Source organism: Methylomagnum ishizawai, from assembly GCF_019670005.1.
Lineage (GTDB): Bacteria > Pseudomonadota > Gammaproteobacteria > Methylococcales > Methylococcaceae > Methylomagnum > Methylomagnum ishizawai.
The window spans coordinates 679,991-791,951 of the sequence record NZ_AP019783.1 but is presented as its reverse complement, the minus strand read 5'-3'; the positions used below and the strand labels follow the sequence as shown (position 1 = coordinate 791,951).

The following is a 111,961-nucleotide window of genomic DNA, read 5'->3' as shown; positions in this document are numbered from 1 at the left end:
ACACCTCAGCCTGAAACTGGACGACGCCTGAACCCCCATGCCCTATCTTCCCACCAAGACCCAATTCCTTTGGCTGGCCACCGGCTTCGAGGGTGGCTTGATCGTCCTGGCCTATGGCCTGGGCTGGCTGGCCGCCATCGATCCCCTGTCCGCCTGGAGCCTCGATCCCGGCGGCCTGCTGCTGGGGATGCTGGGCACGCTGCCGCTGTACCTGCTGTTCGCCCTGAGCTACCGCTTCCCCATCGCCGGGATGCGCGAGATCAAGGAATTCCTGGTCGGCAAGCTGGGACCCATACTGTGCCGCTGCCACTGGACCGAACTGCTGTACCTGGGCTTCCTGGCCGGGGTGTCGGAGGAAATCCTGTTCCGGGGCTTCTTGCAACCCTGGTTCGAGCAGGATTGGGGCTGGATCGGCGGCTTGGTGTTCAGCAACATGGTATTCGCCCTGGTGCATTGGGTGACACCGCTATATGGCCTGCTGGCGGGGCTGACCGGGGCCTATCTCGGCTGGACCCTGGATTTCGGCGGTGAACGCAACCTCGCGGTACCGATCCTCATCCACGCCATCTACGATTTCCTGGCCTTCCTGGCCGTGGCCCAGACCTATATCCGCCGCCAGAGCGCCTAGCGCTTTGGCACGACGAGATTTTAGGCTGTAGGGGCATGCGGCCCACGGCCCCATTCCCGCCCCCATAGATAAGCCTGTTTTATGTATCGAATAAAATTTATCGATTTTTCTGATTTGCATGATTCCGCAATACTACCCACCAAGCGCAACAAGTTCCCGGCCAGGCCGGGACACCTCAACCAGGTCGGCGCACCGGTTTCTCTTTACCTCCCCCTTGAGTAGTTGACTCCGCCACCGGGCGGAGTTTTTTTTGCCCATAAAAAAGGCCGACCCCCGGTCGGCCTTGGGCGCGGACGGGTCGGCCTACAACCAGGACACGACCAACAACGCCACCAGATTGACCAACTTCATCAGGGGCGGCAGGGCCGGGCCGACCACGGCCTTGTAGAACCCCTCCGCGTCCACCGGATCGGTCCCCGGTGCCAGGCCGGACTTGGCGCGGGCGCTATTGCCGAGATAGCGTTTGGCGCTTTCCCAGGCCGCGCCGCCGATCAGCACGGCGACCGCCAGGAACAAGCCGGTCACGATCACGCCGACCATCAGCCCGCCCAGCGCCGCCTTGCCCAGGGCCACGCCGACCAGGACCGGCACGGCCAGCGGCAAGGCGGCGGGCACCAGCGCCTCCTGGATATCGCGGCCCGTGCGGCCCGCCGCTTCCATCAGCAAGCCCCCGAACAAATACGGCAACAAGCCGCCGACGAACAAGCCGATGACGACCCGGTAATCCCCGAGGTCGAGCGCCACCGCCCCCCCCGGCCCGCGGGCATAGGCGAAGAACAGCGCCAGGGCCGCCAAGCCCGCCGCGCCCACGCTATAAGCCCGGACCACGGGTCGCGCCGCCGCGCCCACCGCGTCCAGGGTGGCGGTGGCGTCGCGGGCGGTTTTGGGCAACCCGGCCCGCGCGGCCAGCCCGTCCAATCCGCTCCCATAGGCTTCCAGGACCACGAACACCCCGGCCAGGGACACCAAGGCCGTGGCGGCGACGGCGATGCCGTACAAACCCGCCGCTTGGTGGGCACCCCACAGGCAAGCGCAAATCGCCAAGACCGGCCCCGTGGTCGAACGCAAAACCACCGCGAACCCCGCCCCGATCCGGGCGGCGGGACCGATGGCGTCGGCCTCGACAATCCGCCGCACCGGTCCCCGCCCGTTGTCCGCATGGTATTCGGCCAGCACCGCCAGCAAGAGGGCCAACGCCCCGCCCAACACGGCGGCGAAGAACACGCCATGGGCCGAAACCTCCGCGCCGCCACCGGCGAAAGCCGCCAGGGTCGCCGGATAATCCACGGCCAACGCCAAACCCACCGCCAGCAACGTGGTTTGATACAAGGTCTCGACCATCTTGCGGCCCTTGTCCAAGCGGGCGAGCGCGACCGCCGCCAAGGCCGCCGCCAAGCCAACGCCAGCCAGCACCAAGGGATACACCCGGCCCGCCTCCACCGCCAGCAATCCGCCCAGCAGCATGGTGGCGACCAGGGTGGCGATATACGTCTCGAACAAATCCAGAGCCACCGCCGCGCCGTCCCCGGCCCAAGCCTCCAGCCGCGCCGCCAAGGCCACCAGGGAAACCCCGAAGGCCACGCCCACCAGGGGCCGCAATACTTCCTGGGCATCCGCGGCCAGGAGCAGGCTGTAATACCCGGCCAGCCCCAACAACCCCAAACCCAGCGCCAAGCCGCCCAGCGCCGCCCCGCCCCGCAACACCACGGCGAAAGCCGGTCCCACCCCCAAACGGGCGGCTTCGGCGGCGCGGTGCCGGGCCAGGGCCGGAACCTCGGCCCCCATCCAGACCAGCAACCCGGCCAAGGCCACGCCCAGCGCGCAGCCCCAGGCCACGGCCCAGCCCAGCGCCAAGCCGATCAGGACGAACCCGGCCCCGCCGAACTTGGCCAGCCCAGGGTAGCGGGCCTCCCAACGGGAACGAATCGCCCGCCCCGGCCCGGAAGCGGCTTGCCGCAGCAGGTCGTCGCCCTGGGGTTTGGCGCCGATCCAGCGCAGGGCGAGCACGCCGTAGACCACGGCGGCCAACCCCGCCACGAAGGCCAGGGCCATGCCCCAACCCAAGACCCCGCCCGCGCACAAGGCCTCGGCGAGTCCCAACAAAACAAGGGTCTTGGCACGGCGGTCGCCGAGGACCGCCCGCGCCCCCTCGTGCGCATAGGCCATGAGAGATAAGGCCATGATGATCTCCTTAGGATGGAATTCTGGAAGCGGTGCGGGAAATTGGGCGCATGGCCCGGAGGGTGGGCGGGCGCGTCCGCGCCGCCCTGGAAGCCTGGCGGAATCCCATCGGCGATGGACCAGGGTGGCCGGAAAGCGTCCCCAACCAGACCCCAACCCCTTGATTTCCGCCCTTTCGCAAAGCGGCGTACCTTAGAGCAATTGCCATTCCAGCACAAGGCGCGGGGCGCGGGATTGAAGACCGCCGACGCCGCGGATACCCTTATGTCCCAGGCGTTGTTCAAACCTCCACGTGGAGCCTGGGCGCGTGCTTTACAACAATAACCCAAAAGCGAACGGCGACGATGGATAGAAGGAAAAACCCGAGGAAAATGGTGACCCGCCCCCTGGAGGTCCGCGACCTCAACCGCGGCGTGGCGCTGGGCCATCTGGCCGACGTCGGCCTGGACGGCCTGATGCTGCTGTGTCCCGAGGCCGTGCCCGCCAACCGGGTTTATTCCCTGGCCCTGGACCTCCCTGGGGAACTTGAGGGCACCCAGGCCGAATTCGGGGCCGAAAGCCTGTGGGCCGAAACCAGCCTGGAACCGGGCCGGTATTGGGTGGGGTTCCATATCATCGATATTTCCCCCCAAAACCAGGAACGCCTGCGCCAACTGGTCGCCCTGTTTTGAGCTAATCCAACCGGCCCCACACCGCGAGATGGCGGTCGCCCACCGGGCGCGCCGCCAAGCCCGGCAATCCCGCCTCCGCCAACTGCGCCCGGACCTCCTCCACCCGGTAGGCGGCCCGCAGCGAATGCTCGAAATCCCGCCGCAACACCTCCGGCGCGCCCGCCGCGTAGCGCAGGACCAAGGCGTCCACTTCGGCGGGACCGTCCGGCCTCCGCAAATCCATCACCAGCACCGGAGCGCCCGCCCCGCCCCAACGCCGGATCGACGCCCACAACACCCTGGGATCGGCCAGATGATGTAGCAAGGAATTCGACACCACGGCCTCGTAGGCCGCCAAGGGGGGTTCCGCGCCGGGCAGATAGCCTTCGACCAAGCGCACCCGGTCGTCCAAGCCCGCCCGCCGCACCGCCTCGCGCCCGCATTCCAGCATCGCCGCCGCCCCGTCCAGGCCGTCGATCCGGCACAGGGGATAGGCGCGGGCCAGGCGCAGGGTGACATCCGCCGGGCCGCAGCCCAGGTCCAGCACCGTCCCGGCCAGGGTTTCCCCTGGGAAAGCCTCCTGGAACAAGGTGACGAAACGCTGGTGCGGCTCGGAGAAATCGGCCTCGGCGTAGGCGCGGGCCTGGGCCGCGTCGTCCATCAATTCGGGTTCGGGGATACGCTGCATTTTATGGGGTCCATCGGTTCCAATCGGTTAAATCAAGCCATGTTCGGCGAACGAATAGGGGTCGCCCTCGCCCACGATGAAATGGTCCAGCACCCGGATATCGACCAGCGACAAAGCCTGTTTGAGCTTCACCGTGATGAATTTGTCGGCGTCGCTCGGCTCGGCCACACCCGAGGGATGGTTGTGCGCAAAGATCACGGCGGCGGCGTTGAAGGCCAGCGCCTGCTTCACCACCTCGCGGGGATAGACGCCGGCCCCGTCGATGGTGCCCCGGAACAGTTCCTCGAAACCGATGACCCGGTGCTGGTTGTCGAGGAACAAGCAGGCGAACACCTCGTGCGGATAGCCGCGCAACTGCGAGGACAGATAGCGGCGGGTCAGGTCCGGGCTGGTCAGGGCGCTTTCGCGCTTGAGGCTTTCCTTGAGATGCCGCCGCGCCATCTCCAACACCGCCTGCAACTGGGCGTATTTGGCGCTGCCGAGTCCGGGGCTGCGGCTGAAGCTCTCGAAATCGCTTTCCAGCAAGGCCCGCAAGGAACCGAACCGCACCAACAAATCCCGCGCCAGATCGACGGCGGTCTTGCCCTTGACGCCGGTACGCAAGAAAATCGCCAGCAATTCGGCGTCGGAAAGCACGCCCGGCCCGCGCAGCAAGAGCTTTTCGCGGGGCCGTTCGTCGTCGGGCCAATCGGTGATGGGCATGGGGATCTCGCGGATGCCAACAAAACGCGACCAAGGATAGAGAGCCGCCCGCAAAATTGCCATAAGTCCGAGCCATTCCATCCCGTTCCAAGCACAAATCCCATGCATCCCCTAGCCTCACACAAGATACTCCTGGGCATCACCGGCGGCATCGCGGCCTACAAGGCGGCGGAACTGACCCGCCTCCTGACCGGGGCCGGGGCCGAGGTCCAAGTGGCGATGACCCAGGCCGCCACCGGCTTCGTCGCCCCGCTCACCTTCCAGGCGCTGTCGGGCCGGCCCGTCCATCTCGAACTGCTCGATCCCGCCCAGGAAGCGGCCATGGGCCATATCCAGCTGGCACGGTGGGCCGACACGGTCCTGATCGCCCCGGCCAGCGCCGATTTCATCGCCAAGCTCCGGGCCGGGCTGGCCGACGACCTGCTCTCGACCCTGTGCCTCGCCGCCACCGTACCCCTGGCCATCGCCCCGGCCATGAACCGCGCCATGTGGGACCATCCCGCCACCCGCGACAACATCGCCTGCCTGGAACGGCGCGGCGTGCGCGTCCTCGGCCCGGCCAGCGGGGCGCAGGCTTGCGGCGAAACCGGACCGGGACGGATGCTGGAACCCGCCGCGATCCTGGCCGCGCTGGCGGCGTGGCGGGGTGGTGCCGGGCTTTTGGCCGGAACCCGCGTCCTCATCACCGCCGGACCCACGCGGGAACCCATCGACCCGGTGCGCTACATCAGCAACCGCAGCTCCGGCAAGATGGGCTATGCCGTGGCCGCGGCCGCCCTGGCGGAAGGCGCGGAAGTGGCCCTGGTCAGCGGCCCCACGGCGCTGCCGCCGCCCCAGGTCCATGAGTTCGTGGCGGTGGAAAGCGCCGCCGAGATGTACGCGGCGGTGATGGCGCGGGCGGAAAGTTGCGGCATCTATATCGGAACGGCGGCGGTGGCCGATTACACCCCGGTCGCGGCGGCTCCCCAGAAGATCAAGAAAACCCTGGCCGAAACCCAGATCGCCCTGACCCGGACCCCGGACATCCTCGGCACCGTGGCGGGTCTGGCGCGGCGTCCCTTCACGGTGGGCTTCGCCGCCGAAACCCACGACCTGGAAAACTATGCCCGGCAGAAGCTCGCGGGCAAGGCGCTGGATATGGTCGCCGCCAACCAGGTCGGCCAGGGCTTGGGCTTCGATGCCGAGGACAACGCCTTGTTCGTGTGCTGGCCGGGCGGCGACACCCGGCTGCCTTTCGCCCCCAAGCGGCGGCTGGCCGAACAACTGATCCGCCTGATCGCCGAACGCCACCGCGCCGCCGGCTCATAGCTCCCGGCACCACGCCAGATCGACCCGGAACCCACCCTCCGGCCGATTACGGGCGCTGATCGAACCGCCATGCGCCTCGACCGCCCGCCGGGCGATGGCGAGGCCCAGTCCGAAGCCCTCCGGCCCACCGCCATCGGCGTTACGGAAGAACGGCTCGAAAATCGCGGCCAAGCGCTCCTCGGGCACGCCCGGTCCCTGGTCCAACACCGCCAGCCGCACCCGCCGCGCATCGCTGGCCGCGTCGATTTCCAGGGTGACGCGGCCACCGGGCAGGGTGTGCTTGACCGCGTTGCGCACGATGTTCTCGATGGCCCGGTAGATCAATTCGCCATAGCCGCGGACCGGGATTTCGCCCAGTTCGGGACAGACCACGGCCACATCCTTGGCGGCGGCCTCGAAACGGGCATCCTCGACGATGGACTCGACCAACTCACCCAGATCGACCTCCTCCACCCGCGCCCCCGGCATCCCGGCCTCCAGCCGCGACAGGGTCAGCACCTCGCCGACCAGGGCGTCGAGCCGCCCGGCCTCGCGCTCGATGCGGCCCAGGCTGGCCCCGGCCTGGTCCGGCCGCTGCCGGGCCAAGCCCACCGCCGCCTGCAAGCGGGCCAGGGGCGAACGCAACTCATGGGAGACATCGTGCAATAACCGCCGCTGGGCCTGGACCAGATGGCCGATACGCTCGGCCATGTGGTCGAAATGCCGCCCCAGGTCGGCCAGTTCGTCGCGGCGGCGGCCCATGTCCGGCCCGGCGCGGGTTTCCAAACGGCCCTGCGACAGCGCGGCGAAGGCCGAGCGCAAGTGCCGGATCGGCTTGGACAGATACCACGCCAGCCACGCGCTGAACAACAGGCTGGTCAAGGCCCCCGCCACGCCCAGCACCAGCCAGGGCGGTGGCCTGCCATGCCGATACGGCGGGAGCGGCGGCGGTTCGTCGGGGAGCGCTTCGGGCACGGGCATGAACAACAAATAGCGGTGGCCGTCCTGGGCCGGGATTTCCCGGATCTGCCGGGGATAATCCCCGGTCCGCGCCCAGAGCCGGGCTTGTTCCAGCGACTCCGGGGCCAAAGCCCGGCCCAGGAGGTCGCGGCCCCGTTCGTCCACCGCGTAGACCGGCGACCCCCGCCCTTCGCCGGCCTCGGCCAGGAAATCCCGCAACGCCGCAAGCCCGCCCCAGCGCAGCACATCGGCCGCGGCCCCCACCCCCAGGGCGGCATGTCCGCGCACCGACACCCCACCCATGGCCTCGCGCTCGCTGCGATGATGCCAGGACACCAGCGCCCCGACCCCCGCCGCCGCCGTGACCTGGGCCAGCCAGATCGCCAGGAACAGTTTCCAGAACAATTGGCCCATGGCTTCACTCCTTCACGAACAAATAGCCCCGGCCCCGCACCGTCTGGATCCAGGATTCGCCGTCCGGCCTCGCGCCGAGTTTCTGCCGGATGCTGCTCATATGGACATCGATGCTGCGGTCGAAACGGGCCAGGGGCCGGCCCAGGGCGGCTTCGGACAATTCGCCCTTGCCCACCACCTGGCCGGCCTGGCGGGCCAGGATTTCGAGCAGGTTGAATTCGGTGCTGGTCAGGTCCAAGGGGCGGCCCTCCCAGGACACGGTGCGTTTATGCGGATGCAGGACCAGGGGACCGACCGCGAGCGTGGCGTCGGCTTCCGGGGCGCCCTGGGTACGGCGCAGGATGGCGCGGACGCGGGCGGCCAATTCCCTGGGAGTGCAGGGCTTGGGCACGTAGTCGTCGGCCCCGAGTTCCAGCCCGAGGATGCGGTCCAGGTCGTCGCCCTTGGCGGTGAGCATCAAGACCGGCAACCGGCTGTGCAGGCGGATCCGGCCCAGCGCCTCGATGCCGTTCATACCGGGCATCATCACGTCCAGCACCACCAGGGCATAGCGGCCCGACAAGGCCGCCTCCACCCCGCTGGCCCCGTCGTGCAGCGTCGTCACCGCGAAGCCCTCACCCCGCAGGTATTCCGCCAGCATCCCCGCCAGTTCCGCATCATCATCGATCAACAACAAGTTCATGGTTCGTCTTCCCGTGGATGGCCGCTCCGATGATAGCCAAAGCCCATCCGCCCGGAGGTCGCGGACCCTGGGTTTTACATAGTTTTACATTGGGCTTAACCCCCGTTTACGCAGGCTGCGGGAATACTTACCGCCACAGGGGAGGCATACCGCGAACCCCTATCCTCCACGAGGCAATCCCCATGAAGACCCGTCCTATCCTACGCCGCATCCTCCTGTCCGCCTGCCTGCTCGGCCTGCCCTGGGCCGCGTCGGCCAATCCGCCCAACTGCGCGTTCGAGGGCCACGGCGGCAAACCCGGCTTCTCCCCGGACCGGCTGCCTCCGTTCCTGAACGGCATCGCCCTCGACGAGGCCCAGAAAACCAAGATCGCCGAACTGCTCAAGACCCAGGGCGAAGCGCTCCGCGGCAAGGCCGAAACCGGCCACCAAGCCCGTAAGAAGCTGATGGAACTGGCGTTCTCGTCCGACTACAGCGACGACAAGGCCAAGACCCTGGTCGAGGCCGACGCCCCGACCCTGATGGAAGTGGCGGTGGGCCACGCCCGCCTGGACCACGCGATCTTCGAACTGCTGACCCCGGACCAGCGGCGCCAAGCCCAGGAGAACATGACGAATTTCAAGGAGCGCTTTGGCAAACCCTAAGGTCCGGCCCCGGAGTTCCCCATGGAACGTTTGATCCATCTCTGGCTGCTGGTCAACGGCGCTGTGTTCGTAGGGCTACTGATGTGGTCGGTCAAATTGGCCCGGCGTGAGCGCATCCAGCGCCCCTGACCGGACCCCGGACCCGTCGGCGAAACAACCCATCCCAACAATCCCCCCGCAATCCTGGGCGGGTCCGGTCGAACCGGCTCCCGCCCACGCTTCCCGCCGGGTTGTGAAGCCTTCCCCATCCAGATTAAACTCCCCCGCAAAGACCGGGCCTCGGGCCCGGTATGGGCGTGGCCGCGCGATATGGATTCTTTCCGATCCCAGGCCCGGCCCGATCCAGGACAGAAGCAGCCCAAGCTGACAGCCCCCCGAACCATCATGCCCCCGCCCGTTTCCCGCCCCAACGCCAGCCCCGGCCCGGAACCCCCGACCTCCGGCCATCCCAGGCCGGGGGGCCGATCCGCCGGGTTCCGGGCTTGAAACGGACGCCGATTCCCATCCCACCGCCCCCAACCTCCCGCCTTGCCGGCGGGCCGGGGCGGCGCATCCCTCGACACATAGGCCCTTTATGCGAAGAATGATCGAAGCGCGCATCGTCAACGACTTGCTGGGCGATAGCGTCCCGCTGCCCACCTACGCCACGGATGGATCAGCCGCCATCGACCTCCGCGCCTGCATCGCCGAACCCGTGACCCTCGCGCCGGGTGGCCGGTGTTTGATCGGCAGCGGGCTGGCGCTCAATATGATGGACCCCGGCCTGGTCGCCATCGTGGCCTCGCGTTCGGGGCTATCCTTGAAGCACGGCGTCCGCGTCGCCCAAGGCATCGGCGTGATCGACGCCGACTACCATGGCGAGATCGGCGTGATCCTGGCCAACGATGGCGGCGAACCCTATACCGTGCGACCGGGCGAGCGCATCGCCCAACTGATGTTCCAACCCGTGGTACAGGTCGAACTGGGCTTCGTCGCCGCCTTCTCGACCACCACCGGGCGGGGCGCGGGCGGCTTCGGCCATACCGGCCAGTCGTAGACACCGCCGCCCCGGCCCCGAACCGCCGTGGATGCCGCCCGCTTCCAGACCCGTGCCGCTTTGAGGAGACCCGATGAGACCCTGCGCAGCGCCCCCGCCCACACCCGCCCAGGCCGGACCGGACGGTGTCCGATGAAACCCAAGTTCAAATTCACCTTCAAGCCCAAGCGCGATTCCGAAAGCGGGCCCCGCCTCGACCTCGCCCGGCTCTTCGCGGGACTCGGCGGTTTGTCCTTGCTCGGACTTGTGGGCAGCGCTTGGGGACTCTACACGCTCGCCATCCAGGGACAGGAAACGGCCAGCGTACAAGGCTCGCGCCAGGTCGCCGAAACCGCCGCCGCCCATCTCTCCCACGTCCTGGCCCTGAGCGGCGGCGTCCTGGAGCAGCAGGCCCAGGACCCCGATTACGCCCGCATCCTCGGCGGCGGGGAGCCCGACCGCATCCACGGCGCGGAAGAGCGGCTGACCCGCGCCCTGCCCGAAGCCCTGCTGGTGCGGCTGTTGCCCGACGGCCTCGACACGCCGGACGAGCAGCGCGCCCCCCACATGGGCTATGCCGATTTGGACATGGTGCGGCAGGCGGCTTCCAAACCGATGCCGCCCACCCTGCACGCCGCCAACACGCCGGACGCCCATATCGCCCTGGCCAAGCCCCTGGCCGGAGGCAACGGGGTGGTCCTCGCCAGCCTCGCGCCCAAGCTCGCCACCGCCGCCCTGCCCAAGCTGGACCGGGGCGGCCTGGAACTCAAGCAGCAAAACCTCAGCCTCGCCTTCCAGGGCGAAACGGCGCTCAAGTCCACGCCGCCGGACGGCACGGTGCCGGTGCCCGGCACGCCCTGGACCCTCTCCTATTGGGGAGCGCATGCCGATGGGACGGAACTGCCTTGGTTCCTGGGCTACGCCGGGTTGGCGGCCTTGCTCGTCGTGGCCGGGGTTTATCTCGCCCAGCGCTGGGCCATCGCCGCCCTGCGCCACGACCAGGACAATATCGTCCTGATGGTGCGTGACACCCTCTCCGGCAAGGGGCCACGGCGCTACCCGCTCCGGCTCAAGGATACGCTGCGGCTGGCGTTGCAACTGGAGCAATTGAAAGGGCCGCCGCCCGTGCCCCAAGCCCCGTCCGAATCCGGCCTCCCGGCACCGCTGCCGACCCCTCCCGCCGACGTTCCGTTCAATCCTTTCGCTATCGCGCTGGGAGAACCCGAGATCACCGAATTGCCCGCGGTCGAAGTCCCCGCCGCCGCCGCCACGCCCACAGCGCCTGCCATCAGCCTCGACCCCGCCCTGTTCCGCACCTACGACATCCTGGGCACGGCGGGCGCGAACCTCAGCGCCGAGACGGTGCAACTGCTGGGCCGGGCCATCGGCAGCGAAATCCGCGAGCGCGGCGAATACACGGTGGTCATGGGCCGCGATGGCCGCGCCTCCAGCCTGGAACTGGCCCAGGCATTGGGCCGGGGCTTGACCGCCAGCGGTTGCTCGGTAATCGACGTGGGGCGGGTGCCGACCCCGGCCTTGTATTTCGCCCTGCACGCGCTGGGGCTGGAATCGGGCGTCATGCTCACCGGCGGCGACGCGCCGTCCGACCAGAACGGCCTGAAGCTGCTCATCGGCGGCGAGCGCCCGGACCGCGACGGCCTCTTGAAGCTCAAGGAACGCGTCGAACACAATCAACTCGCCAGCGGCACCGGGATGTTGGAGGCGCAGAACATCCTGCAAGACTACGTCGAGAGCATCGTCCACGACACCCAGTTGGGCCGCGAGATGAAGGTCGTGATCGATTGCGGCAACGGCGTCACCGGTTTCTTCGCCTCCGATTTGTTCCAGGAAATCGGCTGCCAGGTGTTGCCGCTCTACACCGAGGTCGATGGCACCTTCCCCAACCATTTCCCCGACCCCAGCCAAGCCGGCAACCTCGCCACCTTGATCCGCGCCGTGCGCCAGGAACGGGCCGACCTGGGGCTGGCCTTCGACAGCGACGGCGACCGGCTGGGCGTGGTGGATTCCTCCGGCAAGATCATCTGGCCGGACCAGCAGATGATGCTGTTCGCCGCCGACGTGCTGTCGCGCCAACCGGGTTCGGACATCGTGTTCGACGCGCAATGCACCCGCCACCTCGCCAGCCACATCGTCCGCAACGGCGGACGGCCCTTGATGTGGAAGGTCGGCGCGGTGCCGCTCCACAACAAGCTCAAGGAGACCGGGGCGCTGCTGGCCGGGGATTTGGCCGGGCATTTCTTCTTCAAGGAACGCTGGTCCGGCTTCGAGGACGGACTGTACGCCGCCGCCCGTTTGCTCGAAATCCTGTCCGGCGACCCGCGCCCCACCGCCCAGGTGTTCGCGGAACTGCCGGAGAGCGTCAAGCTCCCGGAACTGCGCATCAACATGTCCCACGCGGATAAACCCCGGTTCCTCGAAAAAGTCCGCGCCCAGGCCGAATTCACCGATGCGCGGATCACGGATATCGACGGGCTGCGGGTCGATTTCGCCGATGGCTGGGGCTTGGTGCGCGACGATCCCGACAGCCCGACCCTGGCGCTGCGCTTCGAGGCCGACAACCCCGACACCCTCCTGCGCATCCAGGGCGAATTCAAAACCCTGCTGCAAAAGGTCAAACCCAAGCTTTCCTTCCCCCTATCGCTCTCGGAGAGGCCCGACCCCTGATGAAACTGCAATCCGCCCTGGAAACCACGTCCGCTTCCCAAATCGCCCATGTCCTGATCGAGGCGCTGCCCTATATCAAGCGCTTCAAGGGCAAGACCCTGGTGGTGAAATACGGCGGCAACGCCATGACCGACGAGCGCCTGAAGCAGAGCTTCGCCCGCGACATCGTGCTGCTCAAGCTGGTGGGCATCAACCCGGTGGTGGTGCATGGCGGCGGGCCGCAGATCGGGAACCTATTGCAGCGGTTGGGCAAGACCAGCGAATTCGTGCAGGGGATGCGGGTGACCGACGCCGAGACCATGGACGTGGTGGAGATGGTGCTGGGCGGTTTGGTCAACAAGGAGATCGTCAACCTCATCAACCAGCACGGGGGCCGGGCGGTGGGCCTGACCGGCAAGGACGGCGATTTGGTGCGGGCGGAAAAGATCGCCCTGACCCAGCTCGCGCCGGGGGCGGACGAACCCGAACTCATCGACATGGGCCATGTGGGCCGGGTCAAGAGCATCGACCCCAGCATCGTCGATACCCTGGTGCGGGGCGATTTCATCCCGGTGATCGCGCCCATCGGGGTGGGCGACGATGGTTTCTCCTACAACATCAACGCCGACCTGGTGGCGGGCAAGATGGCCGAGGTGTTGAAGGCCGAGAAACTGATGCTGCTGACCAACACGGCGGGCATCCTGGACAAGCAAGGCGGCTTGCTGACCGGGCTGTCGCTGGCGGAGGTGGAGGATTTGATCGCCGACGGCACCATCAGCGGCGGGATGATCCCCAAGGTGCGCTGCGCCACCGACGCGCTGAACGGCGGGGTGGCCAGCGCCCACATCATCGATGGCCGGGTCGACCATGCCGTGCTGCTGGAACTGCTGACCGACCGGGGGATCGGCACCTTGCTGCTGCGGCGCTAGCGGCAAGCCCCCGGCCTGGCGGGTTCAACGGGGCACGGACGCGGAACCGCCGCCCGCCAGCCCCGCCTCGATATACGGCTTGAAACCCAGCCGGACCTCCCGCACCCCGGCCCCGGCGCACAGCGCCTCCCCCACCGAGGAAGGCCGGCAACGCACATCGAGGAACAGGATATCCTCGGTCCTGCCGGCGATACGGGTGACGGTCAGGCCGAATTGGTCGTCGTTCGCGGGCGGGGCGGTTTGCAGGATGCGCTCGGTCTCCAGCGAAAGCGCGTCCACCCCGCCGGACTTCAACACATATTGCTTGGCGAGACTCCAGGCCCGGTTGCACACCGGCCCGATGGCGCAAGGGATGGCGCTGATCACGATCTCCTGGTTGTCCTGTTTGGAGCCACCGCCGAAATCGAACAACCCCGCCCCGAGCGCCTCGGTGGAAGTGTTCTTCTGCTGGGCGGCGATGGCGCGGTAGCGGGCGATGTCCTTGGCAAAGCGCTCGGTGATCTCGCGCTTGTCGGCTTCGAGGCGGCGGATGCGTTCGCCGAACTCGGCCAGTTGGCGGCGGGTGGCGGCGATGTTGTCGCGCAGGGCCTGGGGCACGGGCTGCCCTTGCCGCTCCAGGTCGGCGGCGCGTTGCTCGTGGCCGCGGAGCAGATCTTGCTGGCGTTGGCGGTTGGCCTCGTTGATCTTGACCAGGCCGTCGAGGGTATCGAGCTTGCCCTGCAAGGCCCGGTACATTTCCTGTTCGCTGCGGTAGGTCCTGAGCAAGGACAGGTCGCGGTCGCGCTGCTCGGCCAGGATTTTATCCTGCTGGGTCCGCAACTGCCGGAGCTGCTGCTCGCGGCGCAATTGCTCCGGGGTCTTGGCGGCCTCGACCACCCCCACCTCGCGGCCCTGAGCGTCGAGCTTGGTGCGGCGCTGCTTGATCTCCTCGGGCGGCACCTGATCGGAATAGTGGACATCGCCCTGTTCGTCCACCCAGCGGTAGGTCGGGGTAGACGGGGTAGGCTTGCTGCCGGGCGGCGCGCCCATCCCGGCCATGGGCACCGCCCAGGCCAGCCATAAGACCCAGGCCCAATGGCGAGAACGGCTCATAACGAACCGAATTCGGCGCGGTAACGGCGTATGGCTTCCAGTTCGACCGCCTGCCCGGCCTGGGCCAGATAATCCACGATATCGCCCAGCCCAACGATGGCGTGGACCGGGATGCCATATTGCCCGACAACCTCCTGTACCGCCGACAGTTCGCCCCGGCCCTTCTCCTGGCGGTCCAGCGAGATCAGGACGCCGGAAGGCGTGGCCCCGGCGGCGCGGATGATATCCACCGATTCCCGCACCGACGTCCCCGCCGTGATCACATCGTCCAGGATCAACACCGAACCCCGCAACGGCGCGCCGACCAAGGCGCCGCCCTCGCCATGGTCCTTGGCTTCCTTGCGGTTGAAGGCGAAGGGGACTTCCGTGCCGGTGGCTTCAGCCAAGGCGATGGCGGTGGCGCAGGCCAAGGGAATGCCCTTATAAGCCGGACCGTACAGCACATCGGCCTGGATGCCCCGGTCCAGCAGGGTTTCGGCGTAGAACCGGCCCAGCCGGGCCAGCCGCGCCCCGCTGTCGAACAGGCCGGTATTGAAGAAATAGGGGCTGCGCCGCCCCGACTTGAGGGTGAAATCGCCGAAGCGCAACACCCCGCATTGGATCGCGTATTGGATGAATGCTTCCTGGTATGCCTGCATGAGAACCTCTGGAATCAAACTCGCCCCCGGATCGCCGTCCGCTTGTCCCTGGGCCACTAGATATCCTTGGATTATATCGCCACCGCCAACGGAAAAACGCCGCCGACCCCGCAGCCGGGGGCGGCCCCCCACGGTTCAAGGCACGGCGACATGGCGCAGCAACTCCCCGATCAAACGGTCGGCGGTGACGCCCTCCGCCTCGGCCTCGTAGGCCAGGATCAGGCGGTGGCGCAACACATCGGGTGCGATGCCTTGGATATCCTCGGGCGTCACGAAATCCCGGCCATCGAGCCAAGCGCGGGCGCGGGCGCACCGATCCAGGGCGATGGTGGCGCGGGGGCTGGCCCCGTATTGGAGCCAACGGGCGAAATCCGCGCCATAAACGCCGGGTTCGCGGGTCGCGAGGACCAATTGCAGCAGATAGTGTTCCAAGGACTCCGCCATATAGACCTCGAGGACTTCCTCGCGGGCCTGGAACAACACCGCCTGGCCGACCGGCTCGAACGCAGGGGACCGGGCCGCGCCGGTGCCGGTGCGCTTGGCCTCGCCGCGCACCAGTTTGAGGATTTCGCGCTCGTGCTGGGCTTCCGGGTAGCCGATGCGGACGTAGAGCATGAAGCGGTCGAGCTGGGCCTCGGGCAAAGGATAGGTGCCTTCCTGCTCGATGGGGTTCTGGGTCGCCATCACCAGGAACAATTCCGGGAGTTTATACGTCACCCGGCCCACGGTGATCTGGCGTTCGGCCATGGCCTCCAGCAGGGCCGATTGCACCTTGGCGGGCGAACGGTTGATCTCGTCGGCCAGCACCAGGTTGTGGAACAGCGGTCCCTGCTGGAAATGGAAGCTGCCGTCCTGGGGCCGGTAGATTTCGGTGCCGGTGAGGTCGGCGGGCAATAAATCGGGCGTGAACTGCACCCGGTGGAAATCGCCCTCGATACCCCGGCTCAACACATTGATGGCGCGGGTCTTGGCCAGCCCCGGCGCGCCCTCGACCAGGATATGGCCATCGGCCAGGAGGGCGGTCAGCATCCGCTCGATCAGCCGGTCCTGGCCGACGACCTGGGTGGCGACGAATTGGCGTAGGCGCTGTAAAGCTTGCTGGGCGGGGGTCGGGGCGGGAAAGGCGGGGTCGTTTCCTATGCTCATGCTGGATCAGGGGTTGGGGAACGGATGGGGCGGAATTATATGCCGAATCGGGGTTATGCTTATGCTTCTCCCCCGCACGATCCAGATCGCCCCATGAACGCTCACCGCCCGCCCCGGCCCGGCCAGACCCCGGTCCGCCTCGCCATCGTCCTGCTCCTGACCGGGATGCTCGCCTGTTCCACCTACCACCAGAAGATTCCGCCCGTGCCCCTGCCGGGCTTCAGCCCCAACAGCGTCGAGGTCGAGGGCGCCCAGATGGCGGCGCGGGCCTATCCCGAACCCAAGGAGGCGGAACAGGCGTTCGGCTTCGATATCCGGGGCGCGGGGCTGCTGCCGGTGCGGCTGGTGATCGACAACCGGGGCCGCGATGTCATCAAGGTCAATCCGCAACAAACCTTCCTCATCGACCGGCAGGGCATGGCCTGGCCTTTGCTCACCGCCGAGCAGGCGCAGGGCCGGGTGGTGGCGGCGGTGGGCACGGGGGAAACCTTGAAGGGCGGGGCGATCTCGGCCCTGTGGGGCGGGGCCACGGCGGCGCTCAGCGGCTTCGCCATCGGCTTGATCCTACAGAACGGCTACGGGCCGATGCTCAACACCACCGGGGTGGGCGTGGGCGCGGGAGCATTCCTGGGCGGCGGCGATGGCCAAGCCCTGCAAAACCGCATCCGCCAGGACTTGAACGGCAAATCCCTGCGCAACCAACGCCTGCAACCGGGGGAACTGGCCCAGGGCTATTTGTTCTTCCCCGGCCAGGACGAAGCCCGCAGCGCGAACCTCCTGCGTCTGGGCCTGGAAATGGACGGCTACCCCTATGTGGTGAACCTGTCCCTGGCCCCGCCCCCCGCACCGGCCAAAGCCAAATAGGGTACGCGCCGCGTCACCCCCTGGCGATGGCGCGATGGCCGATATCCTTGCGGTAATAGACCCCGTCCCAATGGATGCCGTCCAAGCCCTCGTAAGCCTTGCGCTGGGCCTCCGCCACCGTGCCGCCCAGGGCGCACACGCATAGCACCCGCCCGCCCGCCGTCACCACCTGCCCATTCTGCAACCGGGTACCGGCGTGGAACACCTTGGTCTCGGTCCCGCCCGCCGGTGGCAAACCTTGGATGACCTCGCCCTTGGCATAATCGCCGGGATAACCGTCCGCCGCCAACACCACGCCCAAGGCCGGGCGCGGGTCCCAGACGCATTCGACCTTGTCCAAACACCCGTCCAAGGCCGCGAGGCACAGGCTGGGCAAATCGCTCTTGAGGCGCAGCATGATGGGCTGGGTTTCGGGGTCGCCGAAGCGGCAGTTGAATTCCAGCACCTTGGGCGAGCCGTCCGGGCCGATCATCAACCCGGCGTAGAGGAAGCCGGTGTAGGGCACGCCATCGGTGGCCATGCCGAGCAAGGTCGGCATGATCACCTCGTCCATCACCCGGCGGTGGATGTCCGGCGTCACCACCGGCGCGGGCGAATACGCCCCCATGCCGCCGGTATTGGGACCGAGATCGCCGTCGTCGCGGGCCTTGTGGTCCTGGGACGAGGCCATCGGCAGGGCGTGGATGCCATCGGCGATCACGATGAAGCTGGCCTCCTCGCCTTGCAGGAATTCCTCGATCACCACCCGCCGCCCCGCCGCGCCGAAGGCGTCGCCCGCCAGCATATCGCGCACCGCCGCCCCGGCCTCGGCCTCGGTCTGGGCCACGACCACGCCCTTGCCCGCCGCGAGGCCGTCGGCCTTGACCACGATGGGCGCGCCCTGCTGGCGGATATAGGCCAGGGCCGGTTCGACCTCGGTGAAGGTGGCGTAGGCGGCGGTGGGAATCCGGTGGCGGGCCAGGAAATCCTTGCAGAAAGCCTTGGAGCCTTCGAGTTGGGCGGCGGCGCGGGTCGGGCCGAAGCATTTGAGCCCTTGGGCCTGGAACGCATCGACGATGCCCAACACCAAGGGCACTTCCGGCCCGACGATGGCGAGGTCGATGCCCTTGGCCTTGGCGAAGTTCAACAACCCCTGGATATCGTCGGCGGCCAGGGCAACGTTTTCCAGGCCGGGTTCCAACGCCGTGCCCGCGTTGCCGGGGGCGACATAGACTTTTTCGGCCCGTGGGGAGGCGGCGGCTTTCCAGGCTAGGGCGTGTTCGCGGCCACCGCCGCCGACGATGAGGATTTTCATGGGGTTACTCGAAGGAAGGGTCATGGGTTGAAGGGCGTAGCCCGGATGGAACACGGCGGAATCCGGGGGCGGGTGAGCCTACGCCCCCGGATTCCATTCCGTCGTACCGGCATCTACGGGATTAGATCAAGGCGCTCCCGGCCTCGCGGTCCACCAACCAAGCCGCACCTTCGGCCTTGATCCTCGCGGCGGGCAGGGACGCCGCCGTCGGGGCTGGGTCGGCGAACACCGTCCGCAAGGTCTCGGCCTTGTCCGCGCCCGTGACCAGGAACAGGATGCGCCGGGCTTGGTTGATGGCGTCCAGGGTCAGGGTCAGGCGGGTGGGCGGCGGCTTCGGGGAACCGTGGACGGCGGCGACACTGCCGGGATAATCCGGGAAGCCCGGAAACAGCGAGGCCGTATGCCCGTCCGGCCCCATCCCGAGCAGGATCAGGTCGAACTTGGGCAAAGGGGAGGCGAAGAATGCCGCCAGGGTCGCCGCGTGTTCGGCGGCGGCTTGCTCGGGCGCGAGGCCCACGGTGGGCATGGGGAAGATGTTTTCCGGCGGCAGCGGGACGTGATCGAACAGGGTTTCCCGCGCCAGCAGCATCGTGCTATCGGGATCGTCATGCGGCACGAAACGCTCGTCCGCGAAAAACATATACACCTTCGACCAGTCCACGGCGTAGCGATAGGGCGGCTGGGCCAGGAGCCGGTACAAGCGCTTGGGCGTGCTGCCGCCGGACAAGGCCACGGCGCAACGGCCATGGTCGGCGATGGACTGCTGGGCGGCGTCCAGGAACCTGACGGCGGCTTCCCGCGCCAGATCGTCGGCACCGCCCGCGATGAACAATTCACGTTCCGACATCAGCGCAACCTCTTGTAATGTGCCAGCAGCCCGGTGGTGGAGCTATCGTGGACGATGGACTCTTGTTCCCCGGCCAGTTCGGCCAGGATGGTCTTGGCCAGTTGCTTGCCCAGTTCCACGCCCATCTGGTCGAAGGAATTGATGTTCCAAATCGCCCCCTGCACGAAAATCTTGTGTTCGTACAAGGCGATCAGGGAGCCCAGGGTTTCCGGCGTCAGTTTCTTGTACAGGAAGGAATTGGAAGGCCGGTTGCCGGTGAAGGTCTTGGCGGCGGCCAACTCCTCCAAGCGCTCGCCGGTCACGCCCTCGGCCATCAGCTCGGCCTTGGCCTCCTCGTAGGTCTTGCCGCGCATCAGGGCTTCCGGCTGGGCCAGGAAATTGGAAATCAGGATTTCATGGTGCCGCCCCAGGCCGTGGTGGCTTTTCGCCGCCGCCAGGAAATCGCAGGGGATCAATTCGCTGCCCTGGTGCATGAGCTGATAGAAGGCGTGCTGGCCGTTGGTGCCGGGCTGGCCGAAGATGATGGGCCCGGTGGTGTAATCCACCCGCCGGCCTTCGAGGTCCACGGTCTTGCCATTGCTCTCCATATCGCCCTGTTGCAGATAACTGGGCAGGAATTCCAAGTGCTGGTCGTAGGGCAGGATGGCGTAGGAATCGGTGTTGAAAAAGTTGTCGTACCAAATCCCGATCAAGCCCATCAGCACCGGGATATTGCGCTCGAACGGCTCGTTGCGGAAATGTTCGTCCACCCGGAACGCCCCGGTCAGCATGGCCTCGAACCGGGTCATCCCCACCGCCAGCGCGATGGACAAACCCACCGCCGACCACAGCGAATAGCGCCCGCCCACCCAATCCCAGAACTCGAACATGTTCTTGGTGTCGATGCCGAATTCGGCGACCTTCTCGGCGTTGGTGGAAATGGCGATGAAATGCCGGGCCACGGCGGCGGGGTCCTTGACGTGGTTCAGCAGCCATTCCCGCGCCGACTGGGCATTGGTCATGGTCTCCTGGGTGGTGAAGGTCTTGGAGACGATGGAAAACAAGGTGGCCTCGGGGTCCAGCCCTTGCAGCACCTGCATCAGGTCGGCCTCGTCCACATTCGATACGAAATGGACCCGGAGGGCGGGCGTGGTATAGGGCGTCAGCGCCTGCACCACCATGCGGGGGCCGAGATCGGAACCGCCGATGCCGATATTGACCACATCGGTCATGGGCTTGCCGGTGCAGCCGCGCCATTGGCAGGAACGCACCTGTTCCACGAAGGCCCGCATCTTGGCCAGCACCCGGTTGACCTCGGGCATCACGTCCTCGCCGTCGAGCAGGATGGGCCGGTTGGCGCGGTTGCGCAGGGCCACATGCAACACGGCGCGGCTCTCGGTGACATTGATCCTATCGCCGCGGAACATGGCGGCGATCTTGTCGGCCAGCTGGGTTTGGCGGGCGAGGTCGAGCAGCAATCCCAGGGTTTCCCCGGTAATGCGGTTTTTGGAGTAATCGAACAGGAAATCGCCGAAACACAGGGAGAATTTCTCGAAACGCTGGGGGTCCTGGGCGAACAAGTCGCGCATATGGACATCGGCGATGTCCCGCTGGTGCTGGACAAGCGCCTGCCAAGCAGGGAGTTGGTTGGGTCGAGTCATCGGTGTGGTGTCCCGCGGGTGGTTTTTCAGGGATGCTACTACAGGGCGCTTGGGGAATAAACCGGGGGCAAAACGGAATAAGGCCGGGGGAAAACGGGGCGGGCACAAAAAAGGGGCCGTCGCGGCCCCTTTGCGGTCGTGGCGTGGCGGGGACTCAGCCGACGCCTTTCTCGTTGAGGTAGGGGCCGTAGTGCTTGTCGTGGTTGGGGATGTGGCTGTAGAGCCAATCCTTGACGAAGACGCAGGTATCGCCGGTGATGTCGAGTTCGCCGGCGTGGAATTTCTTCTGTACGTCGAGGCAGGTGTTGACCAACTCGGCGTGGAGCTTCTTATGGGCCTCGGTGCCTGGATAGCCGTGGGCGTCGAACAGGTCTTCCTCGGTCTTGAAATGGCCGGCCACGTAGGCGATCAACCCGTCCAACTGCTTGCCGATGGCGGCGCGGTCGCCGCTGCCCACGGTGTCGTTGAGGGTGTTGACCATATCGAAGATCACTTTGTGTTCTTCGTCGGCGGCGGTGATGTTGGTGCCGAAAGCTTCCGCGGTCCAGTTCAAAAGTGCCATGGGGTTTCCTCCTTAAAGCAGTTGCCGAGTGGGTCTTTTTGTTGACGGTTTGTCGCCCGGTGAGGGCCGGGGAACTCTATACCGGGAGCGGCGGGGGGCGTTTGAGGAAAATCAAGGTTTTGGGGGATTGGTTTGGGAGGCTGGACACGGGGCAATCATGCCGCCGTGGAGATGATGGGCGACGAGGGCTTGGGCGAAGAGGAAGTTAATCCGGCCATATCCTGAGTGATTCACCATGGGACGACGATGTCCCTCGACCGGGGAAGACCCGCCCGGCACCGGCTGAGGGTCGATGGGCCTGTCCTCCATACCGCCGACGCTCACGGCCCCGTCGGCTCTTGCGCGGGATCGCCAGCGAAAACCCAATATAGCCACTCCAGCCGACCCATCAATACCCCAGAAAAACCCTATTACAGCGGTTCCAGTCCAAGCAAATCACAGGGTCGAGCGCAAATCATCGTTTTCTGATTGAAATTTTTGCGATCCGGTTTGTTTCTTAACTCGCCGACATAGAAACCGCCGTGCGACTCATCAACACCCCCCACCCAGCTTAACAATAAACCGACCCAACCAAGATGTACCATTAATCGCGGCATTCCCAACCACAAAAAACCCACCAAAATGCTTTGTTGAAAACACCGCCCTCTTAGTGTATTAAATATCGCGGTCGCCGGTATTAAACTTAAACCCACCGCAAGACAGGAATGGAAATCATGGTTCTTGAACCAAGGCCAGCCAGACCATCCAAAGCGCTTGCAGCGAGCTTCGCTCTGGCAGTCCGGGTTCATACTAATCGGCCTCTGCCGTCATAATTAACTCATGGATGAGGATAATGACATGATCACGAAATATATCCACAAAATATCCCTCCAAGCTTTGGCGATGTACGCCTCCGCCTTGGCATTCACCCTTCCCACGCACGCGGCCACCAACACCCCCTTGGACTGCAAAGGGGTTATTGCCGTGAAAGGCGGCTATAAGCTCACCCACGATACCACCTGCACGGTCGTACTGAACGAGAACAATAAATTCCTCGACCTTAACGGATTCAAGCTCACGACAGCAAGGCTGAGTCCACAAGGCAATGGTGTCACCATACGCAACGGAAACCTTGTGATGGACCAAGCGTGGTGGATAGGCGACGCGGGGCGTCTGATCAACCTCCATATCTCTACCCACTCCACGAGTCCCGGTTTCTTCATCGAAACCGCTTCCAACTTCACCGTGGACAAATGCAACTTCACCAATATTCCTGGAGTGGCCCTGAGCTTCTATTTCGGGTACGGCGGGATGGTGCGGAATTCATCGTTCACTGGTAATGCAAAGGGCATCAGTATCCAAAGGAACTGGTCAACGGACAATCCGACCTTGGGCGTGAACATCTATAACAATAGATTTATAAGCAATACCACCGGAATCAACCTCTGGAATGAAAACTTTGGCGGGGTCAACGGCAACAAAATCACTTCCAACCAATTCCTGAATAACGGATCGGGAATCTGGATGGAGGCAAGGCCGGGGATGGGAGCGCAATTCCCCGGAATGCAGGGTAACCAATTCGTGAACAACCAGTTCCTCCACAATAGCCATGTGGGGATATATATCAAAACCGCCTGTTGGCAATCCTCGCCCACGGACTGTGGCGGCAAGGATACCCTGGTGGCCGGGAATTACTTCATCCACAACGGCTACACGGTTTCGGCGGACTTCCCCGATATCGATGACGGCATGAAAGCCCTGGGGAGGTGGATGGAGAACGGCGATAGCTCTCCATCCGCCCTCGTCGGTGTGAAGGTCTCCAACAACAGGGCCAGCCTGAACGCCGATCTTGGCTTGGACGTGGACGGGGTCACGGACGGCGGCAGCAATAAAGCCAACCTCAACCGAGACCCCACGCAATGCCTAGGCGTGTATTGCGCTTCCACATTAGGCGCGACCACCCGTCGCAGCGAGAAAGACCGGAACGAAACCGTGATACCGCTTGGTATACCCCAACTCAGGCACACACCTCGCTGACCCCATGAGCGGCGAATAGGCTGACCACACCGGTCTTTCCCGGATCGCTCCACCGTACCAACCCGTGGTACGGATGGAGTCCCGCCCCTCGCGACTTTCCACGCCCCCGCTTCCGCTCGGGAACCACCCGCCTCGGTTATAATCCCGCCCTTCCCAGCCGCACCGAGACTTCCCCCATGAGCAGCAGCGAATCAAAACCCTGGGCCGGCCGCTTCACCCAAGCCACCGACGCCTTCGTCGAAGCCTTCACCGCCTCGGTCGGCTTCGACCAACGCCTCGCCCGGCACGATATCCAAGGGTCCATCGCCCACGCCACCATGCTGGCCCGCATCGGCGTGCTGTCGCAGAAAGACCTCAACACCATCGTCGAAGGCTTGGAAACCATCCTGGCCGAGATCGAACGCGGCGATTTCTTCTGGTCGGTGGAACTGGAAGACGTGCATATGAACATCGAAGCCCGCCTCACCGACCGCATCGGCGAGGCCGGCAAGAAACTGCACACCGGGCGTTCCCGCAACGACCAGGTGGCCACCGACATCCGCCTCTACCTGCGCGACGAAATCGATGGGCTGTGCCAACAGCTCGCGACCCTGCGCGCCGCCTTGATCGATCTGGCCGAACGCGAAGCCGACACCATCCTGCCCGGCTTCACCCATCTGCAAGTGGCCCAGCCGGTCAGCTTCGGCCACCATATGCTGGCCTGGTACGAGATGCTGGCCCGCGACCAGGACCGTTTGCGCGATTGCCGCAAGCGCCTCAACGTCATGCCGCTGGGCGCGGCGGCCCTGGCCGGCACCACCTTTCCGCTGGACCGCCATTACACGGCGGAACTCTTGGGCTTCGACCGCCCGGCGGCCAATTCCCTGGATGCCGTGAGCGATCGGGATTTCGCCATCGAATTCGCCGCCTGCGCCAGCCTGGTGATGATGCATTTGTCGCGGTTCTCGGAGGAATTGATCCTGTGGACCTCGGCCCAATTCGCCTTCGTCGATCTGCCGGACGCCTTCTGCACCGGCTCCTCGATCATGCCGCAGAAGAAAAACCCGGACGTGCCGGAACTGGTGCGCGGCAAAGCGGGCCGGGTGTTCGGCCATCTGGTCGGCCTCCTCACCCTGATGAAAAGCCAGCCCCTGGCCTACAACAAGGACAACCAGGAGGACAAGGAACCGCTGTTCGACACCCTCGACACCCTGAAAGCCTGCCTCCGCGCCTACACCGACATGGTGCCGCACCTCGTGCCCAACCGCGAAGCCATGCGCTTGGCGGCGCTCAAGGGCTACGCCACCGCCACCGACCTGGCGGATTATCTGGTCCGCAAGGGCATCCCCTTCCGCGACGCCCACGAAGTGGTGGGCAAGGCGGTGCGCCTGGGCATCGATAGCGGGCGCGATCTTTCACAATTGGCGCTGGACGAATTGAAAGCGCTGTCGCCCCGGATCGAGGCCGATGTGTTCGGCATCCTGACCCTGGAAGGGTCGCTCCAGGCCCGCGACCATTTCGGCGGCACCGCCCCGAACCAAGTGCGGCAGGCCGTGGCCCGCGCCCGCGCCCAACTCGCCGAGGAAACCCAGCCGTGAGCACCGAGGAGCGCGTCACCACCCTCGTCGATCTGATGCGCCACGGCGAACCCGTGGGCGGCAGCCGCTACCGGGGCCAGATCGACGATCCGCTCAGCGACACCGGCTGGCGGCAGATGCGGGCGGCGGTGGGGCAGCACGCGCCTTGGGACGCCATCGTCAGTTCACCCTTGCGGCGGTGTTTGGATTTCGCGGAGGATTTGGCCGAACGGCTCAAGCTGCCGCTGGAAACCGACGACCGGCTGATGGAAATCGGCTTCGGCGTCTGGCAGGGCAAGACCCACGAGGAAGTGACCCAATTCGATCCGGGGCTGCAACAGCGCTTCTACCGCGATCCCATGAGCCACCGTCCGGAAGGCGCGGAAGGCTTGGGCGATTTCCGGGCGCGGGTGGTGGCGGCCTGGAACGACATCCTCAACCGCCATGCGGGCCGGCATGTGTTGATCGTCTGCCATGCCGGGGTGATCCGCATGGTGCTGGCCCAGACCCTCGAAATCCCCCTGTCCAACCTGTTCCGCATCAAGGTCGGCAGCGCCGCGATCACCCGCATCGAATGCGCCGAGCAGGGCGAGGAATTCCTGGGGCAATTGGTGTTCCACGGCGGCGCGTTGTAGTTTCCACGCGCCCAAACCTTCAGAACTTGCCATAGCCACCGTCCGGCCCACACGCCCGGCAACACGCCTTTCCGGGCCACATCCCACCCGTCATCGCCTCCCGATGTAAAATAACGGCCCCGAGCCTTCCGCTCCCACTCCCAACCCTTCCAACCCCATCCATGGCGCTCTCCCCGCATCGCGAGGCGCAAGCCTCGACCGGCGCTGGCTTGTCCTTCGCCGCCCGGCATTGGTTTTCCATCCTGGCTTTTTTGATTGGTGCCTGGGCCGTGTTCGGCCACTTGGGCGATTTCCCCTTGCTCGCGCCCGACGAAGGCCGTAACGCCGAGGTCGCCCGCGAAATGAAGGAAGCCGGGGCTTGGCTGGTCCCGACCTACAACGGGGCCACCTATCTCGACAAACCGGCGTTCTTCTTCAGGGCCGTGGCGATTGCGCTGGACCTGTTCGGCGAATCCGAATTCACGGCGCGGCTGCCTTCGGCGCTGTTCGGTTTCGGGCTGTTGGCGGCGTTGTTCGCGTTCTGCCGCAGGGTCTACGACGAGCGCACCGCCGCGCTGGCCTTGCTGGTGGTGGCGGCGACACCGCTGTATATCGCCTTCTCGCGCATCGTCATCTTCGATATGACCTTGGCCTTTTTCGTCTGCACCTCGATCTTCGCGGCCTATCTGGCGGAGGAACACGCGGGCAAAACCCGGAACCGCTGGTATTTGCTGGCGGCGTTCCTGGGCGGGGTCGCCACCTTGGTGAAGGGTCCGGTGGGTTTCATCATCCCCTTGTTGGTGATGCTGGTGTTCCATGGTAGCCTGCGCCGCTTCGATGCCATGAAGCGCCTATTCAGGCCGGTGCATTTCCTGGTGTTTTTCGCGGTGGTGTTACCGTGGTTCGTGGGCTTGTCGCTGGCCTGCCCGGATTTCCCCTATTACGGCATCATGCGGGAATCCATCGCCCGCTTCACCACGCCGGTGTTCCGCCGGACCCAGCCGTTCTATTACTACGGGCTGATCATCGCGAGCTGTTGTTTTGCCTGGAGCCTGTTGTTGCCGGAATCCATCGCCGCCGCTTGGCGCAAACGGGCCGCGTTGTCCCGGCCCGACCGGCTGTTCATCGTCTGGGCGTTGGTGGTGGTGGTGTTTTTCTCGCTGTCGAAATCGAAGCTGCCGGGCTACATCCTGACCGGCGTGGTGGCTTTGGGCGTGGTGGCGGCGCGGGTGTTCGCCGCCGCCATCCTGGACCGGGCGGGCGTTGCCGCCGCCGTCGTGCGCCGGGCCAGCCTCGCCTTGCTGGGGGTCATGCTGCCCGCCGCCGTGGCGATGGCGGTCATCGCGGCGCGGCCCGAACTGCTGGAACAACGCCTGAAGTTCCCGCATGAAATCTTCGCGCTGTTCATTCCGCTGATGCCGACGGCGGCGTTCTCGCTGGGCGCGACGGCCTTGCTCGCAGGCGTGGCCTATGTCCGCCGCGATGCGCGTTGGGGCATGGCCGCCGCGTTGGCCTTGCCGCTGTTGATCCTGACCGTCAATTTCGAGGTCTTGCCGCGCTATGCCGATACCCGCTCTTCCCGTGCCCTGGCCGCACGCCTGCCCAAGCTGCCGGACAACACCGAATACGCCTGCATCGGCTGTTTCCCCCCAGGACTGCCGTTCTATCTCAAGCGGCTGGTCACGCTCATCAGCGCGGATGGCCGGGAATTGACCAGCAATTACGTGCTGTTCTCGCTGGCTTCCGGCAAGCCCTGGCCGGAGCATGTCGTCGCAACTGCGCGGATGGACGCTTGGCTACAAAGCCGGAATCATCCGGTCTACCTCATCGCCAAATATGAAAAGCGCCCCGCGCTCGAAGCCGTCGCCGCCGCCCGCGGCGTTCCTGTCACCGATATCGGCGCGGGCCATTGGGCCGCGCTCCTGCCTGCCCAACAATAAGCTATGTGTGGAATTTGCGGTATCGCCGTCCTGGGGACGGCACAACACGGTATGAATTTCGGCCCCGTCGCGGCCATGGTCGCCCGCTTGGCCCATCGCGGCCCGGACGGCGAATGGACCACCGGCGACGGCTCCGCCCATTTCGGCATGGCCCGCTTGGCGATCCGGGGTTTGGACAGCGGCGTGCAACCCATCGTCGAGCCGGACAGCGGCGTGATGGTGGTGTGCAATGGCGAGATCGACAACCACCAGGAACTCCGCGCCTTCCTCGAAGAACGCGGCCACAGGATCGAGCAGGATACCGACGTGGCGGTATTGCCGGGCTTGTATCTGGAACTGGGGGAAGCTTTCGTCGAACGGCTGGCCGGTGCCTACGCCTTGGCGGTCTGGGACCCCCGCGAGCGCAAAATCCTGTTGGCGCGGGACCGTTCCGGGGAAAGGCCGCTGTTTTTCCGCCATGAACAAGGCGTGGTGCGTTTCGCCTCGCAAATCGCGGCGCTGACCGCAAGCGTGCCGGACAATTTGGAATGGGATGGCGCGGCCTTGCGGCGTTATCTGCAACTCGGGCATTTCCCGGCCCCGGATAGCCCTTACATCGGCATCCACAAGGTCGGCCCCGCCGAAACCATTGTCATCGACGCCACCGGACTCCGCCGCGAACGCTATTGGCGCTGGCCCCGCGCTGTGCCGATGCAAACCGATACCTCGCTGGACGCCTTCGACGCCGTGTTCCGCGCCGCCGTGTTCCGGCAAACCGAAGTCGATGTGCCGTTCGGGCTGTTCCTGAGCGGCGGGGTGGATTCCTCGCTCATCAGCGCGGTGGCGAAAAGCCTCAGGCCCGACAAGCCGCTGACGGCCTATGGCCTCCGGTTCAGCGAAGATTCCTACGACGAAGGCCAATTCGCCGAGCAAGTCGCCCGGCAACTGGGTATCGAATACGTGCCGGTCTGGGTGAAACCGGAAGACGTGCCGGGCCTCCTGGCCGAATTGATCGGGGCGGCGGGCGAACCTTTGGCCGATCCGGCCTGGGTCCCGACCGCCCTGTTATCGCGGCGGGCGGCGCGGGATATTCGGATTTCGCTGTCGGGCGAAGGCGCGGACGAGTTGTTCGCGGGCTATCCGACCTATTTCGGGGCCGGGATCGCCGAGGGGTATAGCCGCCTGCCCGGCGGACTGCGGCGCGTGATCCGCCAAGCCGTGGACCGCTGGCCACCGAGCGACAAGAAAGTCACCCTGTCCTTCCTGCTCAAGCGCTTCGTGCAGGGCGACGAACTGGACGGGCTGGCGCGGCATGTGTTGTGGACTTCCAGCGTGCCGCCCGCGCTGCTAAAGCGGCTGGGCCTCGAACCGGAACCCTGGGCCTGGGCCGCGCCCACCGGGGAAAACACCTTGCTCGACCGACTCCAGCATTACGACCTGGAACGCCCGCTAGCCGAAGGCTTGTTGACCAAGGCCGACCGGGCCAGCATGTTGTCGGCGCTGGAACTGCGCGCCCCGTTCCTCGACCCCGAGGTGATGGATTTCGCTGCCGCGCTGCCGCCCAAGGAGCGCGTCAAGGGCATCGAGACCAAGGTGTTCCTCAAGCGCTATGCCGAGCGCTACCTGCCCAAGGACATCGTCTACCGCAAGAAACGCGGCCTGTCGGTGCCCATCGGCGCTTGGCTGCGCGGCCCCTTGCGGGAATGGGCGGAAACCACCCTGGCCCATCCCGGTTTCGAGCGGCTGGGTGTGGATACGCGGGCCTTGCGGGCGGTGTTCGACGAACACCAGCGGCGGGCGGCGGACCATGCGCGGGCGCTGTGGGCTTTGCTGGTGTTGGGGGAATGGTTGGCCTGGGCGGAGCGGCGGGGGGATTAGCGGGCGGCGCCGGGATCGGCCCCGCAAGCCGGATCGCGCCGCAGGGAAACCTTCCCGTCCGCTTGCATGGCCGCGTGGCGCGGCGGCACCGGGCGGAGCGGTTCGAGCAGCATCGGCTTGGAATCCGCGCCCTCCGGCAAAACAAAATACACGGGCACCTTCACCTTGAATCCATGGGGAAACGCCCGCCCACACACCGGCTTGAACCGCCAGCCTTTGGCCCAATCGCGCACGGCGGCATCGAACACACCGGGCGGGACCGATTCGACCAGGGTGGTCGCCGCCACCCCGCCATCCTCCGCCACGGCGATTTCGGCCATGACATGGCCCTCGACGCCTTCCTGCGCGGCCTCGGCGGGATAGGCGAGGGGTTCGCGCTCCAAGACGAATTCAGGGGTATGGTCCGGTTCCGCCGCCCCTATCGTGGGCAAAACCATCAGTGCGATGACAATCAACCGACATACGCCTAGGAAAAGGGCTTGTTCCATAGTTTTTCTCGGAGCCATCAGCGCGATTAGCGCAGCGTAATCGCATGGATCAATACCTCCGATTACGCCGCGCCAATCGGAGCCACGCGGACTATAATCCCCGGCTTTCCCGCACTCAAGCCACGCCCCCATGCCCGAACACATCCTCTTCCTCACCGGCAAACTGGCGGAACCGCAACTCCGCCGCGTCCTGGAGGAGATGAACCCCGAGTTCGGCTACACCGTCCACCAACTTGGGCTGACCGTCGCCGCCCTGATGACCGCCGATATGATCCGGCGGCGGCTCAAGGACACGTTCGGCGCGACCCGCATCCTGGTGCCGGGGCGCTGCCGGGGCGACATCAAAGCCTTGTCCCAGGACTTGGGCCTGCCGGTCGAGCGCGGCCCGGACGAATTGCACGACCTGCCGGAATTCTTCGGCAAGGGCAAGCAGAAGCCCGATATCAGCCGTTACGACCTGCTGATCTTCGCCGAGATCGTCGAAGCCCCGCAGTTGGACATCGACGGCATCCTGCGGCGGGCGCGGGATTATCGCAAGGACGGGGCCGATGTGATCGACCTGGGTTGCCTCCCGGCCACGCCGTTCCCGCACATGGAAGCCGCGGTGCGGGCGCTCAAGGCCGAGGGTTTCCGGGTCAGCGTCGATTCGCTGGACAACGACGATTTGGTGAAAGGTGGACAAGCCGGGGCGGATTTCCTGTTGAGCCTCACCGAGGAGTCGCTGTGGGTCGCCGACGCGGTGGCCTCGACCCCGATCCTGATTCCGGCCCGGCATGGCGATCTGGATTCGCTGGACCGCGCCATCGCCGCTTTGAGCGCCAAGGGCCGGGCCTTCATCGTCGATCCCATCCTCGACCCGATCCATTTCGGCTTCACCGACTCGATCCTGCGCTACCACGAAACCCGCCGCCGCCACCCGGAAGTGGAAATCATGATGGGCGTCGGCAACCTGACCGAACTCACCCACGCCGATACCGCCGGGATCAACGCCACGCTATTAGGGATATGCTCGGAACTCGGCATCCGCCATATCCTGGCGACGCAAGTTAGCAAACACGCCCGCAAGGCGGTACGGGAGGCCGATCTGGCCCGGCGGGTGATGTTCGCCGCCCGCGCAGCCAACCGCCTGCCCAAGCATATCGACGATGGCCTGATGGCCCTGCACGAACGCGCCCCGTTCCCCCTCGACCGGGCGGAAATCGAGGCGCTGTACCGGCAGGTGAAAGACCCGAGCTACCGCGTTTTCATCAGCCCGGAAGGCTTGCATATCTTCAACCGCGACGGTTTCCACAGCGCCGAAAATCCGTTCGACCTCTATCCCAAGCTGGGCGTGGAACAGGACGGCGGCCATGCCTTCTATCTGGGCGTGGAATTGGCGCGGGCCGAAATCGCCCGGCAATTGGGGAAGCGCTATGCCCAGGACGAGCCGTTGCGCTGGGGTTGCCAAGTCGATGGGCCGGAACAACAGACGGTCGATCCCCATGCCTATAAGCCCGCCGGGACCACATTGAGGAAACCCGATGAAAGCTGATGTTCCATCGAACGCCCATAATCCCGGAACAACCCTGCCGGAAAATATGCGGATCGCTTATCGGATCGCCTTGCTATGCGGTGGGATTCCGTTGCTCATTGGCTGCGCGATCTTCTCGCTATGGTTGGCAACGAATTGGAATGGGCTGATATTCGCCGGTGTCCTCATGATTTGCGGCGGATGGACACTGTTCTTGGAAGGTCTCATCGTCTTGGGTTGGTTCTACCGGGTCGGCTCGCGCTTGCCGAACTACCCGCGCCGACGCCTTCGATTATCGACGCTAGGCGCAACAACCTTGCTACTCTCCAATTTTCCCGCAGCCTGGGCCATCTTCACCGCAGCCACGACCATCATCGAACACCATCGCCACGACTGACACTGAATGATCCGCGAAACCCTCATCACCAGCCTTTCACCGGAAGGTGTCGCCCATATCGCGCCCATGGGCGTGCATGTGCTGGACGACGGCACCCTCGTCATCCTGCCGTTCCGGCCCTCGACCACGCTAGCCAACCTCAGCGCCAGCCGCCACGCGGTCGTGAACTACTGCGACGATGTGCGGATATTCGCGGGCTGTTTGACCGGGCGGCGCGATTGGCCCTTGCTGGCGGCGGAACGGGTGCCGGGCCAACGCTTGGCCTCGGCCCTGGCCCATGCCGAACTGGAATTGATCGAGATGGCAGACGACCCGACCCGGCCCCGGCTGCGTTACCGCGTGGTCCACGAGGCCAACCATGCGCCGTTCCGGGGCTTCAACCGCGCCCAATACGCCGTGCTGGAAACGGCCATCCTGGTCAGCCGCCTGCACATGCTGCCGTGGCGCAAGATCGAGGCCGAATTGGCCTATCTCCGCATCGGCCTGGACAAAACCGCCGGTCCCCATGAACTCGAAGCCTGGGGCTGGCTGATGGAGAAAATCGAGGCGTTCCAGCGCGAATCTCCGGCGCAAGGAGAATCCGCATGACCGGGATGCTCGCCAGCGTCGCCAGCTTAGACGAAGCCCGCCTCATCGCCAGCTTGGGCGTCGATATCATCGACCTGAAACAACCGGCGGCGGGCGCTTTGGGCGCGTTGCCGGTGGTGGACGTGGCGCGGATCGTGGCGGCACTGGGCCATAACCACACACTCAGCGCCACCGTCGGCGATTTGCCCATGGCGGCGGACAGCGTGGTTCCGGCGGTCGTGGCCATGGCGGTGACCGGGGTCGATTACGTCAAGATCGGCTTTTTCCCCGGCGGCGATTGGGCCGGGGTGATCGGGGCTTTGCGGCCCCACACAGCGGCGGGCGGGCGCTTGGTGGCGGTGCTGTTCGGCGATTGCGGCCCGGAACTGGCTTGGGTGGCGCGTCTGGCGGCGGCGGGTTTCGCCGGGGCCATGCTGGACACGGCGGACAAAAGCCGGGGTTCGCTAAGGACGGTGTGCGAACCCGGTTTCCTGCGCGGCTTCGTGGCGGAGACGCGGCGGCATGGGCTTTTGTGCGGCTTGGCGGGTTCGTTGCGGGCGGCGGATATTGCGCCTTTGCTGGCTTTGCAGCCAGATTATCTGGGCTTCCGCGGTGCCCTGTGCGGCGGCAACCGGGTCGGGGCAATCGACCTGGAAGCCACCCGGCTCATCATCGACCAAGTACACACCCCATGAACCGCGCCCAACTCAAAGTCTTCGCTGTTTTCAGCGTCTTCTTTTTCATCGGCTTCGGGCCAATCTCGCCGGGTTGCTTGATCGGCCTGTATTCGGTCGTCGCCCGGCCCCGCTGGCTGTTAGCCCTGGTCCGCGATATCTACACCCGCGACGGCCAGCGCCCCACCCCGCTACCGCCGGTCCAACCCCATGAGGCGACGCCCACCCGCAAGCGCTGTTTCCTGGGAATTTTCGGCCTGTTCCTGCTCGACATCGCCCCGGTGCCGGTGACGCCCTGCGTGGTTTTTTTCCTCTTGCTGACGCGGCCCGCGTGGTTCTACCGGAGGGTGGAGGCGATCTACGCCGACCGGGCCGCTTGAGCCGTGCCGCGTTACCCGTCGATTGGCCTTGCTATACTGGCTTTCCCCTAGCAAACCTCGACCACCCGCCATGTTCTATCCACTCATCCGCCCCGCCCTGTTCCGCCTGCAACCGGAAACCGCCCATCACCTTACCCTGGCCGGACTCCAAGCCCTGACCCGCCTGGGCCGGTTCAACCCGCTGGCGCATTCCCCGGCGTCCAAGCCGCGCAGCGTGATGGGCCTCGAATTCCCCAATCCCGTGGGACTCGCCGCCGGACTCGACAAGAACGGCGACTGCCTGGAGGGTTTGGGTGCCCTGGGCTTCGGCTTCCTGGAAATCGGCACGGTCACGCCGCGCCCCCAACCGGGCAACCTGCCGCCCCGGTTGTTCCGCCTGCCGGAAGCCGAGGCCCTCATCAACCGCATGGGTTTCAATAACAAAGGCGTGGATTATCTGGTGGAGCGGGTTAAGCAAACCCGTTATTCCGGTATCGTCGGCATCAACATCGGCAAGAACCGGGATACCGCCGTCGAGAACGCGCTGGAGGATTATCTGGCCTGCCTGCGCAAGGTCTATTCCGTGGCGGCCTATGTCACGGTGAATATTTCCTCGCCCAACACGCCGGGGCTCCGCAGCCTGCAAACCGGCGAAAACCTCGACCATTTGCTGGCCGGGCTGGCCGCCGAGCGCGAAGTCCTGGCCCAACAGCATCAGAAGCGCGTGCCCCTCGCGGTGAAGATCGCCCCGGACCTGGAACCCGCGGATATCGAAGCCATCGCCGCCGCCCTGCTCCACCACGGCATCGACGCGGTGATCGCCACCAATACCACGGCTTCCCGCGCCGGCGTGGAAGGACTGCCCCACGCGGCGGAAACCGGTGGTCTCAGCGGCAAACCGGTGTTCGAGCGTTCCACCGCGGTGGTGCGCCAGCTCGCCGCCGTCTTGGATGGCAAGTTGCCCATCATCGCCTGTGGCGGCATCGCCAGCGCCGACGACGCCCGCCAGAAACTCGATGCCGGGGCCAGCCTGGTCCAAATCTACACCGGGTTGATCTATCGCGGCCCCGGCCTCGTATCCGCCATCGTGCGCGGGCTTTGACCACACGCCCGCCCGCCGCCGCGGGGTCCCGATGGAACCAAATGGAATCCGGGCCATCGGGACCGGGCCGGGCGTTCCACCCCGGCCCGCTGCCCCAACTAATACGGGTTAGGAAATCGTGACTACACTTCTCGACAATTAAAGCGGAACTCCCTGGGTCGCTTGGCTTCGCCGCCGGTGGATTCCGCCCACCCCCTCCCCAGCGCCGCGGAGCAACCCCCCATGTTCAAACTCATCACAGAAAGCCTCAGCCTCGCCCGCCAGATGTATCTGAACACGGCGATAGGCATCGTCGGCATCGTCGCCATGGCGATGGTGGATGTCTACCACCCCAACGACGACGGCACCAATAGCTCGATCATCATCGGTATCGCGGTGGCCACTTCCCTGCTGATGCTGTCGCTCGCCACCTTCCTGGGCAATTCCGCCAACCGCCGGGCCGAGACCCTGGTGAACGGTCTCAACGCCATCGCCGAGGGCGATTTCACCCACCGCATCCGCCTCTCGGGCCAGGACGAATTCGCCTGGATGGCCGACCGCGGCAACACCGTCTCCAAAAACCTCGCCAAGACTATCCGCGATATCCTCGACGGGGCCGGACAGCTTTCCCAAGCGGCGGAACACCTGTCGAACATCACCACGCAAAGCCGCCAGCGGGTGTTCAACCAGAACATGCAGACCGAGCAAGTGGCCTCGGCCATGACCGAAATGTCCACCACCGTGCATCAGGTGGCGCAGAACGCCTCCCGCGCCGCCGAAGCCGCCCAGGACGCCGACCAACAGGCCAAGAGCGGCATGTCGGTGGTGAAATCCACCATCCAGAGCATCGATTCCCTGGCCTCGGAAGTGGGCCGCACCTCTGAAGCCATCAACAAGCTGAAGGAGGACAGCGTCAGCATCGGCGCGGTGCTGGACGTAATCCGGGGCATCGCCGAGCAAACCAACCTGCTGGCGCTCAACGCCGCCATCGAAGCCGCCAGGGCCGGTGAACAAGGCCGGGGTTTCGCGGTGGTGGCCGACGAGGTGCGTACCCTCGCCAGCCGCACCCAGCAATCCACCCAGGAAATCCAGGGCATGATCGAGCGCCTGCAAACCGGGGCCAACCAAGCCGTGGCGGCCATGGCCCAGGGCAAGACCGCCGCCATGAACAGCGTGGACCAGGCGGTGAACGCGGGCCGCTCGCTGGAAACCATCAACCGCTACATCGACACCATCAAGGACATGAACACCCAGATCGCGGCGGCGGCGGAAGAACAAAGCGTGACCGCCGAGGAAATCAACCGCAACGTGGTCAATATCAGCGGCATTTCCCGCGACACCGCCGACGGGGCCGAGCAGACCGCCAACGCCAGCGGGCAACTGGCACGGCTGGCCTCGCAGTTGCAGGACCAAGTGGGCCGCTTCCGCATCGGCCCGGCGCGATAACCCCGGCGCGTCCGGGGAGGCACGGCCTTATAATGGCCCGCCCTGCCACCCCGGACGCCCGCCATGACCGAACTCACCCATTTCAATGCCCAAGGCGCCGCCCATATGGTGGACGTGGGCGACAAACCCAGCACCCAGCGCAGCGCCGTGGCCGAGGGCTATATCGAGATGCGCCCGGAAACCCTGGCCCTGATCCTGTCCGGCAGCCATAAAAAAGGCGATGTGCTGGGCATCGCCCGCATCGCCGGCATCATGGCGAGCAAGAAGACCGCCGACCTGATCCCGCTCTGCCATCCCATCGCCCTCACCCACGCCAGCCTGGACCTCGAACCCCAGCCGGAACACCAGCGCGTGCGCTGTGTCGCCACCGTGAAAACGGCGGGCCAGACCGGCGTGGAAATGGAAGCCCTGACCGCCGTACAGGTGGCGCTGTTGACGATCTACGACATGTGCAAGGCGGTGGACCGGGGCATGACAATGCAGGCCATCCGGCTGCTGGAAAAGGCGGGCGGGAAATCGGGGGAATGGCGGCGGGAGGAATGACCGCGGTGGGCATGGGTACATGCCCACCCTACGGCTGAGCGTAAACCCAAACCGAAAACGCCCTAACGGCGGGCCAAGGGATTCGGGGTCGGCTCCCCGATCTTGACCAAGGTGTTGCTGTCGCGGTGGTGGAAAGGCTCGGCCCGGCCCCGGATGAGCAGCACGGTATCCTCGTCGTAAGACCACGTACCGTCGTCGTGGACATCCACCTTGATGCGGAATTCGGCGGTCTTGAACCCATGGTTCAGGAACGGCGTCCCCAGGATGCCATAGGCTTCCGCCCCCTCGGTCGCGACCAGCTCGAAGCTTTTGGCGTCAGCCCCGGCCCGACCCACCGCCAGCGCGACCAAGCCGCGGGGAATGGTCAAGGTCTGGATCAGCGTGCCGGTGGCGGGTTCCCACAGCCAATAACCGACCTGGTCGTGATAGGTCTTCACCTGCCCCGGCTTGACGATATGGGTGTGGTAGCGCAGGCCGTACAGCAACTGCGGGCCGTTGGTCTGCGGATCGATGGGTTGAAGCTCCATGCGCTCGACGAACGCCTGTTGCTTGCCGCCTTCCGGTTTGGGCCGGATATCGATCCCGTCCGCGCCCTGCCAGATGCCCGCCAACGCGGCCAGCGGGCCGAGATTGCCCAGGGTGTCGACATCGATGTCGGAAGGTTCGGTGTAGATGTCTTCGGGGAAATCGGCCATGGGTATCCTCGTGCGATGGTGGTGGCGGGTGGCCCGATGATAGGAAAATCCGTCCAGCCTGGAACCGATCCGGCGGTTATCAATCCGCCCGTTCCAGCGTCACGAAACTATAGCCCAGGCCGCTGTCGGGGTCGCGTTCAATATCCTCCCGCGCCGTTTCCCGCCATTGGCCGGGCTCGAATTCCGGGAAGAAGGTATCGCCCGCGAAGGCCCGATGGATCAAAGTGAGATGGAGCCGGTCGGCCCTGGGCAGGCATTCCCGGTACAGCGCGGCCCCGCCGATCACCATCAGTTCTTCCGCCGCCTCGCCTTCCGCCGCCCGCGCCGCCTCTTCCAAGCTATGCACCACCACGCAACCCGCCGCCGCATAGGCCGGATTGGCGGTCAGCACGAGATTGGTGCGCCCCGGCAAGGGGCGGCCTATCGATTCGTGGGTCTTGCGGCCCATGAGGATGGGCTTGCCCATCGTGATTTGCCGGAAGCGCTTGAGGTCGGCGGACAAATGCCAGGGCATCCGGTTGTCCACCCCGATGACCCGGTTCGCGCCCATGGCGGCGATCAGCGCGATCTTCATGCCGGCTCGAACCCGCCGCAATCGGGCATGGGCTGCTCGCCGCGCTGCTGGGCCAGGGTCGGATAATCCAGATAACCCTGGGGTCCGCCGCCATAAAAGGTGTTGGGATCGGGAAGGTTGAGCGCGGCCCCCACGCGCAGGCGTTCCGGCAAATCCGGGTTGGCGAGGAAGGCGCGGCCAAAGGCGATCAAATCGGCCCGGCCCCCACCCAGCGCGGCCCCGGCCTTGGCCGCGTCGTAGCCGCCGCAGACGATCAAGGTGCCCCGGTAGTTCTCGCGGATGCGCTTCAGCACCGCCCCGGCGCGTGGATCGGGTGTTTCGGTGGTGGCGTTGCCGGCGATGACCGGCTCGACCACATGCAGATAGGCCAGTTCGAAGGCGTTCAGCCGCTCCGCGACATGGCCGAACAGGGCTTCCGGGTCGGCGTCGCCCATGTCGTTGAAAGTGCCCAAGGGCGACAGCCGCACGCCCACCCGCCCCGCGCCCCACACGCCGCACACCGCTTCCACCACTTCCAGCAGCAGCCGGGCGCGGTTTTCCACCGGACCACCGTAGGCGTCTTCACGCTGGTTGGTGCTGGAATTAAGGAATTGGTCGAGCAGGTAGCCATTGGCGGCATGCACCTCCACGCCATCGAACCCGGCGGCCTGGGCGTTCTTGGCTCCATGCACGTATTGCTGGACGAGGTAGGGCATTTCCTCGATGGCGAGGGCGCGGGGCGGGACGAAGGGCACCAGTTGCGGCGCACCGCTTTCGTCGGCGATGAAAGCCAGGCCGCCGGGCGCGATGGCCGAGGGAGCGACCGGCAGTTGCCCGTCCGGTTGCAGCGCCGGATGCGAGACCCGCCCCACATGCCACAGTTGGGCGAAGATCAAGCCGCCCGCCTCATGCACCGCGGCGGTGACGAGTTGCCAACCCGCCACTTGTTCCGGGGTGTGGATGCCGGGGGTCCAGGCATAGCCCTGGCCTTGCTGGGAGATTTGGGTGGCCTCGGAGATGATGAGGCCCGCCCCGGCCCGTTGCGCGTAGTAGAGCGCGTTCATCCGGGTGGGGATATTGCCCGGCTGCTGGCTGCGCGAGCGGGTGAGCGGGGCCATGATGATGCGGTTCTTGAGGGTGAGCGGGCCGAGTTGGAAAAGCGTGAACAATGCCGTCATGGTCGTGCCTACGGTTTGTGGAAAAGGATGGGGCGGACTATAGCGGCTGGGGGAATCGCTGTCATCGCGCCATGCCGGACCGGACTCCATGGGTTCAAGCCGGACGCTGACCGCCGGCGATCCAACCATAAATTTTTTATGGAATATTTGACCTACGCCCACGCCCTTCTATGCTTGTTTTTTCGGCAACCGCTCGCGCAACGGCAACAGGAGCCTCACCATGAATGGATCGTTGAAAATCATGTGGTCGGATTCCCTGGCCACCGGCAACAAGGCCATCGATATCCAGCATAAATATTTGGTGGACATCATCAACGACCTGGCGGAATTGATCGAAGCGGGGCATTCCCCCGCGAAAATCCGCAATATCCTGAATCTATTGCAGCATTACACGGAATGGCATTTCCACCGGGAAGAACTGTGCATGGAGCGCCACCGCTGCCCGGCGGCCGCCATCAACCAATCGGCGCACGCGGATTTCATCCGTACCTTCGTGGCCTTCAGGAAGGAATATGCCGAGCGCGGTGGCTGCGAAGATTTCGCCCGGCGCATGTACAACGAACTGACCGCCTGGCTGGTGAACCACATCCAGCGCGTGGACGGCCAAATCACCCCCTGCATGGGGGAAGCGCCCCTTCAGACATAGTTCCCGGATTGTCCGGTCCCCCGTTCCCCTCCACCCGCCTTGGGAAGCACCATGATGACCCAACCAGAACTCGCCCGTTCGCTCGAACATCTGATCGCGCTCAGATCGGAAACCCTCCCGCTTTTCCTCCTGGACCTCGCCGACAGCGCCGACGCGCCGCGCCGCCATGGCTTGTTGGCGGAAGCCCAGCGCCAACTCGCGGTCCTCGAACAACTCCTGGAAACCCTCGGAGGCTCGGATCGCCATGCCTATTGATATCGAACTCGCCCGGCGGTTCGAGCGCCATTTCGACGGGCTGCAAAGCTTGATCCTCGATCTGGAACGGCTCGCGGGCCAGGTGGAAGACGGCGGCTTGGGCGCGGAGCTTAGGGCGCTACTTTCGGACCTCCTGGTCCACTGGGACGAGATCGGCGACTTCGCCGACCAACTCGCGCAACCCGCGACCGAGAACCGCCGTCGCCAGCGGGTCCGGGTGCTGGGCAGCGCTGTCGTGCGGGCGGACGGCGCGACCGTGGAGGCCCAGGGGCAATGCGTCGATCTGTCGGCGGGGGGCTTGCGGCTGCGGGTCTCCCAACCCTTGACCCTGGGCCGGCGCTATGAATTGGCCGTCCTCATGCCCGGTGCCGCCGAGGCGCTGGTCTACACCACCCAAGCCAGTTGGTGCCAAGCGCGGGCGGGCGGGGATGGTTATTGGGTCGGCTTCGAGTATGTCGAACCCGGCGCGTAGGCCGGGTCCCATCCGGCGTCCCCGGCCTCGCGCATGGCCAGCGATACGCCCAGCCCGCTACTTAAACCTAAACGGATTGAAATCGGTATCGTGGTCATAATGATCGACGCCCTCGGCCTGTTTCAGCTGACGGACGATGACATAGGTCAGCGGGGTGATCACGATCTCGTAGGCCACCTTGACCAGATACACCGAAGCCGTCGCGGTCCACATCACCGGCCAGGGCATCGTGCCGACGAAAGCGATCAGCATGAAAATAAGGCTATCGATTCCTTCGCCCACCAGGGTCGAGCCGATGGTCCGCATCCACAGGTGCCGACCCTGGGTGAACACCTTCATCCGCACCAGGACGTAGGAATTGGCGAACTCGCCCGCCAAATAAGCCAGCAAGGAAGCGACCACGATGCGCGGCACGAAACCCAGCACGGTCGCGAACTGGGTTTGATAGGGCCAGGCCGGGGCCGGTGGCAGGGCCACGACCAGGGTGAATACCAGGGCCATCACGAAATTGGCGGCGAATCCCATCCACACGATACGGCGGGAATGGGAAAACCCATAACACTCGGACAATATGTCGGAAAAAATATAAGAAACCGGGAATAACACGATCCCGCCCGGCATCACCAACGGACCGAGCGCGATGAGTTTTTGCGCGGCTATGGTCGAGATCAACACCACCGCGACGAAACCCATACCGATCAGGTCGTAATACCGCAGCGCCCGCCCTGGATGGACCTGCCGGTCCGGGATATTGCCGCGCCTATTGCCATAGGGATATTGCCGGGAAACTTCGGCCATACTCGATAAATCCTCGCCCAAAGCCACCGCCCCCGGAACCCCAAGGGCGGCGATGATAAAGACCGGCTGCTTCCGGCGATGGCACCGCATTCGGCGTACCCACCGGACAAGACAGGGTAACAAAACACCGGGGCGCCCCGCATGGCGGCCCGCACCACCGCCTCCCGTCCAACTTGACAGCCCCCCCGCCGCCCACAAGAATCCCCCGCGGCACCCCGCAAGGCCGGTCCCGGCCCCCTTCCACCCCCCAACCGACCCCAAACACCCATGACCACCCTCAGCAAATCGCTCCAAGCCCTGCGCGACATCGTCGATTCGGGCCGTCCGCTGGCCTACGTCAAAACCTCCGAGGAACAGCGCATCGCCAAACTCCTGGCCGAAGCCGCCAAAAGCTTCTTCGCCGCCCCCGTGCCGCTATGGACCTGGAGCCTCACCGAAGGCATGAAACAGGCCGACGGCAGCCGCGCCGAAGCCGCCACCGCCCGCGCCGCCCTGGATTTCATCGCCGAACACCCAGGCCCGGCCTTGTTCCACCTCAAGGATTTCCACGAGCCGATGCAGGAGTCCGCCGACATCCGCCGCCGCCTGCGCGACCTGTACACGGGCTGCTTCGACCAGGGCAAATTCGTGTTCATCACCTCGCCCGTACAATTCCTGCCGCCGGAACTCGACCGCGACTTCGCCTACCTCGAATTGGGCGTGCCGGACCTGCCCGAGTTGGAAACCTTCCTCCAAAGCGAAACCGCCCTCCTCCAGGCCGCCGGCTACACCATCGATGGCGACGAGGCCACCCAAACCCTCATCCTCCGCGCCCTGCAAGGGCTGACCCTGGACGAAGCCCGCCACGCCCTGCGCCGTGCCCTCGCCGGCAGCAAGCACCTGGGCCGCGACTCCCTGCCCGCGCTCTACCAGGAAAAGCGCCAGTTGGTGAACCGCAGCGGCATGATCCAGTTCATCTCCGAAGGCGACAACATCGGCCATATCGGCGGCTTGGAAATCATGAAGCAATGGCTGATCGAGCGCCGCCGCCTATTCCAGCAGCGCGAAAAACTCGGCGCGGACATCGTGCCCAAGGGCATCCTGGTGATGGGGATTTCCGGTTGCGGCAAAAGCCTCTCGGTCAAGGCCATCGCCAATTGCTTCGAGTTGCCGCTGTACCGCATCGACATGGGCGAAATCTTCTCGGGCCGCCACGGCTCGCCGGAAAGCGCCTTCGCCCGCGCCTGCCGGATGCTGGAAGGGATTTCGCCCGCCGTGGTCTGGTTCGACGAGATCGAGATGGGCATCACCTCCACCGAATCGGCGGGCGAACAAGGCCGCATCTTCGCCTTCTTCCTGACCTGGATGCAGGAAAAAACCAAGGGACTGTTCGTCGCCGCCACCGCCAACCGCATCGACCTGCTGCCCGCCGAGATGATCCGCAAGGGCCGCTTCGACGAGGTGTTCTTCGTGGATTTGCCGCTGGACGACGAGCGGGTCGATATCTTCCGCATCCATCTGGAACGGCGCGGCATCGACGCCAGCGGCTTCAACCTGGAACGGCTCAAGCGCTTCACCAAGGGCTGGACCGGGGCCGAGGTCGAACAATGCGTGGTGGCGGCCCTGACCACGGCCCGGCTGGAAGAACGCGAACTCAACGAGGACGACCTGATGTACGCCACCGGCAATATCGTCCCCTTGTCGAAAACCATGAAGGAACAGGTGGACCACATCCGCAACTGGGCGCGGGACCGGGCCTTGAAGGCGTCGCCGTCCGAATTCGCCACCTAAAGCCCGGTGATCGCCCGCCCGTTCCCAAGCCCCGTTTGGGAACCCGCGGACCGGCGGAACCCATCCACCCCAGAGCCAATCCCCATGAAGACCGCCCCATCCATCCCCGAACTCCGCCACAGCGTCCGCCTCTGGCGCGGGCAAAGCCTATCGGTGGCCTTCGTGCCGACCATGGGCAACCTGCACGCGGGCCATCTCCATCTGGTCGAGGAAGCCAAGCGACTGGCCGACCGGGTGGTCGTCAGCATCTTCGTCAATCCCAGCCAATTCGGCCCCGGCGAGGATTTCGCGGCCTATCCCCGCACCCCGGCAGCCGACAGCGCCCAGCTCGCCGCCGTCGGCACCGACCTCTTATTCCTGCCGCCCGTGGCCGAGATTTACCCCACCGACCCGGCCCGGATGACTTTCGTGGAAGTGCCGGGTTTGTCCGATGACTTGTGCGGCCAATTCCGGCCCGGCCATTTCCGGGGCGTCGCCACCGTGGTCCTCAAGCTGTTGAACCAGGTGCGGCCCGATGTGGCCTTGTTCGGCGAGAAGGATTACCAGCAATTGGCGGTGATCCGCCGCATGGTGGCGGATTTGGATGTGCCGGTGCGTATCCAGGGCGTGCCCACGGTGCGGGAGGAAAATGGCTTGGCGCTGAGTTCGCGCAATGGCTATCTGTCGGCGGAGGAAAAGGCGCGGGCGGCTTCGATCTATGCCCAACTGCGCGCGGCGGCGGCGGAATTGCGCGGCGGTGCCCGCGATTACACCAGGATCGAGCGGGAGCGGGCGGAAGCCCTGCGGAACCAGGGCTTCGTGCCCGATTATTTCGCCATCCGCCGCCAGGGCGATCTGGCCCGGCCTGGACCGGAGGAAACCCGGTGGGTCGTCCTGACCGCCGCATGGCTGGGGAAGGCGCGCTTGATCGATAACCTCCAGGTGGAACTATGAGCCTCAAACGTCCGGCCCAGGATGCTTGGCCTGGGCCGCCCGCGTCTCGGCTTCCATGAGACCGGCGGCATAATAAAACCCATGCGAGACGGCCAGATAGGCCATGGTCATCACGAAGGCATCCGATACCGGCAGGTTATTGACCATGCCATAAAACTTGGCCCCCACCGCCGTGGCGAAGAAGGTATAGGCCATGATCAAGGCCTCGATACGGCTGCCCTTCAAATAGCGGAAATACCACAGCCCCAATTCGCTGAATACCAGGTAGCCGATGACGATCAGGAAATTATTGCGCAAGGGGCCGTACATGCCGTCGTCGTCGGGCACGATGAAATCGGGATGGTTCAAGGCGGCGATACCGCCCAAGATGGATAACCAAACGGCGAAGTGAAAATTGAAACTGACGAGTTTTTGGATATTCATGTTGGCGTGCCTAGGCGATGGGTTGGGAAAGGATTCCGGCATTATGAGGGACCGGTGTCCGGCGGTTCCAAGGGATGCGCCGCGCCTCATTCGAGACGGCGGGACGGGGATAAGTTCCGGGTAGGGGCGGGGGTATCGCGGCAGCCGGATCGGGCTGGAACTTTCCCTTGCGATAGGGGGTCATAGGGCCATTCAGGAACGACGCGAACTACTCACCTCCTCTCCTTGGGTAGTTTTTCTCAATCCCGGTTCCCCCCAACCGGGAACTCCAAGACTCCGAAGCATTTTCCCCTTTTTGCTTCGGAGTTTTTTTTGCCCGGCGGTACTCAGGGCCGGGTGGCCGCATCCTCGCCCGGCCCGCATTCGAACCAGCGGTCCAGCACGGCATGGGCCTCCTCCACGCCAACCCGCTTGAGCGCGGAAAACAATTGCAAGCCGATGTCCGGGCCTTGCCATCCGGCCAATTCCCGCCTGACCTTGTGCAGGGTATCGAAGGCCGCGCCCCGGCTGAGCTTGTCGGCCTTGGTCAGGGCGATATGCAGGGACAGGCGGTAATGGGCGCACCATTCGATCATGCGCCAATCGAAATCGGTCAAGGGACGGCGGATATCCATCACCAAAAAAACCCCGCGCAGGGCTTGGCGCTGGCTCAGATAGTTCTCTATCATCGCCCCCCATGTTTTCCGCATGGCCTCGGGCACCTCGGCGTAGCCGTAGCCCGGCAGATCGACCAGGCGCCGGTCCGCGTCGAGTTGGAAGAAATTGAGCAACTGGGTCCGGCCCGGCGTCTTGCTGACCCTGGCGAGGGATTTCTGTTGGGTGATGAGGTTGATGGCGCTGGACTTCCCGGCGTTGGAACGGCCCGCGAACGCGACCTCCAGGCCCTGGTCGGGAGGGGCGTTGCCCAGCTTCGAGGCGCTCGCCAGGAAACTGGCGGAATGATAAATGGATTTCACGATAGGCTGTTCGGGGAAATAATTGACTTTTGTAGTTTACCCGTATTTGATTGCGGGTTTGAAGCGGACCACGCCCATTGGGTTTTTCAGCGCCACGCCGCCACCGGGACCATGCCCCAAGCCACCGCCCCGGACGGCCCGTTTACATTCATATCAATAACATCCGGCTATCAGCGAGGTATCGGGAATGGGAAAACTAAGGTTTTGGATGGGTCTGTTACTGGCGGGCGGCGTCGCCCTCGCCCATGCCCAAGGCAATCCCGCCGCCGGCAAGGAGAAGGCCATGGTCTGCGCCGGCTGCCATGGCGAGGACGGCAATAGCAGCGCCCCGATCTTCCCCAAGATCGCGGGCCAGCACGCCGATTACATCGCCAAGCAGCTCCACGATTTCAAATCCCAGAAGCGCGGCGACCCGACCATGGGCGCCTTGGCCGAACCCCTCACCGGCCAGGATATCGACGATCTCGCGGCCTATTACAGCCAGCAGAAGATCACCATCGAGAAGGCGGAGGCCAACGCCCTCGGCGAAACCATCTACCGCACCGGCAACCTCAAGACCGGCGTCCCGGCCTGCACCGGCTGCCACGGCTTCGGCGGCAACGGCAATCCGGGCGCGGTGTTCCCCCAGCTCAACGGGCAGTACGCCGCCTATGTCGAAAAGACCCTGCGGGACTTCAAGGCCGGGGAACGCGGCAACGACATGAACGGCATGATGCGCGCCCTGGCGGCCCGGATGAACGACGCGGAAATCAAGGCGGTGGCGGACTACATCTCCAGCCTCCAATAACCCACGCTTCCCATAACGCTCCCTGTATTTTTGACGAGGTATCACGATGAAACTGCTGTTCGGGTTCATGGCGGGCTGGCTGTTGCTATCCGCGCCGGTTTTCGCCGAGGAATTCAAAGCCGGCACCGACTACGACACGATCAACCCGGCCCAACCCACTTCCGATCCCAGCAAGGTCGAGGTGATGGAATTCTTCTGGTATGGCTGCCCGCATTGCTATCACTTCGAACCCGACCTGAACAACTGGGTCAGGAGCAAACCGCAGAACGTGGTGTTCATCCGCCAACCGGCGGTGTTCAACGAGCATTGGCGCAACCATGCCAAGGCGTTCTTCACTGCCGAGGCGCTGGGCGTGGTGGAGAAGGTCCATGCCGACTTCTTCGACGCCATCCAGAACAAGCACCAGACCCTGGAATCGGAGAAGGACCTGGGCAAGTTCTTCGTCGCCCACGGCGTGAAGGAGGACGACTTCAAAGCGGCCTTCAAGTCCTTCGCGGTGGATTCCAAGCTGCGCCAGGCCGAGGGCATGGCCGCCCGCTACGGCGTCACCGGCACGCCCAGCATCGTGGTGAACGGCAAATATCTGGTCGGCCCCGCCAAGGCCAAAAGCTTCGCCCGCATGATCGAAATCACCAACGCGCTCATCAAGAAGGAAACCGAGGCCAAGCCCCCGGTGGCCGAAGCCCATGGCGCCCCGCCGATTCCCGAGGCACCGGCCCTGAAAGCGGCCCATTAGGCCACCGCCCCCAGGGTATGGACCCCACAGGACCCGCCGCTCCCAGGCGGCGGATCCGCGTCCGGGGAACGCGCAACCCACGCAGACCCCAGCCCATGAAACCCGTGTCCGACCGCCCGCGCCGCCTGAATCTGGCGAGCTTCAACATCCAGACCGGCATCAACACTTCGAGCTATCGCGACTACCTCACCGGAGGCTGGCGGCACATCCTGCCCTCGCGGAAACGCCTGCCCAACCTCAACCGCATCGCCCAGTTCCTCAAGCCCTTCGACCTGGTGGGCCTACAGGAAGTGGATGGCGGCGGCACCCGCAGCCACAACATCGTGCAGGCCGAATACCTGGCCGAACACGCGGGCTTCCCCTATTGGCATAACCAGGTCAACCGCCGTTTCGGCAACATCGCCCTGCATAGCAACGGCCTGCTGAGCCGCCTGAAGCCGGATACCGTCCATGATTACAAGCTGCCGGGATTGCCGGGGCGGGGTGCGTTGTTGGCGCGGTTCGGCCAATCGGGCGAGGACGCCCTGTATATCTGCGTGCTGCACCTGGCCCTGGCGCAACGGACCCGGCTGCGGCAACTGGCCTTCGTCGGCGAATTGATCCACGACCTGCCCTATGTGGTGCTGATGGGGGACTTCAATTGCGAACCCGATTCCCCGGAATTGAACCTCCTGTTCCAGACCACCCGGCTGTGCGATCCCGCCTGCCAGATCAACACCTTTCCGAGTTGGCGTCCGCACCGGATGCTGGACCATATCCTGGTCACGCCCGAACTGAAGGTGGAAAAGGTGCGGGCGCTGAATTTCGCCTGCTCGGACCATTTGCCGGTCGCGATGGAAATCGCCCTGCCGGGGCATTTGCTGATCGACGGCTGAAGGGATACCGGGGCCAACCCGTATGCGCCCCGGCCCGCGCAATCCCCAAGGCATAAAAAAAGGGCAGGAATGAATCCTGCCCTGTCGATTTCCTGGAACACCCCTCGGGGGATTATTCCAAATTGGCGTGCCGGGTCCGCATTTCCTCTTCCGGAATCCCCTTTTCGTGGATGATGTGCGAAATGGTGGCTTCCAGGAGCATCAGCGTGGATAGCTCGAACACAGTGCCCATGGGCATACCGACCACCTTGCCGTATTGCTCGGGGCTGCCGATTTGGAACACCGCACCCGCCATGTCGGCGATGGTCGAGCTGCTCTTGGCCGAAATCAGGACGATCTCGGCACCCAATTGCTTGGCCCGCTTCGTGTAGGCGATCATGGTCTCGGTTTCCCCGGAGCCGGAGATAACGATCAACAAATCCCCCGCACGGATGCTCGGCGTCACGATCTCACCGACGACATAGACGTCATAACCGCCATGCATCAACCTCATTGCAAAGAACCTTGCAACCAAGGCCGACCGACCGGCACCCGCGATGAATATGCGCGATGCCTTATCGAGTATGCCGGTTAGTTTTTCTTCATAGCTAGCATCGGTAGCCGAAAGGATGCTCGTAATCTTGTCTATGATGAGCTGCTGATGCATATGGGTTCCTTAGGCGGCGCTGGCCAGTTCGCAGATTTCACGGGCGGCATCGGCGGGGGACGGCGCACCGTAGATGGCGGCACCGACGACCACGATGTTCGCGCCGGCCTGGGCGACTTGCTGCACGGTGGACTGCTTGATGCCGCCGGCCACGGAAATACGCATCGGCAGGCCCAGTTTGGCCACGGCTTGCAGGTCGGCGAACGGGGTTTGACCGGCGGCCTGGGCGTCGAGACCGGTGTGGACACCGATGATGTGGGCGCCCAGCTTGGCGGATTCCCTAGCGCACGCGGCCTTGTCGGGAACATTGATCAGATCGACCTGCACTTCGGCGCCATGGGCATTGGCAGCCTTGATCACGCCGGCGATGGTCGCCAAACCGGAAACACCCAGCACGGTGCAAATGTCAGCGCCTGCGGCATAGAACGGGGTGGCTTCGTATTCACCGGCATCCATGGTCTTGAGATCGACCAGGATCAGCTTGTTGGGGTAGAGCTTGCGCAATTCCTTGACCAAGCTCACACCGTTGTGCTTGATGCACGGGGTGCCGATTTCGAAAATGTCGACATAAGGGGCCGCGAGGCTGGCGAGCTTCAGAGTCTGGGCAACATCCAAAGAATCGAGTGCCAATTGAATTAACGGTCTTGCCATGGTGTATGCTCCGATTGGTTATGGTTGGTTACAGGTTTTATGCTTAGAAATGCATCGCCCTATCTCAGGCAAATGTCAACTCCTAACTGTGTAGCGCGTAGGCCATCGCCTTAATTAAGCTGTTGGCACATCGCTTCGATGCCTAGGCTCGCAAGCAATTTTCACCCAGCTTTATTAAGATTCTTGATATACCTAGCAACTCCCGTCTCGGCCGACTTTTTCGCGGAAGCCTCCAGGTCCCTAATATACTTGGCTACCCCGGTCTCGACGACTTTCTTTTCAGACGACTCCAGGTTTTTAATATACTTAGCTACTCCGCTTAGCTCCGCCATGATATGTACTCCGATATAACTTTGATTAAGCGCGATATTGGTTATCGCATCAATGATTCCGATTCGAGTCGAAACCCCCGGAACCTGCCAACAACCCTGCTATCCGGGTATTGCTCGGCACCGTGGTTTTAGAGCCTATTGCTTTTGATATACTTGGCCACGCCGGTTTCGGGAGTTTTGGGAGCGGCATTGGCTTCGAGATTCTTGAGATAGCGGGCAACCCCGGTGCCGGCCGCTTTGCGGGCGGAAGCTTCGAGTTCCTTCAGGTACTTGGCAACCCCGGTTTCGCCGCCCACGGTACCCGCGGGCGCGACGGGAGCGGCGCTATAACGGACTTCCTGCCCCTTGGGCCGTTTGGTACTCCAGAATACCAAGCCCGCCAAGGCGAAAACGACCAGGGCGACGGGGAAATTATCCATCGAAGAGCCACCTTCGGTGGTCACCGCGGGCTCGGCGGAACTGGCTGGGGTGGAATCGGCTTCGGCTTCCGACGACTTGGACACCGCCGACGACGCGACGGCTTGGCTGCGCTTCGCCTGCTTCGCCTGTTCGGCGGCTTCGCGCTCCTTGGCGGCTTGGTCGTGCTTGGAGATCAGATCGGCATCGCGGGTGATGACCTGCGGCTCGAAATCCGCCGCCGGATATTTGGACTCCGCCGAAGCCAAGGGACTGGACAGCAGCAGCGCCGCCGCCAATAAACCCGTCGTCGTATTGCTCATTTTCACGTCTTTCCCCTATCTAATGTCCTGAGAAGTGGGTGCAGCCCCAAGCGAGTCGGGGCTGGATGGCCGCTAGTGCTTGTAGTATAAGGGGGCATGCCGCCAAATGGAATAGAGAGTTTCCTGTCGCGACACATTGGCATTCCCAGCGGATGCAACTCCACCTTTCATGGAGAACCCTCTTACACCCAACCTGCTATCGAGGCATTATAAACGGATGGTTGGCCTTATAGATACCATGAGTTTGAAGCCCGGTCACGGGCGCGCTTCCCTTTGAATATCGGCAAACTCCGCCGGTATCGGGCGATCTCGTCCACCGGTCGCGACCTTTTCCAACGCCGCCCCGACCACCTGGTTATCCCCCGGACCGGAACGGGCGGGGATGGGATAAGCTATCTCCTTCCCGCCGCCCCCGCTCCCCGCCATGAACGATAAACCCCCGCACCCCCACCGCCCCTGTCCGAAAATCCATCGCTGGCTGGCCATCCCCTTCGGGCTGTTCTTCGCGCTGATCGGGCTGAGCGGCGCCCTCGCCCTTTATGGTCCGGCCTTGGATTTATGGCTGGACCCCCGGCTATCCATCGACCGTCCCAAAGACCCACCACTTCCGCTAGGCCATATCCTGGCAGCGGTACGGGCCGCGCACCCCCGGAGGCCCGGAAGCTGGACGCTGGAACTGCCCCGCACCCCGGACGGCCTGTTAACCGCCTGGTATGAAAATCCCGAGGAAACCCAAGGCCGGCTCTACGCGCCGTTGATGGTGTCGGTGAATCCCTATACGGCGGAAATCGTCGCCAGCCGTTTCTGGGGCGGGACGGCGGCCACCCGCCTCTCGGACTGGCATACGCAACTCGGCCTGGGCCGCACGGGCTGGAACTGGGTGGGCGGACTGGGAGTGGCGCTCGTGCTGACGGTGATTTCCGGCCTGTGGCTGGGATTGGCGGGGTTGGGCGGGACCAAGCCGGGCGGCGGGTTGCGCCTGGGCCGGCTGGCCCTGGACGGACACCGGCTGTTCGGGCTCGCCATCGCCCTGCCCTTGCTGGCCCAGGCTTGCACGGGATTCGGCCTGGCCTTCCCGCGGGTACCGGAATCGCTGTTGGGAACCTCCGGCATGGGCCACGACGACGACGGCCCCACCGTCCGCAGCACCGCCATGCCCAACGACAGGCCGGTCGGGTTGGACGAGGCGGTGCTATTGGCCCGTGGCCCGTTCCCGCACGCGGAGGTGCGGCGGGTGGCGACGCCCGAGGGGGAAACCGGCACCTACCGCGTCTCGCTGCGGCAGCCCTGGGAAGTGAACCGGCGCCATCCGCTCACCACGGTCTGGGTGGACCAGTACAGCGGCCAAATCCGCGAGGTCCGCAATCCCGCCCGGTTCGGCGCGGGGGAAACCACGATGACTTGGCTGTGGCCGCTGCATACCGGGGAAATCTGGGGCACGGGAGGCCGGCTCCTGTGGTTTCTCGCCGGCCTGGCCCCCGCCTTGCTATTCGCCAGCGGCGTACTGGGCTGGCTGGTCCGCCGGGGCCGGGTACGCGATATGCCGGTGGAGTTCGGGCCGCTATGGGCGGATATCCGGCGTCTCGCGGCCAGGGCGCGTCCCCTGGCTTCATGGCTGGTCAGGCACGGCAGGCAGGGAGCGGCCTGGGCGCTATCGGCCATCAAAGCCCTGCTACGGAAATACGCCTGACCGCCCTCACACCGGTTGCAAACGGGCCGAAAACAGCATCAGCTCCTTGATGCCCGCCGTGGCGAAATTCACCTCGACGCTGGTCTTGTCGCCATCGCCCTTGAACTTGAGGATGACGCCCACGCCGAAACTGGCATGGCGCACCCGTTGCCCCACCCTGAATCCGCCGACGCCTTGCCCCGCCGGGCGGGCACCCAAGGCGGGAGCGGAAACAGCGGATTTGGGAGGGGTGGCCTTGCCCTTCATCCGCACATCATGGCGATAGGCCTGGGGTATCTCCCGCAAGAACCGGGAAGGCCGGGGATAGGTCTCCTTGCCATAGAGACGCCGGGTTTCGGCATGGGTCAGGAACAGCTTGCGCTTGGCGCGGGTGATGCCCACATAGCACAGGCGGCGCTCCTCCTCCAGGCGGGCAACATCCTCGATGGACTGCACGCTGGGAAACAAGCCTTCCTCCAAACCCACCACGAACACCAAATCGAATTCCAAGCCCTTGGCCGCGTGCAGGGTCATGAGTTGCACGCAATCGTCGGCCTCGTCGCCCCGGTTATCGCCGGATTCCAAGGCCGCGTGGGCGAGGAATTGATCCAGCTTGGGCAGTTCCGAATCCAGTTGCGGTTCGGTTTCGAACTGGCGGGCGGCGTTGATGAATTCGTCGAGGTTCTCCAGGCGGGCCTCGCCCTGCCCGCCCTTTTCCTTTTCATAATGCTCCCTGAGCCCGGAACCCAGGACGACCCGTTGCACCCGCTCCCAGAGCGCCAGTCCGGCGGTGTCGTAGGCCAGCTTTTCGATGAGTTGCAGGAACCCGGCCAGGAGCGCGCGGGCGCGGGCGGGCAAGGCCGCCGCGTCGCCGCACAACCGCTCCGCCGCCCGCCACAGCGGCAGGCGCTGGTCGCGGGCCAGATCGCGGACCAGGTCCAGGGTCTTGGTGCCGATGCCGCGGGTCGGCGTATTCACCACCCGTTCGAAGGAAGCGTCGTCGTCGCGGTTGGCGATCAAGCGGAGATAGGCCAGGGCGTCCTTGATCTCGGCCCGCTCGAAGAAGCGCAAGCCGCCATAGACCCGGTAGGGCACGCCCAAGGCCACCAATTTCTCCTCGAATTGGCGGGACTGGGCATTGGAACGGTAAAGGATCGCCGCATCGCGCCGGGCATGGCCTTCCGCCGCCCATTGCCGGATGCGCTCGACCACGAAATAGGCTTCATCCTGCTCGTTGAAGGCGGTATACACCGCAATCGGCTCGCCTTCGTTGCCCTGGGTCCACAGGGTTTTGCCCAAACGGCTTTGGTTGTGGGCGATCAAGGCGTTGGCGGCGTTGAGGATATGGCCGGTGGAACGATAATTCTGTTCCAGGCGCACCAAACGGTGTTGGGGATAATCCTGCTGGAACCGGGCGAGATTCTCGACCCTGGCCCCGCGCCAGCTATAAATCGATTGGTCGTCGTCGCCAACCGCGAACAGGTTTTCGTGGCGCTCGGTCAGCAGCCTGAGCCAGGCGTATTGGATCCGGTTGGTATCCTGGAACTCGTCGACCAGGACGTGCTGGAACCGCTCCTGATAATGCGCCAGCGCCGGGGGCGTATCGCGCAGGAATTCATGGGCACGTAGCAATAGCTCGGCGAAATCCACCAGCCCCGAACGTTCGCAGACTTCCTCGTAGGCCCGGTAAACCCTCAGCATCTGCCGCTCGAACGGGTCCGGGGACTCGGGCAAATGGCGGGGACGGCGGCCTTCTTCCTTATGGCCGTTGATATACCACTGGACTTGGCGCGGCGGCCAGCGGGCCTCGTCCAACTCCAGGCTCTTGAGCAAGCGGCGGATCAGGCGGTATTGGTCGTCGGAATCGAGGACCTGGAAGGTCTCCGGCAGTTTGGCTTCCCGCGCGTGCCGCCTGAGCAGGCGGTGGGCCAAACCGTGGAACGTGCCCACCCACATGCCGGTGGTCGGGGCGGACAACATCGCTTCGATGCGCCCGCGCATTTCGTTGGCGGCCTTGTTGGTGAAAGTGACCGCCAGCACGCCATGGGGGGAAACCTCCTCCACCTGCATCAGCCAAGCGATGCGATGCACCAGCACGCGGGTCTTGCCGCTACCGGCCCCGGCCAGGACCAGCAAGGCCGGGCAAGGGGAAGTCACGGCCTCGCGCTGGGCCGGGTTGAGGGAATCGATGATCGCTGGAATGTTCATCGCAGCATTTTACCGGAATCGGCTTGCGCCATCCGGCCCGAGCAAGGAAAATCTAGCGTTTCAATCTAGGAGCCCGGCGATGAACTTCGATTTCAAACGCATGACGCAGCGCGAACTGAATATCGGCCTGCAAGAACAGAAAATCCGCTACGGCGTGGGCATCGGCGCTTTGCTGGCATCGGTGTTCATGGCGAATATCCCGCTCCTGGTCGTCGGCGGCGTCTTGGTCGCCACCGCCAAGCTGCGCTGGTGCCCGGCCTATTCCGGGATGGGCAAAAGCACCGTGCAGCCAGGGGAAGAAGCGCCCGCCGCCGGTTGCTGCGGCGGACACCACTGAAACCGTCGCCCACCACGCCCAAAGGGGACACCCTCCACCTCCACCCCCGCAGTCGGCGCCCGCTCCCCGGCCGGGCGCTGAACCCCCCGTCCAACCCAACCGACGACGGAAACCGGTGCAGCGCTTGTCGCTTCCAACCCCATTGCCGACCCCGCGACAAGCCGGCGGAGCATCGACGACTTATTCTAAAATCCCCCCGCCCCAAACAAGCCGACGTAACGTTCAGTTCTCAATCCAACTCCGTCACACCCCGCCCACGCCGCCGGCACAAGCCCGCACTCGATTGATAAGCCATTGAATATCAAATAATTTCAATAGTCCCCCCGATCCCAAACAGCCAACACCACCGTAACAACGCGGTCATGAAAAATATATTCCATACATCGTCTTGACTTGCCTGCGGTAGGTTTCTATATTCCCGTGCGAGTGGCGAAAAGTGGAGAAAAATGGGGCTGTATGGCGATAAGGGGGTTTTTTGTTTCGTGGCGTCAGTTCCATCCACCTGGACGACAAGGGGCGCTTGGCCGTCCCCACCCGCTACCGGGCCGAATTGGACGAATGCTGCGACAACCAATTAGTCGTCACGGTCGGCCTGGATAAGTGCCTGTTGCTCTACCCCCTCCCGGAATTCGAAGACATCGAACGCAAGCTCGTCAAACTCCCCGCCTTGAACAAACAGGCCAAACGATTGCAACGCTTACTGATCGGCCACGCCGCCGAGTGCCAACTGGATAGCCAAGGGCGGTGCTTGATCCCGGAACCTTTGCGTAGGTTCGCCCTGCTCGAAAAGCGCGTCGCCCTGGTCGGCCAGGGCAACAAATTCGAGCTATGGGACGAGGACACCTGGAACCGCAGCCGCGACGAATGGATCGAGGCGGAACGGCTCGGCGACGACGAAGACTTGCCGCCCGAACTCGGCACCTTGTCCCTGTGAGCGCCGGGGATTCGCCGCACACGCCGGTGATGTTGCGCGAGGCCGTGGCGGGGCTGGCCCCCGAGCGCGGCGGTTATTTCGTCGATGGCACCTTCGGGCGCGGCGGGCATACGGCGGCGCTCCTGGCCCGGCTCGGCAGCCAAGACCGCCTGCTCGCGCTGGACAAAGACCCGGACGCGCTGGCCTCGCCCGAAGCCCTGGCCTTGCGGGCCGATCCCCGCTTGGAACTGGTCCATGGCAGCTTCGCCCAGCTCGCGGCATTCATCGCGGAGCGGGGCCGGCCCGGACAAGTGGCGGGCGTCCTCATGGACCTAGGGGTGTCCTCGCCCCAACTCGACGAGGCCGGGCGCGGCTTCAGCTTCATGCGCGACGGCCCGCTCGATATGCGGATGGACACGGGCCGGGGCATCACCGCCGCCGAATGGCTGGCCGATGTCTCCGAGAACGAACTGATACAGGTCTTGCGGGATTACGGCGAAGAACGCTACGCCCGGCGCATCGCCCAAGCCCTCGTGGCGCGGCGACGCTCCAACCCACCGCTCTCGACCACGGCGGAACTGGCCGGACTGATCGCCGCCGCCGTGCCGACCCGCGAAAAGGGCAAACACCCGGCCACCCGGAGTTTCCAAGCCATCAGGATTCATATCAACCATGAACTCGAAGAACTCGAAGCGGGTTTGCGGCAAGCCTTGGAAATCTTGCGACCGGGGGGGCGCATGGCGGTGATTGCATTCCATTCCCTGGAAGACCGGATCGTGAAGCGCTTCATGCGCGACGAGTCGCGCAGTGGCGGCTCCACGCCCATGCCGTGGCCCGCGCCGGACGAACGCGCCCCGAAATTGGCCCGGATCGGCAAGGCCGTCCTGCCGAGCGCCGAAGAAACCGCCGCGAACCCCAGGGCGCGCAGCGCGGTACTCCGGATCGCCGAGCGGCTTCCGGCATGAGGACCCTATTGGTGCTGGTCGCCGTAGCCGTGGCCTCCGCCCTGGGCGTGGTGTACACGAAATACCGCTCGCGCATGTTGTTCGCCGAGGTCCAGCGGTTGGAGCAAGCCCTCGACGCCTACGACGAGGAATGGGGCCAATTGCAGTTGGAGCAAAACACCTTCGCCGAACACAGCCGCATCGAAAAAATGGCCCGCGCCCGCCTGGGCATGGTGCTGCCCGCCCGTGAATCGACCCTTTACATCAACCCTTAGACGAGTCGCGCCGACATGCGAATCATCCAACCGAACGTGGTGAAAGAAGACGATTACAGCGGTCGCTGGCGCTTCCTGCTCATGCTGATCCTGTGCGCCATGACCGTCTTGATCGGGCGGGCGGTCTTCCTGCAAGTGCTGGACCGGCAGTTCCTCAAACAGCAAGGGGATTTGCGCCATGTCGGCATCCTGCCCGTGCCCGCCCACCGGGGCCGTATCATCGACCGCAACGGCGAATTGCTGGCGGTCAGCACCCCGGTGAAATCGATCTGGATCAACCCCAAGGAATTCCTCAAGACCGAAGTCACCCATGAACAACTGAAGGCCCTGGCCGATCTGGTGGGCATGTCGGTCAAGGAGATCAAGCAGCGCATCGGCCAGGACGACCACCGCGGTTTCGTCTATATCAAGCGGCGCATGAACCCGGAACTGGTCGATCAAGCCATGGCGCTGGGCATCCCCGGCATCTACGACGAACGCGAATACCGCCGCTACTACCCGACCGGCGAAGTGACCGCCCACCTGCTGGGTTTCACCGATATCGAGGACAAGGGCCAGGAAGGCATGGAACTCGGCTTCGACGCCTCGTTGCGCGGCACCGATGGCGCGAAGCGCATCATCCGCGATGGCAAGCGCCGCATCATCGAAGACCTGGAAAACATCCGCCTGCCGGTGCCGGGGAAGGATTTGACCCTGAGCATCGACGAGCGCCTGCAATATCTAGCCTACCGCGAACTGAAAAAAGCGGTCATGCAGCACCGCGCCCGTTCGGGCTCCTTGGTCTTGCTGGACAGCCAGACCGGCGAAGTCCTGGCCATGGTCAACCAGCCCTCCTACAACCCCAACAGCCGGGGCAAGCTCAAGGGCAATCCCTCCCGCAACCGGGCCATCACCGATTTGTACGAGCCGGGCTCCACCATGAAGCCCTTCGCCGTGGCCTGCGCCCTGGAACTCGGCCTGACCCATCCCAACACCGTCTATAGCACGGCGGGCGGCCAGATGCGGGTCGGCCACAACATCGTCAAGGATGTCCACAGCTATGGCAGCCTGGATGTGACCGGCATCCTGCAAAAATCCAGCAACGTGGGCGTCACCAAGATCGCCCTCAGCGTGCCGCCCAAGAAATTCTGGGCCTTCTACAACAATCTCGGCTTCGGCCAGCCTTTGGACAGCGGCTTTCCCGGCGAGGCCCATGGCCGTTTGTCCGACTACCAGGGTTGGAACGCCTTCGAGCAGGCCACCCTGTCCTTCGGCTATGGCGTGTCCACTTCCACCGCGCAACTGGCCCGCGCCTATAGCTCCCTGGCCAACGACGGCGTGATCCCCATGGTCAGCCTGCTCAAGCGCGACACCCCGCCGGAAGCCCACCGCATCATGTCGGCCAAGACCGCCACCACGGTCCGCACCATGCTGGAAAGCGTGGTCTCCACCGGCGGCACCGCGCAAAAAGCCGCCATCCCCGGCTTCCGGGTCTCGGGCAAGACCGGCACCGTGAAGAAATCCGGTGCCCACGGCTACACCGAATCCTTATACATGTCGCTGTTCACGGGACTGGCCCCGGCCAGCAAGCCGCGTTTGGTGATGGTGGTGATGATCGACGAACCCTCGGCGGGCGAATACTACGGCGGTGCCGTGGCCGCGCCGGTGTTCTCCAGCGTCATGGAAGGCGCATTGCGCTTGTTGAACATCGCCCCGGACGAACCCACCCCCTTGATGGCAGGCCGACAGGACGAACCCGCATGAGCCTGGCCGATGCCCACCCTTTCGACTTACCAAGATTGCTGGCCGGTTTCACCGAAACCACCCCGCCCGCCATCGCGGTCGGCGGCTTGGTCCACGATAGCCGGCACATCCAGGCGGGCGATGGGTTCATCGCGCTGCGCGGCCAGCGCGTCCATGGCCTAGCCCACGCCGGGCAGGCGATCCAGAACGGCTGCGCGGCCATCCTCTACGAACCCCAGGGCGGCGGCACGGAGTTGGCGGGCGCCATCGCTTCGGTTCCCTGTGTCCCGGTGGCGGACCTGGCCGGGAAAATCGGCCCCATCGCCGACCGCTTCTTCGGCGAACCCTCCCGCGGCTTCGACGCCCTGATCGGCATCACCGGCACCAACGGCAAAACCTCGTGCAGCCATTTCCTGGCCCAGGCGCTGGACAATAGCAGCGCCGTACTGGGCACCTTGGGCTGGGGCCGGCCCGGCGCACTGCAACCCACCACCCACACCACTCCCGACGCCATCGAAGTCCACCGCATCCTTGGCGAACTGCTCGGATTGGGCTTCCGCTCGGTGGCGATGGAAGCCTCGTCCCACGGCCTGGAACAAGGCCGGCTCAACGGCGTCCGGTTCAAGGGGGCGCTCTATACCAATTTCACCCGCGACCATCTCGATTATCACGGCAGCATGGAGGCTTACCTGGAAGCCAAACTGCGGCTGCTGGCTTGGCCCGGACTCGAATTCGTGGTGTTTAATGCCGACGACGCCAGCGCCGAGACCATCCTGGCCCGTAAACCCAGCGCCGTGCGGGCCATCGGCTTCGGCAAAACGGGCCGCGAGCGGCAATCCAGCCTGCCCTTCTTAGAAATCCGGGAAGTCCGCCACGAAACGGGCGGCGTATCCTTCGTGGCGCATTACGCGGGCGCAAGCGCACGGGTCCGCGCCCCGGTGTTCGGTGATTACAATGTCGAGAACCTGGCCGCGACCCTGGGTGTATTGCTGGCGCTGGGTTGGGACTTGGCCCCGGCGGCGGATGCCCTGGGCCGGGTCCGCGCCGTGCCGGGACGCATGGAAAGCTTCGCCGGGCATGGCCGCCACGTGGTGGTCGATTACGCCCATACCCCCGACGCCCTGGCCAGCGTGCTGCGCAGCCTGCGCGGCCATTGCGCGGGGCGCCTGTGGGTGGTGTTCGGCTGCGGCGGCGACCGCGACCGCGGCAAGCGCCCGCAAATGGGAGCCATCGCCGAGCAGCTGGCCGACCACGTGGTATTGACCGACGACAACCCCCGTTCCGAGGACGGCGACGCCATCCTCCGCGACATCCTGACGGGTTGCCGCCGCGACGGCCTCGTGTGCCTGCGCGACCGCCGCGCCGCCATCGCCCACGCCCTGGAACACGCGGCACCCGAAGACTTGGTCCTGGTCGCGGGCAAGGGCCACGAGTCCACCCAGGAAATCCAAGGCCATAAATATCCTTTCAGCGACCGGCAGGTCATCCAAGCTCTCCTGACCACCCTCCCCTTCTCCACAACCCGCTCCTTATGATGCGCCTATCCGAACTCCAACCCATCGTTGGCGGCGAATTGCGCGGCGAAGACGCCGTATTCGCGACGGTCAGCATAGACACCCGCAGCCTCAAACCGGGCGACCTCTATGTCGCCATCCGGGGGGCGCGCTTCGACGGCAACGACTTCGTGGCGGCGGCGGTGGACGCGGGCGCGGGCGCGGCCCTGGTCGAGCGGTTCGCGGACCTCGCCATCCCGCAATTGCGCGTGGCCGATGGCCGCATCGCCCTGGGCCGGCTCGGTGCCGCGTGGCGTCGGCGCTGGCAGGGGAAAATCGTCGGCATCACCGGCAGCAACGGCAAGACCACGGTCAAGGAGATGGTGGCGGCGGCGCTGGGCGTCGCCGGTCCCACGCTCAAAACCCAGGGCAACCTCAACAACGATTATGGCGTCCCGCTGACCCTGCTCAAGCTGGCACCGGAACACCGCTACGGCGTCATCGAAATGGGGGCCAACCACGCCGGGGAAATCGCCTATACCAGCCAACTCGCCCAACCGGACGTGATCATCCTCACCAACGCGGGCGCGTCCCATCTGGAAGGCTTCGGCTCGCTGGAAGGCGTGGCCCGCGCCAAGGGCGAGTTGATCGGCTCGCTGTCGGCGCAAGGCGTCGCGGTGCTGAACGCCGACGACCGCTTCTTCGATTTCTGGTGTGGCCTCGCGGACGGACGCCGCGTGCTGGGCTTCGGCCTGTCCGAACGGGCGGAAATCCGCGCCGATCCCGCTTCCATCCGCATGGGGCTCGGCGATACCGGGTTCCGCACCGCCTTCGACCTCATCCACCAAGGAGAACGCTTTCCCATGGCTTTGGCTTTAGCCGGCCGTCACAACGTGACGAATGCATTGGCCGCGACGGGCGCGGCTTTGGCGCTAGGGCTCGCCCCCGAGCAGATCGCCCAGGGCTTGGCCCGGATGACCCCGGTGCCGGGACGCCTGGAACCCGTCCGGGGCCCCCGCGACAGCCTGCTCATCAACGACGCCTACAACGCCAACCCCAGTTCCTTCGGCGCGGCGCTGGCGGTTTTGGTGGACCTGCCGGGCGAGCCTTGGGTCGCCTTGGGCGCTTTGGGCGAACTGGGCGCGGACAGCCCGGAACTCCATGCCGGCATCGGCCAGCAGGCCAAGCAGATGGGCGTCAAGCGCTTGTTCGCGGTCGGGCCGAACGCCGACCGTGCGGTCGCGGCCTTCGGCGCGGACGCCACCTACTGCCAGACCCAGGAAGAAATGATCGAACGCCTCGCCGCCGAACTGCCCCAGGGCGCGGCGTTGCTGGTCAAAGGTTCGCGTAGCCAGCGCATGGAGCGGGTCGTCGAAGCCCTGCGCGTGGGGGACGCCCCATGCTGCTGAAAATCGCCGAACTGCTGGAAGGCTATTTCGACGTTTTCCGGGTTTTCCATTACCTGACGTTCCGGGGCATCCTGGGCGTGCTGACGGCCCTGGTGATTTCGTTCATCGTGGGGCCGGCCATGATCCGCCAGCTCAGCAAGTACAAGATCGGCCAGAGCGTCCGCGACGACGGCCCGCAAAGCCATTTTTCCAAGGCCGGCACCCCGACCATGGGCGGTGCCCTGATCCTGGTGTCCATCGCCATCAGCACCTTGCTCTGGGCCGATCTCGGCAACCGCTATATCTGGGTCATCCTGCTGGTGACGCTGGCCTATGGCGTGATCGGCTTCGTGGACGATTACAAAAAGCTCATCCTCCGCAACAGCAAGGGGCTGGCGGCGCGGGACAAATATTTCTGGCAATCGGTCTGCGGCATGGCCGCCGCGCTGTTCCTCTACAACACCGCCAGCGTGCCCGCCGAGACCCAGTTCATCGTGCCCTTCTTCAAGCAGATCGTCTGGAACATGGGCTGGTTCTATCCGGTGATGGCCTATTTCGTCATCGTCGGCACCAGCAACGCGGTCAACCTCACCGACGGCCTCGACGGCCTCGCCATCATGCCCACCGTGCTGGTCGGCAGCGCCTTGGGGATTTTCGCCTATGCCTCGGGCAACGCGGTGTTCGCCGAATATCTGGGGATTCCCTATATCCCCAAGGCGGGTGAATTGGTGGTGTTCTGCGGTGCCCTGCTGGGCGCGGGACTCGGGTTCCTGTGGTTCAACGCCTACCCGGCCATGGTGTTCATGGGCGATGTGGGGGCGCTGGCCTTGGGCGCGGCGCTGGGGATGCTCGCTATCCTGGTACGGCAGGAAGTCGTCCTGATGATCATGGGCGGCGTGTTCGTGATGGAAACCCTGTCGGTCATGCTGCAAGTCGCCTCCTTCAAGCTGACCGGGCGGCGCATCTTCCGCATGGCTCCCATCCACCACCATTTCGAACTGAAAGGCTGGCCGGAGCCACGGGTCATCGTCCGCTTCTGGATCATCACCGTGATCCTGGTCTTGTTCGGCCTCGCCACCTTGAAACTCAGGTAGTCAGGCCATGGACCACCCCACCCACCCTTTGCAGCGTTTGGGATTGGACCGGGACCGCTCGCGGGTCCTGGTCGTGGGCCTGGGCAAGACCGGCTATTCGATAGCCCAGTGCCTGGCCCGGCACGGCATTCCCTTCGCCGTGGCCGATACCCGCGAAAAACCGCCGCTCCTGGCCGAATTCCAGGACAATATGCCGGATGTCGGCCTGTTCCTGGGCGGGTTCCAGGCCGAAGCCTTCCAGGCCGCGACCCACCTCGTCGTCAGTCCCGGCCTGCCCCTGGACGAACCGGCCATCGCCGCCGCCGCCCGGCGCGGCATCCCGGTGATGGGCGACTTGGACCTGTTCGCCTGCTTGGCGCGGGCGCCGGTGGTCGCCATCACCGGGGCCAATGGCAAAAGCACCGTCACCACCCTGGTCGGACTGATGGCCGAGGCCGACGGCCAGCGGGTCCGGGTCGGCGGCAACCTGGGGACGCCGATGCTGGACCTCCTGGACGACGAGGCCGAGTTGTACGTCTTGGAACTATCCAGTTTCCAATTGGAGCGCTCGGACCTGTTGGAGCCGGTCGCGGCCACCGTATTGAATATCAGCCCCGACCACATGGACCGCTACCCCGATCTCCAAGCCTACGCCGCCGCCAAACAGCGCATTTTCAAGGGCGAGGGATTGTGCGTCCTGAACCGGGACGATCCCATGGTGGCGGCGATGGCCGATCCCGCCCGACGCTGCGTCTGGTTCGGCTTGGATGGAACGATGGCGGTGGACTACGGCGTCCAGCGTATCGAGGGCGAGGAATGGCTGGTTGGCCATGGCCAGCCTTTGATGAAAACCAAGGAAATCCGTATCCAAGGCCGTCACAACCTTGCCAACGCCCTAGCGGCGGTGGCCCTGGCCGAGGCGGTGGGTTTATCCCGCGAAGCGATGATCGCGGAACTCCAGCGCTTTCCGGGACTCGACCACCGGATGCAATGGGTGGCCGAAATCGACGGCGTGGCCTGGATCAACGATTCCAAAGCCACCAATGTCGGTGCCTGCATGGCGGCTTTGGCGGGACTGGACCGCCCCGCCATCCTGATCGCGGGCGGCGATGGCAAAGGCGCGGATTTCAACTTGCTGCGGCCCGTGGTGGCGGACAAAGTCCGCGCCGCCGTGCTGGTGGGCAAGGACGCGCCCTTGCTCGAAGCCGCCTTGCACGACCTGATTCCTTTGGCGCGGGCGGGCCATATGCGCGAAGCGGTCAAGGCCGCGCAAGGCTTGGCCCGGCCCGGCGATACCGTCCTGTTGGCCCCGGCCTGCGCCAGTTTGGACCAGTACAAGGATTACCAAGAACGCGGGCGGATGTTCGCCGAAGCGGTGCGAGGTTTGCAGTCATGAAAACACGGGTCGCGGTACGCAGCCAGGGCATGGTCTTTCAGTGGGGCGATAAGCGCTTCTATCTGGATACCTTATTGCTGTTGGCTTCCTTGGGGCTGTTGCTGTTCGGCTATGTCATGGTGGCTTCGGCCTCCCTGCATCTCGGCGACAAGATGTCCCAGGACAGCTTTTATTTTCCACGCCACCAGCTGATGCATATCGGGATGGGACTCGCGACCGGCCTGATCGCCGCCTCCGTGAAGCTGGAGACTTGGAAGAACAACTCCATGCTCCTGTATTTGTTCGGGTTGGTGTTGTTGGTCCTGGTATTGATTCCCGGCATCGGCAAGATGGTGAACGGCAGTTACCGCTGGATCAGCCTGCTCGGAATCCGCATCCAGGTCTCGGAAGTATTCAAGTTGATCGCCGCCATCTATGTGGCGAGCTTCATCGACCGCCATCTGCCCCTGGTACGCAATTCCATCCAGGGCATGATCCGCCCGCTGGGACTGCTGTCGGTGGCCGCTTTGCTGCTGCTGAAAGAACCCGATTTTGGCGCGACCGCCGTGGTGATGGCGACGGCCTTGGGGATGTTGTTCCTGGCCGGGGCCAAGCTCTGGCAATTCGGCCTCCTCATCGGCACCGTGGTCGGCGCGGGCGTCCTGCTCATCATGACCGCCGCCTACCGTTTGAAACGGGTGATGAGCTTCGTCGATCCCTGGGACGATCCCTTGAACAGCGATTTCCAATTGACCCAGGCGCTGATCGCCTTCGGCCGCGGCGAATGGAACGGCGTGGGCCTGGGTTCCAGCATCCAGAAGATGTTCTACCTGCCCGAAGCCCATACCGACTTCCTGTTCTCGGTCATCGGCGAGGAACTGGGTTTGGTTGGCACCACCGCGGTGATCTTCCTGTTCATGGTGATCGTGTGGCGGGCCTTCGTCATCGGCCAGTTGGCGGAACGGGCGGGCATCCGCTTCGCGGCGTTCCTGGCCTATGGCATCGGCATCTGGTTCGGGCTGCAAGCCTTCATCAACATGGGCGTGAACATGGGACTGCTGCCCACCAAGGGCTTGACCCTGCCCCTGATGAGCTATGGCGGCGGCAGCATGATGGTGATGTGTTCGGCGCTGGCGATCCTGTTCAGGATACGCAGCGAGGCCATCGAAACTTGGTCCGGCACGCCCAAGGTCAGGTCCACATGGGCACGCGCATAATGATCCTGGCCGGCGGGACCGGCGGACATGTCTATCCGGCGCTGGCGGTGGCCCGCGAGTTGTTGGACGCGGGCCACGACGTGGTATGGATGGGCACGCGCACGGGACTCGAAGCCCGCGTGGTGCCCGCCGCCGGAATTCCGATGGAATGGCTGTCGGTGGCCGGCCTCCGGGGCAAGGGCTGGCGCGGCAAGCTGACCGCGCCGTTCATGTTGCTGCGGGCGTTCCGGCAGGCTCTGGGCATCCTGCGCCGGGTCAAGCCGGATGCGGTGCTGGGCATGGGCGGTTTCGTGTCGGGACCGGGCGGACTGTTGGCCCGGATGCTGGGCATCCCCTTGGTGTTGCACGAACAAAACCGCATCCCCGGCACCACCAACCGTTGGCTGGCCCGCCGGGCCAGCGTGGTGCTGGAAGCCTTCCCGGACAGCTTTCCCGCCAAGATGGGGGCGCGTTGCGTCGGCAACCCCCTGCGCCGGGAAATCGTGGCGGGCGGCGCGACGCCGCCGCGTGAGGACGTGGCAGCCGTCCGCCTCCTGATCGTGGGCGGCAGCCTGGGCGCAAAAGCCCTGAATGAAACCGTGCCGGAAGCCTTGGCCCGGATCGGCCTGCCCATCGCAATCCGCCATCAAACCGGCGCGGCGCTGCGCGAGGAAACCCAAGCCCTGTATGCCCGCCATGGACTTCCGGCCCAGGTCGATGCCTTCGTCGAGGACATGGCCGCGGCCTATGCCTGGGCCGACCTCGCCATTTGCCGGGCGGGCGCGATGACGGTGAGCGAACTCGCGGCGACCGGGGTACCGGCGATCCTGGTGCCCTATCCCCACGCCATCGACGACCACCAAACCCAGAACGCCCGTTATCTGGCCGACGCCGGGGCCGCCGTCCTGTTGCCGCAACCCGAATTGAACCCGGAGCGGCTCGCCGCCGAACTCAAGGCGCTGATCGGCGACCCGGCCCGCTTGGCCACCATGAAAACCCAAGCCACCGCGCTGGCCCGGCCCGAAGCCGCCCGCGTGGTCGCCGCGATTTGCCTCGAAGCCACCCATCACACTCCCCAACCCTGCGCCACGACCCGATGAAACTGACCGAACAAATCGCGGGACAATACGGCATGAGCCGCCTGCGCCGCATCCACTTCGTAGGCATCGGCGGCACCGGCATGAGCGGTATCGCCGAAGTCCTGCTCAACCTGGGCTATGAAGTCTCCGGCTCCGACCTGGGCGAGAACGCCAGCACCCGCCGCCTCGCCAGCCTGGGAGCCAAGGTTTATCAGGGCCACGAGGCCGGACAGGTCAGCGACGCCGAAGTCGTGGTGGTGTCCAGCGCCGTCAACCGCGCCAATGTCGAGGTGGACGCCGCCTGCCGCCAGAAAATCCCGGTCATCTCCCGCGCCGAGATGCTGGCCGAGTTGATGCGCTTCCGCTATGGCATCGCCGTGGCCGGCACCCATGGCAAGACCACCACCACCAGCCTCACCGCCAGCGTGCTGGCCGAAGCCGGTCTCGATCCCACCTTCGTGATCGGCGGCAGGCTCAACAGCGCGGGCACCAATGCCCAGCTCGGCCAAGGTTCCTATCTCGTGGCCGAGGCCGACGAGAGCGACGCCTCCTTCCTGTATCTGCAACCCATGATCGCCGTGGTCACCAATATCGACCGCGACCATATGGAAACCTATGCCGGCGATTTCGGGCGCTTGAAGGACACCTTCATCGAATTCCTGCACCATGTACCGTTCTATGGACTGGCCGTGCTGTGTATCGACGACCCCGGCGTCCGCGAAATCCTGCCCCTCATCAGCAAGCCGATGAAAACCTACGGCTTCGGTCCCGACGCCGATGTCCGCGCCGTCGAGGTGCGGCAAGAGGGGCTGCGTAGCCGCTTCACCGTGCTGCGGGCCGGGCACGAAGGTTCGTTCGAGGTCACGGTCAACCTGCCGGGCCGCCATAACGTGCTGAATTCCCTGGCCGTGATCGCCGTCGCCAGCGAGCTCGGCATCGACGAAACCACGATCCAGCGGGCTTTGGGTGGTTTCAAAGGCATCGGCCGCCGCTTCCAGATCAACGCCGAAATCCCCATGGGCGCGGGTTCGGTGGTGTTCGTGGACGATTACGGCCACCATCCCAGGGAAATCGCCGCCACCCTGGATTCGGCCCGCCAAGCCTTTCCCGAGCGGCGCTTGGTGCTGGTGTTCCAGCCCCACCGCTATACCCGCACCCGCGACCTGTTCGAGGATTTCGTGCAAATCCTGTCGCAAACCGATGTGCTGGTCTTGCTCGATGTCTATCCAGCGGGCGAAAAACCCATCCTGGGCGCGGACGGGCGCTCGTTGTCCCGCGCCATCCGGGTGCGGGGCCAGATCGATCCGGTGTTCGTGGAGAAGGTCGGCGAACTGGCCGATATCCTGCCGGGCATCGTCGAGGCCGGCGATTTGGTGCTGACCCTGGGCGCGGGTAATGTCGGCCAGGTCGCCTTGGAATTACCCCAGCAATTCGCCGCCCTAAGCGGCGGGTCCGCATCATGAGCGGTGCCAGCGGAGCCATCCGCCCCGCCGCCCTGCGCGGCGAACTGCGCCTGCACGAACCCATGGCGGAACACACCTCCTGGCGGGTGGGCGGTCCCGCCGAACGGTTCTATTTACCCGCCGACCTGGATGATTTAGTAATGTTCCTAGGCCAACTCCCCCCGGACGAACCGTTATTCTGGGTCGGCCTGGGCAGCAATCTCTTGGTGCGGGACGGCGGTATCCGGGGCACGGTGATCTGCACCCGCAACCGCCTGAAAAACCTACGGGCGCTGGCGGAAGACCGGGTCTATGTCGAGGCGGGCGTTCCTTGCGGCCATGTGGCGAAATTCTGCGCGGAACGGCAATTGGACGGCGCGGAATTCCTGGCCGGGATTCCGGGCACGCTGGGCGGGGCCTTGGCGATGAACGCCGGGGCGTTCGGCGGCGAAACCTGGCCCTGGGTCGAACGGGTGGTCACGGTGGACCGCCACGGCGTCTTGCGCCACCGCGGCCCCACGGATTACACCGTCGGCTACCGCAGCGTGCGCGGCCCCGTGGGAGAATGGTTCGCCGCCGCCGAACTCAAGCTGGTCCGCAACCAAGACTCGGCGGGCCGCGACAAGATCAAAGCCTTGCTGGCGCGGCGCAACGAGACCCAACCGACCCACCTGCCGAGTTGCGGTTCGGTGTTCAGGAACCCGGAAGGCGATTTCGCGGCGCGGTTGATCGAAGCCGCGGGGCTCAAGGGTTTTAAAATCGGCGGGGCTTGCGTCTCCGACAAGCACGCCAATTTCATCATCAACACCGGCGCGGCGACGGCGGCGGACATCGAAGCGCTGGTCCTGCATGTGCGGGACACCGTGCGGCAACAACAAGGCCGGGACCTGGTTCCCGAAGTCAAAATCGTCGGCGTGGCGCCGGTCAGCGGAGCAATCGAATGAGCAAGCGAGTGGACAATCCCCAGGCGTTCGGACGGGTCGCGGTCCTGATGGGCGGCGCGGCGGCGGAGCGGGAAATCTCCCTGAAAAGCGGTAAAGCCGTGTTGCAGGCTCTTTTGAACCAGGGCGTCGATGCCGTGGGCTTGGATGTCGGGGCGCGGCCCTTGGAACCCTTGCTGGGCACGGGCTTCGACCGCGTGTTCAATATCATCCATGGCCGGGGCGGCGAGGATGGCGTGCTACAAGGTGCCTTGGAAGCCTTGGGGCTGCCCTATACCGGCAGCGGCGTGTTGGCTTCGGCCCTGGCCATGGACAAGCTCAGGACCAAATTGTGCTGGATCGGCGCGGGATTGCCGACCCCGCGTTGGATGCGGTTGCGCTCGGAGGCGGACTTGGCGGCTTGCGCGGAAACATTGAATTTCCCGGTTATCGTGAAACCCGCCGAGGAAGGTTCCAGCATCGGTATGAGCCGGGCGGAAAATCCCGCGGAATTATTGGAAGCATGGCACCGCGCTTCGCAATATAATTGCGCGGTTTTCGCCGAGACTTGGGTGACCGGGGCCGAATATACCGCCGCCGTCCTGGACGGCGAGCCGCTGCCCTTGATCCGGTTGGAAACACCCAATACCTTCTATGATTTCGATGCCAAATACCGCGCCGAAACCACGCGTTATCATTGCCCCTGCGGCCTGCCCCCGGAAACCGAATCCAAACTGCGCGAACTGGCCGTGCGTGCTTGTGCTACCGTGGGCGTCATGGGCTGGGGCCGGGTGGACTTGCTGGTCGATGGCGCGGGCGAACCCTGGCTGATCGAGGTCAACACCGTGCCCGGCATGACCGACCATAGCTTGGTGCCGATGGCGGCGCGGGCGGCGGGACTCGATTTCGACGCCCTGGTCTGGCGTATTTTGGAAACCAGTTTCGATCCGCGGCGCTAAACCCGGATGCCCAGGTATACCCGGCCACGGGCGCGGCCCCAACCACGACGCTTTCCCGTGATCCGGCTGTTGGTGGCGCTGGGGAGTATGGCCGCGCTGGTGATGGCCGCCGCCAAACTGAGCCAAAACCGGTTGGAAACCTATCTGCCCATGCGGTATGTGCGGGTGGAAGGCTCGATCTGGAACCTGGATATGGACGCCTTCGAGCAAACCCTGGCCCCCTATACCCACAGCGGGTATTTCTCGACCGATATGGAACGGATCGAAACGGAGGCCAAAACCTTCGCCTGGGTGGATAGGGTGCGGGTGGAGCGGCTATGGCCCGATACCTTGGTGGTGCGGATCGAGGAACAAAAACCCATCGCCCGCTGGGACCGGAACAGCCTGCTCAACGACCGGGGCGAGCGCTTCACCCCGCCGAGCGTGGCGGATTACCAACATCTACCACTGCTGTCCGGCCCGGAAGGCCAGGAAAAACTGGTGTTGGGCACCTTGCGGGCGCTCAACGCCAAGCTGGAACGACGCCAGCTACGCATCGTCACCCTGAGCCTGAGCAAACGCCGGGCCTGGGTGGCGCAATTGGAGAACGGCGTGGAGATCGTGTTCGGCCACCAAGACCCCTTGGCGGCCCTGGAACGCACGCTATCCCTGCTGCCGCGGTTGGGGGAGGACCGGATCGCGGCCATCCAGAAATTGGATTTGCGTTATCCCAACGGTTTCTCGGTGATCTGGAAACCCTTGGAACCGGAGCCGCCGCCCGCCGATAATCCCGCCGGCGGGGCGCTGGAACAAGCCCCCACGGATACTTGAACCCCGGACCGGAATTTCGACTGACCCAAACGGATAAAATAACGATTCAATGGCTAGGAAATCGGATCGCAACCTGATTGTGGGCTTGGATATCGGCACCTCGAAGGTCGCCTGCATCGTCGGCGAGATCGGCGAGGACGGCGATATCGAAGTGATCGGCATCGGCAGCCACCCTTCCCGCGGCCTCAAGAAAGGCGTGGTGGTGAACCTGGAAACCACCGTGCAATCGATCCAACGGGCGGTCGAGGAAGCCGAACTGATGGCGGGTTGCCGCATCCACTCGGTCTACGCCGGCATCGCGGGCAGCCATATCAGCAGCATGAATTCGCATGGCATCGTCGCCATCAAGGACAAGGAAGTGGTGCAGAGCGACGTGGACCGGGTGATCGACTCCGCCCGCGCCGTCGCCATCCCCGCCGACCAGAAGATTTTGCACATCCTGCCCCAGGAATTCGTCATCGACCGGCAGGAAGGCATCAAGGAACCCATCGGCATGTCGGGCATCCGCCTGGAAGCGCGGGTGCATATCGTGACCGGCGCGGTGAGCGCGGCGCAGAACATCGTCAAATGCATCCGCCGCTGCGGGCTGGAAGTCGAGGACATCATCCTCGAACAACTCGCCTCCTGCGCGGCGGTGCTGACCGAGGACGAGAAGGATTTGGGCGTCTGCCTGGTCGATATCGGCGGCGGCACCACCGACATGGCGGTGTTCACCCACGGCGCGATCCGGCATACGGCGGTCATCCCCATCGCGGGCGACCAAGTGACCAACGATATTGCGGTGGCGCTCAGGACGCCGACCCAGTTCGCCGAGGAAATCAAGATCAAACAGGCCTGCGCCCTGACCCAGCTCGCCAAGCTGGAGGACACCATCGAGGTGCCCAGCATCGGCGACCGGCCCGTCAGGCAGATTTCGCGGTTGAATTTGGCGGAGATCGTGGAACCGCGCTACGAGGAACTGCTGCTGTTGGTGCAAGCGGAGTTGCGCCGCAGCGGCTTCGAGGACCTGATCGCCGCCGGGATCGTCCTGAGCGGCGGCAGTTCCAAGGTGGAGGGCTTGGTGGAACTCGCGGAGGAAATCTTCCATATGCCCGTCCGTCTCGGCATTCCGCAATACGTGACCGGACTCAACGAAGTGGTACGCAATCCGATCTACGCCACCGGCGTCGGTCTTTTGCTATTCGGTAAGCAGCAACATGCCCAGAGCGAGCCGCACATCGCCGTGGGCACCGGCCTCAAGGGATTGTGGGCACGCATGAAACAATGGTTTACGGGCAATTTTTGACTACAGACAGTTACGGTGGGGTTGAAACAATGAAATTCGAACTCGTGGATTCTTACAGCCAGAGCGCCGTCATCAAGGTGATCGGCATCGGTGGCGGCGGCGGCAACGCCGTCAACCATATGGTCAACAGCAGCATCGAGGGCGTGGATTTCATCTGCGCCAACACCGACGCCCAGGCGCTCAAGAGCATCAAGGCCCGCTCGGTGATCCAGCTCGGCAACGCCCTGACCAAGGGCCTCGGCGCGGGGGCCAACCCCGAAATCGGCCGCCAGGCCGCGCTCGACGATAGGGACCGCATCATGGAAGTGCTGGAAGGCGCGGACATGGTGTTCATCACCGCCGGCATGGGCGGCGGCACCGGCACCGGCGCGGCCCCGGTCATCGCCGAGATCGCCAAGGAAGCCGGCATCCTGACCGTGGCCGTGGTCACCAAGCCCTTCCCGTTCGAGGGCAAGAAGCGCCGCGACCTCGCGGAAAAGGGCATCGATGAACTCAGCCAGTTCGTGGACTCGCTCATCACCATCCCGAACGAAAAGCTGCTCTCGGTGCTGGGCAAGGACGTGAGCCTCATCAGCGCCTTCGCCGCCGCCAACGACGTGCTGCTGGGCGCGGTGCAGGGCATCGCCGACCTCATCACCCGGCCCGGCCTCATCAACGTGGACTTCGCCGACGTGCGCACGGTCATGTCGGAAATGGGCATCGCCATGATGGGCACCGGCATCGGCGCGGGCGACCACCGCGCCCGCGAAGCCGCCGAAAAGGCCATCGCCAGCCCGCTGCTGGAAGACATCAGCCTCAACGGCGCCCGCGGCGTCCTGGTCAACATCACCGCCTGCCAAGACCTCTCCATCGGCGAGTTCGGCGAGGTGGGCGACACCGTGCGCGAATTCGCCTCCGACGAGGCCGTGGTGGTGATCGGCACCGCCATCGACCCGACCTTGGAGGACGAAGTGCGCGTGACCGTGGTGGCGACCGGCCTTTCCAGCCAGCGCCAAGCGGTCGAAGCCCCGATCAAACTGGTGCGCAATACCTCCGGCGAGGTCGATTACGGTACCTACGAACGCCCGGCCAAGTTCCGCAAGGAGGCCAAATCCGAAGGGCGCACCGAGACCAAGAAGGATATGGACCTGGAATATCTGGACATCCCGGCCTTCCTGCGCCGCCAAGCCGACTGAGGCGACGCTTTCCCCCGCTTCCAGGATGGGTGGCCAGGACCCGCCGCCCATTCCCCCCTTGCACGGTCCTTATCTTTCCGGCCCGGATGTGGCACGGGCCGTGCAGCTTCCTCCCCGTGGGTGGCCTAACCCACGCGGACTCCATCCAATATTTCCAATAGGTGAACCGGATGATCAGGCAAAGAACACTGAAGAATGTCATCAGAGCGACCGGCGTGGGTTTGCATACCGGCGAAAAGGTTTATCTCACCCTGCGCCCGGCGGCGGCCAACACCGGGATCGTGTTCCGCCGGGTGGACCTGCCCGAGCCGGTGGTGATCGAGGCCCGGCCCCAGAACGTCGGCGAAACCACGCTGTCCACCACCCTGGTCAAGGACGGCGTGAAAATCTCCACGGTCGAGCATCTGTTGTCGGCGCTGGCGGGCCTCGGCATCGACAACGCCTACGTCGATGTCAGCGCCCCGGAAGTGCCGATCATGGACGGCAGCGCCGGTCCCTTCGTCTTCCTGATCCAGTCCGCCGGGGTCGAGGAGCAGAGCTCGCCCAAGCGCTTCATCCGCATCAAGAAGGCGGTGCGGGTCGAGGACGGCGACAAATGGGCCTGCTTCGAGCCCTACGACGGCTTCAAGGTGACTTTCACCATCGACTTCGACCATCCCGCCTTCCTCAAGGACACCCAGACCGCCAGCATCGACTTCTCCTCGACCTCGTTCGTCAAGGAAGTCAGCCGGGCGCGCACCTTCGGCTTCATGCGCGACATCGAAGCGCTCAGGAAGCGCCGCCTGGCCCTGGGCGGCAGCATGGACAACGCCGTGGTGGTGGACAATTATCGTGTGCTTAACGAAGACGGTCTTCGCTACGCGGACGAATTCGTCAAGCACAAGATTCTCGACGCCATCGGCGATTTATATTTGCTGGGCCATAGCCTGATCGGCTCGTTCACCGGCCACAAATCCGGCCACGGCCTCAACAACCAATTGCTGCGGGAACTCCTGCTGCAAACCGACGCCTGGGAAGCGGTCACTTTCAACGACGACGAAGTGCTGCCGATCTACTTCATGCGGCTCGCCCAAGGGGCGCGCTGACCGCCTGTGATTCCCGGCGGGACGGCCCAGGCCGCCCGCCCCGACGCTTACAACACAGCTATTCCATAAGAAACCACCATGCGCAGGGTCATTTTCAATCAGAAAGGGGGGGTGGGTAAGTCCACGATCACCTGTAACCTCGCCGCCATCAGCGCCGCCGAAGGCAAGAAAACGCTGGTCATCGACATGGACATCCAGGGCAATTCCACCCATTACCTGCTCGGCGACAAGGTGCCCGACCCCGACGCCACCCTGGCGCATTTCTTCAAGGAAACCCTGAGCCTCAATCCGTTCAGCAAGGGCCAGGAAGGACTGGACGACAACATCCACGCCACGCCCTTCCCCAACCTCTACGTGCTGCCCTCGCACCCGGAAATGGAACCCCTGCAAGGCCGCCTGGAATCGCGCTACAAAATCTACAAGCTGCGCGAGGCGCTGGACCAACTCCAAGGCTACGAGCGCGTCTATATCGACACGCCGCCGATCCTGAACTTTTTCAGCCGCTCGGCCCTGATCGCCAGCCATGCCTGCCTGATCCCGTTCGATTGCGACCAATTCTCCCGCGACGCCCTCTACACCTTGTTGGCCGCCATCGCCGAGATCAAAGCCGACCACAACAACGGCCTCCAAATCGAGGGCATCATCGCCAACCAATACCAAGGCCGCGCCACCCTGCCCCGGCAGATGGTCAACGCCCTGTTGTCCGAGGGCCAGCCGGTGCTGAAGACCAAGCTCTCGCCCTCGGTCAAGGTGCGGGAGTCCCACAGCGAATCCCGGCCCTTGATCCATTACGCCCCGGATCATAAATTGACCAAGGAATTCAAAGCGCTGCACAAGGAAATCCACAAGAAGCAGGCTTGATCCCCCCGGCCCGGATGGACCGAAACGGAATCCGGGCCACGCACTCCAGGGAAGCGAACCCCAAATCCCCCGCCCGATCAACCCCTGGAGCCTTTCCATGCAACGCAACCCGCTTTGGCCGCTGCCACTCTCCCTGCGCGTCGTGATCGCGGTCGCGCTGGGCATTTCGCTCGGGGCCTGGAGCGGCACCCGGCCCTTCCTGTGGGGGCTGGACACCAACCAACTGGGCCAGCTCGGCCTCCTGGTCATCCGCCTGCTCAAGGCGCTGGCCGTGCCCTTGATCCTGTTCGCCATCCTCGACGCCTTCACCCACGCGCCCATCACCGCCAAGAGCGGCGCGCGGCTGGTCGGCATCTGCCTGGTCAATGTCTCGGTGGCCTTCGCCATCGGCCTGGGTTTGATGAACACTTTCGAGCCGGGCCGGGCTTGGCAGGGCCATATGGAACAACTCACGGCCCAGGTCCCCAGCGCCCCCGACAAGGCCAAGGCGGCGGCGGACGCCACGCTCGACCCGCTCAAGAACCTCTCGGGCTACATCCCGCAAAGCCTGGTCGAACCCCTGGTCAGCAACAATGTGATTTCGGTGGTGTTGATCGCCCTGTTGTTCGGCGCGGCCCTGCGCTGGCTGAAGGAACGCCAGGGCGAAACCGATGTCGCCGATATCCGCCCGCTGGAAAACCTGATTGCCGCGGTCTACCAAATCCTGGTGAAGGCGCTGGGCTGGGTGGTGGAATGGGTGCCCTACGCGGTGTTCGGGCTGGTGGCGCAGGTGGTGGGCAAGGCCGGGGTCGGCATCTTCGCGCAACTGGCCGGTTTCCTCGGCATCATCAGTCTGGGGCTGTGCCTGCACGCGCTGGTCTATTATCCGCTGATGGCCTGGCTGGCCGGGGGCAAGCCGCCCCAGGTCTATCTCAAACAAGGGGCCGACGCGGTGCTGACCGGGCTTTCGACCAATAGCAGCCTCGCCACCATCCCCATCACCCTGCGCTGCCTCGACACCATGGGCGTCTCGGCCCGCTCGGCCCGGCTCGCCGCCTGCGCCGGCACCAACCTCAACAACGACGGCGTGACCCTGTACGAAGCCATGGCCGCGCTGTTCCTGGCCCAGGCCATGGGCTACGCGCTGGGCCTGGAACAACAGGCGGTGATCGTGTTCTCGGCCCTGATGGCCGGGGCGGGCATCGCGGGCATCCCGGAAGCGGGCCTGATCGTGCTGCCCCTGGTGCTGAGCGCGGCGGGGCTGCCGGAAGCCGTGGTCGCCGCCGCCATCCCCTTGATCGCCCCGGTGGATTGGATCATCGCGAGGATACGCTCGGGCGTGAACGTCCTCAGCGATATGCTGGTGGCGATCCTGCTCGACGCCTGGGAGCGCCGCCGCCCGGGCCGGGACGGATAAAACCGGGATGCTGCCAACGCCATGACAGCCAAAACCAGCCCCACCGACCTATTCCGCCGCCTGGCGCTGGGCCTGTGCGGCCTCGCGCTGAGCGCCTGCGCCCCCAGCCTCCTCGACACCCTGCAAGCCCGCCGGATCGTCGACCTTTCCCATCCGCTCGCGGTCGATATTCCGCATTGGCCCGGCTTCCCGCCCGCCACCCGCACCACGCTATACGACTATCCCCAGGCCGGTTTCAAGGCCGAACAATACTGCCATGTCGGCCAATGGGGCACCCATATCGACCCGCCCGGCCATTTCTTCGCCCAATTGCGGATGCTGGACGCCATCCCCGCCGGCGAAATGCTGATGCCCCTGGTGGTGATCGACGTGCATCGGCAAGTCGCGGCCAATCCCGATTACACCGTAAAACTGGCCGATATCCTCGCTTGGGAACACCGCCACGGGCCGATTCCCCCAGGGAGTTTCGTCGCCCTGCGCACCGACTGGTCCAAGCGCTGGCCGGACCAGGCCAAGATGCTGAACGCCGACGCCCAGGGCGTCAAACATTATCCGGGCTGGTCGCTGGAACCCCTGAAATACCTCTACGAAACCCGCAAGATCACCGCCTCCGGCCATGAAACCACGGATACCGATCCGGGGCTTTCGACTTCCAAGGATGATTATTCGCTGGAAAGCTATATTTTAGGCACCAACCATTATCAGGTCGAGTTATTGGCCCATCTGGACGCGGTACCGGAAGCCGGGGCGGTGGCGCTGGTGGTTTGGCCGAACGTGGAGCATGGAACGGGGTTTCCGGTACGGATTTTGGCTCTCGTGGACCCTGCGCCATAATCGCGGAATTCCCCCCATCCTTCCAGCTCGAAAGATGAAAAAAATCCTATCCCTCCTATTCCTGCTATTTTCCCTGGCGGCGAACGCCGAAGACCGGCAAATCGCCAGGATTTTCACCCGGCACGACGCCAATGGAACCCTCGTCCTCTCCGCCCTGAACAGTGGAAAAACCTATCTCCATAATGCTGTCCGGGCGGAACGCCGGTTTTCCCCGGCCTCGACCTTCAAAATCCCCAATACCCTGATCGCGCTGGAAGCAAAAGCGATTGCCGGGCCGGACGATGTTTTCAAGTGGAACGGGCAGACCTATGACGTCCCGGATTGTAACCGCGATCAAACCCTGGCCAGCGCGTTCAAATCCTCCTGCGTCTGGTGTTATCAGGAACTGGCGCGGCGGGTGGGCGCGGATCAATACCGCGATTATCTGCGCCGGATGGATTATGGACATTTACAAGCGCCGTTCGAGACCACCACATTCTGGCTGGACGGCTCCTTGCAAATCAGCCCGCTGGAGCAAATCGCCTTCCTGAAAAAAGCCTATCGGCGTCGCCTGCCTTTCGGCGCGGCGGCTTATGAAGGTTTGCGGCAAATCATGCTGGGGGAAGCCACCCCAGGTTTCAAACTGTACGCCAAAACCGGCTGGGTGGCTCGGACGAAACCCGAAGTGGGCTGGTATGTGGGCTATGTCGAGGTGCCGGGCGAGGTCTGGTTGTTCGCCCTCAATATGGACATCCACGGGAAACAGGATTTCCCCTTGCGCCAGCAAATCACCCGCGAGGCTTTGGCGGCGAAGGGTATTTTGAAGAATCCCGGCTGAATCCCCGGCTCACTGGCGCGGGCCGGACGGCTTGCGCTTGGGCGCGGATTCGGCCCGTTTCCCAGGCCGCCGCCGCTTGGGCACGGCGGGCGCGTCCCCACCCTCACGCGCCGCCGCCTCATCCGGCAAGGTCGCCCGGCACCCCGCCGCATAACCCGAACAACCCCAGAACCAGCCATTGCGCCCATTGATCCGCCGCATCGGCTTGCCACACTCGGGGCAGGCGCGGGCCGGGGCGGTGGCGTCCACTTGCGCTTTCGGCGCACCGGAACGCCGCGCCGCGCCTTCCGACGGCGGCAACGCGCCGATCTCCTGGCGCAGGATGTCGTAGGTGGCCGCGACCACGCTGCGGTATTGGCGCTCGCCACGGGCGATCTCGTCCAACTGGTCCTCCATGCGGGCGGTGAAATCGTATTCCAGGAAGCGGAACGAGGGCTTGAGCATATCCACCACGGCCTTGCCGATGTCGGTGGGATGCATGATCTTCCCCTTCAACACCACATAGCCGCGCCGCACCAAGCCTTCCATGATGGCGGCATAGGTCGAGGGCCGCCCGATCCCGAGGCGTTCCAGCGCCTTGACCAGACCGGCCTGGGTGTAGCGCCTGGGCGGCTCGGTCTGCTTCTGGACCAACTTCCCATCCTTGGCGGTCAGCGCGTCGCCGGGCTTGAGGACCGGGATCGGGTTGTCGCGGTTCTCGGCTTCCAGCTCGTCGGCGGCATCCCCGCCCGCCAGCGCCAGCCAACCGGCGGACTTGAGCTTTTCGCCCTTGCCGCCGAAGCGGATCGTCTTGCCGTCGAGTGGCTCCACCGATTCCAACACCACCTGCCGCACGTCATAGACCGCCGCCGCCAATTGCGAGGCCACGGCCCGTTCCCAAATCAGTTGATATAAAGCCCGTTCGCTGGCATCGCCCCCGGCGGCGCGGTGTTCGATATGGGTGGGACGGATGGCTTCGTGGGCTTCCTGGGCCGAGGCTTTGGCCTGCCAGCGGCGCGGCGCGGGGGCCAGCGGCAATTGTTGTTTCTGGCCGTAGGCGCGGATATCACGGATGGCCTCGTCCGAGAGATTGGGGCTGTCGGTACGCATATAGGTGATCAAGCCCTGCTCGAACAAGGCTTGCGCCACATCCATGGTCTTCTTGGGGTTGAGGTTGAGCTTGGCCGAGGCGGCTTGTTGCAGGGTGGAGGTGGTGAAGGGTGCGGGCGGTTCGGCGCGGCGCTCGCCATCCTTGAAGCCGACCACCTTCACCGCGCGGATTGCGGCGACGCGCTGGGCGAAAGCCAGATCGGTCCAATACTCCTGACCTTCCGGCAACAGCGGTTTGGGCAGCCAATGCGCCCGCCAATCGCCGTGCGGCCCCTCGAAATATAGGGTCACACCGTAATGGGTGATGGGCTTGAAATGCTCGATCTCGCGCTCGCGGTCCACCACCAGGCGCAAGGCCGGCGATTGCACCCGCCCCGCCGACAGCCGCGACGCCATGCGGCGGCACAATTCCGGCGACACCAGATATCCCACCAAACGATCCAGCGAGCGCCGGGTTTCCTGGGCCGCGACCAAGTTCAGGTCGATCTTGCGCGGTGCCTGGACCGCCGCCCGTACCGCCTTCTCGGTGATTTCATGGAAAGTGACCCGCGCCGGGTTTCTCAGGCCGACGGCCATCTGGATATGCCAGGCGATGGCCTCGCCTTCGCGGTCGGGGTCGGTGGCGAGATAGACCTCGCGGGCGGTTTTCGCCAGCGCCTTGAGCTTTTGCACCTGGGGCTTGGCGCGGTCCAACACCACGTAGCGCGGTTTGAAATCGGGGGGCTCCAGGCCCATTTCGCGCTCGGGCAGGTCGCGGATATGGCCGAAACTGGCTTCGACCGTCCAACCCGGTCCCAGGAGGCTGCGGATTTTGCGGGTCTTGGTGGGACTCTCGACGATGAGCAGCCGGTCAATGTTCGGCATCGGTGTAGAACATATTGTCCTCGCCGCCTTCCCGCAGCGCGATGCGGATGATCTGGGCCTCGAAGGAAGCCGCCTGCGCTTCCGAGAACGCCGGGCGGGCGGCGGTTTCATCGGGGAGATATTTGCGGACCACCGGGCGCATCTTGTCCGCGTACACGGGCTCGGCGACCGGGATCAAGGTGCCGGAGGACATGGCGAATCTAGGAAAAACCAGCAAGCGCCCGGCCACGATCAAGCCCGGCTCGGCGGTTTCGCTCAAGGCGATATCGATCAAATCGAAGCGCTCGCCGCCCAAAAGGTCGCACAGGGTCGCGCCCCGGCGCTGGTGCTGGATTTCTTCCACCCGGAACAAGGAATAACGGGAACGGCCCATCGCCTCCAACAACGCGGCCTCGGTGGAACCGGGCGCGGGCGGGTGTTGTTCGCGGTAGCGGTCGAGGACGGTCTTGTCGGCGCGGCGGTAATGATGGAAGCAGTAGTCGTAGAGGATAGCGATTTCATCGTCGTTGTTGAGGATCAAGGTGCCGGCCTTGACCAGGCCGAGTTTCTTGCCGCACTCCGGGACCGCCGCCTTGGGCACTTCCTTGGCGAGGGCTGTGTTGAGTTGGAGTGCGGCTTTGCGGATATCCTTGTAGCGGTCGATCAGGTCGTCGTCGCGGGCGGCTTGCTTGCCGAAAACGAAAGAAAACAGCCATTTCATGGTGGGTTCGCCGGGGGTTGGGGGTCGGGGCGGGGATTTTACCTTGAAGTGGCGGGAGCTGGCCGGGCAGCGTTGCAATCCACAGGGTCATGTGTGGCGCTCCGACACCGGGTCTGGGCTGGCGGGATCGAGGCTTGGATGAATTCCATCCAAACCTGGAACACAGCCCTGCCAATGCGGGATGGATTGATCGGTGCCGCCATCGATCCATCCGCGCTTGGCCTTTATCCGCCTACGGATGGAATCCAGAAGCCCACGGCTGGCATTCGCGCATGGATGCGGCTCCGGCTTCCAGCACCACCGCTTTAAACTGCCACCTTCCGCGTAACCCGGATGGCGTTAAACGCAATCCGGGCTACGGGTTGGCTATCGATTCGGCGCGGCTGGGTCGCTAGGCGGACTCCGCCATCTCCTCCCGCAACGCCTGCTTGCGCTGGGATAGCGCCTCGCCCAGGGCGGCGGTATCCACCTTGGCCTTCACCGCTTTCGGAAACATCTCTTCCTCTTCCTCGGCGACGTGGTGTTCGATCATTTCGCGGAGTACCATCACCTTGGCGTCATATTGGTCGTCTCCGGGTTCCATGCTCTCGAGTTGGATAATCAAATCCTCGGCGCTGGCATGTTCGACCTCCGCCTCGTCCATCATCTTGTCGTCATCGATGGCCTTGCGTACCGCCGGATAGAAGACTTCCTCCTCGACCTGGGCATGCCGCATCAATTCGGCACAGATCCGCTTCACGAGTCCGTCCTTGGCGGCGGCTTCTTCATCGCCCCCGGACATCGCCTCGAATTGCTCGAAGAGGTTTTTAACCCGCGTATGGTCCTCCTTCAGCAGAGCGATGGCGTCGAGCCCGTGGGTTTGTTTCGATCCCTGTTTTGCCTGAGTCATACCGTCCTCCATGTCAATGCCGGGAAATCCGGCATTCTCGGAGGGTTAGTGAGCCGCGCAAGTCCGAGGTTCCCGGTCCGGTTCGCCTGTCGGGAACATTCCATCTTGCCTGCCCATTTGGAGCATTTGGGGCGCTGGAGCATTTTCACGTTATCTGTAGGGTGGGCGCGTATTCCGTGCCCACCGGGACCGCCCGGAAGCGGTGGGCATGAGTACATGCCCACCCTACGACCGAGCCTACACCCAAACCGGAAACGCCCTAACTACCCCGCTCCCAATACGGCCGCCCCGGCGGGCGGTGTGGGGCTATCTCGACCTGGAGGTCGTGGATTTCCGCAAACCGGCCCACGGCTTGTCGCAACTCCGCAAGAGCCTGGGCGCATCGGGCAAGCTCAAGTTCACGGCCTTCGATATCGCCATCGCCACCTATGGGAAAAAGCGTATCCGACCGAAGACCCGGCCAAGGCACTCAAGGTTATCTTGGCCGACAGCGAGGACGTATTGGATTCCATCGCCGACAACGCGCCGTCCTGGTTGGATGTCGCGGAGAACCGTCCGCGACATGGACGCCAGCAAGCCAGTCATCTGGGATACCAGAGTCGATCCGAGCAAGCACCGCTGTTCGAGGCCTAATTGGGTCAAGATATCGGCGGTCTCCGCAGGGATTTCAAGACTCAAGGCCGGCATGGTCGATCGCCTACGGATGCGGTCCCGGAATTACGACGCCCCCCGGCCAAGGCGTCAATCCAAAGCCCCCTATCCACCCCCCACCTCAATACGCTAGATTTCCCCTCCACCATCCTCCCGGAAACCCGTCCCATGCATCCCTTCGCCCACTTCATCCTGCGCCACCCGCTGTCCGCCGTGCTGGTCGCGGGCCTGTTCGGCATCCTGGCCTTGAAAATCCCACCCTTCGCCCTGATCTCGGCGGCGGCGCTGGGTTTGTACGCCCTCCGCCAGGGCTGGCTACCCGCCGCCCTGGTCATGCTGGGCGCGGGGCTGGTGGTCGCGGGCGGCTGGTTCTGGCTCGGCTCGCGGCCCGGCTTGGATTTCCCCTTGGTGTTCGCGCTGTGGCCGCCCTCGCTCATCGCCGCCGAAACCCTGCGCCGCAGCGAATCCCAAGGCGCGGCCCTCCTGGTGGTGGGCGTTTGGGTGGGCTTGTTCATCCTGGGAATGCACCTCGCGACCGGGGACGTGGTCGCGTTCTGGAAGGCTTGGCTGCACCGCGCCGTGGCGGCGGTGCCGGGCGCGACCGTCAAGGGTTTCGAGGAAAACGACACCTTGCGCATCATGAACGGCCTCCTGGCCGTGCTGTACGGGCTCAGCCTGATGCTCGGCCTCTTGTTCGCCCGCTGGCTGCAATCCTTGGTGTATCACCCCGGCGGCTTCGGCCCGGAATTCCGGCGGCTGCGCCTGCCGCGCCTGGCCTTGCTCGCGACCGTCGCCCTGATCTGGCTCTCGGGCTATTTCAGCCCGGTGTTGCTGGCCGATTTGTTCATGGCGGCGATGATGCTGTATTTCTTCGTCGGGCTGGCCGTGATCCATGGGGTGATCGAAGTGCGTGGCATGAACCGGGGCTGGGCCTTGCCGGTCTACATCGTGCTGGTGTATTGGCCGCAATTCGCGCTGTCGGGGCTGGCCTTGGTGGGTGCCATCGACGCCTTCGTCGATTTCCGCGCCCAGCAACCCGCCCCACCCCAAACCTGAACCCATCCCGCCATCAAGGAGCCGCCCCGCATGATTCCCTACCGCGATACGATCCCCCTGCGGTATACGCCCTGGGTCACTTGGGGTTTGATCCTGGTGAATTTCCTGGTGTTCGCCTACAGCGAGTGGTTGCCGCTGGAAGCCCATAACTATTTCAACTACCTGCATGGCCTGGTGCCGGCCCGCTATACCTTCCCGGAATGGGCGGGCAAGGCCGGTTTCCCGGCGGGGGATTACACGCCGTTCGTGACTTCCATCTTCATGCACGGCAGTTGGCTGCATATCGTGACGAATATGTGGATGCTGTGGATTTTCGGCGACAATGTCGAGGACCGCATGGGCGGGGTACGCTTCCTGGCGTTCTATCTCTTGTGCGGCTTGGTCGCGGGCGGCTTGCATGTGCATTTCAACCCGCAATCCCTGGTGCCGACCTTGGGGGCTTCCGGGGCATTGGCCGGGGTGATGGGGGCTTATTTCTTCCTGTTCCCCTATGCCCGCATCGTGATTTGGGTGCTCTTCCTGCCCTTGTTCGTGCGGGTGCCGGCCATCGCCTTCCTGGGGGTATGGGTCATCATCCAGTTCTATAAAATCACCACGCCCGCCGCCGCGGGCGATCACATCGCCGACGTGGCGTGGTGGGGACATTTGGGCGGCTTCAGCGCCGGGATGTTGTTGTACCGGCTGTTCCTGCTGCCGGAGCGCGACGAGCCGGAAGATTCGCCCTTCACCCGCTGGGAACGCAGGGCGGAATAGCGAAGCATCTTCCGCCAACCATCGCGCCCACGCCGCGTTCTGTTAGCCTTGCGGCGCCTTACGCGCGCCCGCGCCCAAACCCGACGAACCCGCCCATGAGCTACCAACCCCATCCCGCCGAGCGCATCTCCCACCACACCGACCGCGCCCGCTTCCTCGATCGGCTGCGGCCCCATTTCCCGGAAGACGCCGTACTCTCCGAACCCGAAGACCTCCGGCCCTATGAATGCGACGGGCTGTCGGCCTACCGGGTCGTGCCCTGGTTGGTGGTCCTGCCCGAGACCGTGGAACAAGTGCTGGCCGTGCTGCGCCTGTGCCGGGAACACGGCGTGCCGGTGGTGGCGCGGGGCGCGGGCACGGGCCTGTCGGGCGGGGCCCTGCCGGTCGAAAATGGCGTGCTGCTCAGCCTCGCCAAATTCACCCGCATCCTCGCCATCGACCCCGACAACCGTTGCGCCCGCGTCCAGCCGGGCGTGCGTAACCTGGCGGTTTCCGAAGCCGCCGCCCCTTACGGCCTGTATTACGCGCCGGACCCGTCCTCGCAAATCGCCTGCACCATCGGCGGCAACGTGGCCGAGAATTCCGGCGGTGTGCATTGCCTGAAATACGGCCTGACCGTGCATAACGTCCTGGAAGTGAAGCTCGCCACCCTGGACGGCGAACTCGTCACCCTGGGCGGCGGCGGGTTGGACGCGGCGGGCTACGACCTGTTGGCCCTGGTCTGCGGCTCGGAAGGCTTGCTAGGCGTGATCGTGGAAATCATCGTGAAGCTGCTGCCCCTGCCGCCCAGGGCGCAGGCGGTATTGGCGGCGTTCGATAGCATCGAGACGGCGGGCGCGGCGGTGGCGGCGGTGATCGCGGCGGGACTGTTGCCCGCCGGTTTGGAACTGATGGACAACACCACCCTCCGCGCCGTGGAAGCCTATCTCCATCCCGGCTATCCCGAGGACGCCGCCGCCCTGGTGCTATGCGAACTCGACGGGCTGCCGGAGCAAGTCGCCGCCGATATTGAACAAGCCGAGGCGGTATTGCGGGCCGGCGGCGCCCTGGCAGTCCGCCGCTCCCGGAGCGAAACCGAGCGCAAAAGCTTCTGGGCCGGACGCAAGGCGGCGTTCCCGGCCCTGGGCCGCCTGGGTTTCGATTATTACTGTATGGACGGCACCATCCCGCGCCGCCATCTGGCCAAGGTGTTGCGGCGGATCGGCGAACTGTCCGGGGAATATGGGTTGGGCGTCGCCAATGTCTTCCATGCGGGCGACGGCAATCTGCATCCGCTTATCCTGTACCATGCCCACCGCGCCGACGAATTGGCGCGGGCCGAAGCCCTGGGGGCGCGTATCCTGGAACTCTGCGTGGAAGTCGGCGGCACCGTGACCGGCGAGCATGGCGTCGGGATGGAAAAGCTGGACACGATGTGCGCCCAATTCCCCAGCCCGGAACTGGCCCGTTTCCATGCCGTGAAACAGGTGTTCGACCCGCGGGGCTTGCTCAATCCCGGCAAGGGCGTGCCCAGCCTCAACCGTTGCGCGGAATACGGGGCCGTGCATGTCCACGGCGGACGCTGGCCGCATCCCGAATTGGAGCGGTTTTAATGATTAGGAACAGGGGACATAGGTAAAGCGATGGCGATGCTCGATACGCATAAACTGGCCCGCAAGCTCAGGGAGTCCGGCTTCGACGAACGCCACGCCGAGGGGCTGACCGATGCGCTAAGGAGCTTGGAAATCGGGCGCGACCACGCGACCCGCCGCGATCTGGAACTGGTCCGGCAGGAGGTACGGGATTTGGAATTCCGCATCGACGCCCGGTTGCAAGCGCTACGGGGCGAACTGACCTTGATCAAATTGCTGTTGCTGGCGGTCGTGGCCGGGATCGGGGCCATCGCGGGCAAGCTGTATTTTTGAAACCACCCCAAAACGGCGGGGCGGAGGAACCCGGTTCCTCCGCCCCGCCGTTTTTTATCCATCCCGTCCGGCGCAAAAAAAAGCGCGGCGGAGAAAGTCTCAACCCCTCCGCCGCGCCCTCCCTCAGACAGGAAATCTTGAGCGTTCCGGCCTACTCGGCGTTCAACAGCTTGCTATAGACCTGCTGGCCGTCGATGTCCTTGAACTGCACGGTCAGCGCCTGGGTGGCCGGGTCGATATCGACCTGGCCGAAGAACTGGTAGCCGGCGTAGGGCGAGGAGTTCTGGACCGCCGGGGCGATCTCGAACACCGGCTGGATGCCGAAGGTTTGGTCCTTGGTGTTCGGGCCGAAGCTGCCCGCGTTCAAGGGACCCGCGACGAATTCCCAGAACGGCAGGAAATCGTTGCTGGCCGCCTTGGTGGGATCGTAGTAGTGGGCGGCGGCGTAATGCACATCGGCGGTCAGCCACACGATGTTCTTGATGCCCTGGGCCTTGATGAAGCTCAGCAAGCCGGCTATTTCCAGTTCGCGCCCCAGGGCCGGGCCGTTGTTGCCGTTGGCGATGGCTTCCCAACGCGGAGTACCGTCGGGATTGGTGCCGTCGCCGACGTTCAGGCCGATGGGCATGTCGGCGGCGACGACCTTCCATGTGGCGGTGGATTTTTTCAGGCCGTTTTCCAGCCACGCCACCTGCTTGTTGCCCATGAAGGCGGTGTCCGGGCCGGGCGCGGCCTGGAGGTTGGCGCTGTTGGGACCGCGATAGCTCCGCATATCGAGGACGAACACATCCAGCAAGGGACCATAGGAAATCTTGCGGTAGACCCGCTCCGGCTCGTTCGCGCCCTCGGGACGCAGCGGCGCATAATCGTGGAAAGCGATATCGGCCCGCGCCACCAGGGTCGGGATATCCTTGACGGTGTAGCGCGGATCGGCGCTCAGGTCTTTGGCATCCGACCAGTTGTTCACCACCTCGTGGTCGTCCCATTGCCAGATTTGCGGCACTTCGGCGTTGAAACGGCGGACGTTCTCGTCCAGGAGGTTGTATTTGTAGCGGCCCCAGAATTCGGCCTGGGTCTCGGCCACCTTGGAGACTTCCGGGGTGACGATGTTGGTCCAAGTCTTGCCGTTCTCGGCGGTGGCGCTGGGCAGGATGACGCCATCGGCGTAGATGTTGTCGCCGCTATGGATGAAGAATCGCGGATTGACCTGGCGCATGGCCTCGTAAATCTTCATACCGCCGAAGGCGAGGTTGATGCCCCAGCCCTGGCCGTTGGTGTCGCCGCCCCAGACGAAACGGATGGCCTCGCCGGGCGCGACGGTGTGGAACTGGCCCAGCACCGGCACGCTCTTATTGCGGGCGTTGGTCAAGTCCTCGAACCAGACCTTGACGTAGACATCCTGGCCCAATTTCAGGCCGGTCAGTTCCTGGCGCACGATGAAATCTTCGCCCGCCGTGGCATAGGAACCGCGCACGACCTTGGAACCTTTGAATTTATTGTTGTAGGCATATTCGACCATCATGCGGGCTTCGCGGTCGGCGCGGCTCCACACGATGACATTGCCGCCTTGCAAATCGCCGAACTGGACGCCCTGGTCCATCGCGGGACCGGCGGCGGCGACGGCTTGGGTGCTGGCGCAGCCCATCATCAAAGGCAAGGCGATCAAGGCGGTGCCGAGGCGGAAGTTGCGTGGGTTCATCGTTATCCTCGCTTAGTTATATGGAAGTTGTAGTGAACCGCGGCCAGGTATGTTTCCACGTGAAGGTCCGGTTGCAAGTCGATGAATCGACCCTCCCGGCCTGTGTGATACTTAACCCTCCTCCACAGCGCGGTATCGAACCATGAACCACCAGCTCACCCCCCACGAAGCCCGCATCATCGGTGCCCTGATCGAGAAGGAAATCACCACCCCCGAGCAATACCCCCTGTCGCTCAACGCCCTGACCGCCGCCTGCAACCAGAAAAGCAACCGCGACCCCGTCCTCGACCTCGCCGAAACCACGGTGAAACAAACGGTCGATGGGCTCATCAAGCGCTATCTGGTCAGCACCCTGACCGGCGGACGGGTGGTCAAATACCGCCAGCGCTTCTGCAATTCGGCCTTCGGCGATGTGCAGCTCAACCCGGTCGAGGTCGGCGTGATCTGCGAACTGCTGCTGCGCGGCCCGCAAACGCCGGGGGAACTCCGCACCCATGCCGAACGCCTGTGCAAAATCAACGATCTGGCCCAGGTCGAAACCGCGCTGGCCCGGCTGGCCCAGCGCGACCCGCCCATGGTGGAAAGCCTGCCCCGCGAACCGGGCAAGCGCGAAATCCGCTATCGGCATCTTTTGGGCGACGCGGACCCAAGCCATATCTTCAGCCCGGCGGAAATCCAGGCCAGCGGCCATCACCCCGGCTCCGACCGCGAACGCATCGCCGCGCTGGAAAAAGAGGTGGCCGAACTCCGCGCCGAGGTCGAGCGCCTGCGGCAGTTGTTCGAGTGAAGGCCGCGGTCCGCCGTCCCCGGCCCGCGCCTATTCCCGACCCCGGCACGATGTTATGATCGCTATCCCTTTGATTTCTAGGTTCCCGCCATGTCCGCATCCGCTTTAGCCCTGACCGATTTCGCCCTGCTCGACGACGCCGAATGCGAGGCGCGCCTCCGCGCCGCCAAACGCGCCCTAGGTAAACGCTGCGTGATCCTCGGCCATCATTACCAGCGCGACGAGGTGTTCCGCCATGCCGACCTCACCGGCGATTCCCTCAAGCTGTCGCGGGAAGCCGCCCAGTCGGAGGCCGAATATATCGTGTTCTGCGGCGTGCATTTCATGGCGGAAGTGGCCGACATCCTATCGCGCCCGGAACAAATCGCCATCCTGCCGGATTTGGCGGCGGGCTGCTCGATGGCCGATATGGCGAACCTCAAGGCGGTGGAACGCTGCTGGCGCGAACTGGCCGAAGTCATCGATCCCGACCAATGCGTAACGCCCGTCACCTACATCAACTCGGCGGCGGATTTGAAAGCCTTCTGCGGGCGGCATAACGGCACCGTCTGCACCTCCAGCAACGCCCGCAAAATCCTGGAATGGAGCTTCGATCAGCGCCAAAAAGTGCTGTTCTTCCCGGACCAGCATTTGGGGCGCAACACCGGCTACCGCATGGGCATCCCGTTGGACCAGATGGTCACTTGGGATTTCACCCAACCCCGCGGCGGCTTGACCGAGGCGCAAATCAAGAACGCCCGCATCATCCTGTGGAAGGGCTTTTGCTCGGTGCATCAGATGTTTAGGCCCGAGCAGATCGACCGCTTCCTGGAGCGCCACCCGGATACCCAAGTCATCGCCCACCCGGAATGTGCGTTCGAGGTCTGCGAGAAGGCCCGATACATCGGCTCCACCGAATATATCCTCAAGACCATCCGCGAGGCCGAGCCGAATACCCGCTGGCTGGTCGGCACCGAACTCAACATGGTCAACCGCTTGGCGGACGAGGTGCGGCCCCAAGGGAAGGCAGTGCATTTCATGTCGCCGACCGTGTGCATGTGCTCGACCATGTTTCGCACCGATCCGCAGCACCTCTTGTGGGTACTGGAAAACCTGGCGGCGGGCAACGTGGTGAACCGGATCAAGGTGAACGAGGCCGATACCCATGCGGCGCGGCTGGCCTTGAACCGGATGTTGCAGGTGGCTTGACCATGCCCGGCCACCACAAGGGCAAGGCGATGCTCGCTAGCCTATTGGTCGCCCTCGGTGGTTGTTCGCTCTTCACCTCCCCGGACGCCCCTTCGCCGGGCGAGATACAGGAAGCCATGGCGGAGTTTTCGGCGCGGGGTGGATATATCCATTCCAGCGCGCCCGCCACGGTTCCGCTGCGCGAAACCTGGAAGGATGGGCCGACCGCCTTGGATATCTCGGTGCTATCCCCGGATAAGCCGGGCCGTTATCCCCTGGTCGTTTATTTTCCGGGCCTGGGCGAGGACGCCACGGCGGGCGGACTCTGGCGGCAGGCCTGGGCCGACGCGGGCTATGTGGTGTTCACGGCGCAGCCTGTGGCGGTGGGCAACGCGCTCAAGGCGCTCGGTCCGGGCCGGAACCACGACCTGCCCGCCATTGGCCGGGAATACTTCGCGGCGACCGCCTTGGAAAACCGTTTGCCCCATCTGGCCTGGGCCTTGGAGGAATTCCGGCGGCAGGCGGCCAGCGGACGCGCGCCATTCGCCAACGCGGATACGCAACGGTTGGCCCTGGTCGGCTACGACCTGGGTGCCCAGGCCGTCACGGCCCTGGTGGGCGGGAAACTGGGCGCGGCCCGGCCCGACCTGCCAGGGTTCGCTATCCGCGCCGCCATCGCCCTGAGCCCCTCGGTGGACTTGGCGGCGGGCAATCCGGCGCACCATTACAGCGACATACAGCCCCCCTTGCTGGTCGTCACCGCCAGCGGCGACGAAGACCCCTACGGCATCACCAGCCCTTCGCTCCGTACCGCCCTGTGGAAATACGCGCCCGCCCAGGGCAAATACCTCCTGCTGCTGCGCAACGGCTCGCACCGTTGGCTGAGCGGGGCCGGGCCGGAACAGCGGCGCGAGGGAACCGATGGCGACGGCCCGGACGACGGACAGGGCGGCTTTTTCGGTGGGGGCGGGCCTTTCCCAGCCGGGGATGGCGGCGACCGGCTCCGGGCCGATGCCTACGGCGGTAACGGCGGCGGCGGGGGGCACGGCGGACCGCCGGGCGGCGGTCCTCCCGGCGCGGCGGACGGGTTCCGCCGACCGGATGGACCAAGGTCGGAAGCTCAGCACTTGGCGGCGGTGCGCGATATCACCACGGCGTTCCTGGATGCCCAGTTGAAGTCCGATGCCGACGCACGGCGGTGGTTGGACGGACGGGCCGCCCGGTGGTTGGGCCGCTATGGCGATTTGAAGGCCAAATGAACCGGGATCGCGGGGCGGGATAGGGCCGTCGCTTTCCACCCACAAAAAAGCCGACCCGGAGGTCGGCTTTTCCGCATCCCCAAAGCGGGGCGGTCTTATTCGGCGGGGAACGCCTTGTTCGCGTAGGCGGGCAAACGCGGCATCTCGATCTTGGGGAACTCGCCGGTCAGGGCGTTCAGGAAGGCCACGATGTCGGCGCTCTGTTCGGCGGTCAAGTCCTTGTTGAGCTGCAACTTGGCCATGATCTTCACGGCGTCCTCCAGGCTCTGCACCTTGCCGTTGTGGAAATAGGGCGCGGTCAGGGCGATGTTGCGCAGGGTCGGCACCTTGAACAGGTGCGCGTCGGCGGCGTTCTTGGTCTCGGCCTGGCGACCCAGGTCGGCGCTGAAGTTGTACATGGCTTCCAAGGCGCCATTGTCGTTGGCCGGGAACTTCTGATAGAAGCCGGTGCCTTCCGGCAGGGCCGGGCCGTTGAAGGCCGGGCCGGAGTGGCAGGACACGCAACCGATATCGGCGAAGGTCTGCATCCCGCGGGCCTGTTGTTCGGTCAGGGCGCCCTTGTCGCCGCCGACGTATTTATCATACGGGCTGTTCGGGGTGATCAGGGTGCGCTCGTAGGCGGCGATAGCCTTGGCGGCGTTGTCGGCGCTGATGGAATCGGGACCGAAGGCGGCGGTGAAGGCGGCTTGGTAGCCCGGCATGGCTTTCAAGCGGGCGACCACATCGTCCCAGCTCTTCATGCCCATCTCGATGGGGTTGGTGACCGGACCCTTGGCCTGGGCTTCGAGGCTGGGCGCGCGGCCATCCCAGAACTGCACCGAATTGAACGCGGAGTTCCAAACGGTCGGGGCGCTGCGACCACCGCGCTGGTCCTTGACGCCGATAGAGCCGCCGCGGTTGTCTTCGCCGCCGTTCATCACGTTGTGGCAGGAATTGCAGGACAACACGCCATTGGCGGACAAGCGGGTATCGTGATACAGCATCTTGCCCAGTTCCACCTTGGCGGGGGTGGTGGGGTTGTCGGCGGGTTCGGGGGCTTTGCTGGGCAGGGCTTGCCATTCGGCGGCCACGGTGCCCAGCGATGCCGCCAGGAGGGCCGTGCCAATCAAGAGCTTGGTTTTGAACATGGGATGCTGCTCCTCTTATCAGTAAGCTGATGTGCTGTTCGGCATAGGTTTTATTGTCGATCCGCGGGCAGCGCCCGCTACCCGCTTGGAAAGCCCCTGGAAGCACGGCGGAAAAACGCGCTGTTGGCGTCAACCCGAAAGGCTACGTATCCGGGCAGGGCGACACCTTATAGTGAAATACTCCGACAATTGCAACCAGCCCCGGCAGCCCGCCCGCCCCAAAAAAAGACCCACCGGAAGGTGGGTCAACTAGAGAGGAAGAACACTTGCTATGACCGTCCACGGCCCGCACGGTTCACGCGCTCCGGGACAATAATCCGTGTACTCATTAAACTTTACGGCACACCCATCGCGCCCGAGCCACACCATGAACCAGCCCCCCCAAAACCGGCGCAACCCCGCCGCCCCGCCGCCGACCGCCGATGATTCCCCGTCCGCCGCCTCGCGGGTGGTGCATTACCATAAACCCGGATACCCGCCCAAACGCAACCGGCTCGCCATCGTCACCCGGCTCGTGGCGGCGGGCACCTGGCTATTGATCCTGGGGCTGGTCGTCTCCTTGCTCAAGCAATTGCACGTCCGTCCTCCCGCCAGCCCGCCCCCGCCCGCCGCCCCGGTCGAAGCCGCGGCTCCCGCCGCCCCGGAACCCCCACCGACACCGGAACCCGAAGCGGCCACGGCCACCGCCCCGGAACCCGCGTCCCCGCCCGAAACGCCAGCGCCACCCCCCGCCCCGGCCACCTCCGAATCCCCGGCCCCAATCCAGGTCGCGGAAGTGGTGATCACCCCGGCCAAGAACGGCAATTTCTACGCGCCGGGCGAGATCAACGGGAAGCCCGTCACCTTCGTGGTGGATACCGGGGCCAGCTTCGTCTCGATCCCGGACAGGCTGCGTTGGAACCTGAACCTGACACGGGGCCAATATGTGCAGACCATGACCGCCAATGGCGTGGCCGGGATGTATGCGGCCAAGGTCGCCAGCCTGAAGCTCGGCCCGATCCGCTTGAAGAATATCGAGGCGGTGCTGATCACCGCCCCGATGCCCGGCGACGTGGTCTTGCTGGGCATGAGCGCCCTGCGCGAACTGCGGATACAGCAGGAGAACGGCCAGTTGATCCTGCAACAGGATGTCGCGCCCGGCACCGGACCGGACGAAGCGGCGGCACCCCAACCCGCGCCGCCCGCCGCGATGAAAAAATCGGTGGGCGAATGCATGGGCGGCGACAAGGTGGTCAATGCCCGCGTGCTGCGGTGTATGCGGGGCGAGGACGGGGAGGCGGCGGCGGAATAACCGCTTTAAGGGGCGGGCACCACGTTCTTGCGGACGATGCGCTGCTGGAAGGTGAACACGCTGGGATCGTCCCGATCCACCGTGACCTTCAGCCAATGCGCGTTGACGGTGCCGAAGGTTTCCACCCGGGTGAAATTCTCCAGCCGCGGCGCGGGGTTTTCCCACGGCATGGGCTGGGTTGACAGCTGGGGGTCGAAGGGCACCGTGGGCAGCGGCTTGTCGATGCGGAAATAATGGCTGTCGCCATGGACCAGCACCACCGGCTTGCCAAAGGCGCGGGTTTCGGCTTCCAGGGCGGCCAGGAAATCCTGGTAGGCGGTGAGGCCCGACGTGGGAATCGCATCCCAAGGATTGGCCTGGATGACCAGCATCAGGCCGGCCAATCCCCCGCGTTGCGCCAGCGCGAACGACTCCCGCAACCAAGCAAGGTTCCGCCGCTTGCGGATAGCTTCCTCGGCGCGGTTGGCGGCATCCCAGGCCGCGTTGCCGGTGGACGCCAAACCATCGTTGCTGCCGGGGATGTTGAGGGTCACGAACATCGCGCCGTCCTGGGTCCAGCGCAGGTTCTCGGGATAGTCCCGGCCCTGGCGCTCCAAGGACAGGGACTCGGCCCCGAGGCTGGGGGAGCCGTAGGGATGGAAGATCGCGCGCAGCTTGGCCAGGCGTTCCAGCGGATTGTAACGGCCCGCGCCCGCCCGATGGCAATCGGTCCATTCGTTGTCGCCGAACACGTAAACGAAGGGTTTGGCGAAGGCGTTGAATTCGTCGCGGCGGGCCAGGAACAAGGCGTCGGAACACGGGCTGGAACCGCTTTTGATATCGCCATCGTGGATCACGAAGGCTATCGAGGGATCGGCGTTGATAGCCTCGCGGAGGTTCGGGAAGCGGGCGGCCTGGGCGGCGTCGTATTCCTGGTCGCCGATCAGGGCGAACGAGAAGGCTTGGCAACCGTCGGCCCCCAACAACAGCGCCAGGACGGCCCCAGCGGACAAGGCTTGGCTAAAAGACATGGCGTTTTTCCATCGGCAGGTTGAACAGATCGCGCCCCAACCCTGTGCGGGCGGCTTTACGGCGGCATGACGGCGGGGTGACGGTGCCGGGCATCCAGCGGGCCGGCAACCGGACGTTCTATGCTATCCTTCGCGCGTCCGCGCGACCGGACCCCCCATCGCCTTCCGCCCCCTACACCATAACCAAAACGGAGTCGTCCATGGAAAAGCCTTATATCCTGCACATGTTCACCCCCGAAAAGAACCTCAGCCCGTTCGATGTCAACATGGCCCTGGACGCCGGCTGGACCGCGGCCATCCCCTACCTCCATGTGGAACTGGGCGAGGTGCAAGCCTTGGTGCAGGACTCGATCTTTTCCCGCGGTCCCAAGGGCGTGAAGCGTACCGGCCTGTTCTTCGGCGGGCGCGATGCCAAGCTGGCGGTGGACATGCTCAGGACCGCCCAGAAATCCATGGTACCGCCGTTCGAGGTCTCGGCCTTCGCCGATCCCAGCGGCGCCTACACCACGGCGGCGGCGATGGTCGCCTGCGTCGAGCGGCAATTGCGGACGAAGTTCGACACCGGACTCGATGGCAAGCATGTGCTGTGCCTGGGCGGCACCGGCCCGGTCGGCCAGATCGCCGCCGCGCTCTCGGCCAAGGCCGGGGCCAAGGTCAAGATCATCGGCCGCCAGCTTGAAAAGGCCCAATCCGTCGCCGCCCTGGTCAACGCCGAATTCGGCGGCGGCTCGACCCAGATCGAGGGCGACGCCGACGCCAACAAGGGCGAACTCATCAAAACCGCCGACGTGGTGTTCGCCACCGCCGCCGCCGGTATCCAGGTCTTGAGCGCCGAACTGGTCGCCGCCGCCCCCGTGCTGAAGGTCGCCGCCGACGTGAACGCCGTGCCGCCCTCCGGTATCGCCGGGCTGGACGCCTTCCACCAGGGCACACCCATCGAAGGCTCGAACAGCGGCGCGGTCGGGGTCGGGGCGCTCGCCATCGGCAATGTCAAATACAAGACCCAAAGCGGCCTCTTGGCCCGGATGCGCGAAACCGACCAGCCGGTCTACCTGGCCTTCGACGACGCCTTCGCCCTGGCCCGCGAAATCGCCGCCCAGCTTTGATCCCGGACCCCGCGATATCGCCCATCCCCCCGCCCCGTTCCCGCGTCCCACGCGGGAGCGCCCCACGACGCAAGGTCGCCACGCAGCCCCGCGCCCCGGCGTGGGACGCCCCGATTCCCTATCGCAAGAGGTTTCCCCATGGAAAAACGCACCGTACTCCACATGTTCGATCCCATGCCCCATGTCAGTCCCTTCGATATCAACATGGCGGTGGACTCGGGCTTCGAATCGATCTTCACCTATAACAACGTGGCCCTGGAACAGATCAACGGCCTGGTGCAGGACGCCATCTTTTCCCGCGGCCCGGCGGGGGTGAAGCGCACCGGCCTCTTCATCGGCGGGCGCGACCTGGGCCTGGCGCTCAACATGCTGGACATCGCCAAGAATGCCATGGTGCCGCCGTTCGAGGTCTCGGTGTTGGCCGATCCCAGCGGGGCCTGCACCACCGCCGCCGCCTTGGTCGCCTGCGTCGAGAAGCAACTGCGGGTCAAGCACGGCGTCGGCTTGGAGGGTCTGTGCGGCGTGGTCTACGGCGGCACCGGCCCGGTGGGCATCGCCACCGCCGTGATCGCCTCGCTGGCCGGGGTGGATGTGAAGATCGTCGATCCCTTCAACATCAACACCGCCCTGGAAAAGGCCGACGAATACAACGCCCGCTGCGGGGCCAAGCTGAAAGGCACCTACGCCAGTTCCGACGCCGACAAGGCCCGTTTGATCGCCCACGCCGATATCGTGTTCTGCACCGCCAAAGCCGGGGTGCAGGTGTTGAACGCCGATATCCTGGGCGACGCCAAGCAATTGAAGGTGGCGGGCGATATCAACGCGGTGCCGCCCCTGGGGATCGAGGGCGTGAAACGGATGCACAATGGCGAGCCCCTGGTCCACGCGGTGAATTCGCCGGGCGCGGTGGGCATCGGCTCGCTGGCGGTGGGCGATGTGAAATACAAGCTGCAACACGCCTTGCTGGCCTATCTGCTCACGGCGGAAAAGCCGGTGTTCCTGGATTTCCGGGAGGCGTTCGAGCGGGCGCGGGAGTTGGTCTAGGTTCCGGCCCCGCGGGGCGGGCGGGGTCGCCAAGGCCCGGCCCGCCCGCCAGTCCCGCTCCATCGGGACAAACCGCCACCCCCACGGGCCGGTCCGGCTTCGCCTCCACCTGCTTCCCCGGCATGATCTCGGTCAACAAGCCGCTGATCCGGCCCGCATTCCCGCCCAACCGCTCCCGGTAGATCGCCATATAGGCCAGGACCGCGCTCACATACTGGCGGGTTTCGCCATAGGGGATGGTTTCGATCCAGATATCGGCGGGCAGCGGACCGGAAGGGGGCAACCAGCGCTCCACCCGGTTCGGCCCGGCGTTATAGGCGGCGGTGGCCAGGGCGAAGCGGTTGCCGAAACGGTCCAGCAAGCCCCGGAAATAAGCCGCGCCATAGCGCAGGTTCACCCGCGGCTCCAACAATATCCGCTCCGAAGTCCAAGCCTCGCTCAAGGCTCGGGCCACGTCCTGGCCGGTGCCGGGCATGATTTGCATCAACCCCAAAGCCCCGGCGCTGGATTTGGCCCCGGGATCGAACGCGCTCTCCCGCCGCACCAGCCCGTAAATCAGCGCCGGTTCCAGATCGCGCGCGCGGGCCTCCTGGGCGATGGCCTCGCCATAGGCCAAGGGGAAGCGCAAGGACAGGTCGCCCTGGTTCTCGGACTTGGCCAGCGCGGTGATCGCCAGCCGGTCCCAGCCCCATTGCTGGGCCAATTTGGCGGCGATGAGCCGGTCCTGTTTAGACAGCGAATCGAGGGCATAGAGCCATTCCTTTTGCGCTTCGCCGGGCCGGTTGAGGGCGCGGAATTCCTGGATGGCGCGGAACGCCGGGGTCGCGGCCAAGCGCTGGACCTCGGCCTCGGCGACCGGCGTCGGCTCGAACGACAAGGGATATTTCGCCTGCACCCGGTCCGCCGCCACGAAGCCGTGGAAATCCCGCTCGCCCGCCAAAGCCTTGTACACCTCCAGGGCGGCGGCGCTATCGCCCAGGGCTTCCAAGGCCCGCGCCCGCCAATAGCGCCAGAGGTTCTGGTTGCGCTCGGAAGCGTCGAGTTGGTCCAGGCCGAGCAACGCACCGGGCCAATCCTGCCGCAACAGGGCGGCGCGGATGCGCCAAGCGCGGGTCTGGGCATCGGCCACGCCCTCCGGCAAACTTCCGAGATAGGCCGCCGCCTGCGGATAGCGCTGGGTGGCGAGCGCGATGGCGAGGCGGCGGTCGATCCGGGCCTGTTCCCCCGGCTCGATATGGAATTCGCTCCGGCGTAGGTTCCACACCCCCAGCGCCCGCAAAGGCTCGTCCCCCGCCAGCCGGTCGATGCCATGGGCGAAAATCCGGCCCTGGCGGGGATCGGCGGGCTTCCAGGCGGCGCATTGCTCGACCAGGCGGGGGTTATCGTGGACGGCGAACCAGAAATCGGCGGCGGCGCGGTCCTGGGCGGGTAGCAGGTCGCGCAGGGCGTGGGCCAGCGGGAGGCGGTTCTTGTCGAGGGCCAACCCCAAGCGTTTCCAGACTTGTTCGGGCGTGAAGGCGGGGCTGGCTTGCCAGGCGGCGAACAAGCGGTCGCAATTGGCGGGGCGGGACTCGGCGGAATCCCACAACCTGGCCGCCCCGGCATAGGCCTCGGCGGCGCGGCCCAGGCGATGGAGCGCCCAATAATAATCGCACTGGATTTGCGGGTCGTCGGTGGCTTGATAGGCCCGGACGTAATCGTCCCAGGCTTCTTTGCGGGCCAGGAAATCCAGCCATTGCCGCCGCAAGGGCGCGGCGTAACGGGTCTGGCCGTGGCGGGCCAGGAAGGCCGGGATTTCGGCTTCCGCGCCGGGCCGGTGGTCGAGCAGGCGGAAGCCGAGATAAACCTGGAGCGGATAGCCTTCGAGCGAATCGCGCAGACGGCGGGCCTCGTCGCCGCGGCCTTGTTCCAGGGCTTGCTCGGCCTGGAGGAATAGCGCCCTTTGCTGTTCCAGGCCGACAGGATCGGCCAGCACCGCGCCCATCCAGGCGAAAAACCACAGCAGCCTTGTCAACATAGTTCCCACAACCGTTAGCCCGGACACCACGCCGGTATTATCGCCAGGATCGCCCGGACCCGCCTACCCGCCCACTGGCCGGGAACGCCCGCTTCCGGCATCCTGTGCCGTTCATGCCATTCACCAAGACAGCAAGCATCCCGAATGACCTATCAACCCCGCGATTTCATCCAAACCCCGGAAGGACTCATCTTCGCCGTCGTGGACGGACACATGGAGGAAGGCCGCGTGCTGTGCTGGCTGCGCTATGCGCCGGTCGAGGGCCGCCGCCAAAAACTACGTACCGCCGCCGCCCAGGATTATCTCGCCACCCACGCCCCCGACTATCTCTACACCTCGCGGCGGCTGGACACGGCGCTGCATGGCGTGCCCCTGGACCGGATCGCCCGCCATCACCGACCACGGGCACGGGCGCGGGAATTGCTCGGCGCGGCGAACCCCGACGCCATCGAGGCCAAGGCGGCGCACCTGCTGCGATTGTTGGCCGGGATGGGGCTGGACCTGGACCAAGCGGGACTCACCGGCTCGCTCTTGATCGGGGCGCAAAATCCGGCTTCCGATTTGGATGTGGTGATCTATGGGCGGGCGGCGTTTTTCCAGGCCAGGGCGCTGGTCCGGCGGGCGCTGGCCGAGGGCGCGCTGGACGATCTGGCCCCGGAGGATTGGCGCGACGCCTACGCCCGGCGCGGCTGCGCCCTCGGATTCGAGGACTACCTGTGGCACGAGCGGCGCAAGTTCAATAAAGGCATGGTCGCGGGCACCAAGTTCGATATCAGCTTGATCGGCGAAGACGCGCCGCTGGCCGACACCGGCCCCGCACGCAAACTGGGCCGGACCACCCTCCGCGCCCGCGTCCTCGACGCCCGCTATGCCTACGACTGCCCGGCGGTCTACCGGTTGGACCATCCCACCATCGCCGAAGTCCATGTCCATACCCAGACCTACGCCGGCCAGGCCGAAGCCGGGGAAACCGTGGAGGTCGCGGGTGTGTTGGAGGAAACGGCCCAGGGTCCGCGCCATCTGGTGGTGGGCACCAGCCGGGAAGCGCCGGGCGAATACCTCATGGTCGTGCGGGAGCCGGACGCATAGGCAAGCCCGGTCCGCTTTGCTACAGTGCGCCGCGTTTCCCCCACCACCCTCAAGGAGTTGCCCCCATGCTCGGCGGCGTCATCGCGTTCCTCGTGTGCGTCTGGTTCTACCTGACGGCGGACAAGTTGAAATTGAATCCCCTGCCCTGGATCGCCGGGGCGTTGATCGTCTATTACGGCACCAAGGCGGCTTGGACCTTCCTGTTCCTCAAACCGCTGATGAGCGTCAATTTCACCCATGGCAGCATGATCGGCGGCCTCTTGTTGGAGATCATCGGCGCGGCGCTGGGCGTCCTGGCCTGTGGGCTGTTCCGCGACCGTGTCCTCATGAAGCAAAAGCAATGAGCGCCCTGCCGCCGTTCCAAGCCGCCATCCTCGACATGGACGGCTTGGTCCTCGATTCCGAATCCACCTATTGCGCCGCTTGGCGGCTGGCCGCCGCCGAACTGGGCTATGCCCTGGCCGAGGATTTCTGCCACGGCCTGTTCGGCCAGCACGCCTCCGCCGTGGAAGCGGCGATGTGGCGCGAATTCGGCCCCGGCTTCGAGCGGGAGCGCTTCTATCAAGCGGCGGAGCGGCATTGGTTCGCCCATCTCCACACCCAGGGCATGGCGCGGATGCCGGGTGTGGAAGCCTTGCTGGACCGGTTCCGCGCCCAAGGGGTTCCGTTCGCGCTCGCCACCAACAGCGATGGACCCTACGCCCGGCGCTGCCTGGAACGCTCCGGCCTGGGAGGTGCCTTCGCGGTGGTCGTGACCCGCGACCAAGTGCCCCTGGGCAAGCCCGCGCCGGATGTCTACCTGGAAGCGGCCCGGCGGCTGGGCGTGGACCCGGTGGCCTGCCTCGCCTTGGAGGATTCGCCGACCGGACTCGCCGCCGCCGATGCCGCCGGGATGATTACGATCCTGGTGCAGCGCCACGACAATATCCGGACGCAAGCGCTGGGGCTGGCCCGCTATGCCTGCGCTTCGTTGCTGGAGGTGGTGGAGATGATGGGCGGGAGGGAATGAGGCGGGGAAGGTCGAAAGCCCTTTCCGATCAGGCGGCGCGGATCGGGAAGGGCTCTCGGCCCGGGTGTTTCGGCTTGCGCCGGTAGCTGCGGGCATCGCGGAAGGTGGCGGCGCGGTTGAATTTGCCCGCGTGCTTGGCGACGGGATTGTTCACCGGGATGGCCGGTGGCCGGGGTTTCTTGCTCATGGTTGCGTCTCTCGATCAATGGCGCGTGGCCCGCGCCGTGGCTCCCGACCCAGGCTTGGATCAGGAAAAGTCGTAGTGCTTGCGCACGGTTTCCAGGATTTTCCAGGTGCAGGACAACCCGCGCGGGAATACGACCCAATCGCCCTTCCCGAATTCCACCGCTTCGCCTTGTTCGGGCGTCACCACCACCTTTCCCGCCAGGAGATAGCAGGTTTCGGTCTCGTCGTAGGTCCAGGGGAATTCCGAAGGCTCCTTGCTCCACACCGGCCAGCCGTGTACGCCCAGGTCGCGCAGCCGTTCCTCGCTGATTTGCCGTTCGATCATGATTCCGCTCATATCGATGCCTCCTTGGGTTCGGGAAAACCAAAATGCAGGGCTAGCCACACCGTCGGCTCGCCGGGCCGGGTCCATTCCACCCGGTGGCGGCAATGGGCGGGCAACAACACCGCATCGCCCGGATTCAAAACCAGGACTTCGGCCCGGCCTTCGATCAAAAGTCCCGCGCCGCCCCGCACCAACATCACCCATTCGTCCCAGGTTTGGTCGTACCACTCGCCCGGTGGCGTGGCGTGCCCTAAGGACAGGATGCGCTCCAAGCGGAACGCGGGGGTTTCCAACAAAGGCTCGAAACGCTCGGCGTCCAGGCTTTCCGGCAGGTCGGCGAGCAAGCGGGTCAAAAACAAGCTATCGGGAACGGCCATGGCGCGCGACCGGAATGGGGTGGGCCATTATCCAGCCGCCGATGGATTTTCGGAAGCCCGGCCCCCCGGAAACCGCGCTATTGTCCCACGCGGCAGATGAAAAAATATTACAGGGATTTATAATACGCGGATGGTTCGCACGCATGGATTCCGGCCCCGGCCTTCGAGGCGGTGGCGCGGTATCCAGCATTCCAGGGCGAACGGGGTATAATCCGAAGATTGTTTGCGAATGTGGCGAAATTGGTAGACGCGCTGGATTTAGGTTCCAGTGGGGCAACCCTTGAGAGTTCGAGTCTCTCCATTCGCACCACTTACCCTCAGACCTCATGCTTCGCGTTGGGCACCCGCCCCCGAACGCCGACCACCGCACGAGCGCCCGTCCGTCCCCGCCAACCACGGGCGACCACCCGACCAACCAGCCCCGATCATCGCTATCCATTACCTCGAGGTAACCCATGCAAGTTTCTGTCGAAACGACATCCGAATTGAGCCGTAAGCTGACCGTCCAGGTTCCCGAAGAAAAAATCCAGAAGGAAGTCGCCACCCGCCTGAACGCCCTCACCCAGAAGGTCAAGCTCGACGGCTTCCGTCCCGGCAAGGCGCCGCAAAGCGTCATCAAGCAGCGCTATGGCCAGCAGGTCCGCGAAGAAGTGCTGACCGAGATCATCCAGAACACCTTCCACGAAGCCGTGCGCGACGAGAAGCTGAACCCCGCCGGGATGCCGACCATCACCGCCCACAAGGCCGACGAGGGCCAGGGTCTGGAATACGAGGCCAATTTCGAGGTGATGCCGGAATTCGTGCCCATGCCGCTGGAAACCCTGGAAGTCCGCCGCTATCTGTCGGAAGTCGGCGACGAGGACGTGGATACCATGATCCAGCGCCTCCGCGAGCAGCGCAAAACCTGGGAAGCCGTGGAACGTCCCTCCGTCGAGGGCGACCGCATGATCATCGCGTTCGAGGGCTTCGATGGCGAAACCTCCTTCACCAATGGCAAGGTCGAGGATTTCCCGGTGGTGCTGGGCGAGGGCCAGATGGTGCCGGGTTTCGAGGACAATCTGAAAGGAGCCGCGCCGGGCGCGAAGCTCGAATTCGACCAAGCCTTCCCGGAAGACTATCCCGCCGCCAACCTGGCCGGTAAGACCGTGCATTTCGTGGTCGAAGTCGCCAAGGTCGAAGAGACCCGCGTGCCGGAACTGGACGCCGATTTCATGAACCTGTTCGGGATCGAAGGCGGCGACCTCGACGCCTTCCGCGCCGAAATCCGCAGCAACATGGAGCGCGAGATGCGCCGCGCCCTGCACACCAAGACCAAGACCTCGGTCATGGACGCGCTCTACGCCGCCAACCCCATCCAACTGCCCGGCGTGCTGGTCAAGGACGAGGTCAACGACCTGGCCCGGCCCTATCTGGAAACCGCCCAGGAACGCAAGCAAGCCATCGACGAAGCCAAGCTCAAGGAGCAACTGGAACCGGTGGCGCGGCGGCGCGTAACCCTGGCCCTGGTGCTGAACAAGCTGATCGAGACTTATAACGTCAAGCTGGATGTCAACCGCGTCCGCGCCGCCGTCGAAGAACTGGCCCAGAGCTATGAACAACCCAGCGAGGTGGTTCGCTGGTACTATTCCGACAAGACCCGGCTGCGCGAAGTCGAGAACGTGACCCGCGAAGACCAGGTCGTGGATTTGATCCTGGAACAAGGCCAGGCCACCGAAGAAAAGATCGACTTCCAGGCGCTCATGCAAGCGGCGGCCCCCAAGGCCCAAGCCTAGCCGGCCCACACCCCCATTCCCAGAAGGCAACCCATGTTTGACAAAAACCTCCCCCAAGACCTCAGCCCCAGGGCTTCCGGCCTGGTGCCCATCGTCATCGAGCAATCCGCCCGCGGCGAGCGGGCGTTCGATATTTACTCGCGTTTGCTCAAGGAGCGCGTCATCTTCCTGGTCGGCCAGGTCGAGGACTATATGGCGAACCTCATCATCGCCCAGCTCCTGTTCCTGGAATCGGAAAACCCGGACAAGGACATCCACCTGTACATCAACTCTCCGGGCGGCGTGGTGACTTCCGGCCTCGCCATCTACGACACCATGCAATTCATCAAGCCCGATGTCAGCACCCTGTGCGTGGGCCAGGCCGCCAGCATGGGCGCCTTGCTGCTGGCGGGCGGCGCGGCCGGCAAGCGCTACGCCCTGCCGCACTCGCGGGTGATGATCCACCAGCCCTTGGGCGGCTTCCAAGGCCAAGCCAGCGATATCGATATCCATGCCCGCGAAATCCTGGCGGTGCGCGAACGCCTCAACACCATCCTGGCCAAACATACCGGCCAACCCATGGAGCGCATCCAGGCCGACACCGACCGTGACAATTTCATGAGCGGAGCCGACGCGGTACGCTATGGTCTAATCGACAAGGTTTTGGAGAGCCGGGAAGTTTCCGCGGCGGGATGAGCCGGAATTCCCATAACTCAGGAAATACGCGGTCGATGCCCCAGGACGGGGCGTGGATCGGCCGCCGCAACGCTTACGACGACGCAAGAAGGGGTGTGCGATGAGTGACGACAGACACGGCAAAGACGGGGGCGGCAAGCTCCTTTATTGCTCGTTTTGCGGTAAAAGCCAGCATGAGGTGCGCAAGCTCATCGCCGGTCCCGCCGTTTTCGTCTGCGACGAATGTGTGGAATTGTGCAACGACATCATCCGCGAGGAACTCCAGGAGAGCGCCTCCTCCGGCATGGACAAGCTGCCCAAGCCCAAGGAAATCAAGGCGGTCCTCGACGAATACGTGATCGGCCAGGAAAAGGCCAAGCGTATCCTGTCGGTGGCCGTCTATAACCATTACAAACGGCTCCGCGCCCAAAGCCACGCCAAGAAGAGCGACGTGGAATTGGCTAAGAGCAATATCCTCCTGATCGGCCCGACCGGCTCCGGCAAGACCTTGCTGGCCGAAACCCTGGCCCGTTTGCTGGACGTGCCCTTCACCATCGCCGACGCCACCACCTTGACCGAGGCGGGCTATGTCGGCGAGGACGTGGAGAACATCATCCAGAAAATCCTCCAGAAGTGCGATTACGATGTGGAAAAAGCCGAATCCGGCATCGTCTACATCGACGAGATCGACAAGATTTCCCGGAAATCCGACAACCCCTCGATCACCCGCGATGTGTCGGGCGAAGGCGTGCAGCAAGCCCTGCTCAAGCTGATCGAAGGCACGATAGCGTCGGTGCCGCCGCAAGGGGGCCGCAAGCATCCGCAACAGGAATTCTTGCAGGTCAACACCGCCAATATCCTGTTCATTTGCGGTGGCGCGTTCGCCGGGCTGGAAAAGGTCATCCGCGCCCGCTCCGAGAAGGGTGGCATCGGCTTCTCCGCCGATGTGAAAAGCAAGGACGAGAAGCGCAACGTCGGCGAAATCCTCAGCGAGGTGGAAGCCGAGGACTTGATCCGCTACGGGTTGATCCCGGAATTCGTGGGTCGCTTGCCGGTGGTCGCGACCCTGGAAGAACTCGACGAAGCGGCCTTGGTCCGTATCCTGACCGAGCCCAAGAACGCCTTGGTCAAGCAGTACAAGAAGCTGTTCGAGATGGAAAGCTGCGACCTGGAAATCCGCGAGGACGCCCTGAAGGTGGTCGCCAAGCGGGCCATGGACCGCAAGACCGGCGCCCGCGGCCTCCGCACCATCCTTGAACATACCCTGTTGGATACCATGTACGAACTGCCCTCATCCGAGCATGTGTCCAAGGTGGTGATCGATGAAAAGGTCATCAAAGGCGAAACCGAACCCTATTTGATCTATAAGAGCGGCGAAAAACACCTCGCCTCGGGTGAATAACCCTAGAATCCACCCGACAATTAACCGTAAATAAACAATCGCCCGCTTGCGGGCGATTTTTTTTGCGGTTTTATTTCAGCGCCCCTTGTATTCATTCCCCCCCCGCCTATATCTTCAATCCACCCCCTCCTACAACCAATGGTCCCCCCTATGGATAGTTCAACGCATGCCACTTTGAAAACCGTCCCGGTTCTGCCCCTGCGCGACGTGGTGGTTTACCCGCACATGGTCATCCCCCTGTTCGTGGGCAGGGAAAAATCGATCCTGGCCCTGGACAGCGCCATGCGCGACAACAAGCAGATACTGCTGGTGGCGCAAAAGGAAGCCGAGGTCGACGACCCCGGTTTCGAAGACCTGTACACGGTCGGCACGCTGTCGAACATCCTGCAATTGCTCAAGCTGCCGGACGGCACCGTCAAGGTGTTGGTCGAAGGCAGCGAGCGCAGCCGGGTGGAAAAATACAAGGTGCTGGACAAGTTCTTCATGGCCCAGGTCGTGCCGCAAGAGGACGAACTGAGCATCGGCGAACAAGAATTGGATGTGCTGGTCCGCACCGTCATCAACACCTTCGACCAGTACGTCAAGCTGAACAAGCGCATCCCGCCCGAAGTCCTCAACTCGCTGGCCGGCATCGACGACCCCAGCCGCTTGGCCGACACCATCGCCGCCCACATGACCATCAAGATCGAGGACAAGCAAATCATCCTCGAATCCAGCGACATCACCGCCCGCCTCGAACGCCTCATGACCTTGATGGAAGGCGAGGTGGACATGCTGGAAATGGAAAAGCGCATCCGCGGCCGCGTCAAGCAGCAGATGGAGAAGAACCAGCGCGAGTACTACCTGAACGAGCAGATGAAAGCCATCCAGAAGGAATTGGGCGAAATGGAGGACGTGCCCAACGAATTCGAGGAACTGGCCCGCAAGATCAAGAAATCCGGGATGCCGGAAGCCGCCCGCGTCAAGACCGAGACCGAGCTGAGCAAGCTCAAGCTGATGTCGCCCATGTCCGCCGAGGCCACGGTGGTCAGGAACTACATCGACTGGATGGTCGGCATGCCTTGGAAGAAGCGCACCAAGGTCAACCACAACCTCAAGCACGCCGAGGAAATCCTGGAAGCCGAACATTACGGCCTGGACAAGGTCAAGGAGCGCATCCTGGAATATCTGGCCGTGCAACAGCGCGTCAAGAAGCTCAAAGGCCCGATCCTGTGCCTGGTGGGGCCGCCCGGCGTCGGCAAAACCTCGCTGGGCCAGTCCATCGCCCGCGCCACCAACCGCAAATACCTACGCATGGCCCTGGGCGGCGTCCGCGACGAGGCGGAAATCCGCGGCCACCGCCGTACCTACATCGGCTCCATGCCCGGCAAGATCCTGCAAAACATGGCCAAGGTGAAAACCCGCAATCCCATGTTGATGCTGGACGAGATCGACAAGATGGCGATGGATTTCCGCGGCGACCCGGCCTCCGCCCTGTTGGAAGTGCTGGACCCCGAACAGAACCACACCTTCAACGACCATTACCTGGAAGTCGATTTCGACCTGTCCGAAGTGATGTTCATCGCCACCGCCAACACGCTGAACATCCCGGCCCCGCTGCTCGACCGCATGGAAGTGATCCGCATCGCCGGCTACACCGAAGATGAGAAGATCAACATCGCCCTGCGTTACTTGATCCCCAAGCAGATCAAGAACAACGGCCTCAAGGAAACCGAAATCCACATCAACGAATCCGCCATCCGCGACATCATCCGCTACCACACCCGCGAAGCCGGGGTGCGCAACCTGGAACGCGATATCGCCAAGATTTGCCGCAAGGTGGTGAAGAACCTGGCCTTGAAGCCCAGTAGCAAACGGGTCAACGTGACCAACCGCAACCTGGAGGATTACCTGGGCGTGAAGCGCTTCCGTTATGGCCGCGCCGAGGAAAACGACCAGATCGGCCAAGTCACCGGCCTGGCCTGGACCGAAGTGGGCGGCGAATTGCTGACCATCGAAGCGGTCATCATGCCGGGCAGCGGCAAGCAGACCTACACCGGCAAGCTGGGCGAAGTGATGCAGGAGTCGATACAGACCGCCATCACCGTGGCCCGCACCCGCTCCGACATCCTGGGCATAGACCCCACTTTCTACCAGAAGCACGATGTGCATGTGCATGTCCCCGAAGGCGCGACCCCGAAAGACGGCCCGAGCGCGGGCATCGGCATGTGTACCGCCCTGGTGTCCGCGCTGACCAAAATCCCGGTGCGCTCGGACGTGGCGATGACCGGCGAAATCACCCTCAGGGGCGAGGTGCTGCCCATCGGCGGCTTGAAGGAAAAGCTGCTCGCGGCCCACCGCGGCGGTATCACCACCGTCCTGATTCCCGAGGAAAACGAGAAGGACTTGGCGGAAATCCCCAAGAACATCAAGCAAGACCTCGCCATCATCCCGGTGCGCTGGATCGACGATGTGCTGAAAATCGCGCTGCAACGCATGCCCGAGCCGCTGCCCGTCCCGCCCCCGGTGGTGGAAGGCGAAGGCGTCGCCCTCCCCGCGATGCCCGCCAGCAGCATGATCGCCCACTGACCCCACCCCGCCGACCGGCCCGTCGCGCAAGCCCGCGAACGGGCCGGAAGCCGCGGAAATCAAGGCTCCCAGGCCCATCCCGCCTTGACACGGCTTTTCCTGTGCTGATAAATTCCCCCCCCTATCGAGCGGGCGCGACCGCGGAAACACGGCTTTCGGGAATGGCTCAAGCCGGTTTCCCCTGGCTTGAAGACACAGGGATGGCACCGGGCCGATCCCCACATCCAGCCCATCGCCGCCCGGCACACCCAAATGTGCTTTCATCGAACATCACCGATTAATCCCAACTCACCTAGGGGGAATGAATGAATAAAGCGGAACTTATCGAGGCGATCTCCGACGCGGCCGACTTGACCAAGGCGGATGCCGGGCGCGCGTTGGACGGTGTCATCGATGCGATTACCGAAGCCTTGCGCAAGGGCGAAACCGTGTCCTTGGTGGGCTTCGGCACCTTCCTGGTGAAGGAACGCGCCGAGCGCCTGGGCCGCAATCCGCAGACCGGCGATTCGATCACCATCCAAGCCGCGAAAATTCCTGCATTCAAGGCTGGCAAAGCCCTGAAAGATGCTGTACAATAGCCTTCTCTTTCAGGGTGCTTAGCTCAGCTGGGAGAGCATCGCCCTTACAAGGCGAGGGTCGTAGGTTCGATCCCTACAGCACCCACCAAGTTAATTTGGAGCGGTAGTTCAGTTGGTCAGAATACCGGCCTGTCACGCCGGGGGTCGCGGGTTCGAGCCCCGTCCGCTCCGCCAAACCAAGAAAAAAGCCCCGCGCATCACGCGGGGCTTTTTTTTAGCTCCAAGGAAATGCCCCGTCCCCAGCCCTTTCTTTCCACTCGGTAGGTTCCGCTTATGCTCCAAGCGATTCGTGATCGTGCCCAAGGCATCTTTGCCTGGATAATGTTGATTCTGATCGGCGTGCCCTTCGGCCTGTGGGGTATCCAGAATTACATGGATACCGGCAAGGAAAAACCGGCGGCCGTGGTGAACGGCCACGAAATCTTCGACCGCGAAGTGAACCAGGCCTACGAGCGCAGCCTCACCAGCCTGATGGGCATCGACTTCGACGAGAAGCAGCTCCGCCAGGAAACCCTGGAACGGCTGGTCCAAGAGGAAGTCCTCGTCCAAAGCGCCGAGGACGAATCCCTGACCATCGGCGACGCCGAGATGCGCGGCTTCGTCCAATCCCTGCCCTATTTCCAGACCGACGGCAAGTTCGACAAGGACAAATACAAGGCCTTGCTGTCGTCCCAGGGCATGAACCCCGAACAATTCACCGCCCAGGTCCGCCGCGCCCTGGTGATGGAGCAATATCAAAAAGGCATCCTCGACAGCGCCTTCGCCACCCAGGACCAAGTGGACGCGCTGATCCGGCTCAGGAACCAGGAGCGCGAGATCGAGTACGCCACCGTGCCGCTGAAGCCCTCGACCCGCGCCTTCGCCGATACCGAGATCGAAGCGTATTACCGCGAGCATCTGGCGGACTTCAGGAATCCCGAGAAGGTCTCCATCGAATATGTGGTCCTGGCCCTGGAAGACCTGGCGAAGGAGGTGCAGATCGGCGAGGACGAACTGCGCCGCCAGTACGAGGAACACAAAGCCAATTTCGGCACCGAGGAGCGCCGCAAGCTCAGCCATATCCTGATCCCGGTGGAAGACGCCGCCGCCGATCCCGCCGCCCTCGCCAAGGCCAAGGCCCTCCGCGAACGGCTGGCCAAGGGCGAGGATTTCGCCAAGGTGGCCCAGGAAGCCTCGGGCGATCCCGTCTCGGCCAAGCAGGGCGGCGACCTGGGCTTCATGGACAAGAGCGCCATGGAAGACAGCTTCGCCAAGGCGGTCGCGGCCTTGCAGCCGGGCGCGGTGTCCGAGCCGGTCAAAACCTCGTTCGGCTACCATCTCATCAAGTTGACCGAGCTGGTCCCGGCCCAGATCAAGCCCTTCGACGCGGTGAAGGCCGAGTTGCTCAAAACCGCCCAGCACAACGCGGCGGAGAACAAATTCTACGATCTCGGCCAGACCCTGACCGAGCAGGCTTTCGAACATCCCGACAGCCTGGAAGCCGCCGCCCAGCAGCTCAAGCTCAAGATCGAGCAGGCCGGTCCCTTCACCCGCGAGGCGGGCGAGGGCGTGGCGACCGAGGAAAAGGTACGCACCGCGGCGTTCAGCGCGGACGTGCTGAACGGACGCAACAGCGACCCGATAGAACTGGAGGGGGAAAAAGCCCTGGTGCTGCGTGTCAAGGAGCATCAACCGGCCTCGGACAAACCCCTGGCCGAAGTCAAGGACGGCATCCTCGCCAAGCTGCGCGACGAAGACGCCCGCCGCGAGACCCGCAAGCAAGCCGATGGGTTGTTGCAGCAGGTAAAGGCGGGCAAGGGCTTCGCGGAAGCCGCGAAGGGCGCGGGACTCGCGGTGAATAAACCGGCGATCTTCAAGCGCGGCGAGGACAAGCTACCGGCGGCCCTGGTCGGCGCGGCGTTCAAGACCCCGCGCCCCCAGGACGGCAAACCGACCCCCAACAGCGCCGAACTGGATACCGGCGAGGTCGCCATCTTCAACCTGTTGACGGTGAAGGACGGCGTGCCCTCCGCCACCGATCCCAAGGAAACCGATTCGGCCCGGCAATTCCTGTCCCGGAGCCTGGGGCAGCGCGAATTCACCGCCTTCGCCGCCCGCCTCAGGGAACTCGCCGAGGTGAAGTTCAAGCAGCCCGAATCCTGATCCCGGCCGGCGCGGGGCGTCGCCCCGCGCTTCCCCTCACTCGCGGGTCGCCCTGAATCCCTTCGCTTCCAGGGCGGCCAGCAATCCAGCCTCCCCCACCACCCGCCGCGCATCCACCACCACGAAATAGGTCCGGCCATCGGCGGCCATCTCGTCCAGGCTGCGGGCCAGGGCCTCGTTGCGCGATTTCAGCCATTGCTCCGAGGATTTCTGCGAGGCCGGCACGGCCACCAGCGCCCGCCGCACCGTGAATTCCACCGATTCGGGATCGCCCTTGCGCCAAGCCTCGTCCAGGGCTTTGAAATACTCGTTCCGGGCATCGGCCTCGTGCAGGGCTTCCAGCAGGAACACCTCCTGCTCGGCATCGGCCATGCCGTCGAAGCGCTTGGCCTGTTCGGCCTGCGGATCGAATTCGACGATGGGCTTGAGGGTTTCCGCCGCCTTGACGAAGCTCTTGGCCGTGGCGAGTTGTTCGTCGTACCCCATGCGCTTGAGCGCCGCGCCCCTGAGGTTCAAAGCCGCCAGCCAAGGCCGCTGGGCGTTCAGGGTATCCTCGGCGATATCGAGGCTTTTGGCGAGTTCGAGCGCCTTGCGCCAGGTGCCGGGCTTGACATGGTCCTCAAGGCCGGTGCCGTCCTTGTATTCGCCCTTGGCGATGAGGGCGGGTTGCGCCGCCGCCTCCCCCGCGGTGTCGAGATCGTCGACGATCACCAGTACATTCGCGCCGGCGAAGGCGTCCATCAGCTTTTCCGGCAAGGGATACATATCGGCGGTGCCGAAACCCAGCCCACCCAGGAGATAGAGGGATTTCTTGCCGGAACCGAGCTGCCACAGCAGTTGCGGACGGTTCTCCCCCGGATTGAGCCGGGACAGGGCGGGCGACAGACCGGCGGAGGTCTTCTCCTGGCAAGGCTTGTCCTGATAGAACACCTTGTTGTTCTGGTCCAGGCATTTATGGACGCCGGCCCAGGGCGTTCCGGGCGCGAGGGCCAGGACCAGGGCCGACAGCAGGGCGCGGGAGCGTGTGGTCGAGATCATGGGGGGGATCGTGGGTGTGGATGGGTGTTTCCCGGCGCGGAAGCCCTGGGAACCCCGCCGAACAGGAGGGCCCAGGTTCCGATGCGACGGCCTGTATCGGTATAAATTTAGCGCAAGGCCCGGTAAAGGCCAAAGCCCGGCCCGCCCCCGATTGGCGCGACCCGAAATCATCGGTACGATGCGGGCTTCACCGAACCCCCCGCGCCACCATGGAACATTCCGAAACAATCGCGCCCTGCCCCCTCTCCAAACAATACCGCATCGACGCGACCCAAGCCTGGAATTCGCTCACGGTGTTCTTCCTGTACCGGCTGGCGCTGGGCGGTACCCTGGTGCTGTTGTTTTTCCTCAACGCGCTGCCCTCGGGCCTGGGCAGGTTCTCGCCGCAGCTCTACGCCTTCTCGGCCTGCCTGTATCTGGCGTCGATCTTCCTGGCGGCCATCCCGCTGTCGTTGCGCCGGCCCGCGTTCGGATTCCAGGCCCAAACCCAGGTTTTCGTGGATATCATGCTGATCCCGTTCATCATGCTGGCTTCCGGCGGCATCGGCAGCGGCGTCGGCGCCTTGCTGGGCTTGTCGGTGGCGGCGGGCGGCATCCTGGTCGGCGGGCGTTGCGCCATCGTGTTCGCGGCCCTCGCCAGCCTCGCCGTGCTGGTGGAGGAGGTCTACGCCGACCTGGGCGATTTGTTCCACAATACCAATTACCCCTATGCCGGCATGTTGGGCGCTTCCTATTTCGGCATCGCCCTGCTGGCCATGGTCCTGGCCCGGCGGGCGGAGCAGAGCGAGGCCATCGCGGCCCAGCGCGGCATCGACGTGGAGAACCTCCAACAGCTCAACGCCTTCATCATCCAGAACATGCAATCCGGCATCCTGGCGGTCGATGGCCATCACCGCATCCGCCTATCCAACGAAGCCGCCGAGCGGCTCTATCCCCATGCGCCACACTGCCAGGCGCTGGAAAGCGTCTGCCCGTTCCTGGCCCAGCATTTCCAGCGCTGGCTGGCCGATCCCGCCCGCAACGGCGCCGACCTCAAGACCGCCGACGGCCAGCCCGTCCACGCCCGTTTCACCCGGCTGGGCCGGACCCAGCCGCCGACCTATATGATCTTCCTGGAAGATAGCGTCCTCCGCAACGAACGGGTCCAGCAAA

General features: G+C 64.6%; 109 protein-coding genes and 3 tRNA genes (2 of these 112 cut by a window edge). 77 read left to right on the top strand and 35 right to left on the bottom strand.

Features of this window, described 5'->3' with window-relative positions; genetic code table 11:
* Positions 1–31 carry the 3' portion of an SRPBCC family protein gene (locus K5658_RS03540; RefSeq protein ID WP_221065613.1) on the top strand. Its footprint begins 515 nt before the window's first position, so only the last 31 of its 546 coding nucleotides appear in the window; its start codon lies off the left edge, out of view; it ends in the stop codon at positions 29–31.
* A gap of 6 nt (positions 32–37) precedes the next feature.
* Complete coding sequence (locus K5658_RS03535) at positions 38–628, top strand: CPBP family intramembrane glutamic endopeptidase (RefSeq protein WP_221065612.1); 591 nt, start codon at positions 38–40, stop codon at positions 626–628.
* Between the two features lie 303 nt (positions 629–931).
* On the opposite strand, the gene K5658_RS03530 is transcribed toward K5658_RS03535, so the two are convergent.
* Positions 932–2,809 carry a sodium/proton-translocating pyrophosphatase gene (locus tag K5658_RS03530; RefSeq protein WP_221065611.1) on the bottom strand — a complete coding sequence of 626 codons (1,878 nt, stop codon included), beginning with the start codon at positions 2,807–2,809 and terminating at the stop codon, positions 932–934.
* A gap of 344 nt (positions 2,810–3,153) precedes the next feature.
* On the opposite strand from K5658_RS03530, the gene K5658_RS03525 reads away from it, so the two are divergent.
* The gene (locus tag K5658_RS03525) at positions 3,154–3,480 is read left to right on the top strand and encodes a PilZ domain-containing protein (protein ID WP_281425929.1); all 327 of its coding nucleotides are present in this window, start codon (positions 3,154–3,156) and stop codon (positions 3,478–3,480) included.
* 1 nt (position 3,481) lies between these two features.
* Here K5658_RS03525 and K5658_RS03520 read toward each other — a convergent pair whose 3' ends face one another.
* Both K5658_RS03520 and radC read right to left on the bottom strand, forming a co-directional pair.
* On the bottom strand, positions 3,482–4,147 hold the full coding sequence (locus tag K5658_RS03520; protein ID WP_221065609.1) for a class I SAM-dependent methyltransferase: 666 nt from the start codon (positions 4,145–4,147) through the stop codon (positions 3,482–3,484).
* Positions 4,148–4,174: 27 nt separating this feature from the next.
* Complete coding sequence (gene radC / locus K5658_RS03515; protein WP_221065608.1) at positions 4,175–4,849, bottom strand: RadC family protein; 675 nt, start codon at positions 4,847–4,849, stop codon at positions 4,175–4,177.
* A gap of 102 nt (positions 4,850–4,951) precedes the next feature.
* On the opposite strand from radC, the gene coaBC reads away from it, so the two are divergent.
* The gene (coaBC, locus tag K5658_RS03510; RefSeq protein WP_221065607.1) at positions 4,952–6,157 is read left to right on the top strand and encodes a bifunctional phosphopantothenoylcysteine decarboxylase/phosphopantothenate--cysteine ligase CoaBC; all 1,206 of its coding nucleotides are present in this window, start codon (positions 4,952–4,954) and stop codon (positions 6,155–6,157) included.
* Here the strand turns inward: coaBC and K5658_RS03505 are convergent.
* Both K5658_RS03505 and K5658_RS03500 read right to left on the bottom strand, forming a co-directional pair.
* A complete protein-coding gene (locus K5658_RS03505; RefSeq protein ID WP_221065606.1) occupies positions 6,152–7,510 on the bottom strand; it encodes a sensor histidine kinase in 1,359 nt (452 codons plus the stop codon). The two genes, coaBC and K5658_RS03505, sit on opposite strands and share 6 nt — an antisense overlap.
* Before the next feature lie 4 nt (positions 7,511–7,514).
* On the bottom strand, positions 7,515–8,192 hold the full coding sequence (locus K5658_RS03500) for a response regulator transcription factor (RefSeq protein WP_221065605.1): 678 nt from the start codon (positions 8,190–8,192) through the stop codon (positions 7,515–7,517).
* 182 nt (positions 8,193–8,374) lie between these two features.
* Here K5658_RS03500 and K5658_RS03495 point away from each other — a divergent pair, with 182 nt between their 5' ends.
* The 4 genes from K5658_RS03495 to argB all read left to right on the top strand — a co-directional run bounded on the left by K5658_RS03495 (position 8,375) and on the right by argB (position 13,444).
* A complete protein-coding gene (locus K5658_RS03495) occupies positions 8,375–8,836 on the top strand; it encodes a Spy/CpxP family protein refolding chaperone (protein WP_221065604.1) in 462 nt (153 codons plus the stop codon).
* A 574-nt stretch (positions 8,837–9,410) separates the two neighbouring features.
* On the top strand, positions 9,411–9,872 hold the full coding sequence (gene dut / locus K5658_RS03490) for a dUTP diphosphatase (protein ID WP_221065603.1): 462 nt from the start codon (positions 9,411–9,413) through the stop codon (positions 9,870–9,872).
* Positions 9,873–10,004: 132 nt separating this feature from the next.
* Positions 10,005–12,536, top strand: a complete 2,532-nt coding sequence (locus tag K5658_RS03485; protein ID WP_246628556.1) for a phosphomannomutase/phosphoglucomutase — start codon at positions 10,005–10,007, stop codon at positions 12,534–12,536.
* The gene (gene argB, locus K5658_RS03480; protein ID WP_221065602.1) at positions 12,536–13,444 is read left to right on the top strand and encodes an acetylglutamate kinase; all 909 of its coding nucleotides are present in this window, start codon (positions 12,536–12,538) and stop codon (positions 13,442–13,444) included. The genes K5658_RS03485 and argB overlap by 1 nt, the downstream gene beginning before the upstream one ends.
* Positions 13,445–13,468: 24 nt before the next feature.
* Here argB and K5658_RS03475 read toward each other — a convergent pair whose 3' ends face one another.
* From K5658_RS03475 to K5658_RS03465, 3 genes are all read right to left on the bottom strand, one after another.
* A complete protein-coding gene (locus K5658_RS03475) occupies positions 13,469–14,536 on the bottom strand; it encodes a DUF4124 domain-containing protein (RefSeq protein ID WP_221065601.1) in 1,068 nt (355 codons plus the stop codon).
* Positions 14,533–15,174 carry an orotate phosphoribosyltransferase gene (gene pyrE, locus K5658_RS03470; RefSeq protein WP_221065600.1) on the bottom strand — a complete coding sequence of 214 codons (642 nt, stop codon included), beginning with the start codon at positions 15,172–15,174 and terminating at the stop codon, positions 14,533–14,535. Before pyrE ends, K5658_RS03475 begins: the two co-directional genes overlap by 4 nt.
* Positions 15,175–15,309: 135 nt before the next feature.
* On the bottom strand, positions 15,310–16,320 hold the full coding sequence (locus K5658_RS03465; protein WP_221065599.1) for an AAA family ATPase: 1,011 nt from the start codon (positions 16,318–16,320) through the stop codon (positions 15,310–15,312).
* A gap of 93 nt (positions 16,321–16,413) precedes the next feature.
* On the opposite strand from K5658_RS03465, the gene K5658_RS03460 reads away from it, so the two are divergent.
* Positions 16,414–17,184, top strand: coding sequence for a hypothetical protein (locus tag K5658_RS03460; RefSeq protein WP_221065598.1), 771 nt, complete (start codon positions 16,414–16,416; stop codon positions 17,182–17,184).
* A gap of 13 nt (positions 17,185–17,197) precedes the next feature.
* Here K5658_RS03460 and purD read toward each other — a convergent pair whose 3' ends face one another.
* The 5 genes from purD to K5658_RS03435 all read right to left on the bottom strand — a co-directional run bounded on the left by purD (position 17,198) and on the right by K5658_RS03435 (position 22,315).
* Complete coding sequence (gene purD / locus K5658_RS03455; RefSeq protein ID WP_221065597.1) at positions 17,198–18,478, bottom strand: phosphoribosylamine--glycine ligase; 1,281 nt, start codon at positions 18,476–18,478, stop codon at positions 17,198–17,200.
* Positions 18,479–18,599: 121 nt separating this feature from the next.
* Positions 18,600–19,325 (bottom strand): 6-phosphogluconolactonase, encoded by a 726-nt coding sequence (pgl, locus tag K5658_RS03450; RefSeq protein WP_221065596.1) that lies wholly within the window; start codon positions 19,323–19,325, stop codon positions 18,600–18,602.
* Positions 19,325–20,965 (bottom strand): glucose-6-phosphate isomerase, encoded by a 1,641-nt coding sequence (pgi, locus tag K5658_RS03445; RefSeq protein WP_221065595.1) that lies wholly within the window; start codon positions 20,963–20,965, stop codon positions 19,325–19,327. The genes pgl and pgi overlap by 1 nt, the downstream gene beginning before the upstream one ends.
* Positions 20,966–21,119: 154 nt before the next feature.
* Positions 21,120–21,527, bottom strand: a complete 408-nt coding sequence (locus tag K5658_RS03440; protein WP_221065594.1) for a bacteriohemerythrin — start codon at positions 21,525–21,527, stop codon at positions 21,120–21,122.
* A gap of 410 nt (positions 21,528–21,937) precedes the next feature.
* Positions 21,938–22,315 (bottom strand): hypothetical protein, encoded by a 378-nt coding sequence (locus tag K5658_RS03435; RefSeq protein WP_221065593.1) that lies wholly within the window; start codon positions 22,313–22,315, stop codon positions 21,938–21,940.
* A 49-nt stretch (positions 22,316–22,364) separates the two neighbouring features.
* Between K5658_RS03435 and K5658_RS03430 the strand changes: the two genes are divergently transcribed.
* The 5 genes from K5658_RS03430 to asnB all read left to right on the top strand — a co-directional run bounded on the left by K5658_RS03430 (position 22,365) and on the right by asnB (position 29,510).
* Entirely contained in the window at positions 22,365–23,543 is a 1,179-nt protein-coding gene (locus K5658_RS03430; RefSeq protein WP_221065592.1) for a right-handed parallel beta-helix repeat-containing protein, read from the top strand.
* A 176-nt stretch (positions 23,544–23,719) separates the two neighbouring features.
* Positions 23,720–25,120: an argininosuccinate lyase gene (gene argH / locus K5658_RS03425; protein WP_221065591.1), complete on the top strand. Its 1,401-nt coding sequence runs from the start codon at positions 23,720–23,722 to the stop codon at positions 25,118–25,120.
* Positions 25,117–25,734: a histidine phosphatase family protein gene (locus K5658_RS03420; RefSeq protein ID WP_246628555.1), complete on the top strand. Its 618-nt coding sequence runs from the start codon at positions 25,117–25,119 to the stop codon at positions 25,732–25,734. Before argH ends, K5658_RS03420 begins: the two co-directional genes overlap by 4 nt.
* A 161-nt stretch (positions 25,735–25,895) precedes the next feature.
* Positions 25,896–27,653 (top strand): ArnT family glycosyltransferase, encoded by a 1,758-nt coding sequence (locus K5658_RS03415; RefSeq protein WP_221065590.1) that lies wholly within the window; start codon positions 25,896–25,898, stop codon positions 27,651–27,653.
* 3 nt (positions 27,654–27,656) lie between these two features.
* The gene (gene asnB / locus K5658_RS03410; protein ID WP_221065589.1) at positions 27,657–29,510 is read left to right on the top strand and encodes an asparagine synthase (glutamine-hydrolyzing); all 1,854 of its coding nucleotides are present in this window, start codon (positions 27,657–27,659) and stop codon (positions 29,508–29,510) included.
* Here the strand turns inward: asnB and K5658_RS03405 are convergent.
* Positions 29,507–29,998, bottom strand: a complete 492-nt coding sequence (locus K5658_RS03405) for an energy transducer TonB (protein WP_221065588.1) — start codon at positions 29,996–29,998, stop codon at positions 29,507–29,509. The two genes, asnB and K5658_RS03405, sit on opposite strands and share 4 nt — an antisense overlap.
* A 130-nt stretch (positions 29,999–30,128) precedes the next feature.
* Here K5658_RS03405 and K5658_RS03400 point away from each other — a divergent pair, with 130 nt between their 5' ends.
* The 8 genes from K5658_RS03400 (at position 30,129) to moaC (ending at position 36,575) form a co-directional block, all read left to right on the top strand.
* Entirely contained in the window at positions 30,129–31,529 is a 1,401-nt protein-coding gene (locus tag K5658_RS03400) for a DUF6513 domain-containing protein (RefSeq protein WP_221065587.1), read from the top strand.
* Positions 31,519–31,905, top strand: a complete 387-nt coding sequence (locus K5658_RS03395) for a hypothetical protein (protein ID WP_221065586.1) — start codon at positions 31,519–31,521, stop codon at positions 31,903–31,905. Before K5658_RS03400 ends, K5658_RS03395 begins: the two co-directional genes overlap by 11 nt.
* Before the next feature lie 6 nt (positions 31,906–31,911).
* Positions 31,912–32,493, top strand: coding sequence for a DUF447 domain-containing protein (locus tag K5658_RS03390; RefSeq protein ID WP_221065585.1), 582 nt, complete (start codon positions 31,912–31,914; stop codon positions 32,491–32,493).
* Entirely contained in the window at positions 32,490–33,167 is a 678-nt protein-coding gene (locus K5658_RS03385; RefSeq protein WP_221065584.1) for a (5-formylfuran-3-yl)methyl phosphate synthase, read from the top strand. Before K5658_RS03390 ends, K5658_RS03385 begins: the two co-directional genes overlap by 4 nt.
* Entirely contained in the window at positions 33,164–33,526 is a 363-nt protein-coding gene (locus K5658_RS03380) for a hypothetical protein (protein WP_221065583.1), read from the top strand. Before K5658_RS03385 ends, K5658_RS03380 begins: the two co-directional genes overlap by 4 nt.
* A gap of 70 nt (positions 33,527–33,596) precedes the next feature.
* Complete coding sequence (locus K5658_RS03375) at positions 33,597–34,607, top strand: quinone-dependent dihydroorotate dehydrogenase (protein ID WP_221065582.1); 1,011 nt, start codon at positions 33,597–33,599, stop codon at positions 34,605–34,607.
* A gap of 222 nt (positions 34,608–34,829) precedes the next feature.
* On the top strand, positions 34,830–36,032 hold the full coding sequence (locus K5658_RS03370; protein ID WP_221065581.1) for a methyl-accepting chemotaxis protein: 1,203 nt from the start codon (positions 34,830–34,832) through the stop codon (positions 36,030–36,032).
* Between the two features lie 63 nt (positions 36,033–36,095).
* A complete protein-coding gene (moaC, locus tag K5658_RS03365) occupies positions 36,096–36,575 on the top strand; it encodes a cyclic pyranopterin monophosphate synthase MoaC (RefSeq protein ID WP_221065580.1) in 480 nt (159 codons plus the stop codon).
* Positions 36,576–36,637: 62 nt separating this feature from the next.
* Here moaC and K5658_RS03360 read toward each other — a convergent pair whose 3' ends face one another.
* The 3 genes from K5658_RS03360 to K5658_RS03350 all read right to left on the bottom strand — a co-directional run bounded on the left by K5658_RS03360 (position 36,638) and on the right by K5658_RS03350 (position 39,001).
* A complete protein-coding gene (locus K5658_RS03360; protein WP_221065579.1) occupies positions 36,638–37,270 on the bottom strand; it encodes an FABP family protein in 633 nt (210 codons plus the stop codon).
* Positions 37,271–37,349: 79 nt separating this feature from the next.
* Positions 37,350–37,844, bottom strand: coding sequence for a dihydrofolate reductase (locus tag K5658_RS03355; RefSeq protein ID WP_221065578.1), 495 nt, complete (start codon positions 37,842–37,844; stop codon positions 37,350–37,352).
* Positions 37,841–39,001: an alkene reductase gene (locus tag K5658_RS03350; RefSeq protein WP_221065577.1), complete on the bottom strand. Its 1,161-nt coding sequence runs from the start codon at positions 38,999–39,001 to the stop codon at positions 37,841–37,843. The genes K5658_RS03355 and K5658_RS03350 overlap by 4 nt, the downstream gene beginning before the upstream one ends.
* A 220-nt stretch (positions 39,002–39,221) precedes the next feature.
* Here K5658_RS03350 and K5658_RS03345 point away from each other — a divergent pair, with 220 nt between their 5' ends.
* From K5658_RS03345 to K5658_RS03335, 3 genes are read left to right on the top strand one after another with little or no spacing between them, the layout of a single operon-like run.
* Positions 39,222–39,647, top strand: a complete 426-nt coding sequence (locus K5658_RS03345) for a bacteriohemerythrin (RefSeq protein WP_221065576.1) — start codon at positions 39,222–39,224, stop codon at positions 39,645–39,647.
* A 51-nt stretch (positions 39,648–39,698) separates the two neighbouring features.
* Positions 39,699–39,902: a hypothetical protein gene (locus K5658_RS03340; protein WP_221065575.1), complete on the top strand. Its 204-nt coding sequence runs from the start codon at positions 39,699–39,701 to the stop codon at positions 39,900–39,902.
* Positions 39,892–40,374 (top strand): PilZ domain-containing protein, encoded by a 483-nt coding sequence (locus K5658_RS03335; RefSeq protein WP_221065574.1) that lies wholly within the window; start codon positions 39,892–39,894, stop codon positions 40,372–40,374. Before K5658_RS03340 ends, K5658_RS03335 begins: the two co-directional genes overlap by 11 nt.
* A gap of 57 nt (positions 40,375–40,431) precedes the next feature.
* Here K5658_RS03335 and K5658_RS03330 read toward each other — a convergent pair whose 3' ends face one another.
* Positions 40,432–41,172 carry a queuosine precursor transporter gene (locus K5658_RS03330; RefSeq protein ID WP_221065573.1) on the bottom strand — a complete coding sequence of 247 codons (741 nt, stop codon included), beginning with the start codon at positions 41,170–41,172 and terminating at the stop codon, positions 40,432–40,434.
* 267 nt (positions 41,173–41,439) lie between these two features.
* Here K5658_RS03330 and K5658_RS03325 point away from each other — a divergent pair, with 267 nt between their 5' ends.
* Positions 41,440–42,942, top strand: a complete 1,503-nt coding sequence (locus K5658_RS03325; RefSeq protein ID WP_246628554.1) for an AAA family ATPase — start codon at positions 41,440–41,442, stop codon at positions 42,940–42,942.
* Between the two features lie 84 nt (positions 42,943–43,026).
* Complete coding sequence (gene panC / locus K5658_RS03320) at positions 43,027–43,875, top strand: pantoate--beta-alanine ligase (protein WP_221065572.1); 849 nt, start codon at positions 43,027–43,029, stop codon at positions 43,873–43,875.
* Positions 43,876–43,878: 3 nt separating this feature from the next.
* Here the strand turns inward: panC and K5658_RS03315 are convergent, their stop codons facing one another.
* Entirely contained in the window at positions 43,879–44,298 is a 420-nt protein-coding gene (locus tag K5658_RS03315) for a hypothetical protein (protein WP_221065571.1), read from the bottom strand.
* A gap of 326 nt (positions 44,299–44,624) precedes the next feature.
* Positions 44,625–45,254 (bottom strand): ribosome biogenesis GTP-binding protein YihA/YsxC, encoded by a 630-nt coding sequence (gene yihA, locus K5658_RS03310; protein WP_221065570.1) that lies wholly within the window; start codon positions 45,252–45,254, stop codon positions 44,625–44,627.
* 208 nt (positions 45,255–45,462) lie between these two features.
* Between yihA and K5658_RS03305 the strand changes: the two genes are divergently transcribed.
* The 3 genes from K5658_RS03305 to K5658_RS03295 all read left to right on the top strand — a co-directional run bounded on the left by K5658_RS03305 (position 45,463) and on the right by K5658_RS03295 (position 47,652).
* Complete coding sequence (locus K5658_RS03305; RefSeq protein WP_246628553.1) at positions 45,463–46,041, top strand: c-type cytochrome; 579 nt, start codon at positions 45,463–45,465, stop codon at positions 46,039–46,041.
* A gap of 46 nt (positions 46,042–46,087) precedes the next feature.
* Positions 46,088–46,777, top strand: a complete 690-nt coding sequence (locus K5658_RS03300) for a thiol:disulfide interchange protein DsbA/DsbL (RefSeq protein ID WP_246628552.1) — start codon at positions 46,088–46,090, stop codon at positions 46,775–46,777.
* Positions 46,778–46,872: 95 nt separating this feature from the next.
* The gene (locus K5658_RS03295) at positions 46,873–47,652 is read left to right on the top strand and encodes an endonuclease/exonuclease/phosphatase family protein (RefSeq protein WP_221065568.1); all 780 of its coding nucleotides are present in this window, start codon (positions 46,873–46,875) and stop codon (positions 47,650–47,652) included.
* 112 nt (positions 47,653–47,764) lie between these two features.
* Here K5658_RS03295 and hxlB read toward each other — a convergent pair whose 3' ends face one another.
* The 3 genes from hxlB to K5658_RS03280 all read right to left on the bottom strand — a co-directional run bounded on the left by hxlB (position 47,765) and on the right by K5658_RS03280 (position 50,000).
* Positions 47,765–48,298 carry a 6-phospho-3-hexuloisomerase gene (gene hxlB / locus K5658_RS03290; RefSeq protein WP_221065567.1) on the bottom strand — a complete coding sequence of 178 codons (534 nt, stop codon included), beginning with the start codon at positions 48,296–48,298 and terminating at the stop codon, positions 47,765–47,767.
* A gap of 9 nt (positions 48,299–48,307) precedes the next feature.
* A complete protein-coding gene (gene hxlA, locus K5658_RS03285) occupies positions 48,308–48,949 on the bottom strand; it encodes a 3-hexulose-6-phosphate synthase (RefSeq protein ID WP_221065566.1) in 642 nt (213 codons plus the stop codon).
* Between the two features lie 460 nt (positions 48,950–49,409).
* The gene (locus K5658_RS03280) at positions 49,410–50,000 is read right to left on the bottom strand and encodes a hypothetical protein (RefSeq protein WP_221065565.1); all 591 of its coding nucleotides are present in this window, start codon (positions 49,998–50,000) and stop codon (positions 49,410–49,412) included.
* Between the two features lie 424 nt (positions 50,001–50,424).
* Between K5658_RS03280 and K5658_RS03275 the strand changes: the two genes are divergently transcribed.
* Complete coding sequence (locus K5658_RS03275) at positions 50,425–51,690, top strand: PepSY-associated TM helix domain-containing protein (RefSeq protein ID WP_221065564.1); 1,266 nt, start codon at positions 50,425–50,427, stop codon at positions 51,688–51,690.
* A 6-nt stretch (positions 51,691–51,696) separates the two neighbouring features.
* Here K5658_RS03275 and uvrD read toward each other — a convergent pair whose 3' ends face one another.
* On the bottom strand, positions 51,697–53,877 hold the full coding sequence (gene uvrD, locus K5658_RS03270; protein ID WP_221065563.1) for a DNA helicase II: 2,181 nt from the start codon (positions 53,875–53,877) through the stop codon (positions 51,697–51,699).
* A 79-nt stretch (positions 53,878–53,956) separates the two neighbouring features.
* Here uvrD and K5658_RS03265 point away from each other — a divergent pair, with 79 nt between their 5' ends.
* The 22 genes from K5658_RS03265 to blaOXA all read left to right on the top strand — a co-directional run bounded on the left by K5658_RS03265 (position 53,957) and on the right by blaOXA (position 77,256).
* Positions 53,957–54,214, top strand: a complete 258-nt coding sequence (locus K5658_RS03265; RefSeq protein WP_221065562.1) for a YgaP family membrane protein — start codon at positions 53,957–53,959, stop codon at positions 54,212–54,214.
* A 475-nt stretch (positions 54,215–54,689) separates the two neighbouring features.
* Complete coding sequence (mraZ, locus tag K5658_RS03260; RefSeq protein ID WP_221065561.1) at positions 54,690–55,148, top strand: division/cell wall cluster transcriptional repressor MraZ; 459 nt, start codon at positions 54,690–54,692, stop codon at positions 55,146–55,148.
* On the top strand, positions 55,145–56,092 hold the full coding sequence (rsmH, locus tag K5658_RS03255) for a 16S rRNA (cytosine(1402)-N(4))-methyltransferase RsmH (RefSeq protein ID WP_425515904.1): 948 nt from the start codon (positions 55,145–55,147) through the stop codon (positions 56,090–56,092). Before mraZ ends, rsmH begins: the two co-directional genes overlap by 4 nt.
* Positions 56,089–56,346 carry a cell division protein FtsL gene (ftsL, locus tag K5658_RS03250; protein ID WP_085210656.1) on the top strand — a complete coding sequence of 86 codons (258 nt, stop codon included), beginning with the start codon at positions 56,089–56,091 and terminating at the stop codon, positions 56,344–56,346. The genes rsmH and ftsL overlap by 4 nt, the downstream gene beginning before the upstream one ends.
* Positions 56,347–56,361: 15 nt before the next feature.
* Complete coding sequence (locus K5658_RS03245; protein ID WP_221065559.1) at positions 56,362–58,089, top strand: peptidoglycan D,D-transpeptidase FtsI family protein; 1,728 nt, start codon at positions 56,362–56,364, stop codon at positions 58,087–58,089.
* Positions 58,086–59,603 carry a UDP-N-acetylmuramoyl-L-alanyl-D-glutamate--2,6-diaminopimelate ligase gene (locus K5658_RS03240; protein WP_221065558.1) on the top strand — a complete coding sequence of 506 codons (1,518 nt, stop codon included), beginning with the start codon at positions 58,086–58,088 and terminating at the stop codon, positions 59,601–59,603. Before K5658_RS03245 ends, K5658_RS03240 begins: the two co-directional genes overlap by 4 nt.
* On the top strand, positions 59,600–60,970 hold the full coding sequence (locus K5658_RS03235; RefSeq protein ID WP_343223290.1) for a UDP-N-acetylmuramoyl-tripeptide--D-alanyl-D-alanine ligase: 1,371 nt from the start codon (positions 59,600–59,602) through the stop codon (positions 60,968–60,970). The genes K5658_RS03240 and K5658_RS03235 overlap by 4 nt, the downstream gene beginning before the upstream one ends.
* Positions 60,961–62,043 (top strand): phospho-N-acetylmuramoyl-pentapeptide-transferase, encoded by a 1,083-nt coding sequence (gene mraY / locus K5658_RS03230; RefSeq protein WP_221065557.1) that lies wholly within the window; start codon positions 60,961–60,963, stop codon positions 62,041–62,043. Before K5658_RS03235 ends, mraY begins: the two co-directional genes overlap by 10 nt.
* Before the next feature lie 7 nt (positions 62,044–62,050).
* Entirely contained in the window at positions 62,051–63,418 is a 1,368-nt protein-coding gene (murD, locus tag K5658_RS03225; RefSeq protein WP_221065556.1) for a UDP-N-acetylmuramoyl-L-alanine--D-glutamate ligase, read from the top strand.
* On the top strand, positions 63,415–64,614 hold the full coding sequence (ftsW, locus tag K5658_RS03220) for a putative lipid II flippase FtsW (protein ID WP_221065555.1): 1,200 nt from the start codon (positions 63,415–63,417) through the stop codon (positions 64,612–64,614). The genes murD and ftsW overlap by 4 nt, the downstream gene beginning before the upstream one ends.
* Positions 64,599–65,693 (top strand): undecaprenyldiphospho-muramoylpentapeptide beta-N-acetylglucosaminyltransferase, encoded by a 1,095-nt coding sequence (gene murG, locus K5658_RS03215; protein WP_221065554.1) that lies wholly within the window; start codon positions 64,599–64,601, stop codon positions 65,691–65,693. The genes ftsW and murG overlap by 16 nt, the downstream gene beginning before the upstream one ends.
* The gene (gene murC, locus K5658_RS03210) at positions 65,690–67,135 is read left to right on the top strand and encodes a UDP-N-acetylmuramate--L-alanine ligase (protein WP_221065553.1); all 1,446 of its coding nucleotides are present in this window, start codon (positions 65,690–65,692) and stop codon (positions 67,133–67,135) included. Before murG ends, murC begins: the two co-directional genes overlap by 4 nt.
* Positions 67,132–68,058, top strand: coding sequence for a UDP-N-acetylmuramate dehydrogenase (gene murB / locus K5658_RS03205; protein WP_221065552.1), 927 nt, complete (start codon positions 67,132–67,134; stop codon positions 68,056–68,058). The genes murC and murB overlap by 4 nt, the downstream gene beginning before the upstream one ends.
* Positions 68,055–68,993, top strand: a complete 939-nt coding sequence (locus tag K5658_RS03200; protein ID WP_221065551.1) for a D-alanine--D-alanine ligase — start codon at positions 68,055–68,057, stop codon at positions 68,991–68,993. The genes murB and K5658_RS03200 overlap by 4 nt, the downstream gene beginning before the upstream one ends.
* Before the next feature lie 57 nt (positions 68,994–69,050).
* Positions 69,051–69,803, top strand: coding sequence for a cell division protein FtsQ/DivIB (locus tag K5658_RS03195; protein WP_221065550.1), 753 nt, complete (start codon positions 69,051–69,053; stop codon positions 69,801–69,803).
* 49 nt (positions 69,804–69,852) lie between these two features.
* A complete protein-coding gene (gene ftsA, locus K5658_RS03190) occupies positions 69,853–71,088 on the top strand; it encodes a cell division protein FtsA (protein ID WP_221065549.1) in 1,236 nt (411 codons plus the stop codon).
* A gap of 29 nt (positions 71,089–71,117) precedes the next feature.
* Positions 71,118–72,263 carry a cell division protein FtsZ gene (gene ftsZ, locus K5658_RS03185; protein WP_221065548.1) on the top strand — a complete coding sequence of 382 codons (1,146 nt, stop codon included), beginning with the start codon at positions 71,118–71,120 and terminating at the stop codon, positions 72,261–72,263.
* A gap of 170 nt (positions 72,264–72,433) precedes the next feature.
* A complete protein-coding gene (gene lpxC, locus K5658_RS03180; RefSeq protein ID WP_221065547.1) occupies positions 72,434–73,348 on the top strand; it encodes a UDP-3-O-acyl-N-acetylglucosamine deacetylase in 915 nt (304 codons plus the stop codon).
* A gap of 78 nt (positions 73,349–73,426) precedes the next feature.
* Positions 73,427–74,209 (top strand): ParA family protein, encoded by a 783-nt coding sequence (locus K5658_RS03175; protein WP_221065546.1) that lies wholly within the window; start codon positions 73,427–73,429, stop codon positions 74,207–74,209.
* A 97-nt stretch (positions 74,210–74,306) separates the two neighbouring features.
* The gene (locus K5658_RS03170; protein ID WP_221065545.1) at positions 74,307–75,605 is read left to right on the top strand and encodes a dicarboxylate/amino acid:cation symporter; all 1,299 of its coding nucleotides are present in this window, start codon (positions 74,307–74,309) and stop codon (positions 75,603–75,605) included.
* Between the two features lie 21 nt (positions 75,606–75,626).
* Positions 75,627–76,439 carry a cyclase family protein gene (locus K5658_RS03165; protein ID WP_221065544.1) on the top strand — a complete coding sequence of 271 codons (813 nt, stop codon included), beginning with the start codon at positions 75,627–75,629 and terminating at the stop codon, positions 76,437–76,439.
* A 34-nt stretch (positions 76,440–76,473) separates the two neighbouring features.
* Complete coding sequence (gene blaOXA / locus K5658_RS03160) at positions 76,474–77,256, top strand: class D beta-lactamase (RefSeq protein ID WP_221065543.1); 783 nt, start codon at positions 76,474–76,476, stop codon at positions 77,254–77,256.
* A gap of 9 nt (positions 77,257–77,265) precedes the next feature.
* Here blaOXA and topA read toward each other — a convergent pair whose 3' ends face one another.
* From topA to K5658_RS03145, 3 genes are all read right to left on the bottom strand, one after another.
* Complete coding sequence (gene topA / locus K5658_RS03155) at positions 77,266–79,209, bottom strand: type I DNA topoisomerase (protein ID WP_221065542.1); 1,944 nt, start codon at positions 79,207–79,209, stop codon at positions 77,266–77,268.
* Positions 79,196–79,909: a DUF7986 domain-containing protein gene (locus K5658_RS03150; RefSeq protein WP_221065541.1), complete on the bottom strand. Its 714-nt coding sequence runs from the start codon at positions 79,907–79,909 to the stop codon at positions 79,196–79,198. Before K5658_RS03150 ends, topA begins: the two co-directional genes overlap by 14 nt.
* Positions 79,910–80,300: 391 nt before the next feature.
* Positions 80,301–80,798: a hemerythrin domain-containing protein gene (locus K5658_RS03145; protein WP_221065540.1), complete on the bottom strand. Its 498-nt coding sequence runs from the start codon at positions 80,796–80,798 to the stop codon at positions 80,301–80,303.
* A gap of 480 nt (positions 80,799–81,278) precedes the next feature.
* On the opposite strand from K5658_RS03145, the gene K5658_RS03140 reads away from it, so the two are divergent.
* The 5 genes from K5658_RS03140 (at position 81,279) to K5658_RS03120 (ending at position 85,162) form a co-directional block, all read left to right on the top strand.
* Positions 81,279–81,431, top strand: a complete 153-nt coding sequence (locus K5658_RS03140; RefSeq protein WP_221065539.1) for a hypothetical protein — start codon at positions 81,279–81,281, stop codon at positions 81,429–81,431.
* Positions 81,432–81,617: 186 nt separating this feature from the next.
* On the top strand, positions 81,618–82,505 hold the full coding sequence (locus K5658_RS03135; protein WP_221065538.1) for a hypothetical protein: 888 nt from the start codon (positions 81,618–81,620) through the stop codon (positions 82,503–82,505).
* 30 nt (positions 82,506–82,535) lie between these two features.
* On the top strand, positions 82,536–83,258 hold the full coding sequence (locus K5658_RS03130; protein ID WP_221065537.1) for a rhomboid family intramembrane serine protease: 723 nt from the start codon (positions 82,536–82,538) through the stop codon (positions 83,256–83,258).
* Between the two features lie 95 nt (positions 83,259–83,353).
* Entirely contained in the window at positions 83,354–84,850 is a 1,497-nt protein-coding gene (locus K5658_RS03125) for an FAD-linked oxidase C-terminal domain-containing protein (protein ID WP_221065536.1), read from the top strand.
* Between the two features lie 36 nt (positions 84,851–84,886).
* A complete protein-coding gene (locus K5658_RS03120; RefSeq protein ID WP_221065535.1) occupies positions 84,887–85,162 on the top strand; it encodes a CCDC90 family protein in 276 nt (91 codons plus the stop codon).
* A gap of 151 nt (positions 85,163–85,313) precedes the next feature.
* Here K5658_RS03120 and K5658_RS03115 read toward each other — a convergent pair whose 3' ends face one another.
* Positions 85,314–86,861 (bottom strand): alkaline phosphatase D family protein, encoded by a 1,548-nt coding sequence (locus K5658_RS03115; protein ID WP_221065534.1) that lies wholly within the window; start codon positions 86,859–86,861, stop codon positions 85,314–85,316.
* A 142-nt stretch (positions 86,862–87,003) separates the two neighbouring features.
* Between K5658_RS03115 and K5658_RS03110 the strand changes: the two genes are divergently transcribed.
* From K5658_RS03110 to K5658_RS03100, 3 genes are all read left to right on the top strand, one after another.
* Positions 87,004–87,648 (top strand): YceH family protein, encoded by a 645-nt coding sequence (locus K5658_RS03110; RefSeq protein WP_221065533.1) that lies wholly within the window; start codon positions 87,004–87,006, stop codon positions 87,646–87,648.
* Positions 87,649–87,738: 90 nt separating this feature from the next.
* A complete protein-coding gene (nadA, locus tag K5658_RS03105) occupies positions 87,739–88,836 on the top strand; it encodes a quinolinate synthase NadA (protein ID WP_221065532.1) in 1,098 nt (365 codons plus the stop codon).
* Between the two features lie 2 nt (positions 88,837–88,838).
* Entirely contained in the window at positions 88,839–90,074 is a 1,236-nt protein-coding gene (locus K5658_RS03100) for an alpha/beta hydrolase family protein (protein ID WP_221065531.1), read from the top strand.
* Between the two features lie 95 nt (positions 90,075–90,169).
* Here the strand turns inward: K5658_RS03100 and K5658_RS03095 are convergent, their stop codons facing one another.
* Positions 90,170–91,201: a cytochrome-c peroxidase gene (locus K5658_RS03095; RefSeq protein WP_221065530.1), complete on the bottom strand. Its 1,032-nt coding sequence runs from the start codon at positions 91,199–91,201 to the stop codon at positions 90,170–90,172.
* 367 nt (positions 91,202–91,568) lie between these two features.
* On the opposite strand from K5658_RS03095, the gene K5658_RS03090 reads away from it, so the two are divergent.
* Positions 91,569–92,492 (top strand): retropepsin-like aspartic protease family protein, encoded by a 924-nt coding sequence (locus tag K5658_RS03090; protein ID WP_221065529.1) that lies wholly within the window; start codon positions 91,569–91,571, stop codon positions 92,490–92,492.
* A 5-nt stretch (positions 92,493–92,497) separates the two neighbouring features.
* On the opposite strand, the gene K5658_RS03085 is transcribed toward K5658_RS03090, so the two are convergent.
* A complete protein-coding gene (locus tag K5658_RS03085) occupies positions 92,498–93,502 on the bottom strand; it encodes a hypothetical protein (protein ID WP_221065528.1) in 1,005 nt (334 codons plus the stop codon).
* 200 nt (positions 93,503–93,702) lie between these two features.
* On the opposite strand from K5658_RS03085, the gene K5658_RS03080 reads away from it, so the two are divergent.
* Complete coding sequence (locus K5658_RS03080; RefSeq protein ID WP_221065527.1) at positions 93,703–94,608, top strand: NAD(P)-dependent methylenetetrahydromethanopterin dehydrogenase; 906 nt, start codon at positions 93,703–93,705, stop codon at positions 94,606–94,608.
* A 138-nt stretch (positions 94,609–94,746) separates the two neighbouring features.
* Positions 94,747–95,652, top strand: coding sequence for an NAD(P)-dependent methylenetetrahydromethanopterin dehydrogenase (locus K5658_RS03075; RefSeq protein ID WP_221065526.1), 906 nt, complete (start codon positions 94,747–94,749; stop codon positions 95,650–95,652).
* On the opposite strand, the gene K5658_RS03070 is transcribed toward K5658_RS03075, so the two are convergent.
* On the bottom strand, positions 95,585–97,669 hold the full coding sequence (locus K5658_RS03070) for a lytic transglycosylase domain-containing protein (RefSeq protein ID WP_221065525.1): 2,085 nt from the start codon (positions 97,667–97,669) through the stop codon (positions 95,585–95,587). The genes K5658_RS03075 and K5658_RS03070 overlap by 68 nt on opposite strands.
* Positions 97,670–97,813: 144 nt before the next feature.
* Here K5658_RS03070 and K5658_RS03065 point away from each other — a divergent pair, with 144 nt between their 5' ends.
* From K5658_RS03065 to K5658_RS03055, 3 genes are all read left to right on the top strand, one after another.
* Entirely contained in the window at positions 97,814–98,758 is a 945-nt protein-coding gene (locus tag K5658_RS03065) for a hypothetical protein (RefSeq protein WP_221065524.1), read from the top strand.
* 65 nt (positions 98,759–98,823) lie between these two features.
* On the top strand, positions 98,824–99,102 hold the full coding sequence (locus tag K5658_RS03060; protein ID WP_221065523.1) for a hypothetical protein: 279 nt from the start codon (positions 98,824–98,826) through the stop codon (positions 99,100–99,102).
* Positions 99,099–99,767: an HAD family hydrolase gene (locus K5658_RS03055; protein ID WP_221065522.1), complete on the top strand. Its 669-nt coding sequence runs from the start codon at positions 99,099–99,101 to the stop codon at positions 99,765–99,767. The genes K5658_RS03060 and K5658_RS03055 overlap by 4 nt, the downstream gene beginning before the upstream one ends.
* A gap of 28 nt (positions 99,768–99,795) precedes the next feature.
* Here K5658_RS03055 and K5658_RS03050 read toward each other — a convergent pair whose 3' ends face one another.
* From K5658_RS03050 to K5658_RS03040, 3 genes are read right to left on the bottom strand one after another with little or no spacing between them, the layout of a single operon-like run.
* Positions 99,796–99,954 (bottom strand): DUF7230 family protein, encoded by a 159-nt coding sequence (locus K5658_RS03050; RefSeq protein ID WP_176225100.1) that lies wholly within the window; start codon positions 99,952–99,954, stop codon positions 99,796–99,798.
* Positions 99,955–100,014: 60 nt separating this feature from the next.
* Positions 100,015–100,290, bottom strand: coding sequence for a cupin domain-containing protein (locus K5658_RS03045; RefSeq protein WP_221065521.1), 276 nt, complete (start codon positions 100,288–100,290; stop codon positions 100,015–100,017).
* The gene (locus tag K5658_RS03040) at positions 100,287–100,655 is read right to left on the bottom strand and encodes a cupin domain-containing protein (protein ID WP_221065520.1); all 369 of its coding nucleotides are present in this window, start codon (positions 100,653–100,655) and stop codon (positions 100,287–100,289) included. The genes K5658_RS03045 and K5658_RS03040 overlap by 4 nt, the downstream gene beginning before the upstream one ends.
* A 225-nt stretch (positions 100,656–100,880) precedes the next feature.
* Here K5658_RS03040 and K5658_RS03035 point away from each other — a divergent pair.
* The 9 genes from K5658_RS03035 to K5658_RS02995 all read left to right on the top strand — a co-directional run bounded on the left by K5658_RS03035 (position 100,881) and on the right by K5658_RS02995 (position 109,771).
* A tRNA-Leu gene (locus K5658_RS03035) sits at positions 100,881–100,965 on the top strand.
* Positions 100,966–101,110: 145 nt separating this feature from the next.
* The gene (gene tig / locus K5658_RS03030) at positions 101,111–102,427 is read left to right on the top strand and encodes a trigger factor (RefSeq protein WP_221065519.1); all 1,317 of its coding nucleotides are present in this window, start codon (positions 101,111–101,113) and stop codon (positions 102,425–102,427) included.
* Positions 102,428–102,460: 33 nt separating this feature from the next.
* Positions 102,461–103,102 (top strand): ATP-dependent Clp endopeptidase proteolytic subunit ClpP, encoded by a 642-nt coding sequence (gene clpP / locus K5658_RS03025; protein ID WP_221065518.1) that lies wholly within the window; start codon positions 102,461–102,463, stop codon positions 103,100–103,102.
* A 100-nt stretch (positions 103,103–103,202) separates the two neighbouring features.
* Entirely contained in the window at positions 103,203–104,483 is a 1,281-nt protein-coding gene (clpX, locus tag K5658_RS03020; protein WP_221065517.1) for an ATP-dependent Clp protease ATP-binding subunit ClpX, read from the top strand.
* 150 nt (positions 104,484–104,633) lie between these two features.
* Positions 104,634–107,051 carry an endopeptidase La gene (gene lon / locus K5658_RS03015; RefSeq protein ID WP_246628551.1) on the top strand — a complete coding sequence of 806 codons (2,418 nt, stop codon included), beginning with the start codon at positions 104,634–104,636 and terminating at the stop codon, positions 107,049–107,051.
* 305 nt (positions 107,052–107,356) lie between these two features.
* A complete protein-coding gene (locus tag K5658_RS03010) occupies positions 107,357–107,629 on the top strand; it encodes an HU family DNA-binding protein (RefSeq protein ID WP_221065515.1) in 273 nt (90 codons plus the stop codon).
* Between the two features lie 12 nt (positions 107,630–107,641).
* Positions 107,642–107,717: transfer RNA gene (locus tag K5658_RS03005), tRNA-Val, on the top strand.
* Positions 107,718–107,726: 9 nt separating this feature from the next.
* A tRNA-Asp gene (locus tag K5658_RS03000) sits at positions 107,727–107,803 on the top strand.
* 99 nt (positions 107,804–107,902) lie between these two features.
* Complete coding sequence (locus tag K5658_RS02995) at positions 107,903–109,771, top strand: SurA N-terminal domain-containing protein (RefSeq protein WP_221065514.1); 1,869 nt, start codon at positions 107,903–107,905, stop codon at positions 109,769–109,771.
* Positions 109,772–109,807: 36 nt separating this feature from the next.
* Here K5658_RS02995 and K5658_RS02990 read toward each other — a convergent pair whose 3' ends face one another.
* On the bottom strand, positions 109,808–110,809 hold the full coding sequence (locus K5658_RS02990) for a TraB/GumN family protein (RefSeq protein WP_221065513.1): 1,002 nt from the start codon (positions 110,807–110,809) through the stop codon (positions 109,808–109,810).
* A gap of 209 nt (positions 110,810–111,018) precedes the next feature.
* On the opposite strand from K5658_RS02990, the gene K5658_RS02985 reads away from it, so the two are divergent.
* Positions 111,019–111,961 carry the 5' portion of a sensor histidine kinase gene (locus K5658_RS02985; RefSeq protein WP_221065512.1) on the top strand. It continues 680 nt past the right edge of the window, so 943 of the gene's 1,623 nt are visible here — the first part of the coding sequence; its start codon is at positions 111,019–111,021; the stop codon falls past the right edge of the window.

Excerpts from the sequence above, each read along its gene's own strand:
- K5658_RS03535 (WP_221065612.1), top strand. The coding sequence starts at position 38 with ATGCCCTATCTTCCCACCAAGACCCAATTCCTTTGGCTGGCCACCGGC.
- K5658_RS03530 (WP_221065611.1), bottom strand. The coding sequence starts at position 2,809 with ATGGCCTTATCTCTCATGGCCTATGCGCACGAGGGGGCGCGGGCGGTC.
- K5658_RS03525 (WP_281425929.1), top strand. The coding sequence starts at position 3,154 with ATGGATAGAAGGAAAAACCCGAGGAAAATGGTGACCCGCCCCCTGGAG.
- K5658_RS03520 (WP_221065609.1), bottom strand. The coding sequence starts at position 4,147 with ATGCAGCGTATCCCCGAACCCGAATTGATGGACGACGCGGCCCAGGCC.
- radC (WP_221065608.1), bottom strand. The coding sequence starts at position 4,849 with ATGCCCATCACCGATTGGCCCGACGACGAACGGCCCCGCGAAAAGCTC.
- coaBC (WP_221065607.1), top strand. The coding sequence starts at position 4,952 with ATGCATCCCCTAGCCTCACACAAGATACTCCTGGGCATCACCGGCGGC.
- K5658_RS03505 (WP_221065606.1), bottom strand. The coding sequence starts at position 7,510 with ATGGGCCAATTGTTCTGGAAACTGTTCCTGGCGATCTGGCTGGCCCAG.
- K5658_RS03500 (WP_221065605.1), bottom strand. The coding sequence starts at position 8,192 with ATGAACTTGTTGTTGATCGATGATGATGCGGAACTGGCGGGGATGCTG.
- K5658_RS03495 (WP_221065604.1), top strand. The coding sequence starts at position 8,375 with ATGAAGACCCGTCCTATCCTACGCCGCATCCTCCTGTCCGCCTGCCTG.
- dut (WP_221065603.1), top strand. The coding sequence starts at position 9,411 with ATGCGAAGAATGATCGAAGCGCGCATCGTCAACGACTTGCTGGGCGAT.
- K5658_RS03485 (WP_246628556.1), top strand. The coding sequence starts at position 10,005 with ATGAAACCCAAGTTCAAATTCACCTTCAAGCCCAAGCGCGATTCCGAA.
- argB (WP_221065602.1), top strand. The coding sequence starts at position 12,536 with ATGAAACTGCAATCCGCCCTGGAAACCACGTCCGCTTCCCAAATCGCC.
- K5658_RS03475 (WP_221065601.1), bottom strand. The coding sequence starts at position 14,536 with ATGAGCCGTTCTCGCCATTGGGCCTGGGTCTTATGGCTGGCCTGGGCG.
- pyrE (WP_221065600.1), bottom strand. The coding sequence starts at position 15,174 with ATGCAGGCATACCAGGAAGCATTCATCCAATACGCGATCCAATGCGGG.
- K5658_RS03465 (WP_221065599.1), bottom strand. The coding sequence starts at position 16,320 with ATGAGCATAGGAAACGACCCCGCCTTTCCCGCCCCGACCCCCGCCCAG.
- K5658_RS03460 (WP_221065598.1), top strand. The coding sequence starts at position 16,414 with ATGAACGCTCACCGCCCGCCCCGGCCCGGCCAGACCCCGGTCCGCCTC.
- purD (WP_221065597.1), bottom strand. The coding sequence starts at position 18,478 with ATGAAAATCCTCATCGTCGGCGGCGGTGGCCGCGAACACGCCCTAGCC.
- pgl (WP_221065596.1), bottom strand. The coding sequence starts at position 19,325 with ATGTCGGAACGTGAATTGTTCATCGCGGGCGGTGCCGACGATCTGGCG.
- pgi (WP_221065595.1), bottom strand. The coding sequence starts at position 20,965 with ATGACTCGACCCAACCAACTCCCTGCTTGGCAGGCGCTTGTCCAGCAC.
- K5658_RS03440 (WP_221065594.1), bottom strand. The coding sequence starts at position 21,527 with ATGGCACTTTTGAACTGGACCGCGGAAGCTTTCGGCACCAACATCACC.
- K5658_RS03435 (WP_221065593.1), bottom strand. The coding sequence starts at position 22,315 with ATGAACCCGGACTGCCAGAGCGAAGCTCGCTGCAAGCGCTTTGGATGG.
- K5658_RS03430 (WP_221065592.1), top strand. The coding sequence starts at position 22,365 with ATGATCACGAAATATATCCACAAAATATCCCTCCAAGCTTTGGCGATG.
- argH (WP_221065591.1), top strand. The coding sequence starts at position 23,720 with ATGAGCAGCAGCGAATCAAAACCCTGGGCCGGCCGCTTCACCCAAGCC.
- K5658_RS03415 (WP_221065590.1), top strand. The coding sequence starts at position 25,896 with ATGGCGCTCTCCCCGCATCGCGAGGCGCAAGCCTCGACCGGCGCTGGC.
- asnB (WP_221065589.1), top strand. The coding sequence starts at position 27,657 with ATGTGTGGAATTTGCGGTATCGCCGTCCTGGGGACGGCACAACACGGT.
- K5658_RS03405 (WP_221065588.1), bottom strand. The coding sequence starts at position 29,998 with ATGGAACAAGCCCTTTTCCTAGGCGTATGTCGGTTGATTGTCATCGCA.
- K5658_RS03400 (WP_221065587.1), top strand. The coding sequence starts at position 30,129 with ATGCCCGAACACATCCTCTTCCTCACCGGCAAACTGGCGGAACCGCAA.
- K5658_RS03395 (WP_221065586.1), top strand. The coding sequence starts at position 31,519 with ATGAAAGCTGATGTTCCATCGAACGCCCATAATCCCGGAACAACCCTG.
- K5658_RS03390 (WP_221065585.1), top strand. The coding sequence starts at position 31,912 with ATGATCCGCGAAACCCTCATCACCAGCCTTTCACCGGAAGGTGTCGCC.
- K5658_RS03385 (WP_221065584.1), top strand. The coding sequence starts at position 32,490 with ATGACCGGGATGCTCGCCAGCGTCGCCAGCTTAGACGAAGCCCGCCTC.
- K5658_RS03380 (WP_221065583.1), top strand. The coding sequence starts at position 33,164 with ATGAACCGCGCCCAACTCAAAGTCTTCGCTGTTTTCAGCGTCTTCTTT.
- K5658_RS03375 (WP_221065582.1), top strand. The coding sequence starts at position 33,597 with ATGTTCTATCCACTCATCCGCCCCGCCCTGTTCCGCCTGCAACCGGAA.
- K5658_RS03370 (WP_221065581.1), top strand. The coding sequence starts at position 34,830 with ATGTTCAAACTCATCACAGAAAGCCTCAGCCTCGCCCGCCAGATGTAT.
- moaC (WP_221065580.1), top strand. The coding sequence starts at position 36,096 with ATGACCGAACTCACCCATTTCAATGCCCAAGGCGCCGCCCATATGGTG.
- K5658_RS03360 (WP_221065579.1), bottom strand. The coding sequence starts at position 37,270 with ATGGCCGATTTCCCCGAAGACATCTACACCGAACCTTCCGACATCGAT.
- K5658_RS03355 (WP_221065578.1), bottom strand. The coding sequence starts at position 37,844 with ATGAAGATCGCGCTGATCGCCGCCATGGGCGCGAACCGGGTCATCGGG.
- K5658_RS03350 (WP_221065577.1), bottom strand. The coding sequence starts at position 39,001 with ATGACGGCATTGTTCACGCTTTTCCAACTCGGCCCGCTCACCCTCAAG.
- K5658_RS03345 (WP_221065576.1), top strand. The coding sequence starts at position 39,222 with ATGAATGGATCGTTGAAAATCATGTGGTCGGATTCCCTGGCCACCGGC.
- K5658_RS03340 (WP_221065575.1), top strand. The coding sequence starts at position 39,699 with ATGATGACCCAACCAGAACTCGCCCGTTCGCTCGAACATCTGATCGCG.
- K5658_RS03335 (WP_221065574.1), top strand. The coding sequence starts at position 39,892 with ATGCCTATTGATATCGAACTCGCCCGGCGGTTCGAGCGCCATTTCGAC.
- K5658_RS03330 (WP_221065573.1), bottom strand. The coding sequence starts at position 41,172 with ATGGCCGAAGTTTCCCGGCAATATCCCTATGGCAATAGGCGCGGCAAT.
- K5658_RS03325 (WP_246628554.1), top strand. The coding sequence starts at position 41,440 with ATGACCACCCTCAGCAAATCGCTCCAAGCCCTGCGCGACATCGTCGAT.
- panC (WP_221065572.1), top strand. The coding sequence starts at position 43,027 with ATGAAGACCGCCCCATCCATCCCCGAACTCCGCCACAGCGTCCGCCTC.
- K5658_RS03315 (WP_221065571.1), bottom strand. The coding sequence starts at position 44,298 with ATGAATATCCAAAAACTCGTCAGTTTCAATTTTCACTTCGCCGTTTGG.
- K5658_RS03305 (WP_246628553.1), top strand. The coding sequence starts at position 45,463 with ATGGGTCTGTTACTGGCGGGCGGCGTCGCCCTCGCCCATGCCCAAGGC.
- K5658_RS03300 (WP_246628552.1), top strand. The coding sequence starts at position 46,088 with ATGAAACTGCTGTTCGGGTTCATGGCGGGCTGGCTGTTGCTATCCGCG.
- K5658_RS03295 (WP_221065568.1), top strand. The coding sequence starts at position 46,873 with ATGAAACCCGTGTCCGACCGCCCGCGCCGCCTGAATCTGGCGAGCTTC.
- hxlB (WP_221065567.1), bottom strand. The coding sequence starts at position 48,298 with ATGCATCAGCAGCTCATCATAGACAAGATTACGAGCATCCTTTCGGCT.
- hxlA (WP_221065566.1), bottom strand. The coding sequence starts at position 48,949 with ATGGCAAGACCGTTAATTCAATTGGCACTCGATTCTTTGGATGTTGCC.
- K5658_RS03280 (WP_221065565.1), bottom strand. The coding sequence starts at position 50,000 with ATGAGCAATACGACGACGGGTTTATTGGCGGCGGCGCTGCTGCTGTCC.
- K5658_RS03275 (WP_221065564.1), top strand. The coding sequence starts at position 50,425 with ATGAACGATAAACCCCCGCACCCCCACCGCCCCTGTCCGAAAATCCAT.
- uvrD (WP_221065563.1), bottom strand. The coding sequence starts at position 53,877 with ATGAACATTCCAGCGATCATCGATTCCCTCAACCCGGCCCAGCGCGAG.
- K5658_RS03265 (WP_221065562.1), top strand. The coding sequence starts at position 53,957 with ATGAACTTCGATTTCAAACGCATGACGCAGCGCGAACTGAATATCGGC.
- ftsL (WP_085210656.1), top strand. The coding sequence starts at position 56,089 with ATGAGGACCCTATTGGTGCTGGTCGCCGTAGCCGTGGCCTCCGCCCTG.
- K5658_RS03245 (WP_221065559.1), top strand. The coding sequence starts at position 56,362 with ATGCGAATCATCCAACCGAACGTGGTGAAAGAAGACGATTACAGCGGT.
- K5658_RS03240 (WP_221065558.1), top strand. The coding sequence starts at position 58,086 with ATGAGCCTGGCCGATGCCCACCCTTTCGACTTACCAAGATTGCTGGCC.
- K5658_RS03235 (WP_343223290.1), top strand. The coding sequence starts at position 59,600 with ATGATGCGCCTATCCGAACTCCAACCCATCGTTGGCGGCGAATTGCGC.
- mraY (WP_221065557.1), top strand. The coding sequence starts at position 60,961 with ATGCTGCTGAAAATCGCCGAACTGCTGGAAGGCTATTTCGACGTTTTC.
- murD (WP_221065556.1), top strand. The coding sequence starts at position 62,051 with ATGGACCACCCCACCCACCCTTTGCAGCGTTTGGGATTGGACCGGGAC.
- ftsW (WP_221065555.1), top strand. The coding sequence starts at position 63,415 with ATGAAAACACGGGTCGCGGTACGCAGCCAGGGCATGGTCTTTCAGTGG.
- murG (WP_221065554.1), top strand. The coding sequence starts at position 64,599 with ATGGGCACGCGCATAATGATCCTGGCCGGCGGGACCGGCGGACATGTC.
- murC (WP_221065553.1), top strand. The coding sequence starts at position 65,690 with ATGAAACTGACCGAACAAATCGCGGGACAATACGGCATGAGCCGCCTG.
- murB (WP_221065552.1), top strand. The coding sequence starts at position 67,132 with ATGAGCGGTGCCAGCGGAGCCATCCGCCCCGCCGCCCTGCGCGGCGAA.
- K5658_RS03200 (WP_221065551.1), top strand. The coding sequence starts at position 68,055 with ATGAGCAAGCGAGTGGACAATCCCCAGGCGTTCGGACGGGTCGCGGTC.
- ftsA (WP_221065549.1), top strand. The coding sequence starts at position 69,853 with ATGGCTAGGAAATCGGATCGCAACCTGATTGTGGGCTTGGATATCGGC.
- ftsZ (WP_221065548.1), top strand. The coding sequence starts at position 71,118 with ATGAAATTCGAACTCGTGGATTCTTACAGCCAGAGCGCCGTCATCAAG.
- lpxC (WP_221065547.1), top strand. The coding sequence starts at position 72,434 with ATGATCAGGCAAAGAACACTGAAGAATGTCATCAGAGCGACCGGCGTG.
- K5658_RS03175 (WP_221065546.1), top strand. The coding sequence starts at position 73,427 with ATGCGCAGGGTCATTTTCAATCAGAAAGGGGGGGTGGGTAAGTCCACG.
- K5658_RS03170 (WP_221065545.1), top strand. The coding sequence starts at position 74,307 with ATGCAACGCAACCCGCTTTGGCCGCTGCCACTCTCCCTGCGCGTCGTG.
- K5658_RS03165 (WP_221065544.1), top strand. The coding sequence starts at position 75,627 with ATGACAGCCAAAACCAGCCCCACCGACCTATTCCGCCGCCTGGCGCTG.
- blaOXA (WP_221065543.1), top strand. The coding sequence starts at position 76,474 with ATGAAAAAAATCCTATCCCTCCTATTCCTGCTATTTTCCCTGGCGGCG.
- topA (WP_221065542.1), bottom strand. The coding sequence starts at position 79,209 with ATGCCGAACATTGACCGGCTGCTCATCGTCGAGAGTCCCACCAAGACC.
- K5658_RS03150 (WP_221065541.1), bottom strand. The coding sequence starts at position 79,909 with ATGAAATGGCTGTTTTCTTTCGTTTTCGGCAAGCAAGCCGCCCGCGAC.
- K5658_RS03145 (WP_221065540.1), bottom strand. The coding sequence starts at position 80,798 with ATGACTCAGGCAAAACAGGGATCGAAACAAACCCACGGGCTCGACGCC.
- K5658_RS03135 (WP_221065538.1), top strand. The coding sequence starts at position 81,618 with ATGCATCCCTTCGCCCACTTCATCCTGCGCCACCCGCTGTCCGCCGTG.
- K5658_RS03130 (WP_221065537.1), top strand. The coding sequence starts at position 82,536 with ATGATTCCCTACCGCGATACGATCCCCCTGCGGTATACGCCCTGGGTC.
- K5658_RS03125 (WP_221065536.1), top strand. The coding sequence starts at position 83,354 with ATGAGCTACCAACCCCATCCCGCCGAGCGCATCTCCCACCACACCGAC.
- K5658_RS03120 (WP_221065535.1), top strand. The coding sequence starts at position 84,887 with ATGCTCGATACGCATAAACTGGCCCGCAAGCTCAGGGAGTCCGGCTTC.
- K5658_RS03115 (WP_221065534.1), bottom strand. The coding sequence starts at position 86,861 with ATGAACCCACGCAACTTCCGCCTCGGCACCGCCTTGATCGCCTTGCCT.
- K5658_RS03110 (WP_221065533.1), top strand. The coding sequence starts at position 87,004 with ATGAACCACCAGCTCACCCCCCACGAAGCCCGCATCATCGGTGCCCTG.
- nadA (WP_221065532.1), top strand. The coding sequence starts at position 87,739 with ATGTCCGCATCCGCTTTAGCCCTGACCGATTTCGCCCTGCTCGACGAC.
- K5658_RS03100 (WP_221065531.1), top strand. The coding sequence starts at position 88,839 with ATGCCCGGCCACCACAAGGGCAAGGCGATGCTCGCTAGCCTATTGGTC.
- K5658_RS03095 (WP_221065530.1), bottom strand. The coding sequence starts at position 91,201 with ATGTTCAAAACCAAGCTCTTGATTGGCACGGCCCTCCTGGCGGCATCG.
- K5658_RS03090 (WP_221065529.1), top strand. The coding sequence starts at position 91,569 with ATGAACCAGCCCCCCCAAAACCGGCGCAACCCCGCCGCCCCGCCGCCG.
- K5658_RS03085 (WP_221065528.1), bottom strand. The coding sequence starts at position 93,502 with ATGTCTTTTAGCCAAGCCTTGTCCGCTGGGGCCGTCCTGGCGCTGTTG.
- K5658_RS03080 (WP_221065527.1), top strand. The coding sequence starts at position 93,703 with ATGGAAAAGCCTTATATCCTGCACATGTTCACCCCCGAAAAGAACCTC.
- K5658_RS03075 (WP_221065526.1), top strand. The coding sequence starts at position 94,747 with ATGGAAAAACGCACCGTACTCCACATGTTCGATCCCATGCCCCATGTC.
- K5658_RS03070 (WP_221065525.1), bottom strand. The coding sequence starts at position 97,669 with ATGTTGACAAGGCTGCTGTGGTTTTTCGCCTGGATGGGCGCGGTGCTG.
- K5658_RS03065 (WP_221065524.1), top strand. The coding sequence starts at position 97,814 with ATGACCTATCAACCCCGCGATTTCATCCAAACCCCGGAAGGACTCATC.
- K5658_RS03060 (WP_221065523.1), top strand. The coding sequence starts at position 98,824 with ATGCTCGGCGGCGTCATCGCGTTCCTCGTGTGCGTCTGGTTCTACCTG.
- K5658_RS03055 (WP_221065522.1), top strand. The coding sequence starts at position 99,099 with ATGAGCGCCCTGCCGCCGTTCCAAGCCGCCATCCTCGACATGGACGGC.
- K5658_RS03050 (WP_176225100.1), bottom strand. The coding sequence starts at position 99,954 with ATGAGCAAGAAACCCCGGCCACCGGCCATCCCGGTGAACAATCCCGTC.
- K5658_RS03045 (WP_221065521.1), bottom strand. The coding sequence starts at position 100,290 with ATGAGCGGAATCATGATCGAACGGCAAATCAGCGAGGAACGGCTGCGC.
- K5658_RS03040 (WP_221065520.1), bottom strand. The coding sequence starts at position 100,655 with ATGGCCGTTCCCGATAGCTTGTTTTTGACCCGCTTGCTCGCCGACCTG.
- tig (WP_221065519.1), top strand. The coding sequence starts at position 101,111 with ATGCAAGTTTCTGTCGAAACGACATCCGAATTGAGCCGTAAGCTGACC.
- clpP (WP_221065518.1), top strand. The coding sequence starts at position 102,461 with ATGTTTGACAAAAACCTCCCCCAAGACCTCAGCCCCAGGGCTTCCGGC.
- clpX (WP_221065517.1), top strand. The coding sequence starts at position 103,203 with ATGAGTGACGACAGACACGGCAAAGACGGGGGCGGCAAGCTCCTTTAT.
- lon (WP_246628551.1), top strand. The coding sequence starts at position 104,634 with ATGGATAGTTCAACGCATGCCACTTTGAAAACCGTCCCGGTTCTGCCC.
- K5658_RS03010 (WP_221065515.1), top strand. The coding sequence starts at position 107,357 with ATGAATAAAGCGGAACTTATCGAGGCGATCTCCGACGCGGCCGACTTG.
- K5658_RS02995 (WP_221065514.1), top strand. The coding sequence starts at position 107,903 with ATGCTCCAAGCGATTCGTGATCGTGCCCAAGGCATCTTTGCCTGGATA.
- K5658_RS02990 (WP_221065513.1), bottom strand. The coding sequence starts at position 110,809 with ATGATCTCGACCACACGCTCCCGCGCCCTGCTGTCGGCCCTGGTCCTG.